The organism is Janthinobacterium sp. SUN100 (assembly GCF_030397705.1).
GTDB classification, from domain to species: domain Bacteria; phylum Pseudomonadota; class Gammaproteobacteria; order Burkholderiales; family Burkholderiaceae_D; genus Janthinobacterium; species Janthinobacterium kumbetense.
In genome coordinates this window covers 113,399-226,172 of the sequence record NZ_JAPUBU010000006.1, presented here as the reverse complement: position 1 = coordinate 226,172, position 112,774 = coordinate 113,399, and the positions used below count along the sequence as shown (strand labels likewise).

Genomic DNA, 112,774 nt, shown 5'->3' with positions numbered 1-112,774 from the left:
GCACACTTGCTGCGCCAGCGGCACCAGGGTCTTGTTCGACAACAGCAGCGCCGCGTCGGCATTGACCAGCACCAGCGGCACGCCTTTCAGGCGCGCCATCAGGCCGCCAGGCACAGTGACGTAGCCGCCCATGCCCATCACCACGTCCGGCTTGCGGCTGGCGATGAAACGGCGGATGGCAAAAAAGCTGGCCAACATCTTGAAGCCGCCTTGAATGGTATGCGCCAAGCCCTTGCCGCGCATGCCGGAAAATGCGATGGCATCCATGGGAATGCCGCTCTTCGGCACCAGCTCCTGCTCCATGCCGTGAGTGGTGCCCAGCCAGCTCACTTCCCAGCCGCGCGCGCGCATCGTCTGCGCAATCGCCAGGCCCGGGAAAATATGACCGCCAGTGCCGGCCGCCATGATCATCAGTCTTTTCGTCGTTTTCAAGTTCGTCGCGTTGTTCATAGCCGGCCTCCCCGCATGAGGATCCGGTTTTCGTAATCGATGCGCAGCAAAATCGCCAGGCCGATACAGTTAATCAGTACGCCCGTGCCGCCATAACTCATCAAGGGCAAGGTCAGGCCCTTGGTCGGCAGCAGGCCCAGGTTCACGCCCATGTTGATGAAGGTCTGCACGCCGATCCAGATGGCGATGCCTTTCGCCGTCAGTCCCGCGAAGGTTTGGTCGATGGCGATCGCCTGGCGGCCGATGTCGAACGCCCGCTTGATAATCCAGTAAAACATGCCGATCACGACCAGCACGCCCACCAGGCCCAGCTCCTCGCCGATCACGGCCAGCAGGAAGTCCGTGTGCGCTTCGGGCAGGTAATGCAGTTTTTCCACGCTGCCGCCCAATCCCACGCCAAACAGTTCGCCGCGCCCGAAGGCGATCAGCGAGTGTGTCAACTGGTAAGCCTTGTTCAGGGCATTGTCTTCCTGCCACGGGTCAAGATACGCAAAAAACCGCTCGCGGCGGAATTTCGACAGGGCGATGATGGTAACGAAAATCGCCGTCAGCATGGCGCCGATACCGCCGAACCAAATGGCGTTGACACCACCCAGGAACAGGATACCCATGGCGATGCAGACGATCACGCCGAAGGCGCCCAGATCGGGCTCCATCAGCAGCAGCAGGCCGACGAAGCTGACGGCCAGCGCCATCGGCATGAAGCCCTTGGTCAGCTTGTGCATGTATTCCTGCTTGCGCACCGTGTAATCGGCCGCATACAGCACCATCACCACCTTCATCAGCTCGGACGGCTGCGGCCGCAGGCCCGGCAGGTTCAGCCAGCGGCGGCCGCCGTTGACCGACACGCCCAGGCCAGGTATCAGCACCATCACCAGCAGCACCAGGGTGCCGATGAACAGCCACGGCGCCATCTTTTGCCAGGTGGCGACGGGGATGCGGAACACCATCGCGCCGACGATGATCGACACGCCGATGAACAGCGCCTGGCGCACGACAAAATAATTGTTCGTGTAGGCGGCAAACTTGCGTGCATCCGACAGCGAGATCGACGCCGAATACACCATCACCATGCCCAGCAACATGAGCAGCAGGACGACCCATACCAGCGGCTTGTCATAGTCCATCATCTTCGATTGCCGCGCGCGGCTATCCAGCGGCTTGGCAGCCGAGCCGGAACCAAAGCTGAAGGGCAGTTGGAAAGCCATCAGATATCCTGTCCGTTTTCCAGGGCGATGTCGCGCACGGCGTCGACAAACACCTGCGCGCGATGCGCATAGTTCTTGAACATGTCCAGGCTGGCGCACGCGGGCGACAGCAGCACGGCATCGCCAGCCAGCGCCAGGCTGCTGGCGCGCTTGACGGCTTCCGGCAAGGTGGCGCAGTCGACGATGTCCACGCCGGCCGGTTCGAGGGCCGCGCGCAAGGCCGGGGCATCGCGTCCGATCAGCACCACGGCGCGCACGTAGCGCGATACGGGTTCGGCCAGCGGCGAGAAATCCTGCCCCTTGCCATCGCCGCCGGCGATCAGCACCAGGCGCTGTTCCGCGCCGCCAAACGCCTTGCCCAGACCGAACAGGGCCGCCACGGTCGCGCCCACATTCGTGCCCTTGCTGTCGTCGTAGTATTCAACCTCGCCCACTGCCGTGATCAGCTCCACGCGATGCGGCTCGCCCTGGTATTCGCGCAAACCATGCAGCAGCGGCGCGAATGGCAGGCCGATGGCGCGACACAGGGCCAGCGCCGCCAGCGCATTCGAGGCATTGTGCTGGCCGCGGATTTTCAGCGCGTCGGCCGGCATCAGCTTTTTCGCCATCGTCGGCACCGGTTCCGGCGCCGGATCGTTCTTCCTGCGTTTTTTCTCAATCACTTCTTCGCTGGGCACAGCTTGCGCCAGCCAGAAGATGCCACGTTCATTGACCAGGCCAAAGCTGTCGACTTCCGCCGGTTCGCCCGTGCCGAAGGTGATGGTTTCGACCAACGGGTCGGCCATGTGCATCACGGCCGCATCGTCGCGGTTCAATATGCGCACGGTCTGGTCGCCGAAGATGCGCGCCTTGTCGGCGGCGTAGGCGGCCATGTCGCCATGCCAGTCCAGATGGTCCTGCGACAGATTCAAGACCGTAGCCGCATCGGCCTGCAGGCTGAATGTCGTGTGCAGCTGGAAGCTGGATAATTCCAGGATCCACGCTTGCGGCAAGGTGCTGGCGGCGGGTTCCGCCGCTTCAGCCTCCGCATCCACCGGCTGCGGCGCAGGCTCGGCATCGAGCACTTCGCGCAGCACGTCCAGCGCGGCCGGGCTGATATTGCCGGCCACGCGCGTGGCAAGGCCGGCGCGTTCGCACAACAAGCCTACGAGGCTGGTGACGGTCGTCTTGCCATTCGTTCCCGTAATGGCGATGACTTTCGGAGCATAGCCGCGTTCCGCCTTCAAGGCGGCCAGCGCCTGCGCGAACAGTTCGATTTCGCCCCACACGGGGATGTTTTTCTCAGTAGCGGCCGGCGCAATCTGCGCCAGTTCGCGGCCCGGCGCGAGGCCTGGGCTGACGGTGACAAAGTCCACGCCGTCAAGCAAGTCGGCCGTGAAGGCGCCGGCGATGAACTGCGCCTGCGGTACGGCGGCCTGCAACGCGGCGAGGCGCTCCGGGGCCTCCCTTGTGTCGGCCACGCGCACGGTCGCACCACTGCGGGCCAGCCACAGGGCCATGGCCAGGCCTGACTCCCCGAGGCCCAGTACCAGTGCGGTTTTAGCGTCGTACATCATCAGCGCAGCTTCAAGGTGGTCAGGCCGAGCAGCACCAGCATCATGGTGATGATCCAGAAACGCACGACAACCTGCGTCTCCTTCCAGCCTTTTTGTTCAAAATGGTGATGCAATGGCGCCATCAGGAAGACGCGACGGCCAACGCCAAAGCGCTTCTTGGTGTACTTGAACCAGACGACCTGGATGATCACGGACAGCGTTTCAACCACGAAGATGCCGCCCATGATGAACAGGACGATTTCCTGGCGCACGATGACGGCGATGGTACCCAGTGCGCCGCCCAGCGCCAGCGCGCCCACGTCGCCCATGAATACTTTCGCGGGGTGGGTGTTATACCAAAGGAAGGCCAGGCCGGAACCGGCCAGCGCGCCGCAGAAGATCACCAGTTCGCCGGCGCCCGGGATATGCGGGATGAACAGGTAGCGCGCATACGTGGCATTACCAGTCAGGTAGGCGAACAGACCCAGGGCCGTGCCCACCATCACGGTCGGCATGATGGCCAGGCCGTCAAGGCCATCGGTGAAATTGACGGCGTTGCTGGTGCCGACGATGACGCAATACGTCAGCGCGATGAAGCCCCACACGCCCAGCGGATAGCTGATGGTCTTGAAGAAGGGGACGATCAGATCGGCCTTCGGCGGCAAGTCCATGGCGAAGCCCGACTGCACCCAGGCGTAGATCAGATTCCACACCTGGCCGGCATTGGGCTCGGAGATAGAGACGGAAAACGCCAGGTAAAACGCGGCGGCGATGCCGATCAGCGACTGCCAGAAGTATTTTTCGCGCGAGCGCATGCCTTCCGGATCCTGGTGCACCACCTTGCGGTAGTCGTCGGCCCAGCCGACGGCGCCAAAGCCCAAGGTGACGATCAGCACGGGCCAGATGAAACGGTTCGACAGGTCGGCCCACAGCAAGGTGGAAATGCCGATGGCGATAAGGATCAGCACACCGCCCATGGTGGGGGTGCCGTGTTTTTTCAGATGCGTTTGCGGGCCATCCGTACGCACGGCCTGGCCAACCTTCATGCGCGTGAGCATGCGGATCACGGCAGGACCGGCGCACAGGCCGATCAAGATCGCCGTCAGGGTGGCGAAGACGGCGCGGAACGTGATGAAGTTAAAGACCCGCAATGGGCCAATGTCGTCCTGGAAATAATGAGCGAGCCAGAGCAGCATGATTAGTGAGCTTCCTTGTTATTGTTGTTTGAACCAATCAAATGCTGCACGGCCCGTTCCATCTTCATGAAACGGGAGCCCTTGATTAATACTGTTGCATCCGAACGGCCGGACAAATGCGCATCGAGCGCCGCCAGCAAACCGTCGAACTGTTCGAAATACTCCACGACCGTGCCTGATTCCTGGCTCGCGGCTGCCTGTGCCGGATTGACCAGATGGCGCGCCAGACCGCCCGTCGCCAGCACGTGTTCGATGCCTTTGGCGGCGGCGTAGGCGCCGATCTCTTCGTGGAACTGCTGCCCCTGCGTGCCGACTTCACCCATCTCGCCCAGCACCAGGATGCGCGGTGCCGCGGCCTGCGCCAGCACATCGATGGCTGCGCGCGCCGAATCCGGATTGGCGTTATACGTGTCGTCGATGATGGTGGCGCCATTGGCGGCGCGTTTTTTCTGCAGCCGGCCGTTCACGGGAGAAAACGCCTCCAGGCCCTGCTTGATATGTTCTGGCGCGATGCCGACGCCGATAGCGCATGCCACTGCCGCCAGCGCATTGCGCACATTGTGTTCGCCTGCCGCCTGCAAGCCCACGAAGAACTGGCGCAAGCCGCCGTCCTGTGCGCGCACGCTGACGAACAGGTCGCTGCCAAAATCCTCGGCCGCGCGGTGCGTGCAGCTGACATCCGCCTCTTTCGACAGGCCGAAGGTGATGACGGCGCACGCGCCGGCCAGTTCGCGCCACACGGGCGTAAACTCATCGCCATGCGGGAAGACGGCCACGCCGTCATGCGCCAGGGCCGCCAGCGCGGCGCCGTTCTCGCGTGCCACCGCTTCCACCGTGTGCATGAATTCCTGATGCTCGCGCTGCGCATTGTTGACCATCGCCAGGGTTGGCGTGGCAATCGCCGCCAGGCGCGCAATCTCGCCAGGGTGGTTCATGCCCATCTCGATGACGGCTGCCTTATGCTGTTCGCTCAGGCGGAACAGGGTCAGGGGCACGCCGATCTCGTTATTCAGGTTGCCGCGCGTGGCCAGCCGGCCCTCTTCGCCAAAGGCTGCCGCCAGAATGGATGAAATCATCTCCTTGACTGTGGTCTTGCCATTGCTGCCGGTGACGCCGATGACGGGCAAATTGAAACGGCAGCGCCAGTGGTTGGCGATGCGGCCCAGCGCGGCCAGGGTATCGGCGACCACGATGGCCGGCACCTTGTTGCTGTCCCAGCCCGCCGGCAGGTGCTCGACCACCACGGCGGCGACGCCGCGCGCGGCCACCTGGTCGAGGAAATCGTGGGCGTCGAAACTCTCGCCGCGCAGGGCCACGAACAGCGAACCGGCTTGGGCGCTGCGGCTGTCGGTGGACACGCCGTCAAAAGCGGCGTCGCCCGTCAGCTGTGCGCCGTCCAGCGACGGCATCAATTCAGCCAGGCTCGCGTGCATCAGGCTATCCATCAATTCGTCCTCATCATCGTCAGGCGCGCGGACAGGGCCAGCTGCGCATGGTCGGCATCGGAGAACGGCAGTTTCTTGCCCTTGATTTCCTGGTACGGCTCATGGCCCTTGCCCGCCAACAGGATCACGTCCGGCTTGGCTGCGTGCTTGATGGCCGACAAAATGGCCCCGGCGCGGTCTTCGATGGCTTGCGGCTGCGGACCGTCGGCACGCATGCCAGCGACGATCTGCGCGATGATGGCGTGCGGGTCTTCGCTGCGCGGATTGTCGCTGGTGACCAGCACGTGGTCCGCCAGTTGCGCGATGGCGCCCATCTGCGGACGCTTGCCCGGATCGCGGTCGCCGCCGCAGCCAAATACGCACCACAGCTGGCCGCCCCGCTCCTGCGCCACCTGGCGCAAGGCGGACAGAGTTTTTTCCAGCGCGTCCGGTGTATGCGCGTAATCGATGACGACCATCGGCGCTTCCTGGCCGCCCACCTGCTGCATGCGGCCCGGGGCCGGCTGCAGGGATTCGATGCCGTCGATGGCGGCGCGCAGACCGGTACCATGCGCCAGCAAGGCGCCCAGCACGGCCAGCGCATTGCTGATATTGAAGTGGCCCACCAGCTGCGTCTTGATCAGCGCCACGCCCAGCGCGCATTCCAGATGGAAGTCGGTGCCGGCATTACGGCTGCGGAACTGGCTGGCGCGCAGCATCAGCACACCCTGCAAATCGGGCAAGGCGGCCGCATCCTGCAGGGTATAGCCGATGACCGGATACTCGCCTGCCAGCTTGCCGTCCACATGGCGGACCAGGCGCAAGCCCATGGGGTCGTCCAGGTTGATAACGGCCGTTTTCAGGCCGGGCCAATCGAACAGCTTGACCTTGGCTGCCTCGTAGGCTGCCATGTCGCCATGGTAGTCGAGGTGGTCGCGCGTCAAATTGGTAAACATGGCGACATCGAAATGCATGCCGGCCGCGCGTTCCTGGTCCAGGCCGATCGACGACACTTCGATGGCGACGGCCTTGGCGCCGGCGTCGCGCATGGCGGCGAGTTTGCGCGCCAGCAGCACGGCGTCCGGCGTGGTGTAGCCGGTCACGTCGAATTCGATGGCGCCGCGCGGCTTGCACAGGCCTACGCCCAGGGTGCCGATGACAGAAGAGGTTTCACCTAGGCGCGCCAGGGCTTGCGCCAGCCACAGCGCGCACGAGGTCTTGCCATTCGTGCCCGTCACGCCGGCGCTGAACATGGCGCTGTCGGGCATGTCGTAAACAGCATGCGCCACGGGGCCGGCCACGCGTTTCAGGTCGCTGACCAGCAGGTGCGGCACGCTCCATGCGGCGTTCCATTCAACGGCGTCGTGCACGATGGCGGCGGCGCCCTGCTCGATGGCCGCTTCGATGAAATGCGTCGCGCCCGCGTAGGCGAAAAACACGTCGCCGCGCTGCACGCGGCGCGAATCGGACGTCAGCTGCCCGGACGGGGCAGCCGTTTTGATCCACAAACTGATGTCTTGTATGGTCATGAGTGACTTCACATGGCCTCCGGGCCGGCATTGGCCGGGACCACGATTTCGGTAACGGAGGAATCGGGCGGTACGTTCATCGCGCGCAGCGCGTTGGTCGCAATCGCCGCGAAAGCGGGAGCGGCAACCTGGCCACCATAGTGGGCAGGGCCAGTCGGTTCATCGATCATCACGGCAATGATGAAGCGCGGTGCCGACATCGGCACCATGCCCACGAACGAGCCGATATATTTGCGCGGCATCGCATAGCGGCCGTTTTCCACTTTATAGGCGGTACCCGTCTTGCCGCCCACGCGGTAGCCGGCGACCTGGGCGCGCTTGGCCGAGCCGTGCGCGCCGGAGACCACAAGTTCGAGCATGGCGCGCATTTCGGCGGCCGTCTTCGGCTTGATCACTTGCTGGCCCACGGGCAGTTCATTGACCTTCTGGAACGACAGGGGAATCGTGTCGCCGTCGCGCGCGAACATCATGTACGAGCGCGCCAGTTGGATCAGCGAGACGGAAATGCCGTTACCGTAGCTCATGGTCGCCTGTTCCACCGGGCGCCACGATTTATACGGACGCACGCGGCCGGCCACGGCGCCGGGGAAACCCCATTTCGGCTGCTGGCCGAAGCCCACCTTGGTAAACATTTCCCACATTTCCTGCGACGGCATGCCCAGCGCGATCTTCGAGGTGCCGATGTTCGACGACATTTCGATGATTTCGGAGACATTGATCACGCCGTGCGGCTTGGTGTCGGTGATCGTGCGGTCGGCGATGGTGTAGCGGCCCGGGCCAGTGTCGATCAGGGTGCCCGGCTTGACCCGGCCCGTGTCGAGCGCCAGCGAGACCGTAATCGGTTTCAGGGTCGAACCAGGTTCAAAAGTATCGGTCATGACGCGGTTGCGCAGCTGTTGGCCCGTGAGTTTGCGGCGGTCGTTCGGGTCGTAGCTGGGGTAGTTGGCCAGGGCCAGCACTTCGCCCGTGTGCACGTCGAGCACCACGGCGCCGCCGGCCTTCGCATTGAATTTTTCCACCGCTTCCTTCAATTGCGTGAAGGCGATGTACTGGATCTTGCTGTCGACGGACAGGGTCAGGTCCTTGCCGTCGTGCGGTTCGTGGATGAAGCCGATGTCTTCGACGATGTGACCCAGGCGGTCCTTGATCACACGGCGGCTGCCGGTGGTGCCGACGAGGGTTTTCTGCTGCGCCAGCTCCATGCTTTCCTGGCCCACGTCTTCCACGTTGGTAAAGCCCACCACGTGGGTCATCACTTCGCCCTGTGGATAAAAGCGCTTGTATTCCTTGCGCTCATCGATGCCGTCGATGCCCAGCTTGGAAATCTTGTCGGCCACGTCCATCTCGACCTGGCGTTTCAGGTAAACGAAGCTGCGGTCCGAGTCGAGCTTCTTGCGCAATTCGTTGACGTTCATTTCCAGCAGGCCGGCCAGCGCATTGATTTTCTCGGGCGACGCCTGCAGCACGTCGTCGGGAATCGCCCAGATGGCTTTCACGGGCACGGACGAAGCGAGCACCTGGCCATTGCGGTCGGTGATCTTGCCGCGCGTGGCCGGCAATTCCAGCGTGCGCTCATAGCGCGCCTTGCCCTGCTTTTGCAGGAACTGGGTCGAGACGCCCTGCAGCCACAGGGCGCGCGCGCCCAGGCCGGCGAAAGCGAAGAACAGCAGGAACAGCACGACGCGCGAACGCCAGACGGGCAGGCGCACCGCCAGTACGGGGTTCTTCGAGAATGGCACGCCTTTCGATGCCGCCACCCGGCCGTTGCTGTTACCGCCCAACTTCATTATTCGCCCTCCGTCAGGTATTGCGTACGCGCCGCCGTCAGCGGCGTCATGCTCAGGTCGCGCCGCGCGATCGATTCGATGCGTTCATGTTTGCCCAAAGTGGACTGGTCCAGCTGCAGTTGTGCCCAGTCGATGTCGAGCTGGCGCGACAGTGCTTGCGCGCGCTCCAGGTCGATCAGCAGGTGGCGCGACTGGTATTGCGCGTTCACCAGCGACAGGCCGCAGCACACCAGCAGGGCCGACAGCACGACACACAGCTTGCCAGTCATCGGGCGCCGCCGTTTGCAGGGGCGGCCAGCGGCAGGCGCTGCGCCACGCGCATCACGGCCGAACGCGAACGGGGGTTGCCCTCGATCTCGGCGTCGGACGGCTTCATCTTCGAAATCAGCTTCATTTCCGGCTGCGGCAAGTCCACCGCGCGGATCGGCAGGCGGCGGTCAGGCTGCTCCACGTTCGCCTTCGAGGCGAAGAAGCGCTTGACCATGCGGTCTTCCAGCGAATGGAAACTGATCACGGCCATGCGCGCGCCGGGCGCCAGGCAGGCGTACGCCTGGTTCAGACCGATCTCGAGATCCTCGAGCTCTTTGTTAATGAAAATGCGTATGGCCTGAAAGGTGCGGGTAGCGGGGTCCTTACCCTTCTCGCGGGTCTTGACGGCGCCTGCCACGATGCCGGCAAGCTGTCGTGTGCTTGAAATTGGCTGGACTGCCCGGCCAGCAACAATCGCCTTTGCAATCTGAAAAGCAAACCGTTCTTCCCCATAATCGCGTATCACTTTCTCTAAATTCTGCTCGGTTTCCACCGCCAGCCATTCGGCCGCGGAGATGCCGCGCGTGGTATCCATGCGCATATCCAGCGGTCCGTCGTTGCGGAAGCTGAAACCGCGCGCCGCGTCGTCGACCTGCGGCGACGAGATGCCCAGGTCGAGCAGGATGCCGTCCACCTGCTGCACGCCGCGTTCGGCCAGGCTGGCCGTCATGGTGGCAAAGCTGTCGTGGACGATTTCAAAGCGGGGGTCGCCGATCTGTTCGGCCGTGGCGATCGCCTGCAAGTCCTTGTCGAAGCCGATCAGGCGCGCGTCGGAGGCCAGGCGCGACAAAATCAGGCGGCTATGGCCGCCGCGGCCAAACGTGCCATCGACGTAAATGCCGTGCGCGCGGTCGCCCGACAGGTCGAGCGCATCGACCGCTTCATCGAGCAGCACCGTGCGATGCTGAAATTCCGGCACCGTGAGTTGTGTCATTACGGAGCCTTAGAAAGAAAAATTGGAAAGTACATCGGGGGTGCCGGCATCGATCGCCTGCTGTTCTTTGTCGGCCAACTTGGCGGCATCCCATATTTCAAAGTGGCTGCCCATGCCGATCATCATGACTTCGCGCGCCAGCCCGACGGCGTTGCGCAATTCAGGCGAGATCAGCACGCGGCCGGCCGAGTCCAGCTCGACGTCGACGGCGTTGCCGAGGAAGATGCGCTGCCAGGCGCGCGCCGACATGGGCCAGGCGGCGATTTGCTGGCGGTGGCTTTCCCACACGGGACGGGGGAAAAACAGCAGGCAGCCATCGGGGTGTTTGGTCAGGGTCAAGCGGCCTTCGCATTGAATCGCCAGCGCGTCACGGTGCTTGGCAGGGATAGACATCCTGCCTTTGGCATCGAGATTGATTGCGGACGCGCCTTGAAACACGGAAGACCTTTTTTGAGCTTGGGTTGCGACGCTTGCGCATCATGATGAAAAGGGAAAATTTCCCACAAAAACACACTTTTTCACACAGTTGCCCACTTTAGAGGAAGCAAAGATAGTGGTCAAGCGGTTTCCGATTGGCAAAACAGGAATTTTATTAATGAAATTAAGGACTTAGCGCATATCGTTGAAGGAGTCTCAAATAAAAATATATCGATAAATTAGATACTTATGAAAGATAGTGAATGTGCTACCTCATCTGCACACATGTGTTTTCCTACCGTAAACATCGAAAAAAACGAAATCGAAAAATTGAATTTTTTACAGTTAGTTGACACATGACAATAATTTCGTCATCCAGACACAACAGCAATCAGCCGCAACGTAAGACTTGGTTTAAAGCAAAAAATAATCGTCCACGGCGCGTATCGGCCCTGTTTTCAGGGGTTGGCCTGACGCAGGAAAACTATTTTTGCAATGCAGCAATTAATTGTAGATAAGAAACTTTAACCAATTATTCACTTTTAGTTGTATATACAACTTTATCTTAAGTGCTATACTTTTAGAAACAAAAAAAGCCCCGTTGCGGGGGCTTTTGCGTGGCGCGCAGCAGGCAAAACGCCGCGGCCGAGGTGCCCCCTGGCAGACCAGGGAACGGAATTCAAGTGAAGCAGGCCGGTAGGCCGGATTTTGTTACGGCGCCTTCCCTTGCAGGTCAACGCTATGACAGTCATTCCTCTAGGCGCCAGATTACTCGGGCGCTCAAGCTTTCTACCCGCACGCTCCGCGAGCAGCATCATCGCGTGCCTATTTGAAATTGCACCAGGTGGAGGTTACCGCGTTTCACCGTAACTTAATACGCTCGTCTCTGTGGCCCTATTCCTCGCCTTATACCTTGCGGCTTTCGACGGACGGCCGTTAACCGTCACCCCGCTCTATGGAGTCCGGACCTTCCTCCCGCCAGCGCATTGCTGCGCCGGCCAGCGACTGTCTGGCCTGCTTCACCCGCCATTGTACCGCGCCGCAGCATGTTTCTGCAAAAAGGCCGGTACAGGCGCGGCGCCGCCCGCCGGGCGCCCTCGTCGTCACCCCGGGGGATTGTGTAATTCGGTGTCGCCATTTCAAAAGCCGGGCCAAATCGGCTCACATAGAATGAGGCAAGCTGCTTGCATGCAAGCGCATGCGCACCGCTTGCCCCATTTCTTTGCCACCCACTAGAATATAAAGAGCCGAACATGACGCAACAATCCCGTACCGGCGGCCAGATCCTGGTCGATGCCCTGCAGATCCACGGTGTCGACACCGCCTTTGGCGTGCCTGGCGAAAGCTACCTCGACGTGCTCGACGCCCTGCACGACTCGGGCATCCGCTTCATCATCAACCGCCAGGAAGGCGGCGCCGCCTTCATGGCCGAAGCCTACGGCAAACTGACGGGCAAGCCGGGCATCTGCTTCGTCACGCGCGGACCTGGCGCCACCAACGCGTCGATTGGCGTGCACACGGCCTACCAGGATTCCACGCCAATGATCCTGTTCATCGGCCAGGTGGGCAATGATTTCGTCGACCGCGAAGCGTTCCAGGAAATCGACTACCGCCGCATGTACGGCCAGATGGCCAAGTGGGTGGCGCAGATCGACCGCGCCGAGCGCATCCCCGAATACCTGGCGCGCGCCTTCCAGGTGGCCACCAGCGGGCGTCCTGGCCCCGTCGTCCTGGCCTTGCCGGAAGACATGCTCATTTCGCTGGCCACGGTGGCCGACACGCGCGCCTACCAGCCGGTGCAGGCAGCGCCATCGGACGCCCAGCTGCAGCAGCTGCGCAGCATGCTGGCCACCGCGAAACAGCCGCTGGTCTTGCTGGGCGGCACCACCTGGACGCAGCAAGCGTGCGCCGACCTGCAACAGTTCGCGGAAAGCAATCACCTGCCTGTCGCCTGCGCCTTCCGTTTCCAGGACTTGCTCGACAATGCCCACCCGAACTACATCGGCGACGTCGGCATCGGCATCAACCCGAAACTGGCCGCGCGCGTGAAAAATGCCGACCTGGTCATCGCCATCGGCCCGCGCCTGGGCGAAATGACGACGGGCGGCTATACCCTGTTCGACTCGCCCGTGCCGCGCCAGCGCCTGGTGCACATCCATACGGATGCCGAGGAACTGGGCAGCGTTTACCAGGCCGAACTGATGATCAACAGCGGCATGCCGCAAGTGTGCGCCATGCTGGCCGCCATAGCCCCTGTCGATGCTGCCGCATGGAAACATACGCCAGCCGAAGCGAAAGCCGAGCTGGCAGCCTACCAGGAGCGCCCGCCCATCTTCCAGGATGGCCAGGCACCGCTGGACCTGTGGCAAGTGACGCAAGAGATCATGGCGCAAGCGCCAGCGGACACCATTCTGACGAACGGCGCCGGCAATTACGCCTCGTGGGCGCACCGCTTCTACCGCTACGGCGGCATGCGCACGCAGCTGGCGCCGACCAACGGCGCCATGGGCTACGGCGTGCCGTCGGGCGTAGCGGCGAAGATCGTGCACCCCGAGCGCACCGTGATCACCTTCGCCGGCGACGGCGAATACATGATGAATGGCCAGGAATTGGCCACCGCCGTGCAATACCAGGCGGGCGTGGTCATCATCGTCTTCAATAACCAGATGTTCGGCACCATCCGCATGCACCAGGAACGCGATTACCCGGGCCGCGTGTCGGGCACGACCCTGCACAACCCGGATTTTGCGGCGCTGGCGCAAGCGTATGGCGCGCATGGCGAAGTGGTGGCTACGACAGAAGAGTTCGCCCCTGCCCTGCAGCGGGCGCTGGCACACGCCAAGGCCAACAACTTGCCGGCCTTGATTGAGCTGCGCTACGACGGCAACCTGATCACGCCGAACGCGACGCTCGCCACCATCCGCGCCACGGCGGAAAAGGCGCAAGCGGCCAAATAAGCCCCTTGCAGCGCTGAAAATAACAAAGGCCCGGTCGATACCGGGCCTTTTTCTTTTTGACAGCGGCAATCGCTCAGGCAGCGGGCGCTGGCGCGCTTTCCTCGGCAGGCACTGCCTCGGCGGGCGCCTGCGGCATCGGCGGACATGGCGTGCAGTTTTTCAAAGGGCGGCCGAAATCGCGCACGCGGCTCAGCTTCATGGGCATGCGCACGTTACCGCCGCAATAATCGCCTTCCAGGGTCAGGGTCTGGCCGTCTTTGGAAAACTTGCCGACGATGGTGCGCTCTTCGCTGTCGGCGCCGGCGATGGTGAAGTCGAAGGCGCCCGTGGCGGCGTCCAGGTTGACGTCGTTGGCCACGATGGGCCAGCTCAGGGCGCCTGCCGTGAATTCATAGATGACGGAATCGGCCTCGGCGAAGCGGTGCAGGGTCACGCGCTGGCCGCCGATTTCGCCGCTATCCTTTTGCAGGCACAGGTCGGAATAGACGGCCACGCCATAGCGCTCCAGTCCGGCCGGCTTCTTGCCCTTGACGGCAGCGACAGCGGCGCCCGTGGCGCCAGCGAGCAGCAGCGCGGCCAGCAAGGCGGCCAGGCGCGGCGATGTGTGTGAATACATGGCATTCCTTTACTTGAGTAACGGCACCATTATAACTGGCGCCGCACATGCAAAAACGCGCCGCCAGGACTAGCCTGGAGGCGCGTTTCCTTGCTTTTCAGCATCCCCGAAGGGATGCTGGCAGCGGTACTAAGCTTCGCTTGCGCGAATATTAGAACGAGTGACGAACACCAACGTTGAAGGCTTTGTCGCCCGTACCAACATTGCTGTTGTTACCAACGGTGTAGCCTGCGCCGTTTTTGTTCTTGATCTTGGCGTACGAAGCGTAGGTGCTCGTGCGCTTCGACAGAGCGTAGGAGTAACCCACTGCCCATTGATCAGCATCAGCGTTCGTAGCAGCTTTGTCGTTCGTGCGGATGAACGAAGCCATTACGGTGCCAGCTGGGCCAACAGGTACGGTTGCGCCAACCAGGATGTTGTTGCTGTCGTTGCTGTAAGCAGCGGTGTTGTAGTTGAACGAGTTGGCGGTCGAGAACGTGCCGTCTGCGTTTTCCTTGGCGTTGTTCGCTACAGCGCTGTTGTCGCCTTTGTTCACGCCATATGCGACGTAAGCTTTAGCAACTGCGAAGTCGTAGTTAGCTGCAGCCAACCAGTTACGTGCGCTACCTTTGTTGCTGGTAGCGGATTCGTTGCTGGTGGTGTTGTAGGCCAGACGCGCGTTCAGAGGACCGTTCGAGTAGCCAGCCGACGCACCGATTTGACGGCCGTATTTGTTCGACTCAGCTTTTTCGCCGAAGGTGTAAGCCACGTCAGCGTCAAAGCCGTTGAAGTTTGGCGAGGTGTACAGCACGGTGTTGCTGGTGCGGGTCAGTGCTTTCGATGGGAACAGGTTCTTGGCGGAACCAGCGTAGCCCACTGCGAATGGATCAGCAACTTTGGACAGGGTGTTGTACCAAGGCGTGTATTGACGACCCAGGGTCAGGGTACCGGTCGTTTTGCTGCTCAGACCAACGTACGATTGACGGCCGAACAGGGCTTCGTTTTTACCTTGCGCGCCGGTGTCAACGCCGAAACCAGCTTCCAGAACGAACAGAGCCGACAGGCCGCTGCCCAGATCTTCGGTGCCTTTGAAGCCCAGACGGGAAGCCGAAGCAACGCCGCTGTCCAGTTTGTTAACGTTGCCGTTAACACCGCCGCGCTCGCTGACGAAACCAGCGTCAACGGTACCGTAGATAACAACGCTCGATTGAGCTTGGGCTACGCCAGTGGCTGCTGCCAGAACTGCCAGGGTGATCAGAGTTTTTTTCATTGCGATTTCCTTTAATTTTGAAGCAAAAAGTAATACAGCCTATGCATCTCGAGCTGCGCTCTAGCAGAGCGCTTTTTATGAGTGAGGGCAAGGTCTCCACCTGCCACATTGCTGTTCCGGTCAGGGGAACAATTCACATCGGTATCGGCACGCTATTGCACCGATAAGCTTGAAGGCTGCAGAGCGACCGTATTTTCATGCGCCGGTTCGGTGCTCAAAGGGCACCGGAAGCGGCACTATAACGACCGTTTCACATTCCATCAAGTTCCAACATGTTACTTCCGGTACCAGGCCGAGGGCTTTTTCAGGCATCCCGACCATCGCCAACCGTACTACGCGACAGAGCCAGTGCCCCTTGCCAACCAATGCATTGGCCTGATTGACCATTCCATCATAGCGCATGCCTTGTCGACACCCGTTGTATTAGTGCAACAGTATCAGGCGCGTGATTAAAACGTCAACATGCTTTACCCATCATTTGCCCTGCATGATTTACGCGACAAAGCGCACAATTTGTCAGGTGATAATGGATAAACGGGACGAAGCATACACGGCATCGCCAATGTTTGCTGCCGGATGCCCGAAAACGGGAAATAAGACGCCCTGTTTTGGTGCGTTGCCGCATTATTCAGGGGCGTAGACGCGATTTTCGACGTCGGCGCGCGCGTCAGGAAAATAGGCAGAGTATCAACACAATTACTGACTTTCCGGTAATTTAAATTGCTCACATAGAAATGTTTTCCATGTTTTTCGGCACGTGCGCCGGGTGCCCGCTTGGAACGGATGAGGACGACTCTTGCTTGCAAATTCCGCATCAGTTGAAACAATTTCTTACAATGTTGCCTTCTCAATATTTTTACATATTTGTGTCTAAAAAACGACACATTGACCGAAATCAAGTTTTTACCAGCCCAATTCCACACAATTTACTTTTTCTTTTTCGCATTTTTTGCTTAAAAGCATCAGAAAATACGCTCAGTGTCGGCTTGCGCGCCGGAGCATGCGCATGAAAGGGCCCAGCACAGGCAGCTTTTCATACAATTCTTCCGCCGCATCCCAATAATCGCGGTGTAACACCACCCGCCCCAGCCCGTCGAAACGCACATGTGTCGCTCCACGGATACATTGTTCGCCGGATATCAGGCGTTTCATGCGAAAGCGAAACTCCCACGTCAGGAACGCCTGTTCCCCCTGTCCCAGGCTTTCCAGCACGACAAACCGGGGCGCATCGACTTGCACGAACATGTGCTCGAAGATGGCCAGGATGGCGGCATGGCCCTCCACCTCGTTGAACGGGTCCTTGAAACGGGCGTCTGGCGCGTACACGGCACCCAGCTGGGCCAGGCTCTCCAGGCTCAGGTGCTCGTAAAACGCCACCAGGCGCGCCAGCGCGTCTTCCATGGTTGCGCTCATAGGCCCGTCACCTTGCGGATCAGCCAAAAATAGGCGCGGTACGGCAACAGCCGCGCCAGGCGCATGGCATTGGTAAAGCGTTTCGGAAAGTGGATGTGGAATTGCCCCCGCTCGATGCCGTCGAGCATGGCGGCGGCCGCGTCCTGCGCCGTCATCAGGGCCGGCATGGTGAAATCATTGTTCGCCGTCAAAGGCGTAGCGACAAAACCAGGGTTGATTTGATATACATCAATCCCACGCGGATGCAAGTCCAGGTACAGCGATTCCGTCAGGTTGATCAGCGCCGCCTTGCTGGCGCCATACGCGAGCGCCTTGGGCAAGCCGCCATAGCCGGCCACCGAGCCGACGATGCCGATGCCGCCGCTGCCCTGGCGCAACAGCCACGGCAAGGCTGGCTCCAGGCAATTGAAGACGCCGCCCACGTTCAGGGCCAGCAAGCCCTGCGCCGCCTCGAGGTCGAAGCTATCGGCGCGCATGGCCTGATAGCCGCCAGCGACCACCAATATCAGGTCGATATGCGCCCACTGCTGCTGCAATTGCACGCAGACGGCCCGCACTTGCGCGTGCTGCGTGATATCGAGCGGCAAGGCCTGCGCCAGCGGCTGTCCCTCGCACAACTGTTCCAGGCTGGCGCGGTGGCGGGCCGACAGGGCCACGCACGCGCCCTGCTCCAGCAGCAAGGTGGCGCACGCGGCGCCGATGCCGCTGGACGCGCCGATGATCCACACGCGCTTGCCGGCCCAATTGCTGATCTTGCGATTCATGGGGCCGCCTCTGGACGCTTGCTGAACGATAAGGTGACGGCACCCAGGCTGAAGCCGAACTTGCTCATGGCGGCACGGTTGAGCATGACCTTGTCATCCATCAAGAACATCCAGTCCTCGAAGTCGACGTGGTAGACCGTGCCATCGACGGGCAGCGCCAGCACGTATTGCCAGCGCAGCGCATTGCCCGCCACTTCGCCGATGGCTTCCCCGATCACGTCGGGTGCCGTGCCGATGAAGCGCCCGGGCGCCGTCTTGCGCAAGGTCCACACGCGCCGTTGCCGGCTGCCATCCGCATACGTGAAATCCTCGTCCAGGGTCCCCGTCTCGCCCACCCAGCTGGCCCGCATCAGCACGGTGAAACGTTTCACCACCTTGCCGGAGCGGTCCTGGAAGATGCCGTGGGCATCGAGCGTGCCGTTGAAATACTGTTGCAGATCCAGTGTGGGCAATTCCTGCGCGTACGTGGCCGGCGTGGGCGGCGTGGAACAGGCGGCCAGCGCCAGCAGCAAGGCGGCCAGCGGCAGGCAACGTTTGCAATAAGTCATGAAGCGCATGCGCGATTCTCCCGATGGTCACTATATATATGTTGTAGCGGCGCGCGCCACAGCAATAACGCCGCCAGCAGTTTCAAAACACAGGGCAGCACGGCGTAGGCGGCAGACAGGGCCGGCAAGCCGCCGCTGCCGCTGCCCGGCACATAGCCGAGCCAGGCCAGCAGGGGCAAGGCGATGCCGGCCGCCAGCGCCAGGCTCATCTGCACACCCCAGTTCCACCAGCCGAAATACGCCGCTTCGTGCCGCCCGGCATGGCCGGCCACGCCGATCAACCCTGCCAGCAGGGCCGGCGGCAAGGCCAGGTCGGCGCCCAGCGCCAGGCCCGACAGCAGGCAGATGGCGGCAAAACCCCAGGCGGCGCCCTCGCCCAGGCCATACGCCCAGACAAACACGCTGGCGGCCAGCAGCATGGCGCCGCCCCAGGCGCGCGCCTCGCCAAAGCGGCGCGCCAGGGCCACCCACACGGGCATGGAAGCGGCCGCCGCGCAAAAGTAGACGATCAGAAACGGTCCCGCGTATTGGCCCAGGCGCAAGTAGTCGGTGGCAAAGAACAGGAACAGGGTGGCGGGAATGGCGGCAGCCACGCCATTGACGAGCAGGACGGCAAACAGCCAGCGAAACGCGCGCTGGCGAAATGGCAGGCGCCAGGCGCCAGCGGGCAGCGCCGCCGTGCCTTGGCGCAAAACCGGACGCGGCGCGCGTGCCAGCAGCAACGCACCCGCCGCCAGCAGGCAGCCGGCAAAGGCCAGCGACAGGCCGTCATAGCCGAGCATGGACGCCAGCCCCGCCGCCAGGATCACGCCGAGCAAGCCGCAACCCTCGCGCACGGCCGTCACCCGCGCCCGCTGCGCGCGCGCCTGGCTCAAGGCCGCGCCCCAGCTCTGATGCGCGATGCCGGCCAGGCCATAGGCGGCGTACACGAGCAGCAAGGCAGCCAGGAACCAGGCCAGGGTGGCCGCTTGCGGCATGGCCGGCGGATGGAACAGGGCACCAAAGCCCAGCAACAGCAAGGGCAGAGATGCACCGACCAGCACGGCATAGCTGCGCCCGCCCCGCGCCATCCAGGCGCCGAGGGCCGGGTCGATGAAAGCGGCGGCAATGCGCGCCGCCAGCAGCACTGCGCCGATTTGCGCCAGGTCAAGGCTGCTGCGCTGCGCATAAAACGGCGCCACATATATATAGATGGGCAGCGCCAGCATGGCCAGCGGCAAGCCGAACAGGCCATAACTGAACAAGGCCGGCAAGCTCAAGGCGCTGGCCCCGGCATTCATGGCAGCGGCGCCGCACTCTGCAGCAAGGCGGCGCGCAGCTTCGGCGCCGTGCTCGACGGCGACAGCCAGATGGCGAAGAAGGCGCGCGCGAAGTCGCCATCGTTCACGTCGGCCAGCACCTTGCCATCGAGATAAAAGCGCACGCCGGGCGCGATGCCGGCCCGGTAGGCGCCCGCGATGCGCTGGTCTTCCTTGACGTCAGGAAAGATGCGCTGCATGGTGGCCAGCCACGCCAGGCGCTGCTCCGGCGTGCCGGCGCCGATTTTCTGCATCTGTTCATAACTGGCTTCGGCGATCTTCTTGCTGTCGAGCGAGCGCGCGTAGCGCAATTCCAGCACGAAGGGCGCCGTTGCCGATGCCGCGCCCTGGTAACCGTTCGCGCCCACCCAAAGTTGCGCCCGATAAATACGCATGCCGAACCATGTGTATTCGCCCTCCCCCGCCAGACGGGCTTCGGGCACATCGGCCGCGATAAAGGCCGGCGGCGCGGCCGCGGCGCCTAACATGGTCAACGACAGCAAAGCGGCGACGAGCAGCTGGCGCATCATCACTCCTTGATCAGGGTAAATTGCATCACATCCGTGTTGTGCGCCTGGAAGGCAGCCTCGCAATACGCGAGGTAAAACTCCCAGGTGAGCAGGAAACGGCCGTCGAAACCCTGCTTTTCCAGCGCCGTGCGCTGGGCCAGGAAGCTGGCGCACCACTGGCGCAAGGTTTCCGCGTAATCGAGGCCAAAGCTGATGGCGTCTTCCACGCGCAAGCCCTGCGCCTCGGCGGCGCGGCGGAATTCGGCCGGCGAGGGCAGCATGCCGCCCGGGAAAATGTACTGTTGAATAAAATCCGTGCTCTTGCTGTAGCGCTCGAACAAGTCGTCGGCGATGACGATGGTCTGGATGCAGGCGCGTCCGCCCGGCTTCAGGTTGCGCGCCACGCATGCGAAATAGCCGGGCCAGTAGCTTTGTCCCACGGCTTCGAACATCTCTATCGAGGCGATGGCGTCGTACTGGCCTGCGCTGTCGCGGTAATCGCACAGCTGCAAGTCGGCCTGCCCTGCCAGACCTGCGTCCTGCAGGCGCTGGCGCGCATAGGCGAGCTGTTCGGTCGACAAGGTCAGACCCGTCACGTGGGCGCCATAGCTGCGCGCCGCCGTTTCCGCAAAGCCGCCCCAGCCGCAACCGATTTCCAGCACGCGTGCGCCCGGCTGCAGTTGCAACTGGTTCGCGATGCGCGCGTATTTCGCCCCTTGCGCCTGCTCCAGGCTGGCGCCTTCGGTGAACAGCGCGCTCGAGTACGTCATCGACGGATCCAGCCACAACTGATAAAAGGCGTTGCCGATGTCGTAATGGGCATGGATATTCTTCTTGCTGCCCGCGCGCGAATTGCGGTTGAGCAAGTGCCGGACCTTGTAGACCAGGTTGCCCCACCAGTTGCCATAGATCAATGACTCGATGTGCGCGCGGTTGCGTATCATCAACTCGATCAAGCCCGGCAAATTGTCCGTGCGCCAGTCGCCGGCGATAAACGTTTCCGCAAAGCCGATGTCGCCCGAGCGCAGGACGGCCGCGCACAGGCGCCAGTTGTGCAAGTCCAGGGTGACGGGATGGCTGCCATCGCCGTACAGCAAGATGCTGCCGTCCGGCGTGCGCAGGCGCAGCGCGCCGTATTGCAATTTTTCCAGCAGGCGCACGATCATGCGCCCGGCAGCGGGCATGTCCACGTGCGCATGCCCATGCAAGGGAGTGGAACTGCTGCGCGCATGCAGGCCGGTCGGCAGGGAATCGGAGCTCATCGGGACACCTTTTCTTGTGGAGGGTGGGGTTTGCTGAAAAACGGCACGCGGCGCAGCCACAGGCGCAAGGCTTGCCAATGAATGCGCGCCATCACGCCGAACGTCATCAGGGGATAGCGCAGCAAGGCCCAGGCGATGGCGCCATCGCGCAACGGCTGCGCCGTGCCGGACAAGCTCGTCTGCAGCAGCGGGCCGTCGAGGTCGTCGTAATCGACCCGGGCCAGGTGGCGCTCGCCATCCTGGTCGTTGTTGCGCAGGAAACGGAAGCGGTACTGGCCTTCCACCTTGCAAAACGGCGACACGTGAAAGATTTTCTTGGCGACCAGTTCGCTGCCATACGCGATGGCGCCGCCCTGCTCGAGCAAGTACAGATGGCGCTCGCCAAAGGTATTGCGCACATCGCAGAGCACGGCCCGCAGCGCACCGTCAAGCCCGTGACAAAACCAGAAACTGACGGGATTGAAGACATAGCCGAACATGCGCGGCATGGTTTGCAGCCAGATTTCGCCGCCCGCGTCGGCCACGCCATGCTGGCGCAGCAAGCCGTCGATCCAGTCCAGCAGCGGAGTCGTGCCATCGCCATGGTCGCTGTCGCGGAAGGACAGCACATTGGCGCCGTTGCGCGAAATCAAACGGGCAGGAAAATCGTGCGCGCCCAGGCTGCGCAAGGGCAGGCGCAGGTAAAACATGCCGTAAGCAAAAGCATGCGCGCGCGGACGCAGCCGCGCATGGCGCACCCGTCCCAGGCACAGCTGCGGCTGCGGCCGGAGCGGCTGCGCGGGATCACGCGGCATGGCCGAGCTCCGCCGACGCCAGGCCATTCAGGGCTTGCGCCACGCCCAGGCCCGACTTCAAGCCGTCTTCATGGAAGCCATAGCCCGTCCAGGCGCCCGCGAACCACGTGTGCTGCGCGCCCTGGAAGCCGGCCAGGCGCGTCTGGGCGGCAATGGCCGCGCCATCGAACACGGGGTGGGCATACGAAAACTCGTCGATGATGCTTGCCGGATCGGGCTCGTCGAGCGGATTGAGCGAGACGATGACGGGCGTGGTGAACGGCAGCGGCTGCAGCTGGTTCAGCAAATAGTGCACGCACACTTGCGGCGCTTCGCCCTCCCCCGCTGCCGGCCGCCCCTGGTAATTCCAGGCGGACCAGGCACGGCGGCGCTGCGGCAGGCAGGAAGCATCCGTGTGCAGCACAGCCCGGTTCGGCTGGTAGCGCACGGCTTCGAGCACGGAGCGCTCGTCGTCGCGGATATCTCCCAGCAGGGCCAGCGACTGGTCGCTGTGGCAAGCGAGCACGACGTGATCGACATGCTCGACGCCGGCGGCCGTATGCAGCTCGACCATGCGCGCGCCGCCGTGCCCCTGGCGGCGCACGGCCAGCACGGGGCACGCCAGGCGCTGCTGCGGTATGCCCGCCAGCAATTTTTCCACGTACACGCGCGAGCCGCCCCGCACCGTGCGCCATTGCGGCCGGTCGCTCACTTGCAGCAAGCCATGGTTGTGGCAGAAACGGATGAACGTGGCCAAGGGAAAGGCCAGCATCTGGCGCGCCGGACACGACCAGATGCAGGCGGCCATCGGCAACAGATACCAGTGACGGAATTCGTCGCCATAGCCGTGCAGGTCGAGGAATTCTCCCAGCGACAGGGCCGGCGCCGGCAAGGCGGCCGTGGCCAGGGCGCTGGCCTGGCGGTTGAAGCGCAGAATGTCGCGCAACATGCGCAGGAAGGCGGGGCGCAGCAGATTGCTGCGCTGGGCAAACACGGTGTCCAGATTGGCGCCCGCCCATTCCAGCACGCGGGCATCGGGCGCAGCGCCCAGCGGCATCTTCACGGAAAACGACATGTCGCTGTCGGCCGCCTCGACGCCCAGTTCGTCAAACAGTTGCACCAGATGCGGGTAGGTGGCGTGGTTAAACACGAGAAAACCCGTGTCGACGCCATGCGTGACGCCATCGAGCGTGACATCCACCGTATGGCTGTGGCCGCCAAAGTAATCGCCCGCCTCGTACAAAGTGACGTCCTGGCCCGATTGCGCCAGGCGATAGGCACACGACAATCCTGCGATTCCTGCTCCGACGATGGCAATTTTCATGAGTGCACCCGTGTTATGTTTGTCCTGGACAAAACAAGCTGCATCGATAGTCAGTCAAATATTGATCTATGTCAATGAGCACCTGTTGTCGTTCACAAACTTATACGCGAGCAATATCCAATCGGATTCAGCTATTTGGTACGGGGCGGCGGAAGGCGTAGAATGCCAGTAACGTTCTTTTCGGCATGCGAGCAACCCCACTGGTATGGATACTGACCTGCAACTATCTCCTGCCTTCAGCATCGGCGATGTCGAACGCGACACTGGGCTGGCCAAGGAAACCTTGCGCGTGTGGGAGCGCCGCTACGACTTCCCCCAGCCGCGGCGCGACGCCTTTGGCGAGCGCAGCTACCCGGCCGAACAAGTGCAAAAGTTGCGCATGGTCAAACGCCTGCTGGACCTCGGATTTCGTCCGGGAAAAATCATGCAGCACAGCACCGCGCAACTGCAGCAGCTGGCCAGCGCCGGCAGCACGCCGCCGCCCGCGCCGGCGCCCCAGCTCGAACACTACCTGGCCCTGTGCCGCAGCCACCAGATGGCGGAACTGGGCGACGCCCTGCGCCAGGCGCTGGCCGTGCTGGGCTTGAAAGCGTTCACCATCGACGTCATCGCCCCCCTCACCGGCATGGTGGGCGAAGCGTGGGCTTGCGGCGAACTGGCCGTATACGAAGAGCATCTGTATAGCGAAACCTTGCAGACGGTGATGCGGCACGCCATCTTTTCCCTGCCGCAAGCAAGCAGCCCGTCCATGCGCTCGCCGCGCATCGTCCTCAGCACCTTGCCGCAGGAGCGTCACGGCCTGGGGCTGCTGATGGCCGAAGCGCTGTGTGCGGCGGCCGGCGCCCATTGCATGTCGCTGGGCGTGGAAACGCCGCTGACGGACATCGTCGCGGCCGCCCGCGCGCAGCGGGCCGACATCGTCGCGCTATCGTTTTCCAGCGCCAGCAAGCAACGGCAGACGCGCGACAGCCTGCAGCAACTGCATGCAAGCTTGCCGCCAAGCATGGAATTGTGGGCAGGGGGACGCAGTCCCGTGCTGACCAGGCAGCCGCCACCCTTCTTGCATGTGCTGGACTTGCGGCAAGTCGACGAAAGCATCGCCGACTGGCGCCGCCGCCACCAGGCGCTCGCCCTGCAAACCCACTGAACCGGCGGAAAAGCGCGGCAACTGCGGCGATCTCCGTGGATAGCGGCGCAATGTTGCCAATCGAACAGTAAAGCATGAAGGGCCGGGCGCGCTCTGGTAGAATAGCCCGTAACACAGTGTCCGGCGCCGCCGGGCCTTAGGTCAGCACCCGCCACCACACATCCATGTTTAGTTTCTTCAAGAAAAAACCCATCGCTCCCGAGGCTGCACCAGCCGAGCCCCTCGTCCTTCCCGCCGCCACGCCGCCTGCACCGCAGCCTGCCGCCACGCCCCTGAGCGGCGCGCCGGCCGAGCTCGTGCCTGTGATCGTCGCAGCCGAACCCGAGAAAAAATCGTGGATGACGCGCCTGAAGGCCGGCCTGTCGAAAACCTCGAACACCCTGTCCGTGCTGTTCGTCGGCGCGAAGATCGATGACGCCCTGTACGAAGAGCTGGAAGCGGCGCTGCTGATGTCGGACGCCGGCATCGACGCCACGGAATTCCTGCTGACGGAATTGAAGAAAAAGGTCAAGGAAGACAAGCTGCTCGACGCGGCCGCCGTCAAGGCCGCCCTGAAAGTGCTGCTGATCGACCTGCTCTCGCCGCTGGAAAAGCGCTTCGAGCTGGGTCGCCACAAGCCGCTGGTGATGATGATTTCCGGCGTGAATGGCGCCGGCAAGACGACCACCATCGGCAAGCTGGCCAAGCACATGCAGTCGAATAACCAGTCCGTGCTGCTGGCCGCGGGCGACACCTTCCGCGCCGCCGCGCGCGAACAGTTGATGGTCTGGGGCGAACGCAACAACGTCACCGTGATTTCACAGGAATCGGGCGATCCGGCCGCCGTGGCCTACGACTCCGTGCAATCGGCGAAGGCGCGCGGCATCGACGTGGTCATGGTCGACACGGCGGGCCGCTTGCCGACGCAGTTGCACCTGATGGAAGAATTGAAGAAAATCAAGCGCGTGATCGGCAAGGGCATGGATGGCGCGCCGCATGAAACCCTGCTTGTGATCGACGGCAACACGGGCCAGAATGCCCTCACGCAAGTGAAGGCCTTCGACGATGCCCTGCAGCTGAGCGGCCTGGTGATCACCAAGCTGGACGGTACCGCCAAGGGCGGCGTGCTGGCGGCGATCGCCCGCGTGCGTCCCGTGCCCGTGTATTTCATCGGCATCGGTGAGAAAATTGAAGACTTGCAGCCTTTCGTGGCTGCCGAATTTGTCGAAGCGCTGCTAGGATAAGCCTATACATGATTGAATTTCAGCACGTCTCCAAGCAATACTCCGCCGACGCCGTGGCGCTCAGCGATATTTCCCTCAATATTGCCAAAGGCGAGCTGGTGTTTTTAGCGGGCCCGTCCGGCGCCGGCAAATCCACCTTGCTGAAAATGATCGCCGCCATGGAACGCCCCACGTCGGGCAAGCTGATCGTCAATGGCCAGGACATGGCGAAGATCAAGCCGGCCGGCGTGCCCTTCCTGCGCCGCAACATGGGCCTGATCTTCCAGCAACAAAAATTGCTCAACGACCGCTCCATCCTGGCCAACGTCATGCTGCCGCTGCTCGTCGTCGGCGCCCACAAGACGGCGGCCGAACAGCGCGCGCGCGCCGCGCTCGATAAAGTCGGCTTGCTCGACCGCGCCATGGCGCGTCCCCTGTCGCTGTCGGGCGGCGAGCAGCAGCGCGTATCGATCGCGCGCGCCATCGTCAACCGGCCGCAGATCATCCTGGCCGACGAACCGACGGCCAACCTGGACCGCGCCAGCGCCAACAAGGTGCTCGACGCCCTGAAAGCGTTTCACTCCGTGGGCGTGACTTGCCTCATTTCCAGCCATGACGAACAGATGCTCGACGCCGCCGCCCGCGTGATCCACCTGAAAAACGGCCAGCTGGTGGCCATCGACAAGGCCACGCAAGCGCCCGTGTTCGCGCCGCCCGACCCCGATTTCGCCCCCGGCGCCGGGGATGACGCGGGAGAACAGGCATGAGAGGCTGGTTCCGTCAACATCGCTTCGCCCTCGGTTCGGCGCTGATCCACTTGCGCAAGTCGCCGGGCGGCTTCCTATTGAACGTGCTCGTCGTCGCCATCGCCCTGTCGCTGCCGTTCGCCGGCTTGACCATGCTCGACAATGTCCGCCCCATGTCGGAACAGATGTCGGTCGACCCGGAAATCAGCGTCTTCCTGAAGATCGATACGCCGCGCGAGCAAGCCGTGGGCCTGGCGGGCGCCATGCGCAAGATTGTCGGCGAGCAAAAGGCGAAGATCGTCTTCATCCCGCGCGAACAGGCGCTGGACTCGCTGAAAAACAAAAACGGCCTGGCCGACGTGCTGAGCACCCTGGGCGACAATCCCTTGCCCGACAGCTATGTGCTGAAACTCGATGCCTTCAGCAGCGCCAGCGAAGCGCAGGATGTCGATGCCGTGGCGGAACAGCTGCGCCACTTGCCCGGCGTGGAATCGGCGCAAGTCGATTCGGCCTGGGTCAAGCGCCTGGCGGCCCTGCTGGGCGTGCTGCGCCTGGTGCTGCTGCTGCTGGCCATTACCCTGGGCGTGGCCGTGATCGCCGTCGTCTTCAACACCATCCGCCTGCAAGTGATGCAGCAGCGCGATGAAATCAGCATCTCGAAATTGATCGGCGCGACGGACACCTTCATCCACCGCCCCTTCTATTACACGGGCGCACTGCTGGGCTTGTGCGCCGGCGCGCTGGCGCTGGGCGCCGTGGCGCTGGCCTTGCAGCCGCTGAACACAGCGATTGCCGAGTTTGCCCGCCTGTATGCGTCCGAATTCCAGCTGGTGCCGCTGGCGCCGCTGCCGATGGCCGGCTTGCTGGCCGTCAGCGCCGGCCTGGGCCTGATCGGCGCCTTCCTGTGCGTGCAGCGCCATCTGGCGCGCCTGAACTGACCTTCTTTCCCATGGCGGCGCCTCCGGTGCCGCCATGCACCCTCCCCATACTGCTGTTATCTTGATATTAAGCAAGTATTCTTAAGGTTCGCTTCAGCCAGAGGCCGTAGACTGGCTACGTTGTCGTGAAGCGGCCTGCAGCAGTGTTCAGATCGCTATTCAGACATATTTATCAGGCATTCATTCGCCATAGCATTTAGGCTATCAGATCGATTAAATGTGCTGATTGGCACTCTCAAGCAGAGAGTGCTAATATAGGGACATACCAACAGCAGAACCGCCATGGACGCCAGATCAAGATGGTGCCGCGATCTGCAAAGTGCAAGACCGAATACGCAAAAACGACGATACAAGCTGCCACGTCGCGTGACGTGGCCAACTGGAACAAAGCAAGACTACGAGGGAGAAAACATGACTATGATGTCCGCAACGTCCGCATTGGTTCCGACCAAAAGTAATGCGCTGGGCCTCGGGTTCACTGGCAATCTGGGCAATATCGACGCCTATATTTCGGCCGTGAACCGCCTGCCCATGTTGACCCACGACGAAGAAATTTCGCTGGCGACACGCCTGCGCGAAAAAAATGACCTGGCCGCCGCGCAAGAACTGGTGCTGTCGCACCTGCGCCTGGTGGTCTCGATTGCCCGCGGCTACCTGGGCTATGGCTTGCCGCACGCCGACCTGATTCAGGAAGGCAATATCGGCTTGATGAAAGCCGTGAAACGTTTCGATCCGGACCAGGGCGTGCGTCTGGTGTCGTACGCCATGCACTGGGTGAAAGCCGAGATGCATGAGTACATCCTGAAAAACTGGCGCCTGGTCAAGGTCGCGACGACGAAGGCGCAGCGCAAGCTGTTCTTCAACCTGCGCAGCCACAAGACGGGCCTGGATGCGATGACGCCGAAGCAGATCGATGCGCTGGCCAAGCTGCTGGACGTGAAGCGCGAAGAAGTGATCGAGATGGAAACGCGCTTGAGCGGCCGCGACATCGCGCTGGAATCGCCGACCGACGATGAAGACGACAAGTTTTCACCGATCGCCTACCTGTCGTCTGAGCAAAGCGAGCCGACCAAGGTGCTGGAAGCGGAACAAGTGACGCGCCTGCAATCGGAAGGCCTGGAAACGGCCCTGGGCAAGCTTGACGCCCGTTCGCGCCGCATCATTGAAGCGCGCTGGCTGGCCAACGACGACGGTTCCGGCGCCACCCTGCACGCGCTGGCGGAAGAGTTCGGCGTATCGGCCGAGCGCATCCGCCAGATCGAAGTGGCGGCCCTGAAAAAAATGAAGGGCGCGCTGGCGGCCTACGTGTAATCGCAAGCAATGCCGCAATGTAAAAGGCGCCGCAAGGCGCCTTTTAGTTTTACTACTTGATGTTTATCAACAGATAAACATGGCAGCCAGTTAAGCTGCAGCCAGGCCCTTGCTGATCAATTCAGCAACGACTTCATTCAGATCCGCGCCGCGCTCCTTGGCCAGGGTCTGCAATTGCAAGACCAGATCGCTGTTCAGCTTGACGGCGAATGGCACCAGGCCCAGGGCCTGGTCGCGCTTGCGCTGTTCGCGGCGGTCGACGACCACCGCTTCCTTACCGAATGCACCGGCGCCGGGAACATTCATCTTTCCCATCAGTTTCTTGGCATCGCTTTTGGCCAGGTCGGTTTTTTTCATGGTTGTTTCCTGATTTTCAAAACAGCCATTCTACGCAGTAATCGGCGCGCCGCGTGGCTCGCGCCTCAATTCATCGGCAGCACGCCAATAGTGCGCCGGAAAAATATCATTTTGTTACTATCATTTTATCCCACGCGTGAACAAGCACGCCGGGGACGCACCACCTGAAAGGAAAAACATGTCTACTCTGAACCGCTCTTACCGCACCGTGCTGCTTCCCCTGTTCTTCGCCTGCCTGGCCATGCTGGCCGGCTGCGGCGCGGCCGGCAGCGCCGGCGACGCGGAAAACACGCCGCGCAGCGTCACCCATGTACTTTCGCCGGGCGAACAAGTGGCCATCACGGCCACCGATACCCTGAAACTCGAACGCGTCAACGACAGCCGCTGCCGCAAGGGCGCCGTGTGCGTGTGGAAAGGCTACGTCAGCTACAGTTTCAGTTTGCTCAACAGCGCGGGCACGACCGACATCGTCCTGTCCGATTCCATGCCCGGCGCCGCCAGTTCCGTCACCGTCAACCACCTGACGTTCACCTTGCTCGACGTCGACCCGGCCACGCCGCCGGCCCTGAATGCGGCCGAACCCACCTACCGGGTCAAGGTGAAAATCACCCAGGGCGCGCTGCCCCGCTGATGGCTAGGCATCGTGGCGCCGCTGGCTGTCTTCGGGCGCCTGCTGCCGCTCCAGCATGCCGTAATCGCGCACGACGGCGGCGATGCGCAGCCGGTAATCGTCGAACACGCCGTGCCGGCCGGCCGATTGCGCCGCGCGGTGCGCTTCCAGCTGCCGCCACTGCGCCAGCGCCGCCTCGTCGCGAAAGAACGACAGCGACAGCAGTTTGCCTGGCTCGCTCAGGCTGCTGAAGCGCTCGATGGAAATGAAACCGTCCACCTCATCGAGCAGGGGCCGCAGGGACGCCGCCAGGTCCAGGTACTGCTGGCGTCCTGCGGCACTGGGCCAGACCTCGAAAATCACGGCGATCATGCTGTTTCTCCGGCGCTAAAGACAGGGATGCGGGCGTTCAGCGACGGCAGATAACGCCACGCCAGCGGCAAGCTGTCCAATGCCCCGGCCCACGCCTGCAGGCAGGCCGTGGCGATGGCGAGCGCGATGGCCTGGCCCGGGCAGGCGTGGCGGCCATGGCCGAAGCCCGACTCCGCCTGGCCGGCGCTGGCCAGCACGACGAGGATCATCTGCCCGGCCGGCACGCGCACGCCATTGCACTCCGCGTCTTCCGCCGTGTAGCGGCGCGTGTTGTGGATGGCGGGATCGCGCAGGCTGACTTCGCGCAGCATGGCCGGCCACAGCTCGGGCGCGGCACTCAATTGCGTGGGCAACTCCGGCTGCGCGCGCAAGGCCACGATGGCATTGCCCAGCAAACCGGCCGTGGCGTCGCACGTCTGCGACAGCAAGCCCACGAGGTTGGCCAGCACGCCGCCCGACGCTTGCCAACCCAAGGCATCCGCCTCGGCCACGATGGCGGCCAGCATGCTGCCGGGCCTCACGTCGCCCGCGCGCAGCAGACGGCCAAAACTTTGCAGCAAGGCCTCGGCCGCCACTTGCGCGCCGGCCAGTTGCTCGGCATTGCTCAGCGGCGACAGGCAGGCGACAAACGAACGCGTCCAGGCGGCCAGCGCCGGCCATTGCGCTGGCGCAAAGCCCAGCAAGTCCGCCATGGCGAACAGGGGCAGCTCAAAAATCGCATCGTTCAGCTGGTCCGCACTGCCGGGCACCCGGTCACCGGCAAGATGCAGCGCCCGCCGCTGCAGGCTCTCCATATCCACCTGGCCCAGCGCGCGCGCCAGCACCTGTTTTGGCAAGGCATGCCGTTCGCCATCGTTCATACGCACCAGTTCGGCAAAGATCGCGCCGCACGGCGTGCCCGCCAGAGTATCCGGCACCGGCTGGCCGGTCGGGCGCACGCGGCAAGCGGGATGTTCCAGCACGGCCCGCACGCCGGCCGCGCCCGTCGCCAGCCAGCAGTCGAGCTGCGCATCGAATCGCAGCGGCGGGCCGTCCGCCAGGCGGCGATAGTAATCGTACGGCGCCGCGTGGGTGACGGCAGATAAAGGGTCGGCGGGGTCGGTAACAGAATCGGTGAGCGGCATGCGGCTTCCATTGCAGTGAGGTAGGGAGCAGAGTATGCTGGCCCTTCCACCACAACACTTCGCTAACGGACGAATCATGGATGACAAGCATCAAGCCCGCACGGCCGACATGGGACTGGCGCAACTGGCCGGCGCCATCGCCGAACCGGCCCGCGCGCGCATGCTGTGCAGCCTGCTCGACGGCCATGCGCGCACGGCCACGGAATTGGCGGCGCTGGCCGAGGTGGGCGCTTCGACAGCCAGCGCGCATCTGAGCCGGCTGCGCGACGATGGCTTGCTGTCGATGCTGGCGCAGGGCAAGCACCGCTACTACCGCCTGGCCAGCATGGAGGTGGGCCAGGCCCTCGAAGCGCTGCTGGTGGTGGCCGGCGTGGCGGCGACGCCGTTTACGCCCACCACGCCGGACCGCCTGCGCCATGCACGCACCTGCTACGACCACATGGCCGGTACGGTGGCCGTCGCCCTGCATGACCAGTTGCACACGCAAGGCTGGCTGCTGGACGATGGCGGAGAATATCGTTTGTCGGAAGCGGGCGCGGCTGGCATGGCGGCCCTGGGCATCGACGTGCCGCAATTGCAGCGCCAGCGCCGCCGCTTCGCCTGTGCCTGCCTGGACTGGAGCGAACGGCGCGCCCACCTGGGCGGCGCGCTGGGGGCGGCCCTGCTGCAGCTGGCCCTGCGCCAGCGCTGGGCCGAGCGCGAACTCGACAGCCGCGCCCTGCGCCTCACGCCGGCCGGTGAACAACGCCTGCTGGCTGCCTTCCGTGGCGCCTGACCGGCGCAGGATTTTGTATCTCGGAAGCAACTAGAACGCGAAAAAATGCGCTTTTATCATTGTTTTCATTCATCATATGCTGCGCCCTTGAGCGATCATCTTTACCTTTCGGCCATGGAAAGAGTCCATCTTGAAAACAGTGTCATCCAGCACGCATCCCGCCAGCACCTGCCATAACTGCCATACCGATGCGCCAGGCAACTTCTGCAGCGCCTGTGGCCAGACAACGGCCGTGCACATGCCCAGCGCGCGCGAATTCCTGCATGAATTTGTCGCCCATTATGTGGCGCTCGAAGGCAAGCTCTGGCGTACCTTGGCCCTGCTGCTGTTCCGCCCTGGCGCACTCAGCAATGAATACCTCGCGGGACGCCGCGTGCGCTACGTCGAACCGCTGCGCGTCTACCTGACCTTCAGCATCCTGTTCTTTGCCATCCTCAAGTTCAGCAGTCCCGACGTGTTCCTCACCGTCCACGACCAGCAAGCCCAGGTAGGCGCCCATGGCCCCCGCCAAACTCCGGAAAACCAGACGTCGACCATGCAGGTCAGCATTTTGGGCCAGACGCCCACCCTGCCGCGCCAATGGCAAGACTTTGAGCAACTGCCCACGGCCGAGAAACAAAAACTCGTGGTGGAAAGCTTTTTCCATTACGCGCCGTACGCCATGTTTTGCCTGATGCCGCTGTTCGCCCTGTTCCTGAAAATCCTCTACCTGGGCAGCGGACGGCGCTATGGCGAGCATTTCCTGTTCGCCCTGCATACGAATGCCTTCGCCTTCATCACGATGGCGCTGATGCTCCTCATCCCCGTCGACTTGGTCCGCCTCGTGCTCGGCGCCTGGCTGCTGGCCTACCTGCCCTGGGCCATGTGGCGCGTGTATCCAAGCGGCAAACTCGCCACCGTCTGCCGCTGGCTGCTGCTGATGGTCGCCTACAGCCTCGCCATGAGCCTGGCGATCGTGGCCTGCATCGCCATCGGCGTGATGCTGCGGCATTAAGTTACGCCACCAAGAGGCGCTCTGGCGATCCTGCTGCCAGCGGACGCTCCACCATTGATGCAGATCAATGACGATGGCTTGTGGCCGCTGGCACTGGGCGTGCTGGCGCACGGGCCATGCCTGCGCGCGCTGCAACGCTGTCCTGCCCGCTTATCAGCTGAATAGCTGAATAGCTGATTATTGCCGGGTTTGCTAGAATCGCACACGTTTCCGTCCGTATCCCAACCCCTGACTACGCACAGATCACGCATGCATCCACGTTTGTTCGCTCCATTTATCCTCGTTGCGCTGCTGAGCGGCTGCACGGTACTCGCCCTGCGCCCCAACAGCGGCGTCGAAAACCGCACGTTTGCCGTGCAGGAAACCCCGCGCCTGCGCATCGACGCGCCCAAGGCGCGCATCCAGAATCCCATGCCCAACGACCACTTCATCGGCATCGCCCTGTCCGGCGGAGGCAGCCGCGCAGCCAATTTCTCGGCCGCCTCGCTGGAACAGCTGGAACAGTTCGGCCTCGTCAGCGGCGCCTCGGCCATTTCCGGCGTCTCGGGCGGCGCCATCGCGGGCGGCTACTATGCGCTGCATGGCAAGCAGACGGACTGGCCCTTGCTGCGCAGCAAGCTGAAAACGGATTTCTTTGGCCAGACCATCTTGAAACCCGCCAACCTGACGACGATGTTGTTGACGAACAAGACGCGCACCTCGTTCCTGTCCGACGTGCTGGATGATGTGCTGTACGACAAGAAAACCTACCAGGACTTGCCGCACGGCGGCCCCATCTTCCTGGCCAACGCGACGGACGCCACGGATGGCGGCAAGCGCGTGGTGTTTTCCTACGAGTATTTCTACAGCACCCTGCATTCGCCGATCCAGGATATCCGCCTGGCCACGGCCGTGGCCACCTCGGCCGCCTTTCCCGGCGTGTTCGATTCCGTCACCTTCGAGCGTTTCCGTCCGAAAAACAGTTTCGTGCCGGAACTCGGTTCCGAGTCGCGCGAATCGCCGTCCTACGTGCACCTGTTCGATGGCGGCGCGGCCGACAACCTGGGCGTGGAAACCCTGTGGGACGTGGCCCTGACGCAGCTGTACGGCAACGACATGGCCGTCGTGCCGCCGCGCCTGAACAGCAAGCCCTTCATCCTCATTTCCATCGATGCCAACGCGCCCAATTCCAGCGCCGTCTTTGAAAAGATGTCGGACGAGCGCCAGCCGCTGGACCGGATTTTCAACAAGAATATCTACGACGCCGTCGACGCCCTGTTTTCGCGCCAGCGCAAGGAAAACCTCGTCAAGATGGGCTTTGGCCAAGCCCGCTTCGATACCATCACGCATGAAAACTTTGGCGACCTGAGCCAGAAATTCGTCAAGAGCAAGCGCACCTCGGCCTTTGCCATCCCCGTGCTGTGCCGCCCCCACCTGGGCCAGTACCGCTGCGAAGTCGATGCGGCCGATCCCTTGCCGGGCCAGATCCGCACGCGGCTGGAAGGCTTTGCCTGGCACATTTCCATCGATCAGATCGCCTCGCTGGCGCTGCGCCTGGCCAGCGAAGACGTGCACGTCGACAGTGCCCGCAAGGAAGAACGCGCCGCCCTCGTCAAGCTGCAACGGCTGGCCACGCAGACGAAAACCCATCTGAAGCTGACGGGCCCGGAAAATTGCAGCCCGGAAGTGTTGCAATCGGCCCTGTACAGCGCCGCGCGCGTGCTGATTCTCGACGACGAGGAATCGCGCTTCGCCCTGTGCGACTACATGCTGGCGGGCCAGCTGATCAATGACGACACCGTCTGCAAGCAGCGCTATGTCCACGCAGTGCCCCGCTTCGCCATCGAAAGCGAAGACTTGCAGTACCGCAATCTGAGTTCGGACGGCAATTCCGTGAACGTGCCGATCCGCTGCAAGAAGTGAGCGCGCACAAAAAAGCCCACACGATCGCTCGTGCGGGCCTTAGCGCAAGGATACCTGGCGCCCGGTTGATTTAGATCAACCGACTACGCCTGCGCATGTAGCTGCGGCTTAACGCGCCTTCCAGTTCCTGCTCCGTCTTATGCTGGTTCACCGTGTACAGGGCCCACAGGGCCGCCGGCGCCCAGCCGATCACAGTGCACTGCAAGATCAAGGCGGCGGCACCGGCCAGCGGGCGCCCCAGCATGAAAAACGTGAGACACGGAAGTAGCAAGGCTATCAGCAATCGCATCACGACATACTCTCCTTCAATATAGAGCAGCGGACAAGGGCCGGTATCCGGTCCGTCCCCCGCCCGCTGCGTACTGCTCCTTAATAAAGTCTGGCAAAATCGTCGCGAGCGAATGCGAGTTGCGGCCGAGAAGCGCAGCTGTGCGAATGCACAGTGAGCATCACAGGCCGCAAATCGCGGCGCGCAGCAGATTTGGCCAGACCTTTATAGATGCACGGATATCTGGGGCATCAAGTCGTCAAAGGTGCGACCGTTGCCGTTTTCTCCGATGGCGTGCATCTTCCATTCGCCGTTATGGCGGTACAGCTTGGCCATGATCTGTGCCGTGTGGGAACCTTGCACAGACAGGTTGAAACGCGCGACTTCCTGGTTATTGCTGGCATTCAAGATGCGGCAATAGGCGTTTTCCACCTGCGAGAAGTTCTGGCCAGTAAAGCTGTTGACGGTGAAGACGAGACTCTTCACGTGCGCCGGCACTTTCGACAGATCGACATTGATCTGTTCGTCGTCGCCATCGCCCGCGCCCGTGCGGTTGTCGCCCGTGTGGACGATGCTGCCGTCCTTGCTTTTCAGCTGGCGGAACCAGACGATGTCGGACGTGCTCTTGTTGTCGTCGAACATGACGCACGAGGCGTCCAGGTCGACGGCTTCCGTCTTCGAACCGAAACCGAGGAAACCCTTGGTCTTGGCCGCATCCCAGCCCAGGCCCATGGTGATACGGGTCAGGGTGGTACCAGCTTCTTTGTCCAGAGAAATCTTCTGGCCCTTGCTCAAATTGACAGACATACGCATAGCTCCTGTTTGGTTGGTTACTGCTTGATTACGCCGGCTTGCTTTGGGTCCAGGCGAGGAAGGCTGCGCGGTTGCGCGAACACACGAGGATTTTTCCCGTGCCTGAAAACTTCAGCACCATGCCCTCGCCGCTGGTCTGGCTGTTGATCAGGTTACCCAGAAAGCCGCCGCTGCTGCCGGTCGTCATGGAAATTTCGTATTGCAGGCGGTTGTCCCAGCACACGACGTGCGAGTTATCGATCACCACCTCCTTGCCAGGCGTCACTTCGAGTATCGACATCGCGCCAAAACCGGACACCGCCAACTGGCCGCTGCCTGCCGTCTCGGTGATGAAAAAACCACCGCTCTGGGCAAACAGCGCATTGCCAAGGCTTTGCGTGCGCACCTTCAATTCCACGCCAGACGTGGCCGCCACGAAGGCGCCGTCGCTGATCATGTATTGCTGGGCGCCAACCTCGAGCACCCGCATCGCGCCGGGCAAGGTGGGCGACAGCAGACAATCGCCGTCGCCCCGCATGGCCTCGATATGCTGCTGAAAGAACGATTCCCCGTTGGCAAAGGTGCGCATCAGCGCGGCGCCTATGCCACCCGTCATCTTGCCTTTCAGCTCAAGATTGGTTTCCATCATCACCATCGCATTGGATTCGCAATAAATCTTCTCGCCCTTGGCAAGCGACACATGCAGGAACGGGTCGACGTCCCCGGTAATAGTAAAAACTGGCATCTGACTGTTCCTTCCTCAACTAGGTAATGATGGGGGCGGCCCGCAGCGCGGACCGCCTTTGCTATTGACGACTTAGACGCCGACGCCGAACGAGGCAGCTAATGGGCCCAAACCGCCCTTGTAACCCTGTCCGATGGCCTTGAATTTCCAATCGCCGCCATTGCGGTAGATTTCGCCGAAGACCATGGCCGTTTCCGCCGAACCGTCTTCCGACAGGTCGAAGCGGGCGATTTCCGTGTTGCCGTTGGCATTCACGCAACGCACGTACGCCTTCGACACCATACCAAAGTTTTGCTTGCGCGCTTCGGCATCGTGAATCGTGACGCAGACGGCGATCTTGTCGATCTCGGCCGGCACCGTGGCCAGGTCGACGACGACGGTTTCATCGTCGCCATCGCCGGCGCCCGTGGTGTTGTCGCCCGAGTGGGTGACGGAGCCGTCGCTCGATTTCAGGTTGTTGTAGAAAATCATGTCGACGTCGGCGCGAACCTTGCCGTCGGCCTTCAGCAGGAACACGGAACCGTCGATGTCGAACGCGGCGCCGTCGGTGGCGCGGGCATCCCAGCCCAGGCCGATGATCATCTTCGAAATGCCAGGGGCTTCCTTGCTCAGGTTGACGTTGCCGCCTTTTTGCAGACTGATTGCCATGATGTATTACTCCTATGTGGGTTGTGTAAGACCAAACACCTGGCGTCCTCCACCGGCCTGACTCCCCAGGCCGGCGGCGACGCTTGCTACAACTTGCCGACAAACGGGTGTAGTCGTTTGTCGCGCATTCTTTACACTGCCTTGACCGCTTCCAGCGCTTCCGTCCGGCCTTCTTCGAGGGCCATCCTGCGCTTGTAGCGGATCGACGACCACAGTGAGGCGAGGATGAAGGCCACGCCGATCAGACCCGTGAAGATCTCGGGAATGTGGAACTTCATGCTGACCAACATGATCACGGCCAGGATACCGATCGCATAGTGCGCGCCGTGCTCCAGATAAACGAACTCGTCGAGCGTGCCCTTGCGCACCAGGAACACCGTCATCGAACGCACGAACATCGCGCCGATCGCCAGGCCCAGCATGATGATCACGACATCCTTGGTGATGGCAAACGCGCCGATCACGCCGTCAAAGCTGAACGAGGCGTCGAGCACTTCCAGGTACAGGAAGCCGCCAATACCGCCGCGCTTGACGATGTCGCCCACGTTGCCGTCGCCGTTATCGCCTTCCAGCAAGCCGCTGACCACATCGACGCCCACGTAGGTCAAAATACCCCACAGGCCGGCCGTCAGCACCACCAGTTTCTGGCCTTCTTCGATCATCGACAGGCTGGCCATCAGGGTGCCCAGCGCGATCATCACGGAAATCGACGAGATCTTGCCCAGCGCGCCCAGTTTTTCTTCAATACGGCCCAGCCAGTGCGTTTCCTTCTCCGAGTCCAGCAGGAAGTTCAGGAATACCAGCAGCAGGAAGATGCCGCCAAAGGCCGCCACTTCCGCATGGTGATTCGTCAGGTGCATCGAGTACTGTTCAGGATTGCTCAGTGCCAGATTCCATACTTCCATCAAGCCCAGGTCGGCCGCTTGCGCCACGATGACCAGCGGAAACACCAGACGCATGCCAAAGACGGCGATGATGATGCCGACGCCCAGGAACAAGCCCTGCCAGAACTTGTCCCAGTTCTTCAGCACCGAGGCGTTGACTACCGCGTTGTCGAACGACAGCGAGACTTCCATCACGCCCAGGATCACCGCGATACCGAGCGCCGCCAGCATCGTCTGCACGCCGCCGTGCGTGTAACCCCACCAGGCGGAAATGCCCAGGCAGATAAATGTCACTAGAAATGACACTCTGAAATGTTTCATCGATAGTTCCCCTTTATCCAAATTCAATGGAACGTAGTATAGGGACGTGTGACACATTTAAAAATAGAAGATAATGGAAGCATTACTTCGTAAAAACAGAAGATAGAGGATGCAGCGATGAAAACCACCGGTTTCAATTACCGCCATTTGTACTTCTTTTGGGTGGTCGCCAAGGAAGGCGGCGTGACGCGCGCGGCTGAACGGCTGGGACTGGCCGTGCAAACCATCAGCACCCAGCTGGCCCTGCTGGAAAAGGAACTGGGCAAGTCGCTGCTGCAACCGCAGGGGCGGCGCCTGGTGCCGACGGAAGCGGGCCGGCTGGCGCTCGGCTACGCGGACCAGATTTTCCTGCTGGGCGAGCAGATGCAGGAAGCGCTGGCCGACACCGACGCGGAAAAGATGCGCCTGACGGTGGGCATTTCCGATTCCTTGCCGAAACTAATGGCGTACCGCATGCTCGACGCCACGCGCAGCCTGGACAAGCCCGTCAAGCTGGTGTGCCTGGAAGATGAATTCGAATCCCTGCTGGCCGACCTGGCCCTGCACAAGCTGGACCTGGTGTTGACGGACCGCGCGGTGCCGGCCGGCGCCAGCCTGCGCGTGTCCAGCCACCTGTGGGGCGAGAGCGCCATGAAGCTGTTCGGCATCCCCGCGCTGGCCGCCCAGTATCGCGACAATTTCCCGCACAGCCTGCACGGCGCCCCCTTTTTACTGCCCGCGCGCAACAACGCCTTGCGCGGGCGCATCGAAGAATGGATGGTGCAGCAAGGCGTGCGTCCCGACGTGGTGGGCGAATTCGAGGACAACGCCATGCTCAACGCGTTCGGCCGCAAGGGCCTGGGCCTGTTCTTCGCCTCCGCCAGCCTGGCGGCCGATATCGAAGAACAATTCGGCGCCGTGCTGGTGGGCGACGCCTCGTCCCTGCGCGAGCAGTTTTACGTCATTTCCAACGAGCGCAAGATCATGCATCCGGCCCTCGACGTCATCCTGGCGGCCATCCAGGGCCAGCCGAAGATTCACAAGGAAACCTGATAAATCCATTCGAAAATAACGTTTGAATAATTAATCAAAAGCGATTGTAATGAAGCCTGAGACAAACACGCGCCCCTCCCTCGCCGGCAGGGCGCGACCACCATAAAAAAACAGGAGCGGCACCATGTCCACGGCAGGCAAGACGATCGATATTCCCGATCTCATCAATAACAACAAGATCGGTTCCTTCCAGATCGGCATGCTGATCCTGTGCGGGCTGTGCGTCATCATGGATGGCTTCGACGTGCAGGCGATGGGCTATGTGGCGCCCGCCATCATTGCAGACTGGCATGTGAGCAAGGCCAACCTGGGGCCCGTGTTCGGCGCGGGCTTGCTGGGCATGCTGGTCGGCTCGCTCGTCTTCAGCATCACGGCCGACAAGTTCGGCCGCCGTCCCGTGCTGATCGGCTCGACCATCTTCTTTTCGCTGTGCATGCTCGTCACGCCGCTGGCCACCACCATCGAACAATTGCAGCTGATCCGTTTCATCACGGGCCTGGGCCTGGGCGCCGTGATGCCGAACGCCATGGCGCTGGCCGGCGAATACAGCCCCCTGCGCAAGAAAGTCACCCTGATGATGCTCGTCTCGTGCGGCTTTACCCTGGGCGCCGTGCTGGGCGGTTTATTGTCCGCCGCGCTAATTCCCGCATTCGGCTGGCAATCCGTGTTTTACGTGGGCGGCGTCGTGCCGCTGGTGATCGGCGTGCTGATGTTCTTCCTGCTGCCGGAATCGATGCAATTCCTGGTATTGAAGAAACGCAAGCTGGATAAAGTCGCCCAATGGCTCAAGCGCATCGATCCGACGGTGACCATCACGGCCGCAACCCAGTATGTCGTGCATGAAAAGGAACACAAGGGCGCGCCCGTGCTGCAATTGTTTACGGGCGGCCGCGCGAAGATGACGATTTTGTTGTGGGTCATCAACTTCATGAACTTGCTGAACTTGTATTTCCTGTCGAACTGGCTGCCGACGATTGCCAAGGAAGCGGGCCTGTCGACGGCCAACGCCGTGCTGGCCGGCACGGCCCTGCAAGTGGGCGGCACCATCGGCACCCTCGTCATGGGCCAGCTGATCGACCGCTCCAGCTTCCGCCGCATCCTGCTGCCCTGCTTCCTCGTCGCCGCAGTCGCCATTGCCCTGATCGGCCGCCCGGACGTGTCGCTGGCCTTCCTGTTCATCACGATCTTCATCGCCGGCTTTTGCGTGGTGGGCGGCCAGCCTGCCGTCAACGCCCTGGCGGCCAGCTACTATCCAACCACCCTGCGCTCGACGGGCATCGGCTGGAGCCTGGGCGTGGGCCGCATCGGCTCCATCATCGGCCCCGTGCTCGGTGGCGAGCTGATCCGCCTGAACTGGCCCAACAGCACGATTTTCCTCGTCGTCGCCATCCCGGCGGTGGTCTCGGCCGTCATGGTGTTTGCCATGCGCGGCGGGCCGCAAACGGCGGCCAAAGACTGAACAAGCGTGAAAAACCTGCCGCGCCCGCCTGCCTGCACGGGCGGCGAGCGCGGCTAAATTAGGCTATGGCGCCCTTCGTCGTTTAAGATGTCGTTTTTACAGCCCATCTTCAGCGCCCCCATGCACAATGTCTTGCTAGTCCTGCTCGCCCTCTTCCTGGTCGCGCTGAACGGTTTTTTTGTTGCCGCCGAGTTTGGCATCGTCACCTTGCGGCGCACGCGCATCCGCGCCATCGCCAAGACGCAGGGGCTGCGGGGCCGCATCCTGGCCAAGGTGCATGGCCAGCTGGACGCCTACCTGTCCGCCTGCCAGCTGGGCATCACCCTCGCGTCGCTGGGCCTGGGCTGGGTCGGCGAACCGGCCTTCGCCGGCTTGCTCGAGCCCCTGTTCGGCGCCATCGGCGTCACCTCGCAAGAGCTGATCCACGGCGTGTCCTTCGTCGTCGCCTTCAGCGTGATTTCCTTCCTGCACATCGTCGTGGGCGAACTGGCGCCCAAATCGATGGCCATCCGCAACCCGGAAGCCGTCGGCCTGTGGAGCGCGATTCCCCTGTACGGTTTTTACTGGACCATGTACCCGGCCATCTACCTGCTCAACGCCAGCGCCAACTGGGTGCTGCGCCTGGCGGGCCTGTCCGGCAAGGGCGGCCACGACGCCCATTATTCGTCCGAAGAGTTGAAACTGATCCTGCGCACCAGCCAGCCGGGCGAGAAATTTACGCGCGACGAGCGCAACATCCTGGCGCAATCGCTTGATTTCGAACAAATGACGGTATCGGACCTGATGCGCCCGATCAATGAAGTGATCGCCCTGCACGCTTCCAACACCCTGGAAGAAAACCTCGACACGGTGCTGCGCAACCGCTTCAGCCGCTACCCTTATTTCGACACGAATGAAGACGACGTGCTGGGCGTGGTCCACTTGAAAGACCTGTTCTTTGCCCAGCAGGCGGGCAAGCCGATCACCTCGCTCACGCCGTTCCTGCGTCCCGTCGACGTCATTTCCGCGCGCACGCCGGCGCTGGAACTGTTCCGCCGCTTTCGCGACGGCGCGCCCCACTTCGCCCTGATCGGCGAAAAGGGCAAGCGCCCGCTGGGGTTCATCACCCTGGATAACTTGCTCGGCGCCATGGTCGGCGAAATCCGCGATGAATTCCGCCGCAATGAAAACGACTGGCTCAAGCAAAGCGACGGCACCCTGATCGGCAAGGCCAGCCTGCCCATCTTTTCGCTCGAACGCATCCTCGGCATCGATATCGAAAACGAGGAACTGGGCCTGGACGACGTGGAATCGGTGGGCGGCTTGATCATGGTCAAGCTGGGAGATATTCCAAAGCAGGGCCAGCGCATCACCTTTGTCGACTTCGACATCGTCGTCAAGAAGATGAACGGACCCCGCATCGTGCTGATCAAGGTGATCCCGAAACAGGAACGCGACCTCGATGCGGACTTGCGCGATTAATCTTTTTTCAAGGTAAGCGTATCCTTACCCTGCGGCACGGTGGTTTCGCCCACCGTCCACGTTTGCAGCAAGCTGTACAGTACCGCCAGCAGGGTCGGGCCGATAAAGATGCCGACGAAGCCGAAGGCCAGCACGCCGCCCAGCACGCCCAGCAGCACCAGCAGGAAGGGCAAGCTGCTGCCGCGGCTGATCAGCATGGGTTTGACCACGTTGTCCACGCCGCTGATCAGCAGCGCGCCCCACACCAGCATGAAGATGCCCCAGCCCGTCTGCCCGTCGGTAAACAGCCAGATGGCGGCGCCGCCCCAGATCAGGGGCGGGCCCACGGGAATCAGCGAAAAGATGAAGGTGGCCACGCCCAGCAGCGCCACGGCCGGCACGCCGGCGATCAGGAAACCCACCACCGCCACCAGCGCTTGCGCCAGCGCCGTGCCCAGCAAGCCGTACATGACGCCGCGCACGGTGCGGCTGATGGTCAGGCCCACGCCGGGCGCGCTGTCGCCGATGATGCGGCCTGCGCCCGCCATCAGGGCGCGGCTCAGCTGCTGGCCGTCGCGGTAGAGGAAGAAGCTGACGAACACGGCCAGGCTGGTCTGCGCCAGGCCCGTGCCCAGCAGGATGCCGCCGGAAGCGAGGAAGTGGCGCGCCGGTTCCAGCATGGTCTTACCCAAATTCAATAATTCCTCGCGGTCAGCCAGCAGGCGCTGCACATAGCCGTCGATGGTTTCGCCCACCACGGGTATGCTGGCCAGCCAGGCCGGCGGATGCAGTCCGCCCGATTCCAGCGCCGCGCGCAGCTGTTCATAGATGCGCGACACATTGTCGGCCAGATTGTAGGTGACGAGGGCCAGCGGCAGCACGATGACCAGGATCAGGGACAGGGTCATGATGGCGGCGGCCCAGTTGCGCCGGCCTTTCAGGCGTTCGAGCAGGAGCAGATACAGGGGCCAGCTGGAAATGCCCACGCAGGCGGCAAACAGCATGGCGGCGAGGAAGGGCCGCAAGACGAAAAAGCAGCCGATCAACAAAAAGATGATGGCTGCCAGACGGGCGTGGGGCTCGAAACGTTTATCCATGTACTGCGTATCCTGAAGATGGCGCCCGGGGGCGCGACCAGGTCAGGATAGCAGAAGTTTAAGATCGTGCGCGATGGCGGCCGGCTTTTCGCCGTGGCGCACGAACAGGCGGATCTTGCCTTCGCGGTCGAAGACATAGGTGCCGGCCGTGTGGTCGACCGTGTAGCTTTCGTCCGTCTCGCCCTCGACCTTGGCGTAATACACCTTGAATTCCTTGGCCACCTTGGCCGTCGCGGCCGCATCGCCATACAGGCCGACGAAACGCTTGTCGAAGGCGGGCACGTACTGCGCCAGCAATTCCTGCGTGTCGCGCTCGGGGTCGACGGTGACGAACAGCACTTGCACCTGCTCCGCCTGCGGACCCATTTCCTGCATCACCTGGGCCATGTCGGCCATGGTGGTGGGGCACACGTCGGGACACTGCGTGTAGCCGAAGAACATCAGCACCAGCTTGCCCTTGTAGTCGGCCAGGGTGCGCGGGTGGCCCGTGTGGTCCGTCAGCGCGAACTCGCGCGCATAGCCGAGGCCCGTCACGTCCGTGTTCTTGAAGGCCAGCTTGGGCGCGGCCGGCTTGCCGCAGCCGGCCAGGACGGCGACCAGTGCGGCCGCCAGCAACAGTGTCAGGGTTTTTTTCATGTTCCGAGGGGAATGTAGTGGTCGACCAGCAAAGCCGCGAACAGCAAGGCCAGGTAGATGATGGAAAACGTAAAGGCCTTGCGTGCGATCAAGTCCGTGTAGTGGCGGTACATCTTCCACGCGTAATACAGGAAGCCGGCGTTGAGCACCACGGCAGAAGCCAGGTAGATCAGCCCGCTCATGCGCACGGCATACGGCAGCAAGGTGGTGGCGGCCAGCGCGATCGAGTACAGCCAGACGTGGAATTGCGTAAACTTCAAGCCGTGCGTGACGGGCAGCATGGGCAAGCCCGAGCGCGCGTAATCGTCGCGGCGGTACATGGCCAGCGCCCAGAAGTGCGGCGGCGTCCAGACGAAAATGATCAGGACCAGCAGCCAGGCCTGCATCGGCACGTCGTTGGCGACGGCCGCCCAGCCCAGCGCAGGCGGCATGGCGCCGGACAGGCCGCCGATGACGATATTTTGCGGCGTGGCCGGTTTGAGCACCATGGTATAGATCAAGGCATAGCCGACAAAGGTGACAAAGGTCAGCCACATGGTCAGCGGATTGACCAGGTGGTACAGGATCGCCATGCCCAGGCCGCCGATCACCAGCGCGAACACCACCGTCTGTTTCACCGTGATGTCGCCCATGGCCATAGGGCGGCGCGCCGTGCGGGCCATGCGCGCATCGATTTCGCGCTCGGCCAGGCAATTGACGGCAAACGCGGCGCCGGCCAGCAGCCAGATGCCGATGGTGCCGAACACCACCGCATGCCAGTCGGGCAACTCTTCGCTGGCCAGGAACATGCCGATGACGGCGCAAAACACGGCCAGTTGCGTCACGCGGGGCTTGGTCAGCGCCCAATACTGGGCGATGCGGGGGGAAGGTTTACGGCTGATGGTCTGAGTAGTCATTTATGCGGTACGGGAAGGACTGGCTGGTGCCGAGGGCACTGGCGCGGCGGCGGAAGCAGGTGTCCGCGCTACATCGAGTTGGAATTTAGCCTTGTAGTTTAACATGGTCAGCAATAACACGAGCAGCGCCGCCCCGCCGTTATGCATGACGGCAATCGACAGCGGCCAGCTCAGGTAGATGGTCGCCAGGCCCGTGGCCGCCTGCAGGGCCAGCACCAGCGCCACCCAGCGGGCCGTGCCGCGCAAGGACGGCAGTTTCCACGCGCGAAACACGGTATAGCCGATGCCGGCCAGCACGATGAAGGCGAAATTGCGGTGCACCCAGTGGATGGCCGTCAGCGCGGAAAACGGCAAGTAATGGCCGGCGGCCGTCTTGCCCAGCTCGCGCCACAAATGGAAACCATGCTCGAAATCCATTTCCGGAATCACCTTGCCGCCGCACAGGGGGAAATCCGTGCAAGCCAGGGTAGCGTAATTGGTGCTCACCCAGCCGCCCAGCGCGATCTGTACCGTCAACAGCACGAGCGACATGACGGCCAGCGCGCGCACGGGGCGCAGCACTGCAGCATCCGCATCGGCCCGCTTGATAGGCGCCACGGCATGGTCCTGGCGTCCGCCCAGCCACGTCAGCATGGCCAGCAAACCCATGCCCAGCAGCAAGTGGATGGTGACGATCACCGGCTGCAGCTTCAGGGTGACGGTCCACGCGCCGAACGCGCCCTGCAGGCAGACGAACAGGAACAGGGCCGTCGGCAGCGCGGGAGCGAATTCCTGCCGCTTGCTTTTCTGCCACTGGCGCCACGCCTGCACCATCATCGCCACGATCAAGACGCCAATGGCCATGGCCAGGTAGCGGTGCGTCATTTCGATCCACGCTTTCACGACCGTCACGGGGCCCGTCGGCATCAGGGTTTCCGCCGCCACGATGTGCTCGTGCGCAAGGAAAGGATTGGCAGAACCATAACAGCCAGGCCAGTCAGGGCAACCCAGGCCGGAATCGGACAGGCGCGTAAAACCGCCAAACATGATCAGGTCGACCGTCAAAAAGACGGCGATCCACACGAGCTTGCGGTACTTGTTGGCGTCCGCGGACACCCAGACCATGGTCAGCGGCAGCAGCGCCACCAGCAGACCAGTCAAGCCCAGCTGGGCCAGCGCGGAGAGATGCATCGTCGGCATGCGGTCCCCTCAACCGATCGCCGAAGCTTTAAGCAGCTTGGCGATGTCTTTCTTGATCTTGTTCGGGTCCGCGTCTTTCGGGAAGCGCATCATCAGATTGCCCAGCGGATCGATCAAATACAGATGGTCGCTCGTCTTGCCGCCCGCCTCCACGGGCAACCACGCTTTCAGGGCGTCGCTATTGACGCGCAGCATGCTGGTGCCGTCGAATTCGCGCATCACGAGGGTGTCGAGCGGCTGCGCATCCGTCACCAGCCAGACCCGTTCCAGGCGTTCGCGTTCCTTGCCCTGCATGAGGCGCAGTTGTTGCATGTCAAACAATTGCTTCTTGCATGTTTCCTGGCAATCGGACGGTCCCGTTTGCAGCAGTACCCACTTGCCCTTGAACTGGGCCAGCGGCGCGGCCTTGCCGTCCAGTTCCGCCACCTGCAGCTGGGCTTCCGGTATCGGGTACAGACGGGGGTCGATCAGGGCGCCGTAATTGTTGCGGCCCGTGGGCTTGATGATGTAATACGTGAAATACGAAGCGATGATGGGAAAGGCGCATACGGCCACCACAGCCAGCAGTTTCCACCGTCCTTGTACCTGTTTATTGCTGCTGTCTTGCGTTGCGTCAGGGCTGTTTGTTTGCACGTCGAAATCCTGTAAAGACAAAAAATAGAAAAGCCATCAGTGCCAGTGCATACCACTGGAATGCATAGCCGCGGTGCTTGTCGGCGCCCAGGTCCGGCGCCGGCCAGTCGCGCACGGGAAGCTGGCTGGACGCTGGCGTCGTGGCTGCCGAATCGACTGGATCAGCTGTTTGTTCAAGGATAAAAGGTTGCAAGGCCAGGCCGCTGGCTTGCGCCAGCTGGGCGATATCGGCATTTTGCACGATGGCGTGCGGCGCCAGGGCCGGCGCCGTGCCCAGCTCCATCACATGGCCCGCATTCAGGCGCGCGATGCCGGAAATGGTGACGGTGCCCGTGGGCGTGGCGTAGTCGGGGATGCGCGTGCGCTCGGCATTGTTGCGCGGCAACCAGCCCTGCGCCACCAGCACGTGCATGGGGGAACCGTCGATCTGGAACGGCGTGAGCACGTGAAAGCCCGCTTGCCCCTTGTAGGGGCGGTTGTCCAGGTACACCGTCCAGGCGGGAAGAAAATGGCCCGTGACGGTAACCCTGCGGTATTCGATCGCTTGCGCGTCGGCCGGCAACAGGGGCGCGGCCGTCAAGGACAGCGGCGCGGCCACATTGCCCGCTTCCAGGCGGGCGGCGCGGGCGACTTTCTCATCGCCACGGCGCTGCTGCCATTGCGCCAGGGATACGCCCAGCGCCACCAGTAGCAGCATTACAACAAATGGAATCCATCTAAAATGGAAGCGGATACGCATTACAATGAAACCTCCTCAAGCCAGGCGCTACCATCCATGAAAATCCTCGTTGCCATTGCCTTCATCCTGATCCTGGGCAGCCTGGGCTCGGCCCTGTTCTTCCTCATGCGCGACAAGGGCAAGAGCAACCGCACCGTGCAGGCGCTGGCCCTGCGCGTGGGCTTGTCGATCACCCTGTTTTTGCTGATCCTGCTGGCGCACAAGCTGGGCTACATCCAGCCCACTGGAATTCATTAACACCCGACATTGCCTGATTGGCAAATTCTTCATACTAAGAAAAAAGCCGTACCCGGGATGTCCCGATACGGCTTTTTTTATGGTGCCGGCGCGCCTAACAACCACGCGCGCCCTGCCCCGCCATTATAACCAATACACGACCACGTACAGGCCCAGCCAGACGACGTCGACAAAGTGCCAGTACCAGGCGGCGCCTTCGAAGCCGAAGTGGTGCTCGGGCGTGAAGTGGCCTTTCAGCACGCGGTACAGGATGACGGACAGCATGATGGCGCCCAGGGTCACGTGGAAGCCGTGGAAGCCCGTCAGCATGAAGAAGGTGGCGCCGTAGATGCCCGACGTCAATTTCAAGTTCAGTTCGCTGTAAGCGTGGATGTATTCATACACCTGGAAGCCCATGAAGATGGCGCCCAGCACGATGGTGGCAAACAGGAACAGTGCCGTCATGGCGCGGTGGCCGGCGCGCAAGGCGTGGTGCGAGATGGTCAGCGTGACGCCCGACGTCAGCAGCAAGGCCGTGTTGATGGTCGGAATCCAGAACGGCGTCATGGTGGTGAATTCCTGCACCGTGCCGGCCGGGCCCGTATTGCCCCAGTGGGCAGCGAAGTCGGGCCAGATCACCTTGTGGTCGAGGTCGGCCAGCCACGGCATGGAAATGCTGCGCGCATAGAACAGGGCGCCGAAGAAGGCGGCGAAGAACATGACTTCCGAAAAGATGAACCAGCTCATGCTCCAGCGGAAGGAGTGATCGATGCGCTCGCTGTACAGGCCCTGCTCCGATTCGCTGATGGCGTCGCCGAACCAGAAATACAGCACCAGCAGGATGCCGGCGATGCCCAGGTAATTCACGTACGGCCCCCAGGAGACGTCGTTGACCCAGGCCGAGGCGCCGATCATGGTCAGCAGCAGGCTGGCGCCGCCCAGCATGGGCCAGCGCGACGGGCCGGGCACGAAATAATAGGGTACGGCGGCGTGGTTGGAACTCATCATCATCTCCTCAAAAACTTATAGGGTGGTTTTTTATAATTTATAAAACGACGAATTTAACAATTGAAATCAAGATGCCGATCAGGCAAGCCACCACCAGGAAACCGGCGATGACGATGTGCACGGGATTGAGCTTGGCCGAATCCGTGTCGAAATCGCTCTTGCGGCGCAGACCCGTGAATGACCACACGACGGCCCGCAGCGAATACAGGAACGACGCTTTTTCCGGTTTGGCGGATTCGCCCATGACACTCTCCTATTGGACGGCCGGCGTCTGAGCCTGGCTCAGACCGGCAATCTCGAAAAACGTGTACGACAGGGTGATGGTCTTGACCTCTTTCGGCAGGGCCGGATCGAGGAAGAACACCACCGGCATCTGCCGCGCTTCCTTCGGTTTCAAGGTCTGCTGCTTGAAGCAGAAGCACTCGACCTTCTTGAAATGCGGCGTGGCGCTCTGCGGCGCGTAACTGGGGATGGCTTGCGCATTGACGACGCGGTTTTGCGTGTTGACCACTTCATACATGACGGTCACCAGTTCGCCCGGATGCACTTGCATGCTCGACACGGTCGGGCGGAAGCGCCATGGCCCCTGCGCATTGCCATCGAACTCGACGGTGATGCTGCGCGTCGTGTCGACTTGCGTATTGTTGTCGTACGCCACCGTGCCATCTTTTTGCGTCAGCACGTTGATGCCCATCACTTCGCAAATCTGCTTGTAGACGGGAATCAGGGCATAGCCGAAGCCAAACATCAGCACGGCAATGACGAGCAGCTTGCCCAGCATCTTGCGGTTCAGGCCGCGTGTTTCCTGTTGGTGGGGCGTCGTCACGACAGCCACAGCCGCTTGGCGAAGACGGACAGGAAGAAGAAGGCCGCCAGGGCCCCCAGTATCAGTCCCGTACGCAGGTTGTTCGGTTTCTTGCGCTCAGTTTTCACTTCGGTCATGGCAGGCACTCTATTCAAAGGGGCCGGCAGCGGCGCCGGCCCGTGACACTGGCATTACTTGCGGATGACTACTTGACGGTAGGCGGCGTTTCAAACGTGTGGAAAGGCGCCGGGCTCGGCACGGTCCATTCCAGGCCTTCCGCGCCTTCCCATGGTTTCGCCGGTGCAGCCTTGCCGCCGCGGATGGTCGGCAAGACAACGAAGAACAGGAAGTACACCTGCATCAGGCCGAAACCGAAGCCGCCGATCGAGGCGATCATATTAAAATCGGTGAACTGCGCCGGATAGTCGGCGTAGCGGCGCGGCATGCCGGCCAGGCCCAGGAAGTGCATCGGGAAGAAGGTCACGTTGAACGTGATCAGCGACAGCCAGAAGTGGATCTTGCCACGCGTCTCGTTGTACATGTGGCCCGTCCATTTCGGCGACCAGTAGTAGAAGCCGGCGAACAGGGCAAACAGCGAACCGGCCACCAGCACGTAGTGGAAATGCGCCACCACATAATAGGTATCCTGCAGCTGGATGTCGATCGGCGTCACGGCCAGGATCAGGCCCGTGAAGCCGCCCATGGTAAACACGAAGATGAAGCCCACCGAGAACAGCATCGGCGTCTCGAACGTCATCGAACCCTTCCACATCGTGGCGATCCAGTTGAACACTTTCACGCCCGTCGGCACGGCGATCAGCATGGTCGCGTACATGAAGAACAGCTGGCTCGTCACCGGCATGCCGGTAGTAAACATGTGGTGCGCCCAGACGATGAAGGACAGGATGGCGATGGAAGCCGTGGCGTACACCATCGAGGCATAGCCGAACAGGGGTTTGCGGGCAAACGCGGGCAGGATCTGCGAGACGATGCCGAAAGCCGGCAGAATCATGATGTAGACCTCAGGGTGGCCGAAGAACCAGAAGATGTGCTGGTACATGACGGGATCGCCGCCGCCTGCCGCGTTAAAGAAGGACGTGCCGAAATGGCGGTCCGTCAGGGTCATGGTAATGGCGCCAGCCAGCACCGGCATGACGGCGATCAACAGATACGCGGTAATCAGCCAGGTCCAGCAGAACATCGGCATTTTCATCAGGGTCATGCCAGGGGCGCGCATGTTCAGGATGGTGACGATGATGTTGATCGAACCCATGATGGACGAGGCGCCCATCAGATGCATGGCAAAAATGGCCATGTCCATGCCAGGGCCCATCTGCGTCGACAGCGGCGCATACAGGGTCCAGCCGGCGGCGGTGGCGCCGCCCGGCACGAGGAAGGACGTGGCCAGCAGCAGCGCGGCCGGCGGCAGCAGCCAGAACGAGAAGTTGTTCATGCGGGCAAACGCCATGTCGGATGCGCCCACTTGCAGCGGGATCATCCAGTTGGCGTAGCCGACGAAGGCCGGCATGATGGCGCCAAACACCATCACCAGGCCGTGCATGGTGGTCAGTTGATTAAAAAATTCTGGGTGGAAAAATTGCAAGCCTGGGTGAAACAGTTCCGTACGGATCATCAGGGCCAGTACGCCGCCCGACAGCAGCATGATGAACGAAAACCACAGGTACAAAGTACCGATATCCTTGTGGTTGGTGGCAAACAGCCAGCGGCGGTAGCCGGTCGGGTGATCGTGGGCATGGTCGTGATCGGCGTGGTCCAAGGTACTCGTGCTCGTGCTAGTACTCATCTGCGGCTCCTAATTACTTGCGTGCAGCCACGACTTCGGCTGGTTGAACGATGTTCTCTGCGGCCTTGTTCGACCAGCTATTGCGCGTGTAAGTGATCACTGCGGCAATTTCCGTGTCGGACAGCTGTTTCCATGCTGGCATTTCAGCGGGATACTTGCCGCTCTTTTGCCCGTTCAGCAAGACGTGGATCTGATCCGCTTTCGGACCGTTCACCACGGCCGAGCCATCCAGCGGCGCAAACGCACCGGGCACGCCCTTGCCTGTCGCCTGGTGGCAGACCACGCAGTTGGCCGCATACACTTTCTCGCCCTTGACCTTCAATTCGTCGATGGTCCACACCTTGCTTGGATCATCAGCCAATGCGGCCATTTCCTTTTGTTTTACATCAACCCAGGCCTTGTAATCATCTGCCGAGACGACCTTGACGACGATGGGCATGAACGCGTGTTCCTTGCCGCACAGTTCGGCGCAATTGCCGCGGAAGGTGCCGATATGGTCGGCCTTGAACCAGGTGTCGCGCACGAAACCGGGAATCGCATCTTGCTTGACGCCAAAGGCGGGCACGGACCAGGCGTGGATGACGTCGTTGGCCGTCAGCACCACGCGGATCTTCTTGTTGACCGGCACGACGACTTCATTGTCGACTTCGATCAGGTAGTTTTCGCCCCGTTTTTCCGTCGGCGGCGCGCCCGGCGCACCCACTTGCGAACGCGGCGTAGCCAGGTTGGAGAGGAAGGAAATGCCTTCGCCCTCGCCTTTCAGGTAGTCATAGCCCCATTTCCACTGCATGCCGGTGGCCTTGATGGTGATGTCGGCGTTCGACGTGTCCTTCATGCCGACGACGGTGCGCGTGGCAGGCAGGGCCATGCCGATGACGATCAGGAAAGGCACGACGGTCCAGGCGATCTCGACGGTGGTGCTTTCGTGGAAAGTGGCCGGTTTGTGGCCCAGGGACTTGCGGTGCTTGAAGATGGAATAAAACATGACGCCGAACACGGCCACGAAGATCACCAGGCAGATGATCATCATCAGGGTGTGCAAATCGTAGATTTCATGGGCGATCTGTGTCGCCGGCGGTTGCAGATTCATTTCGAACGGCACGGGACCGCCGGTGCCGGGATAGGTGCTGGCAGCCGGTGCCGCCGTGGCCCATCGCCCGATGCCAAACGCTGTCAAAGACAGCCCGAGCAGCAACGATTGAAGTCGCTTTGCATGTGTCATGTTTTCCCCAACCACCCAAAAATAATGATATTTTAAACGGCTGCGGACTTCTCCGTACTGGACCGCTGCCGCTCCTCCATGAAAGCAACACGGCCGGAATGCGGCCATGTGCGTCAAGCACCAGCGAATTCCATGCTGGCTGCGGCAGCAAAAACGGCGGCGCGCAACCATGCTGGAACCCTGTTTTTCTTCCCCACACTGAAATGGCCTCGTGTGGAAGATGGTTACTATACTAATGCAGTAACTTCGAATTAGTCTTGCTTTGTTTTTTTTATTTTGTATGCAGCCCTTGTTTTTTCTACTTAACAAGCTGACAAACAATCAACGATTATAATCAAGTAAACTTGAATCCATCAAGCAATAATCGGCTTTGTGCGCGCCCTTCTCCCGGCCGCCGCGCGCTTTGCAACGGTTGCTGCAACATCCATGCGCGGATGGCGACCAAGTGTCGGTTTCTTTATGCTTTTATTTAGGCTTGCGCGGTAAATCAAAGCGGATGATGGCTTCGCCATTGCGCGTCACGCGCGGTGCGGGACGGAAGGCGTGGCCATAGATCACCTCGAAACTCAGGCCCAGCTTGCCATCGGGACGGCGCCTCTTTTCCAGCGCGTCCAGCATGCGCTGCCAGGCCGCCTTGCCCATCAGGCCGCGCCGGCGCGTGGTCAGCGGGTTGCCGCCGAAGGCGCGCACGTCCGCCAGCATTTTTTCCGCCGTGTCGTAGGTGACGGTGATGATTTCCATGTCCAGCACGGGCGTGGAAAAGCCCGTCTCGACGAGCATGTCGCCAAAGTCGTGCATGTCGACGAAGGTCAAGGCGTGCGGGTACAAGTCCGCTTCGGCGAAGGCGTCGCGCACTTCGCGGAAGGTGTCGGGGCCGAAACAGGAAAACATCAGCAAGCCGTCGAGGCGCAGCGCGCGCCGCCATTCGGCAAACACGCGGTCGGGCTGGGCATGCCAGTGCAGCGCCAGATTGGACCACACGAGGTCGATGCTGCCCTGCGCCAGCGGCAGATCGCCCAGGTCGCCGCACAATAAATCCACGCCCGCCTTGGCCGGCAAGAGTTTGCTGAGGAACTGGTTCAGGCTGGCCAGTTTCGACGCGGGCGCGCGCGCCGCCTGCATCATCGCTTGCGCTGCATCGAGACCGATAATCTGCGCTGCGGGATAATCCTTTTGCAACTGCGCCAAATCCGCGCCGGGACCGCAGCCCGCGTCGAGCACACGGTGCGGCGTGATTTTCACCAGCTCTAGGCGCTCGTGCATGCGTGCCGACACTTCGCGGCGCAGGAAGTCCGACGGCGCGACGCGCGCCGGACGGGAAAAGAAATCGCGTACTTGCACCGCATCGATGGGCGCACTCATTTTGGGCGGACTGGTGGGAACTGGCATGTTGAATCGGGTGAGGTGAGATAATGTCGGCAGTGTACATGGAACGACGCCATCGCGATGCGGACCGCCACCCGGCACCGCCTTGACGCCGCCTGGCAGGCGCTGCGACTGTGGCTGGGCGCCACGGTGCTGCCGGCGCAATGCGCGCTGTGCGGCATGGGCTGCCCGGAAGTGCTGTGTTCGCCCTGCCGCGCCCAATATCTGACGCAAGGACGCCCCCGCTGCCGTCAGTGCGCCAATCCGCTCGACGATGCGGCGCTGCTGTGCGGACGCTGCGTGCGCCAGCGGCCCGCGTATGACGCCACCGTCACGGCGTTTGATTATGCGGCGCCCGTCGACCAGTTGCTGCTGCAGCTGAAATTCGGCGCGCGCCTGGCGCTGGCGCCCCTGTTGGCAGAACTGCTGTATGTTGCCATTCAGCAACAACAAGCGTGGGAAGCACCACAGCTGGTGTGTCCCGTGCCGCTGGGCCCGGCCCGGCTGGCCGAACGGGGTTTTAACCAGGCGCTGGAAGTTGCCCGTCCGCTGGCGCGCCTGCTGGACGTGCCTTTACAGCCGCGCCTGGCGCTGCGCGTGCGCGAAACCCAGGCGCAAAGCGGCGTGGCGCCGCAGGAACGGCAAGCCAACCTGGCGCACGCGTTTGCCATCGCGCCCGAACATGGGGCCTTGTTACAAGGATGCCATGTGGGCATCGTCGACGACGTGATGAGCAGCGGCCATACCGTCCACGCGCTGGCCACCGCCTGCAAAAGCGCAGGGGCGGCCAGGGTCAGCATCCTGGTCGTGGCGCGAACGCCGCCGCACTAGAACCGCATCAGATTCGCTATATATATGAGGAGAGCATTTTGTTTCACGTTGTTTTGGTAGAACCTGAAATCCCGCCCAATACGGGCAACGTCATCCGCCTGTGCGCGAACACGGGCGCGCAGCTGCACCTGGTCGAACCGCTGGGCTTTCCGCTCGACGATTCCAAGATGAAGCGCGCCGGCCTCGATTACCACGATTACGCCAACATGAAGGTGCACAAGAACTGGGCAGCGTTCCTGGCCGACACCCAGCCCGACCCGGCCCGCATGTTCGCCATGACGACGCGCGGCTCGCGTCCGTTCGGCGACGTGGCCTTCCTGCCCGGCGACGTGTTTGTGTTCGGCTCGGAAACAAAAGGCCTGGACCCGGCCTTGCGCGACGGCTTTCCTGCCGAACAGCGTATCCGCCTGCCGATGCGCCCCGATAACCGCAGCTTGAATCTGTCAAACACGGTGGCAGTCGTCGTGTATGAAGCGTGGCGCCAGCACGGATACCAGGGGGGCGCGTAGCTGACACCTCACCCAGTCTACTGCGCGGCGCGCTTTGCGGCCGGCGATGCTCGCGCTACTAAAGTAGCGCTGCGCTTCTCGGCCACAAATCATCGCCGCTCGCTACGACTGGATGAGATGTTGAGACTCCTGCAATCTTCCTTTACCGCTGCGCCAATTGCTGCGCTACGTCGCTATTGTCGTCCAGCATCACCAGCTGCGTGCGCAAGTCGCGCGTGGCGGCCAGCTTGCCGTTCACGTACAAATTCGTCTTGACGCCGTACACGCCTTGCGACACGCCGGCCGGCAAGGTCAGCTCGAACGAGTTTTCAAAGCGCCCGCCCGACTTGTTGCTGCTGGCCAAGGCTTTCGAACCGGACTTGAAAGGCTGGCCTTGCGGATCGAGCACCACCAGTTCTTCGCGCACGTCGTTGACGCTTTGCGCGCTGCCGTTGACCAGTTCCACCACGGAATTGACCTTGAACGGCTGGCCGCGCTTGACGGTCGACGCGCTCAGCTGCGGCGTGTACGACACCACTTGCGGCTCGCGCGGCAGCGCGCCGCGCGTGCGGATGTAGTCGCGGTCCGCTTGCGCCGCCGTCTTGGTCTGGCGCGAATTGACATTGATGGCCAGGCAACCGGCCGCCGCCAGGCCGCCGCCGATGGCGGCCCCCTTCAGCGCGCCATTCTTGCCGCCCGCCAGCGCACCCAGCAATGCACCCACGGCCGCGCCCGCAGCGGCCGTCGCGCCCACGCTGCACGGGTCCTCATCCGTGGCCGCCTGGGCGCCACCTTGCGGATAGGAACTGTCCTGCCGCACGCCGTTCGGGCTCATCGGCGCCGTGGCGCAGCCGGCCAGCATGGCCGCGATGGTCAGCGCAGCGGCCGTCCGCAAGGTGGTGTGATTCAGCATGGTGACTCTCCAGATGACTAATTGATCGTTGTTTCCGTCTGCAACACTTGCCGTTCGCGCTCGCGGATGCGGCGCGACAGATTGTCGATGCGCGCATTGCCCGGATCGACGCGGCGCGCGCTTTCCAGATACGTCTTGGCCGCATCGAACTTACCTTCCAGCAAAGAACGCTCGGCATCGCGCAAGAACGCTTGCGCCATCTCGCTGCGCATGGCCGCGCCGCTGTCGACGGGCGCCGTTTCCTGCGGGCGGCGTTCGGCCACCGCTGATCGTTCGACCGCGCGCGCGGGCGCCGGTTCCGTGGGCACGACGCGGGCCGGTGCCGTTTCCACCGGCGCCGGGACCGGTGCAGCGACGGACGCGGGCGCCGATAGCGCCTGCACCTCGGCCCTCAACTGCGGCAATTCCGCCGCTTCGCGGTCGATGGCTTCCAGCCTGGCGATGCCATTGCCGGCCGCCGTCGCATCCTTGCCGTCCAGCGCCTGGCGCACGCCCACCAGCACGGACGCGGCAGCCGCTTGCTGGCGCGCCAGCTGCTTGCGCAGGGAATCCACGCTGGCAGCGCCCGCGCAATCGGCGTCGAGCGCGGCGATGCCCCTGGCCGCGCTTTGCAATTGATGGCCATCAATATGGCGTTCGATGGCGCGCACGCCCCGCTGGCAACTGCCCGATGCGGCGCCGGCCTTGCCGATCGCCGCCTGCAAATCGTCCGCCTTGGCGCTGGACTTGCCCGTGCACACATTCTTCGCCGTCGCCAGCTTTTGCCGGGCGCCGTCCAGGCTGCCATTTGCCACCAGCTTCAAGCCGCTGTCGATGGCGTCGTTGCAAGCCGATTCATTCTTGCCGCCCGGCTTGCCATTCATGTAGACGATGACGGCCGCCAACACAGCGGCGGCGCCCAGCCAGCGCAGCCACTTGCGCGGCGGTGGCGGCGGCACCGGTGTTGCCGGGGCAGGCGCCGGTGGAAGCACAGGCGCGGGCACGGGCTTCGGCGCCGCTTGCGGCGGCACCGGTTTCGGTGGCGGTACTGGCGCCGGCTTCGGCGGCGCTTTCGGCGCAGGCGCAGGCGTCACCGGCACGGGCGGCGGCTTGGGCGCAGGTGGCGGCGCTACCGGCGCAGGCGCAGGGACGGGCAGCGGCGGCGGCACGGCCGCGGCTGGCTTGGCAGCGCCCGCCATGGCGTGACCGCAGTACGGGCAATGGCTGACAACGGTCCACAGGCCCGTCTTGCATTTGTTGCAGATATCCAAAACTAATCCTTCATTCCAACGTCATTCCAGCGTTCACAAGGGCGGCGGCATCAACGGTGGCGGCGCGCCGAGGAACAAGGGCGCCAGTTCGGGGAACTGGGCCAGGTCGGCCCAGGCCGGCAAACCGGCGCGCCACACCTTGGTCGTGGCTGGCACGACCTGTCCCGCCTGCACGTACTGCACGATCTGCTGGGCCGTGAATGGTCCCTGCTGCTGGCCGTTGATGCCCAGGAAGTACTGGTATTCCACCAGCGGCGGCGGCATGCCGCCCAGTGGTGGCGGCGCCATGCCGAACGCGGCCGCGGCCGCCGCCGGCGCAGCCGCCGCGCCGGCCGGACGCAGCAATTGCTCCAGGCGCCCCGCTTCCAGCATTTCAGGCTTGATCGCATACTTCAGGCGTGGCTGGCCGTCCGCTTCCGGTTCGCGCACTTCCCAGTCGTAGGCGTCGCTATCGGAATCGCCGATGACGTTCGCCCACTCCTTCAGGCGGCCCAGCAAGGCTTGCACCGTGCGGTCGAGCTCGTCGCTGGCCATGCCCTTGCGGCGCGCCGACTCGCGCAGGCGCGTGCCCACTTCGGCGGAAATGGCGCTGCCAAAGCCGATGTAGGGCAGCTGCGAGCCATCGGCCTGCGCCACCAGCTTGGGCGCATACACGCCCCGCTCGTAGTATTTTGCCAGCGCCGCCATGGCCGCCGTCTGCACGGCGTCAAGCGCCGTCAATTTTTCTTCGATGCGCAGGGCGATATTTTTCTCGTACGAAGCGGGCATGCCGTTCTGGCGGATGGCCCGTTCGTTGCCGATGCGGCGCAAGTCGCCCGGCTCGACGGCAAACTGGTACTGGCCCGGCGGCACGACGCGGCCCGTGTGGCGCGTCAGCACGCCCAGCATGATCGCTTGCAGGAATTCGCCGAAGTCTTCCGCCAGGCGCTTCATCTCGTCCGTGTTCGGCGCGATCGGGTGCGTGAATTGCGTTGGATCAATATGCGTGTGGGTCGGCGCCTTGTCGTTGTCGCCTTCCTTGCGGTAGCTGGTGCGCCAGCCTTCCAGGCCGCGCAGCACCGTCATCGGCACGCCTGCCAGTTCGCAATAGCAGACGGCGCGCCCGCGGATGCCCGTTTCGACGATTTCCAGCTGGCTCACCGTGATGCCCACCTGGGTCGGCACGCACGATTCGAGCTCGGCGCCGAACTTCGCCTTGAAGGCGGCCGCATTGGCCACGCCGATCACGCACTTGAACTGGTCCGACACGACCGTGAAGTCGCCCGCCATGTTGGCGTCGATCCACGGCATGGAGCAGGCCAGCAGCTTGCGGAAGCGGTCCAGGCGTTCGGACACATCCATCTGTTCCAGCGCTTCGAACAACGGGTCGGGCGTGCTCGTCGCGCCTTCCGCCAGGCCGGCAGTAGCGATCATGTTTTCCGCCATGCGCGTGACCTTGGCCAGGATCAAGGCCCGTTGCGCCGGTTCGCCCAACATGGGGAACAGCGCTTTCGAGCCGCCCATGTCCTTGAACGCTTCATCGGCCCACTGGCGCAAGGTGGCCGCCGACGGCAGCGCGATGTCTTTTTCCGTGACGGGAATGACGATCAGGGTCGCGTGTTCCTTGTCCAGGTCCTTTTGCAGGATGGTATTGGCCGTTTTCAACTCCGTCAGCATGGCCAGCACGCCTTCGCGGCCCGATTGCAGCTCGCCCACCAGGCCATTCCACTGGGCGCGGCCTTGCGCATCGACGCCGACCCGGTTGCCCAGCCAGCGCGACAGCTCGCCCAGCAGGAGGACAGACTCGTCCGCCGCCTTGGCGCGCAGATGGAATTTCAGCGCATTCGCCATTTCCGTGCGCAAATGGTCCATCACCACGCCCGCCTGCTTTTCGCCATTGCTGAGGAAACCGAAGGTGCTGCGCGTCTGTTCCAGGTTGTTCAACAGGCGCTCGTATTCGCGCGAGCGCACGGCTTCCTTGATTTCACGGTAGCGCTCGGCATTGTTGCCGATTTGCGCCGTCAAGCCGCTGCCCGGCGCCTCGATGCGGTCCTTGATCTGTTCCACCAGCGACAGCACGTATTCCAGGCCGCCGAATTCTTTATTATCAAGATAGCCATACAGCTGGTCGCGCACGACTTTCTTGACGTCTTCCAGCACTTCGCGGCGCCGCTTGCTGATGCGGTCTTCCGTCGTGTCGGCCGTGGAATCCTGGTCGCGCACGGCGTCGCGTTCCAAATGCTTCATGGCGTCGCGCACCTGCGCCGGCCATTCGCTGCGGTCGAAACCCGTGCGGATATCGTTGATGCGCGTGTTGACGCGGTTTTCCACGCCGGCCAGCAAGTGGCCGTGGCGGTCTTCCAGCAATTCGTCGACGACACGGAAATCGATGAAGTCGCCGCTGGAGCGCTTCAGTTCGATGCTCTTGTCGGAAAACTCGGGGAAATCGCTGAACGGCGTGCCCTTCAGGAACATATTGGCGGCGAGGAAATTGTCGCGTTGCGTATCCGTGGCCCGGTTGGCGCCCGCATCCGTGCCGCCCACGCCAAAGAACGCTTGCAGCATGGCGCCGGCCCAGCGGTGGGCCCGCTCGTCGCGCGCCGCTTCCTGGCGCGTATCGAGCACGGCCATGCCGAACGAGGAAAAGCGTTTCGAGAAATACAGGCGCATGTCGCCGAAACGGTCTTGCGGCACGGGCGCGTTGTACAGCGAATTCTTGTGCTGCGCCTGGTTGACGGCGATCGAACGCTTGGCGCGCGCGAAGTCGGCCGAGGCGAAATCCTCGAACAGCGAATCGGCCACCATGTGGTAGACGTCGCTGACATCCTTGGTGTGCTGCTGGGCAAGATTGCCCGAATCGATCAGGTAAACCTCGCTGTACGGTTCGCGCGTCAGTTCCGGGCGGTCATACGCATCCCAGCGGCCCACATAGCCCTTGTTGCCCATCATCGCCGATTCCAGCTCCATCAGCGCCGCGTAGCCGTTGGCTTCGACCCGGTCCTTGTTGGCCTTGGTGTAGCCGGTCGGCAAGAACAGCATCAGCTCGACGTCGGCCGCGCCCACTTCGCTGCGCGCCAGCCAGCGCGCCAGCAAGCCCATGTCCAGGAAGGAGCCGGAACCCGTGCCGCCCGCAACGGAGCCGACGATGACGATGCGGAAACGGTTCGTTTCCATGCGCAAACCCAGTTCGGCCAGCTGACGCTCGTGCGACAGGCCCGCCTTCAGGGCTTTCAGTTTCAAACGGATCTTGTCGCGGATCTTCGCGTACTTGTCGAAGAAATACAGGCGCGACACGGCGCGGATCTGGCCGGCGCCGCTGCTCATGTCGAAGCGCAATTCGCGGATGCGCTGCGGCGTCAAAGGCAGCCATTCCTTGATGTGCGGATATTTCTCCAGAGAATCTTCATCACGGCTGTACTTGTCCATGTCGAACGATTCGACCACCTTGTCGTCATCCGTGAACTTCACCTGGTCGAACTGCAAGTCCTTCGCCTGCGACTCGCCGCTTTCGATCACGGCGCCATTGTCGAGGTCGAAATGGATGAATTGCGCGATGGGAAAGTCGGCCAAGCCCTCGATGCGCGTGCGGTTGCCCGCGCCGCCCCACAGGGTGTTGAGGATGCGCCGGCGCACGCGCATCAGCACTTGCATGCCCGTGCCGCCGATGCCGATGAACAGGGTCGGGCGCAGTTCGATGATCTTATCCTGCTTGCGCTCGCTGGCGCCGCCGGTGATGGTTTGGTTCAGGTTCTCTGCCATGGTGATTCCTTCGATGATGCGTGCAACGGCGTGTTCTTAGCGGCGGCTGGAAGTAAAGGTCAACAACAGTGCAACGAGGCCCACCAGCACCAGCGGTCCCATGAACAGTGGCGCAAGGAATTTATGCGCATTCACGGCAGCCAGCACGACGCCCGTCGCCAGGCTGGCCAGGAAGATGAACAGCCACCAGCCCGAGGCATTGGCCTTGTTCGGCGGCACGCGCTTGGCCACCAGGCCATTCGCATAGGCATTCTTGGCAAAGAAAAAGGCGATGAACAGCAGCAACAGCACCACGCCGCCGACCAGGGTGTCGCGCGACGAGGTATCGGTCGTGCCGGCAGCATCAAACGCGGGCGCAGCTTCGGTCGTTGCGGTGGCGGCGCTGGCCGCGGTGGCAGCGTCCGCGGCGGGCGGCGCCGACGCCGGGGCCGTTACCGGGGCCGGCAAGGTGAAACCTGCATTGTCTTTCGGAGTGTCTTGCGCCATGGTATGCCTCTATTGAATGGAAGGAATTTTTAAGGAATCTGTGTTCAGGCCAGGGTCAAGATATGGCCTTCGGCCACGCGCACGACGGACGGCTTGCCCAAGCCACGCTTGAGTTCGCCAATGTCGCGGCCGTCATCGTCGCGGATCTGCACGCTTTTAAATGGTTTTAATAACACTTGCCGCTGCACGCCGTCGGCCATCACCTTGTAGCGCGTGGCGCGCGTGCTGACCAGGCCCAGCGCCAGCAAGCCCAGCACGAGCGCCAGCACGCCGCCCAGTATCACCAGCACGGGCAGCAGCGGATACTGGATGCGCACCAGCAGCGGTATCGTCGCCTGCGACGCGCGCACGCTGTCGGGCGGCGTAAACATGCCGGAAATCGGGTCGCCAGGGAACAATTCCTGCAAATCCTTGCCGAAGCTGGACGCCAGCGCCAGCCGCTGTTCCGACAGGCCCACCTGCGCCTGCATCGGCAGCAGCACCTGCTTGCCCATGGCGGTGATCGCCTGCGCCGACCACGGCGACGGAATTTGCGCCATCGGCAGCGCGAACTGCACTTGCACGGACTGGCTGGCGCCCGGCTGCAACTGGCGGATTTGATCTGGCGCAACGTGCAAGGGCGCGTTCTGCCCGGCCAGGCTGGCATGCACCCTGGCGCTGTCGATCACGTATGGGAAAAACATGTTTTGCAAGGAGGCCTGCAGCACCACTTGCGGCACCAGGTTCGCCGCATCGACGTCGAGCACGATGGTGCGCCCATCGCGGCCCAGGCTGGCGTGCACGTTGGCGCTGTTCTTGACGGATTGCGGCACGATGCGCACGGCATCCTGGTCCACCGGTTTCAGGCGCGCGGGCGGGCGTGTCAGCACTTGCGACAGCCGCCCTTCGGCCAGGATGCGGTTCAAGGCCTCGGATGCCGGCTGGCCATACGCGAGCGCATACACCATCAAACCCTTGGCGCTGTACAGCTTGCCCTGCACGGGCATGCGCAGCGGAAACACCACCGTCTTGGTGATCGACGGTTCCAAGTGCAGCAGGCGGTAAAAATCGCGGTTGCGCTCGGCCGTCTGGCTGTCGTTGTTCGGGCTGTTCTTGTTATTGGTAAAGATCCACACGATGCCGGACGCGGACTGAAACGGGCCCGTGATGGTTTTTGTCACGGCTTCCTGGAAATCCGTGTCGGCCAGCGCGCCGCCGGCGCCCTTGCGCGCCAGGCCCAGGCTGGCCAGCTGGCCCGCCACGCCGGCGCCGCCCTGCCCTTGCCCCAGCAGCGACGGCGACACGTGCGCGCCGCTGCTCTGGCTGAAGGCCAGGGTATACACTTTATCGGACGGGTTTGTAGCGGCCTGCGCCACGGCGCCCACCAGGGCTTTCAGCTGCGAGTGTTCATCCGTGTAAAACGGCTCCATCCAGCCCGAATTCTGCACGAGGAACGCTTGCTGGATGCCGGCGGCCTGCGCGCTGGCGCTGGCGAAGGCGAGGAAGACGGCGCCAGCCGCGATCAGGACGCGCGCTTTCATGCCTGCAAGGCCCAGCCATCGATACGCGACAGCAGCGGGTGGTAAGCCCACAGCGTACCTTCATGCACAAACAGGCGCACGCGCCACGGTTCGCTGACGGCAAAGGTATGGAACACGTTTTCGCGCAATTCGTCGTCCTGCACCAGCTGAGCCGCCAGGCGATCGTTCGAACGCAGCACGCTCGACAGGCCGGCGCTGGTGGCAAACTTCACGCCGAAGACGCTGTTGCCAACACTCGATTCCAGCAGCGGCATGACGGCCTGGTTCTTGCCGCCGTCGTCGCCGTGTTCCGGCTCTTCCCACGGCGCCGTTTTCAGCTTGGTGGCGAAGCGGTAATTGAAGCTGCCCGAGCACAGGCGCGGCGCCAGCGCGTCGGCCCGTTCGGACTGCGCGCCCAGTTTCACGTAGACATAGGTGCCGCGGCTGCGCTCGAAGCACAGCTGCCACAGGCCGCCGTCGCGCGACACGTACGGGCTGCCGAATTCGAAATGCGGCACCAGCCCTTCGGGCCAGGGGGTGAACGAGGCGGCCACGTTGCCGTCCGGCTGCAATTGCAGGCGCAGCTGGCCGTTGGCGCAGGGCCACACGGCCATGCGGTTGTAGGCGACGGGCGCGCTGACGGCGCCCAGGTCAAACAGGCCGTCGAGCAGCACGTCGCTGCCCGGCTTTTGTTGCGCATCAAGGTTGACGAAGCGGAGGCGGCCATCGTCGTCGCGCAGCGGCGCCCACAGACGGTTCTGGAACCAGACGGGCGCGGCCGCGCATGGCGCGCCGCCCACGTGCTCGACCACGTAGGTCAGCGACGGCACGTCGGGACGGATGCAGGCCAGGCCATGGCTGGTCGGCAAGACCAGCACGCTATTGAACTCCGGCACCAGCTCGGCGCGCCAGGCGCCGTGGGCCAGGTCCGATTCGGCCAGCAAGCTGCCATAGTCGGGGTCCAGCGCCAGCCAGCGTTTCGAGGCGGGCAGCCAGGCGTGCAAGACGGCCTTGCGCGGGTCGAGCGCCAGCAGCGCGGGCGCGCTGGTGCCGAACTGGGCGGAAAAGAATTCGTATTCGCCGGGCGGCGGCATGGGCAGCGAGACATCGGCCTGCGCATGCTCTTCGCGCGCGCGCTGGTCCGCCAGTTTCAGGGGCGCGCTGGCCTGGCGCAAGCCGGACGGGCCCGTTGGCGGCACGTCGCTGACGGGAGATGCGCCGTAGGGCGGCACCCAGGGCGGCGTGGCGGCCGTGTCGGGCGGCACTTGCAAGGCCGCGCCCGAGGCGGGGTCGAATGCAAATTCGGGCGGAAACTGGCGCACGGGCGCACCGGCGGCTGCGGGCAGGCGCCGCGCATGCATCAGCTTGCCGATATCGGCATGGCTCACCAAGGGCGAGACGTTCTGACCATCCGCGCTGCGCTGCATGGTCCACGCGCCCTCGTCATCCACGTGCCAGGCGCCGGAAGGCAGTGGCCAATCCCCAGAAGTTTTATGATCCATTTATTTTCTATGACTAGCAATGCATTCAGACGGTGTAACGTGCTGGGGCTGTCGAAACGAAGTCGCAGCCCTGGCAGTTCTCATAGTAACGTCTTTTTATCTGTATGGAAACATTGACGAGCTTCCTCAGCCTTGCTGCGTCCGCACTTTCGTCAACAGCTTGGTGGTCGAGCGGTCATGCTCGAAATCGATGGCCACGGCCTGGCCGCCATACGCCAGCACGGCCTTGCCTTCGGGAATGGCCGCCATGTCATAGTCGCCGCCCTTGGCATAGATTTCCGGTTCGATATCCTGCACCACTTCCAGGGCGCTGTCTTCCGAGAACGGCACGACCAGGCTCACCGCTTCCAGCGCGGCCAGCACGGCCATGCGGTCTTCGCAGCTGTTCAGGGGACGGTCATCGCCCTTGCCCAGGCGTTTCACCGAGGCATCGGTATTCACGGCAACGATCAGCGAGGCGCCCAGCGCGCGCGCCTGCGCCAGGTAGGTCACGTGGCCGCGGTGCAAAATGTCGAACACGCCGTTCGTCACTACCACCGGTTTCGGCAGGGCCGCGGCGCGGGCGCGCAATTCGTCGCGGCCGCACAGTTTGTTTTCAAAATCAGGCATGGATATCTCTGGTTGGGTTAAATGGGGTCACGCCATGGTCGCACTCAGGCGTGGCTATCGCCTTGGATGCCGCCGGCATCCCGGCGCCAGGCATCGATCAGGGCCACGACGGCCGGTTCCAGGGTCTCTTCGGCGATGCGATCTTGCCGGTAATAAATCATCAGCGCATACACGCCGGCCAGGCGGCTGACGGGCGGCGACAGTGCATATTCGTTGCCGCGCGCCGGTTGCCTGGCACGCCAGTAATTGATCGCCGCTTCCAGCGCCTGCATCCGCAGTTCCATCGCCATCTCCCTTCGACGCCCGGTCCCGCATTATAGGGGGCGATCCGCTACAATACGCCATCGGCGCCACAGTTTCACGTTTGCGCCACCTTTCATTCATTGCAAGTAAGTACTTCCTGTGTTTCAATCAACCTATGACACTGACTGAACTGAAATATATCGTTGCAGTCGCGCGAGCGAAGCACTTCGGCCACGCCGCCGAAGCCTGCTTCGTTGCCCAACCCACCCTGTCAGTGGCCATCAAGAAACTCGAAGACGAATTGGGCGTGGTCCTGTTCGAACGGGGCGGCGCGGAAATCTCCGTCACGCCCCTGGGCGCGCAGATCATTGCGCAAGCCGAGCGCGTGCTGGAACAGACGGCCGCCATCAAGGAACTCGCCAAGCAAAACAAGGACCCGCTGGCCGGCCCCCTGCGCCTGGGCGTGATCTACACGATCGGCCCCTACCTGCTGCCGCCCCTGGTCAAGGCCATGATAGACCAGGTACCGCAGATGCCCTTGATCTTGCAGGAAAACTTCACGGTTCGCCTGCTCGAACTGCTGCGCCAGGGCGAACTGGACGTGGCCATCATGGCCCTGCCCCTGCCCGAACACGGCATGGCCATGCAGGAACTGTATGACGAACCGTTCGTCGTCGCCATGCCGCGCCAGCATCCATGGACGGCGCGCGAGAAAATCGCCGCGCAAGACTTGAAATCGGAAACCATGCTGCTGCTGGGCAATGGCCACTGTTTCCGCGACCAGGTGCTGGAAGTGTGCCCCGAAATGGCGCGTTTTTCCTCGCCCGGCAATGGCATGCAGCGCACGTTTGAGGGTTCCTCGCTGGAAACCATCCGCCACATGGTGGCCAGCGGCATCGGCCTGACGGTCTTGCCGCGCGCCTCCGTCGCCAATATGCACGCCACCGACGGCATGCTCGAATACCGGCCCTTCGCCGCCCCCGTGCCCTCGCGCCGCGTGGTCATGCTGTGGCGCAAGAGTTTCACGCGCAAGGCCGCCATCGACGCCCTGTGCGCGGCCATCGCCAGCTGCAACTTGCCCGGCATTACGCCGCTGTGCGAGGACGAAGACTAGCGCCCCAGGCGCAAAATAGTACATTTACATACTATTTGCGATAATCGACCTTTCTCTTCAACAAGATCGAGTCTTCCATGAACAAGCTGGCGCTGTATTTCCGCCTGATACGGCTGGACAAGCCTATCGGTACCGTATTGCTGCTGTGGCCTACCCTGTGCGCGCTGTGGCTGGCGCAGCAGGGCGTGCCGGACTGGCGGCTGCTGCTCATCTTTACCCTCGGCACTTTCCTGATGCGCTCGGCAGGCTGCGCCATCAACGACTACGCCGACCAGGATATCGACAAATTCGTCAAGCGCACGGCCGAGCGTCCCATCACCAGCGGACGCATCAGCGGCAAGGAAGCGCTGGCCGTGGCCGGCGTGCTGACCGTGCTGGCCTTTTGCCTGATCCTGCCCTTGAATGCGCTGACCAAGCAGCTGTCCGTGGCCGCCGTCATCATCGCCGGCACCTATCCCTATTTCAAGCGTTTCTTTGCGATTCCGCAAGCGTATCTCGGCATCGCCTTCGGCTTCGGCATTCCCATGGGTTTTGCCGCCATCACGGATGCCGTGCCCGCCGTCGCCTGGCTGCTGCTGCTGGGCAATGTCTTCTGGGCCGTGGCCTACGATACGGAATACGCGATGGTCGACCGCGACGATGACTTGAAGATCGGCATCAAGACCTCGGCCATCACCTTTGGCCGCTACGACGTGGCCATCGTCATGGCCTGCTATGCCGTTTTCCTGCTGCTGTGGCTGGCATGCGGCTGGTATCTGGGCTTGCGTTACTGGTTCGTCGCGGGCTTGCTGGTGGCGGCCGGCTGCGCCGTTTATCACTACACCTTGATCCGCGCACGCGAGCGTATGCCGTGTTTTGCGGCATTCCGGCATAATAACTGGCTAGGAGCGGCGGTATTTGCGGGCGTGGTACTGGACTTTGCTTTCCGTTAAGCAATGACCCTTGCGCCGCGGCAGCCCTTGAGGCGGCGCAAGACAAGCCTGGCCGCAGCTGCCTACACTGGTATTTCACTGTGCAGTTTCACTTCCATGAGGTAATACATGAGCTCGATACATACCGGAAAATCCAGCAGCGACAGCATCCTCGCCGACGCCGACAAGGCCCGCGACAAACTGGTCGGCGACTTGAAGACCGTCATCGATGAAGCGGAAGGCTGGCTCGATGGCGCCAAGGATCAGACGGGCGAGAATGTCAAAGCCGTCAAGGACAAGTTCATCGCCACCCTGGAAACGGCCAAGAAAGACTTGATCAAGCTGGAAGAAGACTTGCTCGAACGTACCAAGAAGGCGGCCAAGGCCACCGACGAATACGTACAGGACAATCCCTGGAAAGCCGTGGGCGCGGGCGCCGTCGTCGGCGTGCTGTTCGGTCTGCTGCTTTCCTCGTCGCGCCGCTAGATTGTAACGACGCGGTACCGACGGCGCAGGCCGTCACCTGACGCGAAAGGCAGCATATGGCTATCGTGCACCATGTCGCCCAAGTCGCAGCGACCCTCGCCGCCATCGTCCAGACCCGTCTGGCCCTGGCGGCCGTGGAAATGGAAGAAGAGTCGCTGCGCTTCCTGTCCTATCTGGCGCTGGCCATGCTGGCACTGCTGTGCCTGTTTGTCGGCCTCGTCTTGATCGTGTTCCTCGTCATCGTGCTGTTCTGGGATACGCACCGCATCGCCGCCATCGCCGTCACGGCCGCCGTCTTCATCGTCGCCGCCATCGCCACCCTGCTGGGCGTGCGCGCCAGTTTCCGCAGCAAGCCGAAACTGCTTTCTTTTACACTTTCCGAACTGAACAAAGACCTGGACGAGCTGCAATTGCTGGCGCGCCGGGGATCGGAGCGGCCATGACCACGCACCCCACCAAATTGTCCAGTGTCCACACGGCCGCCAGCCTGGCGCAGCGGCGCGACGCGCTGCTGGCCGAATGCGCGCTGCAGCGCCTGGCCCTGGGCGTGCAGACGCGCCAGTTGCTGGAACCGCTGACGGGCGGCAATCTGCGCCACACCCTGGCCACGCGTTTCAAAATTCCCCTGATGGTGGGCGGCGCCGTGCTGGGCCTGGCATTGGTGCGTCCGCGCCGCATCCTGCCGCTGCTGCGGGCCAGCGGCGCGCTGCTCAAGCACGCCACCACCGCCATGCCCGTCCTGCTGGCGCTGGCGCAGCGTTTCAGCAAGAAAGAAACGCCGTCATAAAATATTTTTGACCCGGCTGCATCCAAATGGCAGACCCATGCGTAGTAATGGTATCAACCAGCCGGTTGAGCCAACTACCAGGAGTTTGCCATGCTTGCCTTCACCGCCCCACGCCACGCCGTTCCCGCCCTCGCTGTGCTGGGCGCCGCCCTGCTGCTGAGCGCTTGCGCCCCCATGAGCGCGCGCTATTCGCAAGAACAATTACCGAACGCCGTCAAGGTGCCCGATGGCCACCAGGTGGCCATGCAGACCGTGGGCGTAGGCAAGATCGCCTACGAATGCAAGGCCAAGAAAGACATGACGGGCCATGAATGGGTTTTCGTGGGACCGGACGCGGCCTTGAACGACCGCAGCGGCATGCAGGTGGGCACGTATGTCGGTCCACCGGCCACCTGGGCCAACCTGGACGGTTCGAAAGTGACGGCGACGCAAGTGGCCGTGGCGCCGGCCGGCGCGGGCAATATCCCGTACCAGCTGGTGAAGGCCAATCCGGCCACGGGCAGCGGCGCCATGCAGGGCGTCAGCTACATCCAGCGCGTGGCCACCAGCGGCGGCGTGGCGCCAAGCAGCCCCTGCGGCATGGAATCCATCGGCGCCAAGCAATGGGTGCCCTATCAAGCCGACTACATCTTCTGGAAAGCCGCATGAGCACACCTATCAAAACCTGCTGCGCGTCGTGATAGGCGGCCTGCGATGCTCACCGTACTAAAGTACGGTTGCGCTTCTTAGCCACCTCTCCCTTCCGCTCGCTACGGTTTTGTTAGGCGTTGTAAAACAGGAAAACAACGGTTGGCAAGCGGGTTTCTGGCCTATACTCGGCCTTGAAAACTTGCTAACCGTTCACTCTTGACGATTGCGCCAACCTTGCCAGCCCAAGCCGCCACCTACGATTACGATGCCGCCCTGCGCGCCTGCGCCAGGGGCGAGCAGCAGGCATTGCACGGCCTGTACCAGCAGGAAAGCCGCTACCTGCTGGGCGTGGCCCTGCGCATCGTGCGCCAGCGGGCCCTGGCCGAAGACGTGCTGCACGACGCCTTCCTGAATATCTGGCGCCGCGCCGGCAGTTTCGACGCCACGCGCGGCAGCGGCAAGGGCTGGATCTATGTGGTGGTGCGGCACCAGGCGCTGGACGTGGCGCGCGCCCGCGCCCATGAAGTACCGGCCGACGAGGATACCGTGGAAACCCTGCTGCACGAACGCCACAGCCACGATGCGGGCGAAGCCTATGCCGACCAGGCGAACCTGGGCAAGCTGCACGATTGCCTGGGCCACCTGGACGAATCGAAGCGCAACAGCATCCTGTACGCCTACGTCGATGGCTGTTCCCACAGCGAAATCGCGCAGCGCCTGCAAGCGCCGCTGGGAACCGTCAAGGCCTGGGTCAAGCGGGGCCTGGCCGCCTTGCGGGAGTGCATGGGATGAACAACAGCGACGAGGAATTGCACAGGCTGGCCAGCGAATACGTGCTGGGCACATTGGAACTGGCCGAACGGGCGGAAGTGGAACAGCGCTTGCCGCGCGACGCAGCCTTGCGCGACGCCGTCGAAGCCTGGGAACGGCGTCTGCTGCCCTTGACGACCCTGGCGCCGCCCGAAACGCCCTCGGCGCAACTGTGGCCGCGCATCAGCGCCAGCCTGTTGACGCCTTCGGCCGTGCGGCAGGCGGGCGGCTGGCAAGCGTGGTGGAACAGCCTGGCCTTCTGGAGAGTGCTGGCGGGCGGCGGCTTGGCGGCCACGGCCGCGCTGGCCGTGCTGGTCAGCGTGCAACTGCAAACACCCAGCGGACCCGGCTACCTGGTGGTGCTGGTGGCGCCGCAGGACAAATCGCCGGGCTGGATCGTGCAGGCGGGCGGACGTGGCGGCAAGAACCGCGACCTGAGCCTGATCCCGCTGGGACCGACCAGCGTGCCGCAGCAAAAGGCCCTGCAATTCTGGACCAAGGGCAAGGACTGGGGCGCGCCCGTCTCGCTGGGCCTGGTCAAGCCGGGGCAAAGCCTCAAGTTGACATTGGACAAGCTGCCGCCGTTGCAGCCGGAGCAACTGTTTGAAATCACCCTGGAACCGGCAACGGGCTCGCCCACGGGCCGGCCGACGGGACCGGTTTTATACATCGGCCGCGCCGTCAAGGTCATGTAATTACTTGACCACTTACTTTCCCAGTTCGTCTCCCATCTCGCGCCCCCGCTGTGCGGCCGCCTTGATGCCCTTGACGATGGCCGCCTTCACGCCGCTCTCTTCCATGCTGGTGAGCGCCGCATACGTCGTGCCACCCTTCGACGTGACCCGCTCGCGCAGCAAGGACACGGGTTCGCTGGAATTGGCCGCCAGCTGCGCCGCGCCCGTAAACGTGGCAATCGCCAGCTGCGTGCCCTGCTCCGGCGTCAGGCCCAGCTCGGCGGCCGCCTGCTGCATCGCTTCGATAAAGTAAAACACATAGGCGGGACCGCTGCCGGACACGGCCGTCACAGGGTCGATCTTCGCTTCGTCATCGAGCCAGACGGTCTGGCCGACGGCGCGCAGAATGGCGTCCGCCGTCTTCTTTTGCTCATCGCTCACGCCGCTGCTGGCCACCATGCCCGTGATGCCCATGCCGATCAGGGCTGGCGTGTTCGGCATGCAGCGCACGATGGCGCGATAATCGCCCAGCCAGCGCGACAGGTCGGCCGCGCGGATGCCGGCCGCGATCGACAGGATCAATGGCGCCTTATTTCCGTCGAGGAAGGGCAGCAACTGCGCCGCCACGTCGCGCATGCTTTGCGGTTTCACGGCCAGCACGATCACGTCCACGGCGCGCAGCGCGTCGCCGGCGGCGGAAGCCGTCGTCACGCCGAACTGCGCCTGCAGTTTTTCCAGCGCGGGCGCATGCGGGTCGATCACGTGGATGTTGCCGCCCAGGGTCAATTTACCCGCCAGGCCGGCGATCAGGGCCGCCGCCATGTTGCCGCCGCCCACAAAGGCGATATTCAATTCTGTCGTCATGGCTATGCTTTCTATCAATCAGTTAAGAGTAAGTGCGGGAACCAAAGATGGCGCTGCCCACGCGCACGATGGTGGCGCCTTCCAGCACGGCGGCGCGCAAGTCGGCCGACATGCCCATCGACAAGGTATCGAGCGCCAGGCCGTCCGCTTTCAATTGGTCGTACAGCACGCGCAATTGCGCAAAGGCGGCGCGCTGCAGGTTGACATCCGTTTCCGGCTCGGGAATGGCCATCAGGCCGCGCAAGCGCAAACGGGGCAGTTGCGCCACGGCATGCGCCAGCGCCGGCAAGTCGGCCGGCGTCACGCCGCTCTTGCTGGCCTCGCCGCTGATATTGACTTGCAGGCAGATATTCAAGTCCGGCAAGCCGGCCGGGCGCTGCTCGGACAGGCGGGCGGCGATCTTTTCCCGTTCCACCGTATGTACCCAGTCAAAATGTTCGGCGATGGGGCGCGTCTTGTTGCTCTGGATGGGGCCGATGAAATGCCAGACGGGTGCGCCTTGCGGCAGCGCAAGCTTTACGGCACTAATCTTGTCGAGCGCTTCCTGGAGGTAATTTTCGCCAAACGCCGCCTGGCCCGCGCGCATGGCAGCCAGCACGACGTCCGCGCCGAAGGTTTTCGACACGGCCAGCAGGGTCACGTCACCAGGGGCGCGCTGCGCCTCCAAGGCGGCCTGCGCAATACTGTCGCGCACGGCTTGCAAGTTCTGTTCGATTGTGGACATAATCATTTTCTAGTGTATAGGGGCGGCGGCACAGTGCGCCAGCCCATCAATGCAGGCACAGGGATTATAAATGGACATCTCCGAACTACTCGCTTTCTCCGTCAGCAACAAGGCTTCCGACCTGCACCTGTCTTCCGGCCTGCCGCCGATGATACGGGTCAATGGCGACGTGCGCCGTCTGAACGTGGCGCCGCTCGAGCACAAGGAAGTGCACAGCATGATCTACGACATCATGAACGACAGCCAGCGCAAGGCGTATGAAGAAGCGCTGGAATGCGATTTTTCGTTCGAGATTCCCGGCCTGGCGCGCTTCCGCGTCAACGCCTACAACCAGGAACGGGGCGCCTCGGCCGTGCTGCGCACGATTCCGTCGAAGGTGCTGACCCTGGAAGACCTCAACGCCCCCCGCATCTTCGGCGAGCTGGCCATGCGTCCGCGGGGACTCGTGCTGGTGACGGGCCCGACGGGTTCCGGCAAGTCGACCACCCTGGCGGCCATGGTGAACCACGTCAATGAGCGCCTGAACCACCATATATTGACCATCGAAGACCCGATCGAATTCGTGCATGAACCGAAGAAATGCCTGATCAACCAGCGCGAAGTCGGTTCGCACACGCATTCGTTCAGCAATGCGCTGCGCTCGGCCCTGCGCGAAGACCCGGACGTGATTTTGGTGGGCGAATTGCGCGACCTGGAAACCATCCGCCTGGCGCTGACGGCGGCCGAGACGGGCCACCTGGTATTCGGCACCCTGCACACCTCGTCGGCGGCGAAGTCGATCGACCGCATCATCGACGTCTTCCCCGCCGAAGAAAAGGAAATGGTGCGCGCCATGCTGTCCGAATCCTTGCAAGCCGTCATTTCGCAAAACTTGCTGAAAACCAAAGACGGCGCGGGCCGCGTGGCCGCGCATGAAATCATGCTGGCCACGCCGGCCGTGCGCAACCTGATCCGCGAAGCGAAGGTGGCGCAAATGTATTCGGCCATCCAGACGGGCAGCAACGTGGGCATGCAAACCCTGGACCAGTGCCTCACCGACCTGGTGCGGCGCGGCACGATCTCGGCGGAAACGGCCCGCTCGGCCGCCAAGTCCCCTGAAAACTTCCCCGGATAAGCCATGCAGACGACGCACGAACACTATGGCGCCATGCATGCGCTACTGGCGCAGATGCGCGCACGGGGCGGCTCCGACCTGTTCATCACGGCCGGCTTTCCCGCCGCCATCAAGCTCGACGGCAAGCTGACGCCGCTGGCTGGCGGCGCGCTTGACGCGGCCCAGGCGGCCGGCTACGTGCGCGCCGTCATGAACGAGCGCCAGGCGGCCGAGTTCGAGTCCAGCCGCGAAGCCAATTTCGCCATCAGCCCGGAAGGACTGGGGCGTTTCCGCGTATCCGCCTTCGTGCAGATGGGCCAGGCAGGCATGGTCTTGCGGTTGATCAATACCGCCATCCCCACCCTCGATGGGCTGGGTTTGCCCGCGATCCTGCAAGACATCGTGATGAGCAAGCGGGGCCTCGTCATCATGGTGGGCGCCACGGGCTGCGGCAAATCGACCACCCTGGCGGCCATGGTGGGCCACCGCAACGCCCACAGCCACGGCCACATCATCACCATCGAAGACCCCGTGGAATTCATCCATCCGCATGGCAACTGTATCGTCACCCAGCGCGAAGTGGGCGTCGATACGGACGACTGGGCCACGGCCCTGAAAAACACCCTGCGCCAGGCGCCCGACGTGATACAGATCGGCGAAATCCGCGACCGCGACACCATGGACCACGCCATCGCGTTTGCCGAGACGGGCCATCTGTGCCTGGCGACCTTGCACGCGAACAACGCCAACCAGGCGCTGGACCGCATCATCAATTTCTTCCCCGAAGAACGGCGCCAGCAGTTGCTGATGGACCTGTCGCTGAATTTGAAGGGCATGATTTCGCAGCGGCTGATCCCCAACAAGGATGGCGGCGGGCGCCAGGCGGCGCTGGAAATCCTGCTCAATTCGCCGCTGATGAGCGACCTGATCTTCAAGGGCCAGGTGCACGAGATCAAGGAATTGATGAAAAAATCGCGCGAGCATGGCATGCAGACTTTCGACCAGGCCCTGTTCGACCTGCACGAGGCGGGCGCCATCAGCTATGAAGACGCGCTGCGCAATGCGGACTCCGTCAACGACCTGCGCCTGACGATCAAGCTCAAGGGCGCAACGGCGCCGGAACCGGCCCCGCAGGCGGGCGCCACCAAACTGGGACTACTCTGACATGACCAACATCCACGATTTCCAGGCCGAGGCGCTGGACGGCACGCCGATCGACCTGGCGCGCTACAAGGGCAAAGTACTGCTGATCGTCAATACGGCCAGCGCCTGCGGCTTCACGCCGCAATACCAGGGGCTCGAAGCGCTGTACCGCGAATTCCACGACCAGGGACTGGTCGTGCTGGGTTTTCCCTGCAATCAATTCCGGCAACAGGAACCGGGCTCGAACGAGGAAATTGGCGCCTTTTGCGAAAAAAACTTCGGCGTCACCTTTCCCCTGTTTGCCAAGGTCGACGTGAATGGCCCGCATACCCATCCTGTCTTTGCCCAATTAAAACAGGCGGCGCCCGGCATATTGGGCACGCAATCGATCAAATGGAATTTCACCAAGTTTCTGGTGCGCAAGGATGGCAGCGTATTTCGCCGCTATGCGACGGCCAGCAAGCCGGCCAGCCTGGCGGACGACATACGGCAATTGCTACAAGAGTAGAAGCGCAATACTTTGACTTAAGACAACAATCATGTGAAATCAATAAAACTGTATTTATTTCATGCTTGATATCAATATTGTGTTTCAAATAGCAAATATCGGTGATAATGTTTACATAATTATTCGCAGATATCGATCATAAAACGATGCCAGTCTTTGGGAAAATATTATCTTCATGGATGCGGATGGGCAGTTATTCCCGCCTCTTCATCCCTATTACCTTCCTGATACTCGCCGTTTCCGCCTTTCGCTATCACGCCCTGCTCGGGACGGAAACGGCGCTGGCCAATGCCCGCTACCAGAGCGAAGCCCGGCAACTCGACCTGTTCCTGGCCAATAGCGTGCTGCCGCTGGCCGTGCATACGGACCGGCATGCGATGCACGACAGCGTGCGGCAAGTGCTGCGCAGCGCCCTGCCGCTGAACCGCAGCCTCGCCGCCATGCGCTGGGATACGGCTGGCGCGCATGTCGAAGTGCTGGCCGACAACAAGCTGACCGACACGCTGGCCGACGGCGTGCCGGCGTGGTTTGCACGCCTGGCGGGCATGGCGGCCATCCGCAGCCGCCTGACGGTGGCGCTGCCGGATGGCGGCGACGGCATCCTCGACGTGCATTACACGCCCGGCCTGCCCCTGGCGCAGGTGTGGCAACGGGTGCGCGGGCAGGCCGTCCTCAGCACCATCAACATCGTCCTCGTCTTCCTCCTGCTGGGCTTGATCCTGGCGTCGCACCGCAAGCTGCTGGCGCGGCTCGTGCAGGCGACCGACCGCTTCCGCGATGGCAACTTCGCCGTGCGCCTGGCGGCCGGCGCCACGCCCGAAGCGCAAGCCGTGTCGCAGTCGTTCAACGGCATGGCCGGCGATATCGAAGAACTGCTGACCTCGCTCAAGACCAGCCAGCGCCAGCTGGGCGAACAGTTGAACGAAACCGTGCACATGCAGCAGGCGCTGCAAAAGCTGTCGTGGCAAAACTACAATGACGTGCTGACGGGCCTGCCCAACCGCGCCGCGCTGGCCGCCCGCTTCGAACAGGAGCTGTTCCTGGCGCGCGAACGCCAGCGCCTGCTGGCCGTCTGCCTGTTCGACCTCGACCACTTCCAGGCCATCAACGACCGCTACGGCGCCGAAGCGGGCGATGAAATCCTCAAGCAGGTGGCCGGCCGCCTGCACGGCTTTACGGGCCAGATCCACTACGCGGCGCGCCTGGGCGGCGATGAATTCGTCCTGCTGCTGTGCGGCCAGGCCAGCATCGCCAGCATCGAACAGAACATCACGCAATTGCTGCAGGAACTGAGCCGCCCCTACCAGGGCGACCAGCAGGCGCTGCACGTGACGGCCAGCGTCGGCATCGCCGTCTACGCGGGCAAGGACTTGAATACGGAAAGCCTGCTGCGCCACGCCGACCACGCCGTCTACCAGGCGAAACTGACGGGGCGCAACCAGTACCACTTCTTCGACACCAACCTCGATGAAGAAGTGCGCACCCACCACAACCAGCGCACGGAAGTGCGCCAGGCCCTGATCAATGGCGAACTGCGGCTGTACTACCAGCCCAAGGTGAACATGCGCGCCGGCACGGTAGTGGGCATGGAAGCGCTGCTGCGCTGGCAGCACCCGCGCCGCGGCGTGCTGGCGCCCGCGCAATTCCTGCCGCTGGTGGAACAGACGGATTTGATCATCGACATCGGCGAATGGGTGCTGCGCCAGGCCCTGTGGCAAATGCAGCGCTGGGTCGCTTGCGGCAAGCACTGGGTCGTCAGCGTGAATATCGCGGCGCGCCACTTCCAGCAACCGGACTTCGTCTCGCGCCTGGAAACCATCCTCGGCGAATTTCCCGGCGTGCGCGCCAGCATGCTGGAACTGGAAATCCTCGAATCGTCGGCCCTGCACGACATCGAAGACGTGCGCCGCATCATCCGCGCCTGCCAGGCGCTGGGCATCACGTTTGCGCTCGACGATTTCGGCACCGGCTACTCCTCGATGTCATATTTAAAACGCCTGCCGGCGAATATCGTCAAGATCGACCAGAGTTTCGTGCGCAACATGCTCAACGACCGCGACGACCTGCACCTGGTGCGCGCCGTCATCGGCCTGGCCCGCTCCTTCAGCTTGACGGTGATCGCCGAGGGCGTGGAAAGCGTCGAGCATGGCGCCCGATTGATCCAGCTGGGCTGCGACCTGGCGCAAGGCTACGGCATCGCCCGGCCCATGCCGGCCGACGCCGTGCTGGAGTGGGCGAACAATTTCATCCCGGCGCCGCAATGGCGCATCGCCCAATACAGCGAAGTGCCTATTTGACCGGGGTCAAGGCAGAGTCGATCAGTTCGATCCAGTGCCGCACGGGCGTCTCCGTGCCCGACTGCAGGTGGCTCAGGCAGCCGATATTCGCCGACACGATCATCTCCGGCTCGCACGCTTCCAGGTTCGCCACCTTGTTGTCGCGCAACTGTTGCGACAATGCCGGCTGCAGGATCGAATACGTGCCCGCCGAACCGCAGCACAGATGGCTGTCGGCGCACAGGCGCACGTCGACGCCGACGGCGCGCAGCACCTGCTCCACCTTGCCGCGCACCTGCTGGCCGTGCTGCAGCGTGCACGGCGGGTGGTACGCCACCCGCTTGCCGATGCGCCCTTGCAGCAGCGCCACCAGTTCCGCTTCGAACGCGGGCATGATCTCGGACAAGTCGCGCGTCAATGCCGCGATGCGCCGAGCCTTGTCCGCATAGCGGGCGTCGTGCGCCAGCAGATGGCCATATTCCTTCACCGTGGCGCCGCAGCCGGAGGCCGTCATGACGATGGCTTCCGCGCTGTCCACGCAATCTACGTAGGGCCACCAGGCGTCGATATTGCGGCGCATGTCGTCCAGCGCCGCTTCCTGGTCGTTCAAGTGATGGCGCAGCGCGCCGCAGCAGCCCGCCTTCGGCGCGACGATCAATTGCACGCCCAGCGCGTCGAGCACGCGCGCCGTGGCCGCGTTGATGTTCGGCGACATGGCCGGCTGCACGCAGCCGTCGAGCAGCAGCATGGTGCGCGCATGCCGGCGCGCGGGCCATGCCCCGGCCTTTTCTCCGGGGCGCAGCTTGTCCTGCAAGCCTTTCGACAGCAACGGCCGCAGCGCCTGCCCCGCCTTGTACACGGGCGTAAACAGCCAGCGGCGCGGCAAGGCTTCCTTCAGGGCGAAGCGCAGCGCCCGCTCGCGCAAGGGGCGCTGCACGCGCTGTTCGACGACGTTGCGGCCGATGTCGACCAGGCGCCCGTACTGCACCCCCGAGGGACAGGTCGATTCGCAGTTGCGGCAGGTCAGACAGCGGTCCAGGTGCGTCTGCGTCTTGGCCGTGACGGGCGCGCCTTCGAGCACTTGCTTGATCAGGTAGATGCGTCCGCGCGGGCCATCGAGTTCATCGCCCAGCAACTGGTAGGTGGGACAGGTGGCCGTGCAAAAGCCGCAATGCACGCAGGCGCGCAGGATGGCTTCGGCTTCGTCGCCTGCCGGCGTATTCTTGATGAAATCGGCGAGATTGGTTTGCATGCGCTCAAGTCATTCTGTGCGGGTTGAAGATGCCGGCCGGGTCGAAAGCGTGCCGCAGGCGCTGGTGGATTTTTTCAATGGCCGGCGCCAGCGGGTGGAACACGCCCACGGCCTTGTCGCCGCCGCGGAACAGGGTGGCGTGGCCCCCAAGCGCGGCCACGGCCTGGCGGATGTGCTGGCTGCCTGCCGCATCGGCATCGCCGTCGAGCTTGAGCCAGCGCTGCGCCCCGCCCCATTCGATCAGCTGGCGCCCCTTTACAATCACGGCGCTGGCGTGCGGCGGCAGCGACAGGCGCCACAGGCTGCCCGCGCCCGCGAAGAAAGCGTGCGTCTGTTCGCGCACGGACAGCCAGAAGGCGGCCGCGTCTTCCTGCGCCAGCAACTCGCCATTCAAGGATTGCAGGGCCGCCGACACGGCCGCCTCGGCGCCGGACAGCCGCACGCTCAAGACGCCGTCATGCCAGCAACTGGCGGAAATGGGCAGCGGCTTGCCCGCCCATTCATTGAGCAAGCGCAAGGCGGCGATTTCCGCGCATTCCAGGCGCAAGGTCGCTTCGCGCAGCGGCAAGGGCAGCACCTTCAGCGACACTTCCAGGATCAGGCCCAGGGTGCCCAGGGACCCCGCCAGCAGGCGCGAGACATCGTAGCCGGCCACGTTCTTCATCACCTGCCCGCCGAAGGCCAGGCGCTGGCCATGGCCATCCATCAGCACGGCGCCCAGCACAAAGTCGCGCAAGGCTCCCGCGCTGGCGCGGCGCGGGCCGGACAGGGCGCTGGCGACGACGCCGCCCACCGTGGCGCCCGGCCCGAAATGGGGCGGCTCGAAGGCCAGCATCTGGTTGCGCGCGGCCAGCGCCGCCTCGATCTCGGCCAGCGGCGTGCCGCAGCGGGCCGTGATCACCAGTTCCGTCGGTTCATAGTCGATGATGCCCGCATACGCGCGCGTATCGAGCACCTCGCCTGCCAGTTGCTGGCCATACCAGTCCTTCGTGCCGCCGCCGCGCAGGCGCAAGGGGCGGCCCGCCGCGCTGGCCGCCAGGATCTGCTGCCTGAATTGTTCCGCTATCGCTTGCAAGGGGGTCTCCGGAAAATTAAAAACGGGGCAGGTTGGCGAACGGCAGGCGTCCCGCCGTCACATGCATCTTGCCGAATTCGGCGCAGCGGTTCAAGGTGGGAATCGCCTTGTCCGGGTTCAGCAAGGCATGGGGATCGAAGGCGCGCTTGACGGCAAAGAAGGCATCGAGTTCGGCGCGCGTAAATTGCACGCACATGGAATTGATCTTTTCCATGCCCACGCCATGTTCGCCCGTGATGGTGCCGCCCACGGCCACGCACAGGGCCAGGATGTCCGCGCCAAACGCTTCGGCGCGCTCGAATTCGCCGGGCATGTTGGCGTCGAACAGGATCAAGGGGTGCAAATTGCCGTCGCCCGCGTGGAACACGTTGGCGCAGCGCAAGCCATGCGTCGTTTCCATGCCGGCGATGCCCGTCAGGACTTCGGCCAGGCGCTTGCGCGGGATGGTGCCGTCCATGCAGTAGTAGTCGGGCGAGATGCGCCCCGCCGCGGGAAAGGCGTTCTTGCGGCCGGACCAGAATTTCATGCGCTCCGCTTCCGACTGCGACACGGCGATGGCGCTGGCGCCCGCCCCTTCCAGCACGGCCGTCATGCGGGCGATTTCCTCTTCCACTTCCTCGTGCGTGCCATCCGCTTCGCACAGCAAGATAGCGGCCGCGTCGATGTCGTAGCCGGCCTTGACGAACGGTTCGACCATGCGCGACGACGTCCGGTCCATCATTTCCAGGCCGGCCGGGATGATGCCGGCCGCGATCACGTTGGCCACGGCATTGCCGCCCGTGACGACGTCGTCAAAGGACGCCATGATGACCCTCGCCGTGGCCGGCTTCGGGATCAGCTTGACCGTCACTTCCGTGACGATGCCCAGCATGCCTTCGGAGCCGATGAAGACGGCCAACAAGTCGAGGCCGGGCGAGTCCAGGCATTCGCCGCCCAGTTCCAGCACGTCACCGTCAATGGTAACAACCCGCACGCGCAGCACATTGTGCACGGTCAAGCCGTATTTCAGACAATGCACGCCGCCCGAGTTTTCCGCCACGTTGCCGCCGATGCTGCAGGCGATTTGCGAGGACGGGTCGGGCGCGTAGTACAAGGCATGTTGCGCCGCCGCTTCGGAAATGGCCAGGTTGCGCACACCCGGCTGCACCACGGCCGTGCGCGCATACGCGTCAAGGCGCACGATGCGGTTCAGACGCGCCGTCGACAGCACCACGCCGTCGGCGATGGGCAAGGCGCCGCCCGACAGGCCCGTGCCCGCGCCGCGCGGCACGATCGGCACCTTCAACGCGCGGCAGACGCCGAGGATGGCGATGACCTGTTCTTCCGTATCGGGCAACGTCACCACCATCGGCAGCTGGCGGTAGGCGGCCAGGCCATCGCATTCGTACGGGCGCGTATCTTCGGCGTCGGACAGCACGCAACGGGCCGGCAGCACGGCCAGCAGGGCCGCGACGACGGCTTGCTGGCGCGCGGCGGTCAATCCGGATTCAGGGGCGGCATTGAGCATAGGATGTGAGCAAAAGTGCATGGGCGTGCAACGATTGTAAGCACAAAAGCGGCGCGCAGCGCATTTTTTGTCCTATTTGCGGGCAAATCCGGGGCCAGGCGGCGCGCGGTGTCGTATGCTGCCCCCATTCTTCTTTACAGGATCGACATCATGGGCAACCGACTTTCGAAAATCGCCACGCGCACGGGCGACAATGGCAGCACCGGCCTGGGCGACGGCAGCCGCACCAGCAAGGACAGCGCACGCATCCATGCCATGGGCGACGTGGACGAACTCAATTCGAATCTGGGATTGCTGCTGTGCGAAGCCATGCCCGACGCCTTGCGCGACGAACTGGTGGCCATCCAGCACGATCTGTTCGACCTGGGCGGCGAAATCTGCATCCCCGGCTACCAGTTGATCAAGGAAGAGCACGTGCTGCGCCTCGACGACCTGCTGGCGAAATACAATGCGGACTTGCCGGCCTTGAGCGAATTCATCCTGCCGGCCGGTTCGCGTGCCGCCTCGCTGGCGCATGTGTGCCGCACCGTGTGCCGCCGCGCCGAGCGCAGCATCGTCGCGCTGGCCAATGCGGAACCGCTGCACGAACATCCGCGCCAGTACGTGAACCGCCTGTCGGACCTGCTGTTCGTGCTGTCGCGCGTGCTGAACCGCTTTGCCGGCGGCAGCGACGTGCTGTGGCGGCATGACCGCACGCGGGGATAATGCATCCAAAGCCGGCTTGGCCAGCGTACTGGCTGGCCGGTAAAATTATTTATTTATGGCAAGTACGGATCACAGCGGTCGTTGCATAGCATGTGTGCCTTGGTACAGGCACCTGGCGACATCGGATTTTTAATCATGCACTGTTCCAGGTTGTCATCGCAAGTCAGATAGCATTCCAGGTCGCCGTCGCCGGCGATCGCATACGAAGCGCTAACGCCCATGGCAAACAAAAAGAAACCCAGCTTTTTGAACATAAGCACTCCTTTTCGGGAATGAGGGACTGCAGGACGGTTGAGGTGATGCAGCCGGCCCAGCCAGGATGCTGGCGACCGGCCATCCTCATTTATGGCAAGATCGGATCGCAGCTGGCGTAGCAAATCTGTTGCATCCTTCTGCACGCGCCTGGCGACCCCGGCTGGCTGGTCATGCACTGTTCCAGCTCGGCGTTACACTGCGAGTAGCATTCCGGATCGCCGCCACCGGCGATCGCATACGAGGCGCTGAGGCCCATGGCAAACAAAAAGAAACCCAGTTTTTTAAACATCGGTACTCCTTTGCAGAAATGTCAGACGAGGGGCAACATCCATGGCGCGCCGTCTTTTACGCGCCATCCATAAACGGGTATGGCCTCCGCGCGTCAATTACGTGGCGGGCGCAGGCATTCCTTCTGGCAAGCCTGATAATTCTCCATGCAGGCCGGCTGGCCGAATTCCACGCAATCGAGCAGGTTGCGTTCGCAGACAAAAGTGCAGTCAGGGCCAAATGCCTGGGCGCTGAAGGACAGGGCGGCGCCGACGGCAAACAGAAAAGCGGCAATCTTTTTGGACATGGTCAGCCTTTCAGGTGAATACGTTGAAACGTCAGATTTTCTTCAGCGCCGCTTCCAGCGCGCCCGTATTGAAACCCTGGATCTTGCGGTTGCCGATCAACACCACGGGCACGCCGCCGCCGCCGAGTTCTTCATGGGCTTTTCTCGCTTCCGGCGATTTTTCGATATCGAGATCGACAAAGTCGATCTTGTTTTCCTTGAAGTACGCGCGCGTCTTGGCGCAATAGCCGCACCAGTCCGTGCCGTACAACACCACCTTCGCCTGGGCATTCGGGAAATACGCGGCGTAATTGCCTTCCGTGTAAGTCGATTTGAATAAACCAGGCAATAAAGACAGGCCATAACCGCTGCCCAGGCCGGCGGCCAATATCACGCCATACATGGCGATGGTTTTAATTTTTTTCTGCATCATAAGTATTGTCAGAGGCGAAAATGATCGATGGCGGACGACGCAGCATGCGCTTGCCGCCCGCCTTGCAACGCACGGGTATCAGGCACCGATTTCGCACACTTTCAGGCAGGCTTTGTAACTGCCGATGCAAAATGGGGACCTCTCGCCATTTTGCATCGTGCATTCCCGCCATTCTTCCTCGCAGGCAGAGCAGCCGATATCCGAAGCGTAGGCATAGGAAGCACTCAATCCCAGGGTAAAAATAAATGCTGCAATCTTTTTCATTTACTACTCTCCATGTTGGCGATTGCCTCAGGCAATCGCGTCAGACCAGTCGTAAGAAATTTCATCTTTGCTTGCTACAAAATCGAATATAGACCGCACTTATTTTAGAGTCAACGTTTCCTTTCGATAAATTTCCACTTTGGAAAATATATCGGGAAAGCCCATCGAATGTGGAATTTGGAGAGATTGGGAGGCGCCAAACGTCTATACAATATCGGCGCCGCAAGCAGGTAAAGGCCGGCTGCGGGCGCAGCCGGCCGAGCGGCTACAGCACTTCCAGAAAACTCTTCAACGCAATGATTTCATCGGACGTCAGCTGCAAGCGCTGCAGCAGGGGCGACGTGACGGGAAACTTCGGATCGGCCGCCTGCTGCGCATTCTGCGGCACGGGGCGCGACATGCCCGCGTTGTACATGTTCAGCAAACCCACCATCTGCGGGAACAGGCCGTTGTGCATCCACGGCCCCGATTGCGCCACGCCGCGCAAACCGGGCGTGCGGAACTTGCCCACGTCCTCATCCTTGCCCGTCACCAGGTAGCGTCCCAGGTCTTCGTATTTCTTGCGCCCGTAATACGTCAATCCCAGGTTGTGGAATTGCTGGTCCGTCAGCAAGGCGCCGCTGTGGCAAGTCATGCAGCGCGCCTTGGTGCGGAACAGGTGCAGGCCCAGCAGCTCGCGGTCGTTCAAGTCCGCGCGCCGGCCTTCCAGGAAGGTATCGAAACGGGTGATAGGCGGCAACAAAGTGCGCTGATAATCGGCCAGCGCCGTCAAGATGCGCGGCAAGGTCACGCCGGCGCCCCGGCCAAAAGCCGCGTCGAACTGCGCCGGATAGTCATCGAGCGCGGACAGCTTGGCCGCCAGGGCCGGCACGTCCATGGCCATCTCGTCCGGATGCTGCAAGGGGCCCAGCGCCTGCTCTTCCAGGGTGGCGGCGCGGCCATCCCAGAACAGCGACTTGATCTGGCCCACGCCCAGCAGGCCCGGCGCATTGCGCTGGCCCAGGCGGCCTTCGTGGCCGACGGAGGTGCGCTTGCTGTCGGCAAAGCTGTGGGCGGGACTGTGGCAGCTGATGCAGGCGACCGCGTTCGCGCGCGACAAGCGCGGGTCGTTGAACAAGCGCTGTCCCAGCGCCGCGACGGCCGGTGCCACAGGCGGCACAGGTATGGCCGATACAGGCGCCATTTCCGCGGCGGCCACGCCGACGGGCAGGTGCGGACGGGGCCAGTCGGCAATGGGACGGGCATACGCCTGGCGCAGACAGGCTGAATTCCAGCCCGCCGGCGTGGCGCAAACGGTGGTAGTGGCTTCGCGCGCCGCCGCATCCCCTCCTCCAGGCAATCCCACTGTCATGGCCAGCAGCGCTGCGGCCACCCATCCGGTCTTTCCTGCTGTAAATCTATACACGTCGCTCATTCCTCTCTTGTACGCTGGCTTCGACCAATGATAACCAGCAACATGGCAGCAGCACAGCGAAAGGGGACAGGGCTTGTCTATTCGGCGATCTGCGTCAATTTTCCCGGCGTTTGCTCCGCCTGCGCCTGCACATGTTCGCGCAGCAAGCCGCGCAGCAACTGCACCTGCGCCACGGCATCGGCCTGCAGCGGCGTCAGGCTGTCGGCAATGCAGGGACCAGGCCCGCTGGCGTCGGCGGCGCCGCGCAGCAAGGCATCGATTTCCCCGCTGACGCCGGCGATCCACTGCTGCAGTGCGGGCGGCGCCGGCTCGGCCTGGGGACTCAGGCTGATGCGCGCCGTGCTGCCCGCGACGCGGCGCAGCAGCGGCAAGGTACGCAGCGCCGCCAGGCCCACGCCGCTGCTGCGGTCCAGGCGGCGCTCGATGCGCAAGCGCTGCAAGACCTGCTCCGCGTTATTGCTGGCCAGCCCCGCCTCGCGGCGCAGGCGCGCGATGGCGCTGTCCCATTTGCCGCCCGCCGCCAGCACGGCCAGCAGGTATTTCAGGTTGGCCGACACGGCCTTGGCCAGGCGCTGGTCCAGGTCGTCCGCTTCGCGGTCGGGCCACAGGAAAAACGTGGCCAGCAAGGCCAGCACGCAGCCCAGCACATTGTTGCCCAGGCGACTCATCGCATACACCATCTCGCTGGCCGGCGCCGCATAGTCGGCCACCAGCACGAAGGCGGGCGTCATGAACAGCACGTGCAAGCTGTAGCTGACACGGCGCAAGGCCATGGTGGCGACGATCAGGGGAAACACCACGAGCGAGATGCCCAGCGGCGTGTAAATGACCAGGCCGATCAGCACGGCCAGCACGGCGCCCAGCACGCTGCCCGCCACCCGCTCGATGCCGCGCGGCCAGGTGGTCGACACGGACGGCTGCAGTATCAATAAGGTCGCCATGGTGGCCCAGTAGCCGAACGGAATGTGCAGCGCCTCGACCAGCAGGAAGCCGGCCGTCGTCGCCAGCGACACGCGCGCCGCATGGCGCCAGCTCAGCGACTGCGGCGTGGCATTGACTTTCGCCGTCTGCCACGCCTGCCCCAGCGCCAGGAAAGCCGCTTCGCGCCACGGCAGCTGCGCCGCGCGCGGCAAGCCCAGCTCCATGAAGTCCACGTTCAGGCGCAGCGGCAGCAAGGCGCCCAGCGCCGCTTCCAGGCGCCGTCCGCAGCCAGCCAGGCGGCGCTGCAATTCCAGGGGCGGCGTTTCCGGCTGGCGCTGCACGGCTTGCCCCAGGCGGCGCAGCAGCACCGCCATCACTTCCAGGCTGCGCCGCGCGCGCGGGTCCTGGCGCAGACGCTGCTGCTCGCGCTCGCACGTATGCGTGACGGCGATCAGATAGGCGAAGATGCGCTCGGCGTCGCTGAGCGCCAGCAGCAGGTTGTCGTACAGGGCGCTGCGGCCCGCGCGCGCGGGCGGCACGGCGGCCAGCGCCACGCGCGCCGCTTCCAGCGCGGCGCGCGCCTGCGAACGGTAGCTGGCGCCATGCGCGGCAACGTCCGCCTGCGCCGCATCATGTGCGAGGAAGCGCGCATTGTCGCGCGCGATGCCGGCCAGGCGCGAATACGCGGCGCGGATGGCGCGCCGGCTCGGGCCGAACGGGTGGATGCGCCAGACGGTAAAACTGAGCACGGTGGCGAACAGGCAGCCGAACATGTACAGGCCCAGGAAAGGCGCCGTCTGCGTCATCGATGCCAGCGGATGCGTAACCATCACCACGCAGGCCGTGGCGGCCAGGATGGCCACTTGCGCCGTGGCCGCGCCCCAGATGCGCGCCAGCGCGCCGGCCCAGGAAAACAGCAGCACGGCGATGGCGGCCGTCGCCACGCCATGGCCGGCCACGGTCGACAGCAAGCCGAAGCCCACCATCGAGACGAAGCGCATGCGCCGCGTGCCGGCCGCGTCGGCCAGGCACGTCCAGAAGGCGCCGATGGCGGCCCAGGAAAAATCAGGATGGTCGAACAGCAGGCCCAGCAGCAGCATGGCGCTCGAGGCGCATGCGGCCCGCAAGCCTTCGGACAGGTTCGTTTCATCGATGGCCAGGCTGACCATCCACAGGGGACGGCGCTGCGCCAGGGTGTCGGTATAGGCGTGCACGCCCGTCAGCCAGCGGCCGGCCAGTGCGCGCGAACGGCGGTGAAGTTTCCTGAGATACAAGTTGGACTTTGAAAGGGTATCAAAGCGTCATCGTAGCATTCCCGAGCGAAAAATGTTGCAGTGCAGCGTAAAATCCCCGAGGGCGAAAAAAAAGCGACACCGCGGTGTCGCTTTTCCGTATGCACGCCAGCTTAGCTGACGGCTGCCAGGCGCGGCGGCTGCGTGCCGCCAAAGCGCTGTTCGATCGAGGCGGCGATGCCGCTGGCGTCCAGGCCGACGCTTTTCAGCAGCTGCACGGGGTCGCCATGGTCGATGAAGGTGTCGGGCAAGCCCAGCATCAGGATAGGCTTGACGATGCCCTCCGCCGCCAGCGCTTCGGCCACGGCCGAGCCGGCGCCGCCCATGATGCAGCCCTCTTCCACCGTCACCAGGTAATCGTGCTCGGCAGCCAACTGTTTCACCAGTGCCACGTCGAGCGGCTTGACGAAGCGCATATTGGCCACCGTCGCGTCGAGCTTCTCGCCCGCCGCCACGCTAGTCGCCACCATCGAGCCGAAGGCCAGGATGGCGATGCGCTGGCCCTGGCGCTTGATCTCGCCCTTGCCGATTTCGATGCTGGTCAGTTCCGGCACGATGGCCACGCCCGCGCCGGCGCCGCGCGGATAGCGGATGGCGGCCGGACCTGGGTAGTGGTAGCCCGTGGTCAGCATTTGGCGGCATTCGTTTTCATCCGACGCGGCCATGATGACCATGTTCGGGATGCAGCGCAGGAACGCCATGTCATAGTTGCCCGCGTGCGTGGCGCCGTCGGCGCCCACCAGGCCGGCGCGGTCCAGCGCGAACGTCACGTCCAGGTTTTGCAGGGCCACGTCGTGGATCAGCTGGTCGTAGGCGCGCTGCAGGAAGGTCGAATAGATGGCCACGACGGGTTTCAAGCCTTCGCAAGCCAGGCCCGCGCCGAACGTCACGGAATGCTGCTCGGCAATGCCGACGTCGAAGTAGCGGGTCGGAAACTTCTGTTCGAACTTGACCATGCCCGAGCCTTCGCGCATGGCCGGCGTGATGCCCACCAGGCGCTTGTCGTGCGCGGCCATGTCGCACAGCCAGTTGCCGAACACTTCCGTGTACGTCATCTTGGCGGGCGCCGTTGCCGGCTTGATGCCTTCGGCCGGGTTGAACTTGCCCGTGCCGTGGTACAGAATCGGTTCCGCTTCGGCCAGCTTGTAGCCCTGCCCCTTCTTGGTCACCACGTGCAGGAATTGCGGACCCTTCAATTGCTTGATATTTTGCAAGGTCGGGATCAGCGAATCGAGGTCGTGGCCGTCGATGGGGCCGATGTAATTGAAACCGAATTCCTCGAACATGGTGGCGGGCACGACCATGCCCTTGGCATGCTCTTCAAAGCGCTTCGCCAGTTCCAGCACGGGGCCGGGCAAGACGGACTTGCCGACGTTTTTCGCGGCCGCATAGAACTGGCCCGACATCAATCGCGCCAGGTGGCGGTTCAGCGCACCCACAGGCGGCGAGATCGACATGTCGTTGTCGTTCAAAATCACCAGCAGGTTGACGTCTTCCTGCACGCCCGCATTGTTCATCGCCTCGAAGGCCATGCCGGCCGTCATCGAACCGTCGCCGATCACGGCGATCGCGTGCAGCGGGTCGCCCTTGATCTTGGCAGCCTGCGCCATGCCCAGCGCGGCGGAAATGGACGTCGACGAGTGCGCCGTGCCGAAGGTGTCGTATTCGCTTTCGTCGCGCTTCGGGAAGCCGGAAATGCCATCTTTCTGGCGCAGGGTGTGCATGCGCTCGCGGCGGCCCGTGAGGATCTTGTGCGAATAGGTCTGGTGGCCCACGTCCCAGACGATGCGGTCGTGCGGCGTGTTGAAGACGTAATGCAGCGCGACGGTCAGCTCGACCGTGCCCAGGTTGGACGACAGGTGGCCGCCCGTCTTGGAAACGGAATCGAGCAGGAAGCTGCGCAATTCCTGGGCCAGCGGCACCAGTTGCGAGCGGGCCAGCTTGCGCACTTGCGCTGGTTCATTGATGGTTTCTAACAGTTTCATTTATGCCTTCCGCTGCACGACCAGGTCCGCCAGCTCGCGCAAACGGCGTGCCTTGTCCCCGAATGGCGCCAGCGCCGCATGGGCGTCGCACCGCAATTGTTCTGCCAGGGCTTTCGATGGTTCCAGCCCCAGTATCGATACGTAGGTGGGCTTGTTGGCGGCCGCATCCTTGCCTGCCGTCTTGCCCAGGGTGGCCGAATCGGCCGTTGCGTCGAGCACGTCGTCGACCACCTGGAACGCCAGGCCCACGGCGCGCGCATACGCGTTCAGCGCCGTCATGTCGTCCGCCGTCAAGTCCTTGCCGGCCAGCGCGCCGAGAATCACGGCCGCGCGCAGCAAGGCGCCCGTCTTGAGTTGATGCATCTGTTCCAGCTGCGGCAGGGTCAAGGCCAGGCCGACACTGTCGAGGTCGATCGCCTGGCCGCCGCACATGCCGGCAGAACCGGAGGCGTGCGCCAGCAGCTTGATCATGGCCATTTGCCGCGCGGGAGGAATCGCCGCGCCGTCAGCCAGCAGCATGAACGCCTGCGATTGCAGCGCGTCACCGACCAGCAGGGCCGTCGCCTCGTCGTAGGCGATGTGCACGGTGGGTTTGCCACGGCGCAAGGCATCGTCATCCATGCAGGGCATGTCGTCATGCACGAGCGAATACACGTGAATCATTTCCAGCGCGCAAGCAGCGCGCGCGAGGGTATCTTGATCGGCATCAAACAGTTCGCCAGCCGCCATCACCAGCAGCGGGCGCACGCGCTTGCCGCCGCCCAGCAGCGCATAGCGCATGGCAGCGTGCAGCTTGTGCGGCACGGCGTCCGCCGCCGGCAGGAACTGGTCGAGCCGGCCTTCCACGCCGGACTGGGTGCTTTGCATCCAATCGCCGAAGGTGACGCTGTCTTGTTGCATGCTGGCCATCATTGGGCGGCCTCGCCGGCATCCGTGAACGGTTTCAACATGTCGCCTTCGAGTACTTTCACCTGCGCTTCGACACTGTCGAGCTGGGTCGCGCAATACTTGACCAGTTCCGAGCCGCGCTGATACGCCGCGACCGATGCTTCCAGCGGCAACTGGCCCGCTTCCATTTGCGTTACCAGCTGCGCCAGTTCCGCCATTGCCTCTTCAAACGAGGCCGGCACTGCGGCAGCGGCAGTTAATTTCTTCGACATAGACTCAGATCTCTTCGTGGCACGAGGGGCTTGTAGGGAGACGCCGGGGATTCCCGGCCAGCATAGAAGCGTTATTTTAGAACAAACCACACTATTAAGTGAAAACTAAAGCGCAATCGACGCGCTCAAAGTCAATAGCGTTGCCAGCTTGTCAGTAGATTTTAGCCGAATCGCCCCTCTGCGCCGGAAATTGCGCGCCAAATGACAATGTTTCTCATTAAAAGCCTATTTGCCGGGGGGTTTTGATAATGCCGAGGCCGATCCGCGCTATAATCGCCGGTTCTGTCCGAAATACCGTTTCAACAAATTTGAATTCAGGTCTTTGCGGATTCTTTCTCTCTGTAGCGGTTGCCCAGGGAATGGCCTGGGGCACTGCTGACCGTTGTACATTTATGGGGGGTTGGGATGTCCGATCTGGCTACTCACGCCAAGCTGGCGCGCTCAAACGCGCAACTTCCGGTCCACGTCTATTTTGACGAAACGCTGTTGCAGCGTGAAATGCAGCAATTGTTCCAAGCCGGCCCGCGCTATGTCGGGCACGAGCTGATGGTGCCGGAAACCGGCGATTTTGCGACCCTGGCGTCTGAGAACGAAGGGCGCATGCTCGTGCGCAACGCCAATGGCATCGAAGTGCTGTCCAACGTGTGCCGCCACCGGCAGGCGCTGATGTTCAATGGCCGCGGCAATGCGAACCATATCGTCTGCCCGCTGCACCGCTGGACCTACGACCTCAAGGGTGAACTGATCGGCGCGCCGCATTTCCCCGAGACGCCGTGCCTGAACCTGTCGAAAACGCCGCTGCAAAGCTGGAATGGCTTGCTGTTCGAGCAAAATGGCTACAACGTGATGGAAAAATTGAAAGATTTGTCCGTCTCGAAAGACCTCGACTTTTCCGGCTACATGTTCGACCACGTGGAAATCCACGAGTGCGACTACAACTGGAAGACTTTCATCGAAGTCTATCTGGAAGACTATCACGTGGAACCGTTCCACCCGGGCCTGGGCAGCTTCGTCAGCTGCGACGACCTGCGCTGGGAATTCGGCAAGGATTACAGCGTGCAGACGGTGGGCGTGCACCGCGGCCTGCAGCAAGCCGGCTCGCCTGCCTACAAGAAATGGCAAGAGCAGGTGCTGCAATTCCGCGGCGGCGAAGTGCCGCCGTATGGCGCCATCTGGCTGACCCTGTATCCGAACATCATGGTCGAATGGTATCCGCACGTGCTGATCGTCTCGACCCTGTGGCCCGACGGCCCGCAAAAGACGCGCAACGTGGTGGAGTTCTATTACCCGGAAGAAATTGTGTTGTTCGAGCGCGACTTCGTCGAAGCGGAACGGGCTGCCTACATGGAAACCTGCGTCGAGGACGATGAAATCGCCCAGCGCATGGATGCGGGCCGCAAGGCCCTGATGGCGCGCGGCGTGAGCGAAGTGGGTCCTTACCAGTCGCCGATGGAAGATGGCATGCAGCATTTCCACGAGTGGTACCGCAACAATATCGAACTGTAATCCCTCAAGGGCCGCCTCGTGCGGCCTTTTTTTATCCCCGCGTTTTTCAGGAATCAGATGCAATCTCTTTGGATGCTGTTTGCAAGTTTCATGTTTGCCATCATGGGCGTGTGCGTCAAATTGGCGTCGGACATGTATTCGACGTCTGAAATCGTCATGTATCGCGGCATCATCGGCATGACCGTCATGAGCTGCACGATTTTGTACCAGGGCGGCAGTTTTAAAACCACGATGCCGGGCCAGCATCTGTGGCGCGGCGTGGTGGGCGTGATCGCCCTGTGGCTGTGGTTTTACGCCATCGCCATCCTGCCGCTGGCCACGGCCATGACGCTCAATTACATGGCGCCCATCTGGATCGCCGTGATCCTGCTGGCCGGCGGCTGGTGGAAGGCAACGCAGCAAGTCGAGTGGCCGCTGGTGGCGGCCATTGCGATGAGCTTTGTCGGCGTGACCCTGCTGCTGCAACCCGTATTCGAGACGGACCAGGCGGCCGGCGCCATCACGGCCTTGATTTCCGGCATGCTATCGGCCCTCGCCTACCTGCAGGTGCGCAAGTTGGGCTTGCTGGGCGAACCCGAATACCGGGTCGTGTTCTATTTCTCGGTCGTCAATTTCCTCGCCGGCGTGATCGGCCACGTGGCCAGCGCCGGCGGCGGCCCCGTCGTCTGGCATGCGCACACGAGCGGCTACGGCATCGGCTTGCTGGCCGCCATCGGCCTGTGCGCCACCATGGCGCAGATGGCCATGACGCGCGCCTATCGCCTGGGCAAGACCCTCGTGGTTGCGAATCTGCAATATACAGGCATCGTCTTTTCCAGCTTCTGGGGCGTGGTGATCTTTGGCGACCTGTTCGACTGGCATGGCTGGGCCGGCATCGGCATCATTCTCGCTTCCGGCATCGCGGCGACCTATTACAATACCCGCAACACGGCCCGTGGCGCGGCGATCGCGCGCACGGATCCCATCGCCAGCGAAGTGTAAGGAGTCATGACCTTGTATACGACCTTGATCAACAGCAATGATTTGTCCAGCCACGTGAATGACAGCAACTGGGTCATCCTCGATTGCCGCCACGACTTGCTCAACCCGACGGCCGGCAGCGACGCGTTTGCCGCCGGCCACATCCAGAACGCCCAGTTCGCCGATATCGACACGGCCCTGTCCGGCCCCAAGACGGCGCGCGGCGCGGCCTTCACGGGCCGCCATCCCTTGCCCGACCGCAATACGCTGCTGGCCACCCTGCGCGGCTGGGGCATCGATGACGACACGCAAGTGGTCGCCTATGACGGGCAAGGCGGCATGTTCGCCGCCCGTTTGTGGTGGCTGCTGCGCTGGGTCGGCCACCCGGCCGTGGCCGTACTCGACGGCGGCCTGGCCGCCTGGCAAGCACAGGGCTTGCCGCTGGTCACGCCCGTGGCGCCCCGCCCTGCCGGCAAGCTCACGGAAAAAGCCAGCCTGACGCGCACGGTCACCGTGCAAGACGTCATCGCCAACCTGGAAACCCGGGCCTTGACGGTCATCGACGCGCGCGCCCCTGACCGCTACCGGGGCGAAAATGAAACCATCGACCCCGTGGGCGGCCACATCCCCGGCGCGAAAAACCGTTTCTTCAAGGATAATTTACAAGCAGATGGCCGTTTCAAAGGCGCCGAGGAACTGCGGCGCGATTTCAGCGCATTGTTTGATGCACCGCAAGCGGCCATCCTGCAATGCGGCTCCGGCGTGACGGCTTGCCACAACTTGCTGGCCCTGGAAGTGGCCGGCTTGCCTGGCGCGGCCCTGTATCCGGGCTCGTGGAGCGAATGGTGCGCCGATCCGGCGCGGCCCGTGGCGACGGGTAACTAAAAAAAAGCGGACCTCGGTCCGCTTTTTTATGCGCTGTGGGTAACTACGACGTTATCCCCAGCGCTTGATTCAACTGCTCCAGTTCCGCCTGCCACGCCTGCTGGCTGGCCGGCTTCTGGTGGCGCGGTTTTCTCGCCAGGTCTTCCGCCAGCAATTGTTCCAGTTCGCACAAGCGTTCCAATTGCACGTCGACGTCGGTTTGCGCGGACGCCGGCGCTTGCCCATCCTCAAGACTCAGCCGTGCATACGCGCTGGCCGCGTCGGGCCACTCTTCCAGTCCGCCGTCGGCCACCACCCAGTAGCGGTTGCAGGCCGTCTCGATCAGGTCGCGGTCGTGCGACACCAGCAGGCAGCCCCCTTCGAAGCCCTGCAGCGCCAGCCCCAGCTCCGCCTTGCCCTGCATGTCCAGGTGGTTGCTGGGCTCGTCGAGCAGCAGCAAGTGATAACTGGCCAGCGACAGTCCCAGGAACAGCAGCCGCGCCCGCTCGCCGCCGCTCAGGGTGGCCACCGTCTGGCCATGGCGCGCATACGGAAAACCGGCCGTTATCAACGCCTGCTTGCGCGCCACCTGGCTGCGCGCAGCCTCGTTTTGCACGGCGAACGGGTACAGGGCGTCGGACAGGTCGGCCGTATCGGCCAGTTGCTTGAGCGACTGGTCGTAATAGCCGATGTTTGCCGCCTTGTGGTAGCGCAAGTCCGCACGTTCTTCCTGCGCCTGGATCGCTTGCCAGCACAGGCGCAGCAGCGACGACTTGCCGCTGCCGTTGGCGCCCAGCAAGGCGATACGGTCGCCCGGTTTCAGCCACAGCTGGCCGACGTGGAACAGCACGGGAGACGCGGGCACGGCGCGCACGTCCAGGCCATCGAGCGCCAGCAGCTGGTCGGCCGCCAGCGCCTTGCCGCGCAGACTCAAGCGCCACGGCGCGCCATCGCTGACGAACGATTGCTCATCCTTCAACTTGTCGATGCGCCGCTGCATGGTCTTGGCCTTGCGCGCCAGGTCTTCATTGTCATAGGTGCGGCCCCACAGGGCCAGGCGGGCGCTGCTGGCAGACAGGCGGTCGATTTCCTTCTGTTCGGCCGCATGCCGGGCGGCGGCGGCCACGTCCGCCTCGGCCAGCGCCGCCAGCGCGGGGCCGCACGGCAAGTCGAAATCGTAGAGCCGGCTGTCGCGCAAGATCCAGCTGCGCGTGGCCACGTTGTCGAGCAAGCGCTGGTCGTGCGAGACGAGGATGAAGGCGCCGCGCCAGGCCAGCAGGAATTGCTCCAGCCACAGCAGCGACGGCAAGTCCAGGTGATTGCTCGGCTCATCGAGCAGCAGCACGTTCGGTTCCTGCAGCAGGGCACGCCCCAGCAGCAGTCGCGTGTGCTGGCCGCCGGACAGGGAATGCACGGGCACTTGCGCCGTATCAACATCAAAGCCCAGTTCGGCCAGCAGGCTGTCGACCCGCCAATGCAGTTCCGGCTGCTCCAGCACGGGCGCCAGCAAGGCGTCGTACAGGCTCAGGCTGGCAAGTTCCGGCGGCAAGTGCTGCTCCACGTGCTGCAAGCGGCAGGCACGAGAATAGTGGATGGTGCCGGCAGTGGCTGCACGCGTGCCGCTGAGCAAGCCCAGCAAGGTGGATTTGCCGCAGCCATTGTGGCCGATCAGGCCGATGCGGTCGCCCTGGCGCAAGGTAAAGGAGAGTTCATTGAAGAGGAAACCGTCGTGGGTATCCAGTTGTAAAGCTTGTGTCGAGATCAGGGTAGTCATGGCTCTTGTCTTTGTTCGGGATGCAAGCATCCGCGTTAACAGGAGCGCTAACGACAACGGAGTACCAGGAAAGGACTCGTCTGGGAGGGTGACTTTGCTCTGGCCAGGTTATCGCAGCGCGATAGAACGTGGGCAAGAGCTGGCAAATGCGCTTAAAGAGCGTGCGCGCCATACGGCGAGCAACAAGTTTTCTTCCATGATATTTTCCTCCTTTCTGTGCAAGTTAGTCAGAAAGGCAATATAGCATAGGTAGCACTGCGCCGGCAGTGCCGGACATCAACCGCCGTGGCGCTTATGCGTCAAAAACAGCACGATGCACACGCCCAGCGCGATCAGCAGCACTTGCGGGATGGTTTCGCGCAAGGTGGCGCGGCGCTGCATCTGCGGCATCAGGTCGCTCAAGGCGATGTAGATGAAGCCGGACGAGGCAAACACGAGCACGTAAGGAATCAGGTTGCTGGCGCGGTCCAGGGTGAAATAGCCGAGCAAGCCGCCCGCCACCGCCATCAGGCTGCACAGCAGATTGAAGATGTAGGCGCGCAGGCGCGAGAAACCCGCGTTGAGCAGCACGATGAAGTCGCCGATTTCCTGCGGGATTTCATGCGCGATGATGGCCAGGCCCGTCACCAGACCCAGCTTCGGGTCGGCCAGGAAGGCGGCGGCGATCAAGATGCCGTCCGTAAAGTTGTGCATGCCGTCGCCCACCAAAATCATCCAGCCGGACTTGCCCGCTTCGTGCTTGTCGTGGCCGTGCGCGTGGTGGTGGCCGTCGCCTTCGTGGTGGTGCGAATGGCGCAAAATCGCGAATTTTTCCAGCATGAAAAAGGCCAGCAAGCCCGCCAGCAGGGTGGCGAACAGGCTGCGCGGGTCTGCCTGCGATTCGAACGCTTCGGGCAAGGCGTGCAGCAGGGACGTCGACAACATGATGCCGACGGACAAGCTGACCATGCGCTCGACCACTTTGGAGAGGAATGCAAACGAAAAGATCGCCGCCGCGGTAATGCTGAACACGCCCGCGATCGTGGTCGCGAGCAAAATGGATATAAGGACGGGATCGATGATTTTCTTACCTCAAAATGGCGCCGGGTCACTGGCGCCCGCGATGCTGGCGTCTGGCCTGATGAATGCGTTGTTATCTATTGTTTAATTTTTTGCGCGCCTGGCGGCAGCGTCGCGCGATGAAGATGCAATTGTACTGCATTGGCGCGCACCGGGCATTTTACAGCCCGGTGCGGCTTTCGCGTCAATTTCTGGGAAATGCGGTATTTTTCTGTTGCGGCATCACGCCACGCCGTGCTTTTTGAACCAGGCCAGGCAACGCGCATAACCGTCTTTTGCATCGGCCGCCACATAGCTGGGGCGGTAATCGGCGTTGAAGGCGTGGCCCGCATCGGGATACACGACAAACTCGGATTGGTTGCCGCCCTTGGCCAGCGCATCCTTCATCTTGCCGATCGATTCCTGACTGATGCCCGTATCCTTGCCGCCATACAAGCCCAGCACGGGGACTTTCAGGCTGGCGGCGATATCGATGGGGTTGCTCGGCTGCAAGGCAGTCGGTTCGCCGACGAGGCGGCCATACCAGGCCACGCCCGCCTTGACGGCCGGATTGTGCGCCGCGTACAGCCACGTGATGCGCCCGCCCCAGCAAAAGCCCGTGATGCCCAAACGGCTCGTGTCGCCGCCATTCTGTTTCGCCCATGCAACAACAGCATCGAGGTCCGCCATCACCTGCGCGTCCGGCGTCTTGGCGATGATGCCCTTCATTAAATCGGCAATGCTGGCCACCTTGGTGGCATCGCCCTGGCGCACGAACAGGTCGGGCGCCAGCGCCAGATAGCCCTGCTTGGCGAAGCGGCGCGCCATGTCGGCGATATGTTCATGCACGCCAAAGATTTCCGAAATGACCAATACCACGGGCAAACCCGTCTTGCCTTCCGGCTGGGCCGCATACACGGGCACGGCCTGGCCATCGACCATCACCGACATGCTTCCCGTGACGAGTCCGGCGGAATCCGTCTTGACGACGTTTTGCGCCGCCACGGGCAGCACGGCCACGGCAAAACCCGTGCCCAGCGCCACCTTCAGGAAACCACGCCGGCCGTCAGGCCCGGACAAGCTGCTCTGGCCCAGCAAACTTTCACAATCGGTGATCATGTCGCTCATGCGTTTCTCCTGAAAATGTTGCGTTTAATTAATGCGCTTCGTCCCAGTTTTTACCAATTCCCACCTCGGCCGTCAGCGGCACTTTCAGCGCGGCCACGCCCGCCATCAGTTCCGGCAGCTTGCGCTTGACCAGTTCCAGCTCGGCGTCCGGCACTTCCAGCACCAGTTCATCGTGCACCTGCATGATCATCTTCGTCTGCAAGTTGTCCGTTTCCAGCCAGCCTTGCACGGCGATCATGGCCAGCTTGATCAAGTCGGCGGCCGTGCCCTGCATGGGCGCGTTGATCGCCGCCCGTTCCGCGCCCTGGCGGCGGGGGCCGTTCGGCGAATTGATTTCCGGCAACCACAAACGGCGGCCGAACACGGTTTCCACGTAGCCGCGCGCCTTCGCTTGCTGGCGCGTGTCTTCCATGTACTGTTTCACGCCGGAAAAACGGGCGAAATAGCGGTCGATATAGCTTTGCGCGGCCGTGCGGTCCACGCCCAGGTTACCGGCCAGGCCGAATGCGCTCATGCCGTAGATCAAACCAAAGTTGATGACCTTGGCGTAGCGGCGCTGTTCGCTCTGCACTTCCGCGGCCGGCACGCCAAAGATTTCGGCGGCCGTGGCGCGGTGAATGTCAATGCCGTCGGCAAACGCGCGCAGCATGGCTTCATCGCCCGAGATGTGCGCCATGATGCGCAATTCGATCTGCGAATAGTCGGCCGAGACGATATGGCTGCCCGGCGGCGCAATAAACGCTTCGCGGATGCGCCGGCCTTCCGCGCTGCGGATGGGAATATTCTGCAAGTTAGGATCGTTCGACGCCAACCGTCCCGTCACGGCCACGGCTTGCGCATAGTTCGTGTGCACGCGCCCCGTCGTGACGTTGATCATCTTCGGCAATTTATCGGTATACGTCGACTTCAGCTTGGCCATGCCGCGGTATTCGAGCAGCACTTTGGGCAGCGGATAATCCTCGGCCAGCTTTTGCAGCACTTCCTCATCCGTCGACGGCGCGCCTGTCGGGGTTTTCTTGACCACCGGCAGTTTCAATTTTTCAAAGAAAATTTCGCCGATCTGCTTGGGCGAGCCCAGATTAAACGGCTGCTCGGCCAGTTCATACGCCTTCTTTTCCAGTTCGAGAATCTTGACGGCCAGCTCGGCCGACTGGATGTTGAGCAATTCATCGTCGATCAGCACGCCGTTGCGCTCGATCTTTTGCAAGACCACGGCCGTCGGCATCTCGATCTTTTCATAGATGAAGGTCAGCTTCTCATCATTCGCCACATTGCCCCACATGGCATTGTGCAAACGCAAGGTGACGTCCGCATCCTCGGCCGCGTATTTCGCCGCCTGCTCCACTTCCACCTGGTTGAACGTGATCTGCTTGGCGCCCTTGCCGCACACGTCCTCGAACGGGATGGTCGTGTAATTCAGATGGCGCAGGGCCAGGCTGTCCATGTCGTGCTTCTTGTGCGATTCGAACACATACGATTCGAGCAAGGTATCGTGGGCGATGCCGCGCAACGTCACGCCGTGGTTGGCGAAGATGTGGCTGTCATACTTGAGGTTCTGGCCCAGCTTGGGCTTGTTCGCATCTTCCAACCATGGACGCAGTTTCGCCAGCACGTGTTCGCGCGTCAACTGTTCCGGCGCGCCCGCGTAATCGTGGGCCAGCGGGATATAGCAGGCGGCGTGCTCTGCCACGGAGAGGGAAATGCCGACCATTTGCGCCGTCATCGGTTCCAGCGACGTGGTTTCCGTATCGACGGCCGTCAAAGCCGCCGCATCGATCAGGGCGATCCATTTGTCCAGCTGCTCGTCCGTCAGCACGGTTTCATACACGGCGTCCACGGCCGGAGCGGCATCGGCAAACATGTCGCCCGTCGTGTTGGCGGCAGCGCCGCCAGTTGCCGGTGCGCCAACGGGCGACATCGGCGGCGGCGTGGCGCCCAGTTCGCGCAGCAGGGCCTTGAAGCCGTAGCGCTGGAAGAAGGCCAGCAGCGCTTCCTTGTCTTCGTGTTTCGCCACCAGCGAGTCGGCGATGGTCGTCATGTGTTCGGACAAGTCGCAATCGGTCTTGACGGTGATCAAGGCGCGCGCCTGCGGCAGCCATGGCAGGGCCGTGCGCAGGTTTTCACCCACGGCGCCGCCCACCTTGGCCGCGTTTTCCATCACGCCTTCCAGGCTGTCGTACAAGGTCAGCCATTTGACGGCCGTCTTCGGGCCGCATTTCGATACGCCCGGCACGTTGTCGACCGTATCGCCGATCAGCGACAGATAATCGATGATGCGGTTGGGCGGCACGCCGAACTTGACCAGCACGGCCGCTTCATCGAGCTTTTCATTGCTCATGGTATTGATCAGGGTCACCTGGCTGTTGACCAGCTGCGCCAGGTCCTTGTCGCCCGTCGACACCACCACATCCATGCCGGCGGCGGCCGCCTGCACGGCCAGGGTGCCGATCACGTCGTCCGCTTCCACGCCGTCGACCATCAGGATAGGCCAACCCATGGCGCGCACGGCTTCGTGGATCGGTTCGATCTGCAGGCGCAGGTCGTCCGGCATCGAGGCGCGCGTGGCCTTGTATTCCGGATACATGTCATCGCGGAAAGTTTTGCCTTTGGCATCGAAAACGCAGGCGATATAGGCGGCCGGGTAGTCGGCGCGCAGGCGGCGCAGCATGTTGACCATGCCGTGCATGGCGCCCGTGGGATAGCCGTCCGGGCTGCGCAGGTCGGGCAGCGCATGGAAGGCACGATAGAGGTAACTGGAACCGTCGACTAACAGCAGGGTGTTTTGCATAATGCCAATAAAATAAGGTGAGCCGCGCCAGCCGGGAAGAAACATCGGCAGGCGGGCGGAATATCGCCCAATTATCGCAGAGTTTAGGGCCGCGCCACCGGCCGCAACACCTGCCGTTTCCGGCGTTTTTGCCACCCTGGCGGCCCCGTGCGGGCGCGCGGGCCGCCACTGCTGGCCATTTCGGCACATTAATCAGCCGTATTAAACAGCATTGCCTACCAGTTTGTTACAATGCCTTATAGATAAATTGACGGCATTACACTACTGCACGCGCTGCAGTCCCTCACATGGAAGCGAACCCATCATGATGCGTACATCGACACTCTGGACATTCCTCGCCCTGCCCCTGCTGGCATGTTCGGCCATCGCCAGCGCCCAGACGCCGGCCAAACCGAGCGACGCGCCGCCACAACTGGAACGCATCGAGGAAATGGGCGAAGCGCCCATCACCGTGGCGCCGGCCGCGGCCAAGCAGCAGATTACCGAAAAACGCGAAGCGGGCGTGACGTCCGAAGTGAAAGTGACGAGCGGCGGCAGCACCTATTACATGAAGCCGGCCGCCGGCGGCGACCAGGCCCACAGCGGCGCCCTGCGCGGCCCGCAATGGAAAGTACTGGAATTTGATCTGGGCAAGAAGAAACAGAAACAACGCGACGAAGAGGCCGCGGACGCGCCAGCGCCGCCCGCACCAGCGAAGTAAGCAGCCACTCTCTTCTGCCCTGCCCCGGCCACCTGCGGGGCAGCCGGCTTTTTTTGACCTTTTAGACCATTCCTCTCTTTCCCATGGCAGTTTTTACCGCGCTACACCTGGACGATATCGGCCAGTGGATCACGCAATTTCCACTCGGCAAACCTCTGGCGCTCAAGGGCATCGCGTCCGGCATCGAGAACAGCAATTTCTTCCTGAGCACGGAGCGCGGCGAGTATGTGCTGACGATCTTTGAAAACCTCAGCTTCGAGCAATTGCCGTTTTATCTGCAACTGATGCGCCATTTGGCGGACCGGGGCGTACTGGTGCCGGCGCCGATCGCCAATGCGGACGGCGAACTGGTGACGGCCTTGCAAGGCAAGCCGGCCGCCATCGTCAGCAAACTCGACGGCAGCTCGCAGATGGCGCCGCAAGCCGTGCATTGCGCGGCCGTGGGCGCCATGCTGGCGAAGATGCACCTGGCGGCGCAGGACTTCCCCCTGCAACAGCCGAATCTGCGTGGCCTGGACTGGTGGAACACCACCACGCCGCTCGTCCTGCACCACCTCGACGATGCCAGGGCGCATCTGCTGCGCGCGGAAATCCACTTCCAGGACGCCTTTGCTGCCTGCGATACCTATAAAGCCATCCCGCGCGGTCCCGTGCATGCCGACTTGTTCCGCAACAACGTCATGTTTGACGGCGAACAACTGACGGGCTTTTTCGACTTTTACTTTGCCGGCTGCGACACCTGGCTGTTCGACGTGGCCGTCACCGTCAACGACTGGTGCGTGGACCTGGCCACGGGCGTGCTCGACACGGCAAGAGTGCGCGCCCTGCTCGACGCCTACCGGGCCGTGCGTCCGTTTACGCATGAAGAACAGACGGCATGGCAACCGATGCTGCGCGCCGCCGCGCTGCGCTTCTGGCTGTCGCGCCTGTACGATTATTACCAGCCGCGCGAAGCGGAAATGCTGACCCCGCACGATCCCACGCATTTCGAACGCATTCTGCGCGAACGTATCGCCACACCTGCTCCGGAACTGTTTTAAACATGGAAAAATTACCTGCAAGTACAGGTTGGCAATGGGTGAAACAAGGCTTCGCCCTGTTTCGCAAGCAACCTGGCGGCATGTCGATGCTGTTTCTCGGCTATATGTTCTGCATGCTGGCCGTCAGCATCGTGCCCGTGCTCGGCCAGATGCTGCCCGTCATCCTCGTCCCCGTGTTTTCCGTCGCCTTCGTGCAAGGCTGCCTGAACATCGACCAGGGCAAGCGCGTCTTGCCCAGCCTGTTGATCTCGGGCTTCCGCAAACCGGCCTTTCCTTCCCTGTTCGGCCTGGGCGTGCTGTACATCCTGATGGCCATCGTGGCCATCGGCGCCTCGACTTTGGTGGACGACGGCTTGCTGTGGCAACTGGTCACGGGGCAATTGACGGAAGAAGCGGCGCGCACCGCCATCCCCGAATCGCGCCTGGGCCTCGGCATCCTGCTGGCCATCGTGCTGTACGTGCCGGCCGCCATGGCCTTCTGCTTTGCCGCACCGCTGATCTACTGGAAACAAACCGGGCTGGGCAAGGCGCTGTTCTTCAGCTTTTTCGCCGTCTGGCGCTCGCTGTCGGCCTTCATCGTCTTCGCCGCCACCTGGTTCGCCATCAGCGTCGTCACCAGCCAGTTGCTGGCCGTCATCTTTGGCCGCACGCCGCTGATGATGCAACTGATGATGCCGCTGTCGATGATCTTGACCATCATCATGCATTGCTCGTTCTACGCCGCCTACCGCCAGATCTTCGGCTTGCCCGTCGATGAAAGCAAGACGGTGTCGCTGGACAAGCCCAACGACTGATTTTCACGCCGCATGAAAAAAGGGCAGCCTGCGCAGGCTGCCCTTTTTTATTGCTACTCAGAAAACTAGCGGCCCAGGCGTTCCAATTTGGCGATGCCCAGGTCGAGCACCTTCATGCCGTGCTGGCCGAAGTTGATTTGCGCGCGCGCATTGCCGCCGCCGCCTTCGATATTGACGATCACGCCCTCGCCGAACTTGGCGTGCGCCACCGATTCGCCGATGCGCCAGCCGCCGCCCGTGGCTTTTTGCGCGATCTTTTGCGCAATCGCATTGTCCGAACCCAGGCTAGCCAGCTTCGGCGCCTCGTCCCAGGCCGACTTGCGGTTGCCGAACCAGTTCGCCTGCACCTTCGGCGACAGCCATTTCAGCGATTCTTCCGGCAATTCGTCGAAGAAGCGCGACTTCATGTTGTAGCGCGTCTGGCCATGCAGCATGCGCGTCTGCGAAAAGCTCATATATAAGCGCTTGCGCGCGCGCGTGATGGCCACGTACATGAGCCGGCGTTCCTCTTCCACGCCGTTGTCTTCCTTCGAGCTGCTTTCGTGCGGGAACAGGCCCTCTTCCAGGCCGGTAATGAACACGTTGTCGAATTCCAGGCCCTTGGCCGAGTGCACCGTCATCATCTGCAGCGCATCCTGGCCCGCCTGCGCCTGGTTATCGCCCGCTTCCAGCGACGCATGCGACAGGAAGGCGGAGAGCGGCGACATCACGGCCGGCAACGGCGCGTCGGCGTCCAGGATTTCGATGCCATCCTGGTTCACGACGGGCGCGCCCGACTGCGCCTGGGCCGCTGGCCCCAAATGCGCGGGCGCGCCCTGGCCAAAACCTTCTTCGGAAATGAACTGGCTGGCCGCGCTGACCATCTGCTCCAGGTTCTCGATGCGGTCGGCGCCTTCCTTTTCATTCTGATAATGTTGCAGCAAGGTACTCGCTTCCAGCACCACTCTGACCATTTCCGGCAAGGACAATTGCTGCGTTTCGAAACGCACGCCTTCGATCAGCTTGACGAAGCCGGCCAGCACGCTGCCCGCCTTGCCCGCCACGTAGGGCACGGCCGCATACAGCGAAATGCCGTACTGTTCCGACGCGGCCTGCAATTGCTCGATCGAGCGCATGCCGATGCCCCGCGTGGGGAAATTGACCACGCGCAAGAAGGCCGAATCGTTGTGCGGATTGTCCATCAATTGCAGATAGGCAATTGCGTGCTTGACCTCGGCGCGCTGGAAGTAGCGCTGGCCGCCATACACGTGATACGGAATCGCGGCCGAGAACAGCGCGTGTTCGATCACGCGCGACTGCGCATTCGAGCGGTACAAGATGGCGATTTCACTGCGCGACGCGCCATCGGCGATCAGGCTTTTCGCCTCTTCGATGATCCATTGCGCTTCCTGCAAGTCGGAACTGGCTTCATACACGCGCACCTGCTCGCCATGGCCCGCGTCCGTGCGCAGATTCTTGCCCAGGCGCTTGCTATTGTTCGCGATCAATACGTTGGCGCTGTCGAGGATGTGACCGTGCGAGCGGTAGTTCTGCTCCAGCTTGATCAAGTTCTTCACCTGGAACTCGTGCTCGAAGGCACTCATGTTGCCCACGTTGGCGCCGCGGAACGCATAGATGCTCTGGTCATCGTCGCCGACGGCAAACAGGGCGCCGCCATCGCGGCTGCCGTGGCCGGCCAGCAATTTGAGCCAGTTGTATTGCAGGTTGTTCGTATCCTGGAACTCGTCCACCAAAATATGGCGGAAGCGCGCCTGGTAGTGTTCGCGCAAGGGCTGGTTGCGGCTCAGCAATTCATACGTGCGCAACAGCAATTCGGCAAAATCGACGACGCCTTCGCGCTGGCACTGGTCGTCGTACAGCTGGTACAGCTCGACCATCTTGCGCTCGTGCGCGTCGTACGCTTCCACGTCCGTGGCGCGCAAGCCCTGGTCCTTGGCGTTGTTGATGAAATACATCACCGTCTTCGGCGGGAATTTTTCATCATCGATATTGTTTGCCTTCAACAAGCGCTTGATCACGGACAATTGATCCTGGGAATCGAGGATCTGGAAGGTCTGCGGCAAGGCCGCGTCGCGGTAGTGCGTGCGCAGCAAGCGGTTGCACAAGCCGTGGAAGGTGCCGATCCACATGCCGCGCGTGTTAATCGGCAGCATGGCCGACAGGCGCGTGAGCATTTCCTTGGCGGCTTTGTTGGTAAACGTCACGGCCAGGATGCCGGGCGGCGATACCTGCTGGGTCTGGATCAGCCACGCGATGCGGGTGGTCAGCACGCGGGTCTTGCCCGAACCGGCGCCCGCCAGGATCAGCGCATGCTGCGCCGGCAAGGTGACGGCAGCCAATTGTTCGGGATTGAGGTTGTGAAGAAGATTTTGCATGCCGTGATTATACCGGCATGGCTAAAAATACTGTGCATTTGTCCAGCGGTCGCGCCGGATTCGCCGCGTGCGCGCTACAATCGGCATCACTGCACAGCTGACGGAAACAACGCCCATGACACCTCCCAGCCACCTCGACGGCGCCCGCGTACTGGCCTGGGCCTGGTCCGACTTGCCTTTCGGCCATGTCGCCGCTGAAGATGGCGCCGCCCCCATCGCCATCCACGGCCTGGCCGTGTGCCGCTACGGGGACGAGGTGCAAGTCTACCGTTTCAGCTGCGACGCGCGCTGGGACACGGTGCAGGATGACGCATATGCCAGCGAGGACAACGCCAGGCAGTTGCCGGCGCAATACCGCGCCGTGGCCGCCTTGTGGCATACGCAGTGAAGTACGCCATCCGCGCAGCCAGCAGCGCCGACCTGCCCCTGCTGGCCCAAGTCGAGCGCAGCGCCGCGGCCCTGTTTGCGCAGGCCGGCCCCGGACTGGCGTGGCTGGCGCAGGGAGAACCCTTGCCATTGAGCGCCTTACAGGCGCTGCAGCGCGAGGGCGGCGTATGGGTGGCCGCCGATGGGCACGCTGCGCCAACAGGCTTCCTGGCCGCCGAACCGCTCGACGGGCAACTGTTCATCGTGGAGTTGTCCGTTGCCCTGCCGCATCAACGGCAGGGCGTGGGCGCGCGCTTGCTCGATGCGGCAGCGGCCCATGCCCAGGCGCAGGGCTGCGCCTGCCTGACGCTCAGCACGTATCGCCACCTGCCATGGAACGCACCCTACTATGCGCGCCATGGTTTCAGCGAAATCGGGGCTGCGGCGCTGGGCGCAGGCCACGCGCTCAAGCTGGCGCGCGAAGCGCAGGACGGACACGATCCGGCGCTTCGCTGCCTGATGCGCAAGCCAATGGCCTGCTAATTGAGCACATCCTTCAGCGCACCAGCTTGGCCTTGCCCTCGCTGAGCGCCTGGGCGATCACCTGGCGCGTGGTCTTGTCCGCGATCTTGACGACTTTTTCCTGCTGGCGGCCCAGGTCGCCCATTTGCTTGCCCAGCGCTTCCATCGGCTTGCCGCGCTGCTCCATCTGGCGCGACATCTGCTCCATTTTCTCGGCCTCGCGCTCGTGTACGTCGGCGATGCGGTCGTTGATCTCTTCCATTTTGTCCTGCGCGTCTTCCATCTGCTGTTGCAGGCCTTCCACGTCGCGCTCGGCCGCGCGCCGCGCCGTGTCGCTCGTCGCCAGCGCCTGGCGGCGCGAGGCGTCGCCGAGCTTGCGGCCCAGCTCCTGCTGCTGGCGGCCCAGCAAGCGCAGCTGTTCCGACTCGCGCGCGCTGCCTTTTTCCAGGCTGCGGGCTCCCATCTTGCGGCCCATTTCACCCATGGCCTTGCCGTGCGCGCCCATTTGATCGCCAAGCGCGCTCATCTCCTTGCCCAGCTGTTTCGAGGGTTCCCATGCCGTGCGCACCTTGCCCAGCAAGGCCGCATCCTGCAGCACATAGGCCTGCCCCTGGTCGCGGAACCACAGGAACGGCCCCTTGATCGAGCGCTTGAGTTTTTCCACCTGCTCCGAGTGAATATCGCTGTCGACGACGATGACGCCCTCGCTATCCCTGGTGCCATCGACCAGCGCATAGCTTTCGCCCTTGTCGAGCGAGCGGCTGACCTGCACGCTGGGCGCGGCCGGCGGGGCCGGTGGCGCGGGCGGTTGCGGCGGCTGCACGGCCAGCGCGCTGCCGCCAAGCAGGATACCGGCCAGGCTGAGGATCAAACGATGGGAAGTGGTCATGGCTGCCTCGTCGCAAAAGTAGTGGAGCGTTGACTGTAGCGGCAAGCGGACCTGGCCTCCAGCGCCGTGCGACAGGCTGCAAAAAGGCCTGCCTGGATGGCAAGCACGGACGATGGATGGCATGCCGGGCAAAAAAAAGGCTCTGTCATCGGCAAGTAGGGGAAATGCCGGAATCTTCCGTTGGCTGCGCTGTCTGACTCTGCATATTCACCACGCAGGGAGTAGATCATGCAGCCAGCCGACTGGATCAGCTTTATCGCACAGTTTGCTTACCTGAACCGGCGCCAGCGGCAGGCAGGCATAACCTTGCTGCGTGGCAACGCGCCACATGACGCGACCGTCGCGCTGCTGGAAAGCGTGGCGCAGCCGCGCCTGGCCTGTCCCGCCTGCCACTCGCATCAGCTGCACCGGCATGGCCATGCGCATGGTTTGCAGCGCTACCGTTGTGTACCGTGCGGGCGCACCTTCAATGCCTTGACGGGCACGCCGCTGTCCCGCTTGCGTCACAAGGCCCTATGGATCGCCTATGCCGATTGCCTGCTCGATTCGAGGTCGGTACGCCAGGCCGCTCAGCAGCTGGGATTGCACCGCAACACCACGTTTCGCTGGCGCCACCGTTTTCTCCGCGTCGCCAGGACGGATCGGCCGCATGGCCTGCATGGCATTGCCGAGGCGGACGAGTTATATGTGCTGGAATCGGAAAAGGGATCGAGGCAGATGACGCGTCCGGCCCGCCGCCGGGGCGGCCATGCCCGCCAGCGCGGCATTTCCGATGAGCAGGTCTGTATCCTGGTGGCGCGCGACCGCACAGGCCAGACCCTCGATTTCGTCACGGGCAAAGGGGCGTTGACGAAGGCACAGCTGCACCGCTGTCTGTTACCTGTCATCGATAAGGATGTCCTGCTGGTAACGGATGGCCATGCCGCCTACCGGGCGTTTGCCAGGGAAGCGGGCATCAGCCACCAGGCCGTCAACTTGCGCGCCGGCATCCGTGTGCAAGGCGCCGCGCATGTGCAGAACGTCAATGCGTATCACAGCCGTCTGCGGGACTGGCTGCGGCCCTTTCGCGGCGTGGCGACGCGCTACCTGCCGAATTACCTGGGCTGGCGCTGGATACTCGACGCCAGGCGCATCCGCTCACCAGAAACGTTATTGAAAGCAACACTGGGAGCATTCCCACATTTGACGGTGACATAGCCAAAAAAACGGAGGCCGCAGCCTCCGCAAAAACGCCGTGGTACGGCGTATTTCAATTAAATTTCAATTAATTAATACAGCACGACGGAACGGATCGATTCACCGCTCTTCATCAAGTCGAAACCTTGATTGATATCATCGAGCTTCAGTCTGTGTGTGATCAAATCATCGATATTGAGCTTGCCTTCCATGTACCAGTCGACGATCTTCGGCACGTCCGTGCGGCCGCGCGCGCCGCCGAAAGCGGAACCTTTCCACACGCGCCCCGTCACCAGCTGGAACGGACGCGTGGAAATTTCCTGGCCCGCCGCCGCCACGCCGATGATGATGGACTGGCCCCAGCCCTTGTGGCAGCACTCGAGCGACTGGCGCATCGTGGTGGTGTTGCCGATGCATTCGAACGAATAGTCGGCGCCGCCGTCCGTCAGCTGCACGATGGTATCGACAACGTTTTCCACCTCGTTGGCGTTGACGAAATGCGTCATGCCGAACTTGCGCGCGATGGCCTGGCGCGCCGGATTGATGTCCACGCCGATGATTTTGTCGGCGCCGACCATCTTGGCCGCCTGGATCACGTTCAGGCCGATGCCGCCCAGGCCGAACACGACCACGTTGGCGCCCGCCTCGACCTTGGCCGTAAACAACACGGCGCCCACGCCCGTCGTCACGCCGCAGCCGATGTAGCAGACTTTGTCGAAGGGCGCGTCTTCGCGGATCTTCGCCAGGGCGATTTCCGGCACGACGATGTAGTTCGAGAAGGTGGACGTGCCCATGTAGTGGAAGATGGGCTTGCCGTCGATGGAAAAGCGCGACGTCGCGTCCGGCATCAGGCCGCGGCCCTGGGTCGAGCGGATCGACTGGCACAGGTTGGTCTTTTGCGACAGGCAGAATTTGCACTGGCGGCATTCCGGCGTGTACAGGGGGATGACGTGGTCATCCTTCTTCAGGCTTTTCACGCCAGGCCCCACGTCGACGACGATGCCCGCGCCTTCATGGCCGAGGATGGATGGGAAGATGCCTTCCGGATCGGCGCCCGACAGGGTGTAGTAATCGGTGTGGCAAATGCCCGTGGCCTTGATCTCGACCAGTACTTCTCCCTCGCGCGGGCCGGCCAGGTCGACTTCCTCGATGGTCAAAGGCGCGCCCGCCTTCCATGCAATCGCTGCTTTGGTTTTCATGTGTGTCCTGTGTATGGTTGAACCAGGCGCGCCAGCGCGCCGTATCGTCACATCATAACAAGGCAGGCGCCGACATGCCACGCCGGCGCCGGTGCAACGCTTACTTGAAACACTTACTTGAAACTCTTACTTGGTTTTCGCCCGATTCAAAAACGCGCCGTGCAAGCCGTTCAGGGTTTCCTCGGCCAGCAACAGCTGGCTGGCGATTTCATTGATCTTGCGGCGGCTGGAGCGGGCGTGGTCGCGCAGCACTTCGAACGCCGTGTTGCGGTCCGTCTGGAACTTGCCCATCAGCAAACCGACGGCCAGGCTCGTTTCCCGGCCGGCGGCCAGGGCCGCGTTCAGGTTCAGCTCGGTGCGGCGCAGCTGGCGGATTTCATCGGCGCGCGCCAGGCCCGCTTCGAACGCCGGCATCAAGCGGCCTTCGTCGACGGGTTTGACGACATAGCCGACGGCGCCGTAGGCGGCCGCCTGCTTGCCCGATTCGCTGTCGCCGCTGCCGGACAGGAACATGAATGGCACGGCCGTTTCGCCGTGCAGGCGCTTGGCCAGTTCCAGGCCGGACATGCCCGGCATGTGGATGTCGAGCAAGGCCAGGTCAGGCTCGCGCTGGGCGATCAGCTGCAGCGCCACTTCGGCCGAATGGGCCAGGGCCGTCTCGTAGCCGGCATGGCGCAGGACTTCGCCAAGGAATTCCAACAGGAGCTGGTCATCGTCAACGATCAGGATAAGGCGTTTCGCGGCGGCTGGCTGACTCATGGGTAAAGGGACCTCGGTAATGAATGATGCCCTTATTATATGCCGATTATTCGCCAAATCCGCCCCCTCACGCCTCCCCGGCCTGCGCAAACAGCAGATTGAATTGCTGCACTGCAATATCCACATCGTCCGCCTGATATCCCTTGCCAAATACGCTGCTGATCGCCGCCACCATGTCGGCCCCGCGCGCCACCAGCGGCACCGCGTTTTCCGGCGTCATGCCGCCGATCACCACGCAGGGCAAGGCGATCTCGCGTTTCGCCTGCAGCACGATATCGGGCGGCGTCGTCACCGGATACTTTTTCACCAGCGACGGATAAAAGCCGCCGAAGGCCACGTAGCTGGCGCCGCCCTCTGCTGCCGTGCGCGCCAGGGCCATGTCGCCATAGCAGGAGGCGCCGACGAGCTTGTCCTTGCCCAGGCGCGCGCGCACCTGCGCGACGGACGCGTCCGTGCCGCCCACGTGCACGCCGTCCGCGTCCAGCTCTTCGCACAGCTCGAGAAAATCGTTGACGATGAAAGGCACGCCATACTTGCGGGCCAGGGCCAGCAAGGCGCCCGCCTGTTCGCGCCGCTGCTCCGCGTCGGCACTCTTGTGGCGGTATTGCAGCAGGGCCACGCCGCCATGCAAAGCCTGCTCCGTGATATCGAGCAGGCGGTCGGTGTCATCCCAGTTCGGGGTGACCAGATACAGTCCACGCATGATGTTTTCCTTATTCAATGAATCGTTGCGGCATGAGTTGACCTGGCGCAATCGCATACGCGCCGGCCAGGGCCGCATGGCAATAGGCTTGCGCCCGGTCAAGCGCTTGCGCCAGCGGCTGGCCCAATGCCAGGCGGGCCGCGATGGCCGACGCCAACGTGCAGCCGCTGCCATGAAACTCTCCGGGCAGGCGCGGCCAGCGCCACTCGCGCGCGCGCCCATCACCGTCCAGCCAGCGGTTGACGATCTCCTCGCCGTCGCCGTGGCCGCCCGTCACCAGCACGTGTCCACAGCCTTGCGCGCGCAAGTTATCTGCGCCACCAAGGGCCAGCGCTTCCGGCCCGTTCGGTACGATGACGGTAGTCACCGGCAGCAAGGGCGCCAGCGCCAGCACGGCGTCGTCCCGGCTGAGCATGTCGCCATGGCCGCTGGCCAGCACGGGATCGAGCACGACGGGCAAGTTCGGCCGGGACAGCCGCAATTGGGCGATCAGTTGCGCGATGACGGCCGCATTCGCCGCGCTGCCGGGAATGCCGATTTTCACGGCATCGATGGCGACCTTGTCGATCAGTGCCTGCGCCTGGCGGCGCAGCAATTCCGGCGCCACGGGCTCGACAGCAAACACGCGGTCGTTGTCCTGCACCGTCAGCGCCGTGATGACGGGCAAGGCATGCGCGCCCTGCGCCGCAATCGCTAGAATATCGGCGGCGATGCCGGCGCCGCCCGATGGGTCGGCGCCGGCAAACACGAGCACGGTGGGACGCCGTCGCTCCATCACGCCAGCCGGCCCGCCATCGGCGACGAAGGCGAGGCGGCGAACTTGCGCGGCATGCGGCCCGCCAAAAACGCTTCGCGCCCGGCCCGCACGGCCAGCTTCATCGCATGCGCCATGCGCACGGGGTCGCGCGCGCCGGCAATGGCCGTATTCATCAGCACGCCATCGCAACCGAGTTCCATGGCAATGGCCGCATCCGACGCCGTGCCCACGCCCGCATCGACGAGTACGGGCACTTTCGCCTGGTCGATGATCAAGGACAAATTCCACGGATTCAGGATGCCCATGCCCGAGCCGATCAGTGACGCCAGCGGCATGACGGCCACGCAGCCGATGTCTTCCAGAATCTTCGCCTGGATCGGATCGTCGCTGCAGTAGACCATCACGTCGAAGCCATCCTTGACCAGCGCTTCGGCCGCGACCAGGGTTTCCGGCATGTGCGGAAACAGCGTCTTTTCATCGCCCAGCACTTCCAGTTTCACCAGATTGCGCCCGCCCAGGAGTTCCCGCGCCAGTTGCAGGGTGTACACGGCATCCTTGGCGTTGTAACAGCCGGCCGTGTTCGGCAAAATCGTGTACTGGTCGGGCGGCACGAAGTCCAGCAGGCTGGGCGCATTCGGATCTTGCCCGATATTCACCCTGCGGATCGCCACCGTGATGATCTGCGCTTCCGCCGCGTCCGTCGCTTCGCGCGTCTGCGGCAAATCCTTATACTTGCCGCTGCCCACCAGCAGGCGCGATTGGTACTGTTTGCCTGCGATGGTCAGCAGGTCGTTGTTTGTTGCGGTATTCATGTGCGTTTCCTTGTCTATTCTCAACTTAACCGCCGCCAATCGCGCGTACGATTTCCACCT

114 protein-coding genes and 1 other RNA gene (2 of these 115 cut by a window edge) are annotated in these 112,774 nt (G+C 62.9%); 38 read left to right on the top strand and 77 right to left on the bottom strand.

Annotation, left to right across the window (positions count from 1 at the left end; all coding sequences use genetic code 11):
- From murG to rnpB, 11 genes are all read right to left on the bottom strand, one after another.
- Positions 1-450: the 5' portion of an undecaprenyldiphospho-muramoylpentapeptide beta-N-acetylglucosaminyltransferase gene (gene murG, locus O0881_RS26690; RefSeq protein WP_289913659.1), read on the bottom strand. It extends 645 nt beyond the left edge of the window; 450 of the gene's 1,095 nt are visible here — the first part of the coding sequence; it begins with the start codon at positions 448-450; its stop codon lies beyond the left edge, outside the window.
- On the bottom strand, positions 447-1,658 hold the full coding sequence (gene ftsW / locus O0881_RS26685) for a putative lipid II flippase FtsW (protein WP_289900367.1): 1,212 nt from the start codon (positions 1,656-1,658) through the stop codon (positions 447-449). The genes murG and ftsW overlap by 4 nt, the downstream gene beginning before the upstream one ends.
- Positions 1,658-3,214 (bottom strand): UDP-N-acetylmuramoyl-L-alanine--D-glutamate ligase, encoded by a 1,557-nt coding sequence (gene murD / locus O0881_RS26680; protein ID WP_289913658.1) that lies wholly within the window; start codon positions 3,212-3,214, stop codon positions 1,658-1,660. Before murD ends, ftsW begins: the two co-directional genes overlap by 1 nt.
- Complete coding sequence (gene mraY, locus O0881_RS26675) at positions 3,214-4,389, bottom strand: phospho-N-acetylmuramoyl-pentapeptide-transferase (RefSeq protein WP_077399841.1); 1,176 nt, start codon at positions 4,387-4,389, stop codon at positions 3,214-3,216. Before mraY ends, murD begins: the two co-directional genes overlap by 1 nt.
- Positions 4,390-4,391: 2 nt before the next feature.
- Positions 4,392-5,822: a UDP-N-acetylmuramoyl-tripeptide--D-alanyl-D-alanine ligase gene (gene murF, locus O0881_RS26670; protein ID WP_289913691.1), complete on the bottom strand. Its 1,431-nt coding sequence runs from the start codon at positions 5,820-5,822 to the stop codon at positions 4,392-4,394.
- A gap of 11 nt (positions 5,823-5,833) precedes the next feature.
- A complete protein-coding gene (locus tag O0881_RS26665; RefSeq protein ID WP_289913657.1) occupies positions 5,834-7,342 on the bottom strand; it encodes a UDP-N-acetylmuramoyl-L-alanyl-D-glutamate--2,6-diaminopimelate ligase in 1,509 nt (502 codons plus the stop codon).
- An 8-nt stretch (positions 7,343-7,350) separates the two neighbouring features.
- The gene (locus O0881_RS26660) at positions 7,351-9,129 is read right to left on the bottom strand and encodes a penicillin-binding protein 2 (RefSeq protein WP_034748891.1); all 1,779 of its coding nucleotides are present in this window, start codon (positions 9,127-9,129) and stop codon (positions 7,351-7,353) included.
- Complete coding sequence (ftsL, locus tag O0881_RS26655; protein WP_034748894.1) at positions 9,129-9,398, bottom strand: cell division protein FtsL; 270 nt, start codon at positions 9,396-9,398, stop codon at positions 9,129-9,131. Before ftsL ends, O0881_RS26660 begins: the two co-directional genes overlap by 1 nt.
- Positions 9,395-10,372: a 16S rRNA (cytosine(1402)-N(4))-methyltransferase RsmH gene (rsmH, locus tag O0881_RS26650; RefSeq protein WP_077399835.1), complete on the bottom strand. Its 978-nt coding sequence runs from the start codon at positions 10,370-10,372 to the stop codon at positions 9,395-9,397. The genes ftsL and rsmH overlap by 4 nt, the downstream gene beginning before the upstream one ends.
- 9 nt (positions 10,373-10,381) lie before the next feature.
- Positions 10,382-10,810, bottom strand: coding sequence for a division/cell wall cluster transcriptional repressor MraZ (gene mraZ, locus O0881_RS26645; protein ID WP_034748899.1), 429 nt, complete (start codon positions 10,808-10,810; stop codon positions 10,382-10,384).
- A 660-nt stretch (positions 10,811-11,470) separates the two neighbouring features.
- An RNA gene (rnpB, locus tag O0881_RS26640) (RNase P RNA component class A) lies at positions 11,471-11,810 on the bottom strand.
- 232 nt (positions 11,811-12,042) lie between these two features.
- Between rnpB and O0881_RS26635 the strand changes: the two genes are divergently transcribed.
- Complete coding sequence (locus O0881_RS26635; protein ID WP_289913656.1) at positions 12,043-13,746, top strand: thiamine pyrophosphate-binding protein; 1,704 nt, start codon at positions 12,043-12,045, stop codon at positions 13,744-13,746.
- A 73-nt stretch (positions 13,747-13,819) separates the two neighbouring features.
- Here O0881_RS26635 and O0881_RS26630 read toward each other — a convergent pair whose 3' ends face one another.
- The 10 genes from O0881_RS26630 to O0881_RS26585 form a co-directional block, all read right to left on the bottom strand.
- Complete coding sequence (locus O0881_RS26630) at positions 13,820-14,362, bottom strand: hypothetical protein (RefSeq protein WP_289913655.1); 543 nt, start codon at positions 14,360-14,362, stop codon at positions 13,820-13,822.
- Between the two features lie 151 nt (positions 14,363-14,513).
- Positions 14,514-15,611, bottom strand: coding sequence for a porin (locus O0881_RS26625; protein ID WP_289913654.1), 1,098 nt, complete (start codon positions 15,609-15,611; stop codon positions 14,514-14,516).
- Between the two features lie 975 nt (positions 15,612-16,586).
- Complete coding sequence (locus O0881_RS26620) at positions 16,587-17,024, bottom strand: nuclear transport factor 2 family protein (protein ID WP_289913653.1); 438 nt, start codon at positions 17,022-17,024, stop codon at positions 16,587-16,589.
- Positions 17,021-17,788 carry an SDR family NAD(P)-dependent oxidoreductase gene (locus O0881_RS26615; protein ID WP_289913652.1) on the bottom strand — a complete coding sequence of 256 codons (768 nt, stop codon included), beginning with the start codon at positions 17,786-17,788 and terminating at the stop codon, positions 17,021-17,023. The genes O0881_RS26620 and O0881_RS26615 overlap by 4 nt, the downstream gene beginning before the upstream one ends.
- Complete coding sequence (locus tag O0881_RS26610) at positions 17,785-18,336, bottom strand: DUF3833 domain-containing protein (RefSeq protein ID WP_354670228.1); 552 nt, start codon at positions 18,334-18,336, stop codon at positions 17,785-17,787. The genes O0881_RS26615 and O0881_RS26610 overlap by 4 nt, the downstream gene beginning before the upstream one ends.
- Complete coding sequence (locus O0881_RS26605; protein WP_289913650.1) at positions 18,333-19,616, bottom strand: MFS transporter; 1,284 nt, start codon at positions 19,614-19,616, stop codon at positions 18,333-18,335. Before O0881_RS26605 ends, O0881_RS26610 begins: the two co-directional genes overlap by 4 nt.
- Positions 19,613-20,164 (bottom strand): chalcone isomerase family protein, encoded by a 552-nt coding sequence (locus O0881_RS26600; RefSeq protein WP_289913649.1) that lies wholly within the window; start codon positions 20,162-20,164, stop codon positions 19,613-19,615. The genes O0881_RS26605 and O0881_RS26600 overlap by 4 nt, the downstream gene beginning before the upstream one ends.
- The gene (locus O0881_RS26595) at positions 20,164-21,327 is read right to left on the bottom strand and encodes a cyclopropane-fatty-acyl-phospholipid synthase family protein (protein ID WP_289913690.1); all 1,164 of its coding nucleotides are present in this window, start codon (positions 21,325-21,327) and stop codon (positions 20,164-20,166) included. Before O0881_RS26595 ends, O0881_RS26600 begins: the two co-directional genes overlap by 1 nt.
- Positions 21,328-21,401: 74 nt before the next feature.
- Positions 21,402-22,199 carry a DUF1365 domain-containing protein gene (locus O0881_RS26590; RefSeq protein ID WP_289913648.1) on the bottom strand — a complete coding sequence of 266 codons (798 nt, stop codon included), beginning with the start codon at positions 22,197-22,199 and terminating at the stop codon, positions 21,402-21,404.
- On the bottom strand, positions 22,189-23,502 hold the full coding sequence (locus O0881_RS26585) for an FAD-dependent oxidoreductase (RefSeq protein ID WP_289913647.1): 1,314 nt from the start codon (positions 23,500-23,502) through the stop codon (positions 22,189-22,191). The genes O0881_RS26590 and O0881_RS26585 overlap by 11 nt, the downstream gene beginning before the upstream one ends.
- Before the next feature lie 205 nt (positions 23,503-23,707).
- Here O0881_RS26585 and O0881_RS26580 point away from each other — a divergent pair, with 205 nt between their 5' ends.
- From O0881_RS26580 to rpoH, 5 genes are all read left to right on the top strand, one after another.
- Positions 23,708-24,649 carry a MerR family transcriptional regulator gene (locus O0881_RS26580; RefSeq protein WP_289913646.1) on the top strand — a complete coding sequence of 314 codons (942 nt, stop codon included), beginning with the start codon at positions 23,708-23,710 and terminating at the stop codon, positions 24,647-24,649.
- Positions 24,650-24,813: 164 nt separating this feature from the next.
- Positions 24,814-25,872, top strand: a complete 1,059-nt coding sequence (gene ftsY, locus O0881_RS26575; protein ID WP_251351064.1) for a signal recognition particle-docking protein FtsY — start codon at positions 24,814-24,816, stop codon at positions 25,870-25,872.
- 8 nt (positions 25,873-25,880) lie between these two features.
- Entirely contained in the window at positions 25,881-26,618 is a 738-nt protein-coding gene (locus O0881_RS26570; protein WP_077399798.1) for an ATP-binding cassette domain-containing protein, read from the top strand.
- The gene (ftsX, locus tag O0881_RS26565) at positions 26,615-27,535 is read left to right on the top strand and encodes a permease-like cell division protein FtsX (RefSeq protein WP_099665445.1); all 921 of its coding nucleotides are present in this window, start codon (positions 26,615-26,617) and stop codon (positions 27,533-27,535) included. Before O0881_RS26570 ends, ftsX begins: the two co-directional genes overlap by 4 nt.
- Before the next feature lie 411 nt (positions 27,536-27,946).
- On the top strand, positions 27,947-28,846 hold the full coding sequence (rpoH, locus tag O0881_RS26560) for an RNA polymerase sigma factor RpoH (protein WP_289913645.1): 900 nt from the start codon (positions 27,947-27,949) through the stop codon (positions 28,844-28,846).
- A 90-nt stretch (positions 28,847-28,936) separates the two neighbouring features.
- On the opposite strand, the gene O0881_RS26555 is transcribed toward rpoH, so the two are convergent.
- The gene (locus tag O0881_RS26555) at positions 28,937-29,203 is read right to left on the bottom strand and encodes a hypothetical protein (protein WP_077399791.1); all 267 of its coding nucleotides are present in this window, start codon (positions 29,201-29,203) and stop codon (positions 28,937-28,939) included.
- Positions 29,204-29,381: 178 nt separating this feature from the next.
- Here O0881_RS26555 and O0881_RS26550 point away from each other — a divergent pair, with 178 nt between their 5' ends.
- A complete protein-coding gene (locus tag O0881_RS26550; RefSeq protein ID WP_289913644.1) occupies positions 29,382-29,834 on the top strand; it encodes a hypothetical protein in 453 nt (150 codons plus the stop codon).
- Between the two features lie 3 nt (positions 29,835-29,837).
- Here O0881_RS26550 and O0881_RS26545 read toward each other — a convergent pair whose 3' ends face one another.
- Positions 29,838-30,185, bottom strand: coding sequence for an antibiotic biosynthesis monooxygenase (locus O0881_RS26545; protein WP_289900380.1), 348 nt, complete (start codon positions 30,183-30,185; stop codon positions 29,838-29,840).
- Positions 30,182-31,309, bottom strand: a complete 1,128-nt coding sequence (locus tag O0881_RS26540) for a cytochrome P450 (protein WP_289913643.1) — start codon at positions 31,307-31,309, stop codon at positions 30,182-30,184. Before O0881_RS26540 ends, O0881_RS26545 begins: the two co-directional genes overlap by 4 nt.
- A gap of 76 nt (positions 31,310-31,385) precedes the next feature.
- Between O0881_RS26540 and O0881_RS26535 the strand changes: the two genes are divergently transcribed.
- From O0881_RS26535 to O0881_RS26525, 3 genes are all read left to right on the top strand, one after another.
- Positions 31,386-32,084, top strand: a complete 699-nt coding sequence (locus tag O0881_RS26535; RefSeq protein ID WP_251351060.1) for a helix-turn-helix transcriptional regulator — start codon at positions 31,386-31,388, stop codon at positions 32,082-32,084.
- Between the two features lie 139 nt (positions 32,085-32,223).
- A complete protein-coding gene (locus O0881_RS26530; RefSeq protein WP_289913687.1) occupies positions 32,224-33,078 on the top strand; it encodes a DUF3667 domain-containing protein in 855 nt (284 codons plus the stop codon).
- A gap of 249 nt (positions 33,079-33,327) precedes the next feature.
- Entirely contained in the window at positions 33,328-34,980 is a 1,653-nt protein-coding gene (locus O0881_RS26525; RefSeq protein ID WP_289913642.1) for a patatin-like phospholipase family protein, read from the top strand.
- 70 nt (positions 34,981-35,050) lie between these two features.
- Here the strand turns inward: O0881_RS26525 and O0881_RS26520 are convergent, their stop codons facing one another.
- The 5 genes from O0881_RS26520 to O0881_RS26500 form a co-directional block, all read right to left on the bottom strand.
- On the bottom strand, positions 35,051-35,269 hold the full coding sequence (locus O0881_RS26520) for a hypothetical protein (protein ID WP_034784905.1): 219 nt from the start codon (positions 35,267-35,269) through the stop codon (positions 35,051-35,053).
- A 204-nt stretch (positions 35,270-35,473) separates the two neighbouring features.
- On the bottom strand, positions 35,474-36,055 hold the full coding sequence (locus O0881_RS26515; protein ID WP_099665451.1) for a TerD family protein: 582 nt from the start codon (positions 36,053-36,055) through the stop codon (positions 35,474-35,476).
- Positions 36,056-36,089: 34 nt separating this feature from the next.
- A complete protein-coding gene (locus O0881_RS26510; protein ID WP_289913641.1) occupies positions 36,090-36,785 on the bottom strand; it encodes a TIGR00266 family protein in 696 nt (231 codons plus the stop codon).
- Between the two features lie 72 nt (positions 36,786-36,857).
- Positions 36,858-37,433 carry a TerD family protein gene (locus tag O0881_RS26505; protein WP_070222543.1) on the bottom strand — a complete coding sequence of 192 codons (576 nt, stop codon included), beginning with the start codon at positions 37,431-37,433 and terminating at the stop codon, positions 36,858-36,860.
- Positions 37,434-37,564: 131 nt separating this feature from the next.
- Complete coding sequence (locus tag O0881_RS26500; protein ID WP_076568380.1) at positions 37,565-38,638, bottom strand: DUF475 domain-containing protein; 1,074 nt, start codon at positions 38,636-38,638, stop codon at positions 37,565-37,567.
- Positions 38,639-38,755: 117 nt separating this feature from the next.
- On the opposite strand from O0881_RS26500, the gene nhaR reads away from it, so the two are divergent.
- The 3 genes from nhaR (at position 38,756) to O0881_RS26485 (ending at position 42,590) form a co-directional block, all read left to right on the top strand.
- Complete coding sequence (gene nhaR, locus O0881_RS26495) at positions 38,756-39,670, top strand: transcriptional activator NhaR (RefSeq protein WP_289913640.1); 915 nt, start codon at positions 38,756-38,758, stop codon at positions 39,668-39,670.
- Between the two features lie 124 nt (positions 39,671-39,794).
- Entirely contained in the window at positions 39,795-41,129 is a 1,335-nt protein-coding gene (locus O0881_RS26490) for an MFS transporter (RefSeq protein ID WP_289913639.1), read from the top strand.
- A gap of 120 nt (positions 41,130-41,249) precedes the next feature.
- Entirely contained in the window at positions 41,250-42,590 is a 1,341-nt protein-coding gene (locus O0881_RS26485) for a hemolysin family protein (RefSeq protein WP_099668233.1), read from the top strand.
- Here O0881_RS26485 and O0881_RS26480 read toward each other — a convergent pair.
- From O0881_RS26480 to O0881_RS26455, 6 genes are read right to left on the bottom strand one after another with little or no spacing between them, the layout of a single operon-like run.
- On the bottom strand, positions 42,587-43,666 hold the full coding sequence (locus O0881_RS26480) for an AI-2E family transporter (protein ID WP_289913638.1): 1,080 nt from the start codon (positions 43,664-43,666) through the stop codon (positions 42,587-42,589). The genes O0881_RS26485 and O0881_RS26480 overlap by 4 nt on opposite strands.
- Positions 43,667-43,708: 42 nt before the next feature.
- The gene (locus O0881_RS26475) at positions 43,709-44,302 is read right to left on the bottom strand and encodes an SCO family protein (RefSeq protein ID WP_289913637.1); all 594 of its coding nucleotides are present in this window, start codon (positions 44,300-44,302) and stop codon (positions 43,709-43,711) included.
- Positions 44,299-45,198 (bottom strand): heme o synthase, encoded by a 900-nt coding sequence (gene cyoE, locus O0881_RS26470; RefSeq protein WP_070258805.1) that lies wholly within the window; start codon positions 45,196-45,198, stop codon positions 44,299-44,301. The genes O0881_RS26475 and cyoE overlap by 4 nt, the downstream gene beginning before the upstream one ends.
- Entirely contained in the window at positions 45,199-46,368 is a 1,170-nt protein-coding gene (locus tag O0881_RS26465) for a COX15/CtaA family protein (protein ID WP_289913686.1), read from the bottom strand.
- A gap of 18 nt (positions 46,369-46,386) precedes the next feature.
- Positions 46,387-47,010: a cytochrome C oxidase subunit I gene (locus tag O0881_RS26460; RefSeq protein ID WP_289913636.1), complete on the bottom strand. Its 624-nt coding sequence runs from the start codon at positions 47,008-47,010 to the stop codon at positions 46,387-46,389.
- On the bottom strand, positions 46,991-47,749 hold the full coding sequence (locus tag O0881_RS26455) for an SURF1 family protein (protein WP_289913635.1): 759 nt from the start codon (positions 47,747-47,749) through the stop codon (positions 46,991-46,993). The genes O0881_RS26460 and O0881_RS26455 overlap by 20 nt, the downstream gene beginning before the upstream one ends.
- Before the next feature lie 36 nt (positions 47,750-47,785).
- On the opposite strand from O0881_RS26455, the gene O0881_RS26450 reads away from it, so the two are divergent.
- Positions 47,786-47,986: a twin transmembrane helix small protein gene (locus O0881_RS26450; protein ID WP_034748996.1), complete on the top strand. Its 201-nt coding sequence runs from the start codon at positions 47,786-47,788 to the stop codon at positions 47,984-47,986.
- A 123-nt stretch (positions 47,987-48,109) separates the two neighbouring features.
- On the opposite strand, the gene O0881_RS26445 is transcribed toward O0881_RS26450, so the two are convergent.
- The 7 genes from O0881_RS26445 to O0881_RS26415 form a co-directional block, all read right to left on the bottom strand.
- Entirely contained in the window at positions 48,110-48,970 is an 861-nt protein-coding gene (locus O0881_RS26445) for a cytochrome c oxidase subunit 3 (RefSeq protein WP_099665459.1), read from the bottom strand.
- A gap of 40 nt (positions 48,971-49,010) precedes the next feature.
- A complete protein-coding gene (locus O0881_RS26440) occupies positions 49,011-49,217 on the bottom strand; it encodes a DUF2970 domain-containing protein (protein WP_077399736.1) in 207 nt (68 codons plus the stop codon).
- A 9-nt stretch (positions 49,218-49,226) separates the two neighbouring features.
- Positions 49,227-49,799 carry a cytochrome c oxidase assembly protein gene (locus O0881_RS26435; RefSeq protein ID WP_099409817.1) on the bottom strand — a complete coding sequence of 191 codons (573 nt, stop codon included), beginning with the start codon at positions 49,797-49,799 and terminating at the stop codon, positions 49,227-49,229.
- A complete protein-coding gene (locus O0881_RS26430) occupies positions 49,796-49,915 on the bottom strand; it encodes a cytochrome oxidase small assembly protein (protein WP_218965284.1) in 120 nt (39 codons plus the stop codon). The genes O0881_RS26435 and O0881_RS26430 overlap by 4 nt, the downstream gene beginning before the upstream one ends.
- A 68-nt stretch (positions 49,916-49,983) precedes the next feature.
- Positions 49,984-51,582, bottom strand: coding sequence for a cytochrome c oxidase subunit I (ctaD, locus tag O0881_RS26425; protein ID WP_099665460.1), 1,599 nt, complete (start codon positions 51,580-51,582; stop codon positions 49,984-49,986).
- 13 nt (positions 51,583-51,595) lie between these two features.
- Positions 51,596-52,804 carry a cytochrome c oxidase subunit II gene (gene coxB, locus O0881_RS26420; protein WP_230541519.1) on the bottom strand — a complete coding sequence of 403 codons (1,209 nt, stop codon included), beginning with the start codon at positions 52,802-52,804 and terminating at the stop codon, positions 51,596-51,598.
- Positions 52,805-53,269: 465 nt separating this feature from the next.
- Positions 53,270-54,193: a methyltransferase domain-containing protein gene (locus tag O0881_RS26415; RefSeq protein WP_289913634.1), complete on the bottom strand. Its 924-nt coding sequence runs from the start codon at positions 54,191-54,193 to the stop codon at positions 53,270-53,272.
- Positions 54,194-54,250: 57 nt separating this feature from the next.
- On the opposite strand from O0881_RS26415, the gene O0881_RS26410 reads away from it, so the two are divergent.
- Both O0881_RS26410 and trmL read left to right on the top strand, forming a co-directional pair.
- Positions 54,251-55,000, top strand: coding sequence for a ComF family protein (locus tag O0881_RS26410; RefSeq protein WP_289913633.1), 750 nt, complete (start codon positions 54,251-54,253; stop codon positions 54,998-55,000).
- Between the two features lie 38 nt (positions 55,001-55,038).
- A complete protein-coding gene (gene trmL / locus O0881_RS26405) occupies positions 55,039-55,509 on the top strand; it encodes a tRNA (uridine(34)/cytosine(34)/5-carboxymethylaminomethyluridine(34)-2'-O)-methyltransferase TrmL (RefSeq protein ID WP_289913632.1) in 471 nt (156 codons plus the stop codon).
- Positions 55,510-55,651: 142 nt separating this feature from the next.
- Here trmL and O0881_RS26400 read toward each other — a convergent pair whose 3' ends face one another.
- The 8 genes from O0881_RS26400 to O0881_RS26365 all read right to left on the bottom strand — a co-directional run bounded on the left by O0881_RS26400 (position 55,652) and on the right by O0881_RS26365 (position 65,769).
- Positions 55,652-56,401, bottom strand: a complete 750-nt coding sequence (locus tag O0881_RS26400) for a hypothetical protein (protein WP_289913631.1) — start codon at positions 56,399-56,401, stop codon at positions 55,652-55,654.
- Between the two features lie 17 nt (positions 56,402-56,418).
- Complete coding sequence (locus tag O0881_RS26395) at positions 56,419-57,651, bottom strand: hypothetical protein (RefSeq protein WP_289913630.1); 1,233 nt, start codon at positions 57,649-57,651, stop codon at positions 56,419-56,421.
- A gap of 33 nt (positions 57,652-57,684) precedes the next feature.
- A complete protein-coding gene (locus O0881_RS26390) occupies positions 57,685-61,389 on the bottom strand; it encodes a tubulin-like doman-containing protein (protein ID WP_289913629.1) in 3,705 nt (1,234 codons plus the stop codon).
- A 36-nt stretch (positions 61,390-61,425) separates the two neighbouring features.
- Positions 61,426-61,875, bottom strand: a complete 450-nt coding sequence (locus O0881_RS26385; protein ID WP_289913628.1) for a hypothetical protein — start codon at positions 61,873-61,875, stop codon at positions 61,426-61,428.
- Between the two features lie 44 nt (positions 61,876-61,919).
- Entirely contained in the window at positions 61,920-63,395 is a 1,476-nt protein-coding gene (locus O0881_RS26380; protein ID WP_289913627.1) for a hypothetical protein, read from the bottom strand.
- Complete coding sequence (locus O0881_RS26375) at positions 63,392-64,876, bottom strand: hypothetical protein (RefSeq protein ID WP_289913626.1); 1,485 nt, start codon at positions 64,874-64,876, stop codon at positions 63,392-63,394. Before O0881_RS26375 ends, O0881_RS26380 begins: the two co-directional genes overlap by 4 nt.
- A gap of 126 nt (positions 64,877-65,002) precedes the next feature.
- Positions 65,003-65,485, bottom strand: coding sequence for a D-glycero-beta-D-manno-heptose 1-phosphate adenylyltransferase (gene rfaE2 / locus O0881_RS26370; protein ID WP_251351044.1), 483 nt, complete (start codon positions 65,483-65,485; stop codon positions 65,003-65,005).
- 44 nt (positions 65,486-65,529) lie between these two features.
- Positions 65,530-65,769 carry a DUF3717 domain-containing protein gene (locus O0881_RS26365; RefSeq protein WP_077399697.1) on the bottom strand — a complete coding sequence of 80 codons (240 nt, stop codon included), beginning with the start codon at positions 65,767-65,769 and terminating at the stop codon, positions 65,530-65,532.
- 134 nt (positions 65,770-65,903) lie between these two features.
- Between O0881_RS26365 and O0881_RS26360 the strand changes: the two genes are divergently transcribed.
- The 8 genes from O0881_RS26360 to O0881_RS26325 all read left to right on the top strand — a co-directional run bounded on the left by O0881_RS26360 (position 65,904) and on the right by O0881_RS26325 (position 71,161).
- Positions 65,904-66,842 carry a hydrogen peroxide-inducible genes activator gene (locus tag O0881_RS26360; RefSeq protein ID WP_099665470.1) on the top strand — a complete coding sequence of 313 codons (939 nt, stop codon included), beginning with the start codon at positions 65,904-65,906 and terminating at the stop codon, positions 66,840-66,842.
- A 77-nt stretch (positions 66,843-66,919) separates the two neighbouring features.
- A complete protein-coding gene (ubiA, locus tag O0881_RS26355) occupies positions 66,920-67,774 on the top strand; it encodes a 4-hydroxybenzoate octaprenyltransferase (RefSeq protein ID WP_034784859.1) in 855 nt (284 codons plus the stop codon).
- 108 nt (positions 67,775-67,882) lie between these two features.
- Positions 67,883-68,239, top strand: coding sequence for a DUF883 family protein (locus tag O0881_RS26350; RefSeq protein ID WP_099665471.1), 357 nt, complete (start codon positions 67,883-67,885; stop codon positions 68,237-68,239).
- 56 nt (positions 68,240-68,295) lie between these two features.
- Positions 68,296-68,682, top strand: coding sequence for a phage holin family protein (locus tag O0881_RS26345; RefSeq protein ID WP_289913625.1), 387 nt, complete (start codon positions 68,296-68,298; stop codon positions 68,680-68,682).
- A complete protein-coding gene (locus tag O0881_RS26340) occupies positions 68,679-69,026 on the top strand; it encodes a hypothetical protein (protein WP_077399688.1) in 348 nt (115 codons plus the stop codon). The genes O0881_RS26345 and O0881_RS26340 overlap by 4 nt, the downstream gene beginning before the upstream one ends.
- Before the next feature lie 90 nt (positions 69,027-69,116).
- Complete coding sequence (locus tag O0881_RS26335) at positions 69,117-69,674, top strand: DUF3455 domain-containing protein (RefSeq protein ID WP_099665472.1); 558 nt, start codon at positions 69,117-69,119, stop codon at positions 69,672-69,674.
- Between the two features lie 216 nt (positions 69,675-69,890).
- The gene (locus O0881_RS26330; protein ID WP_289906831.1) at positions 69,891-70,448 is read left to right on the top strand and encodes a sigma-70 family RNA polymerase sigma factor; all 558 of its coding nucleotides are present in this window, start codon (positions 69,891-69,893) and stop codon (positions 70,446-70,448) included.
- Entirely contained in the window at positions 70,445-71,161 is a 717-nt protein-coding gene (locus tag O0881_RS26325; protein WP_289913624.1) for an anti-sigma factor, read from the top strand. The genes O0881_RS26330 and O0881_RS26325 overlap by 4 nt, the downstream gene beginning before the upstream one ends.
- A 12-nt stretch (positions 71,162-71,173) precedes the next feature.
- Here the strand turns inward: O0881_RS26325 and proC are convergent, their stop codons facing one another.
- Entirely contained in the window at positions 71,174-72,004 is an 831-nt protein-coding gene (gene proC / locus O0881_RS26320) for a pyrroline-5-carboxylate reductase (protein ID WP_289913623.1), read from the bottom strand.
- A 22-nt stretch (positions 72,005-72,026) separates the two neighbouring features.
- Positions 72,027-72,728, bottom strand: a complete 702-nt coding sequence (locus O0881_RS26315; RefSeq protein ID WP_289913622.1) for a YggS family pyridoxal phosphate-dependent enzyme — start codon at positions 72,726-72,728, stop codon at positions 72,027-72,029.
- Positions 72,729-72,798: 70 nt separating this feature from the next.
- Here O0881_RS26315 and O0881_RS26310 point away from each other — a divergent pair, with 70 nt between their 5' ends.
- The 4 genes from O0881_RS26310 to O0881_RS26295 all read left to right on the top strand — a co-directional run bounded on the left by O0881_RS26310 (position 72,799) and on the right by O0881_RS26295 (position 77,769).
- Positions 72,799-73,842, top strand: a complete 1,044-nt coding sequence (locus O0881_RS26310; RefSeq protein WP_289913621.1) for a type IV pilus twitching motility protein PilT — start codon at positions 72,799-72,801, stop codon at positions 73,840-73,842.
- A 3-nt stretch (positions 73,843-73,845) separates the two neighbouring features.
- The gene (locus O0881_RS26305) at positions 73,846-74,985 is read left to right on the top strand and encodes a PilT/PilU family type 4a pilus ATPase (RefSeq protein WP_289913620.1); all 1,140 of its coding nucleotides are present in this window, start codon (positions 73,846-73,848) and stop codon (positions 74,983-74,985) included.
- A 1-nt stretch (position 74,986) separates the two neighbouring features.
- Positions 74,987-75,472: a glutathione peroxidase gene (locus O0881_RS26300; RefSeq protein ID WP_289913619.1), complete on the top strand. Its 486-nt coding sequence runs from the start codon at positions 74,987-74,989 to the stop codon at positions 75,470-75,472.
- Between the two features lie 185 nt (positions 75,473-75,657).
- The gene (locus O0881_RS26295) at positions 75,658-77,769 is read left to right on the top strand and encodes an EAL domain-containing protein (RefSeq protein ID WP_099665478.1); all 2,112 of its coding nucleotides are present in this window, start codon (positions 75,658-75,660) and stop codon (positions 77,767-77,769) included.
- Here the strand turns inward: O0881_RS26295 and glcF are convergent.
- The 3 genes from glcF to O0881_RS26280 are packed head-to-tail and all read right to left on the bottom strand — an operon-like array spanning position 77,762 to position 81,582.
- The gene (gene glcF / locus O0881_RS26290; RefSeq protein WP_289913618.1) at positions 77,762-79,000 is read right to left on the bottom strand and encodes a glycolate oxidase subunit GlcF; all 1,239 of its coding nucleotides are present in this window, start codon (positions 78,998-79,000) and stop codon (positions 77,762-77,764) included. The genes O0881_RS26295 and glcF overlap by 8 nt on opposite strands.
- A gap of 4 nt (positions 79,001-79,004) precedes the next feature.
- Positions 79,005-80,075 carry a glycolate oxidase subunit GlcE gene (gene glcE, locus O0881_RS26285; protein ID WP_289913617.1) on the bottom strand — a complete coding sequence of 357 codons (1,071 nt, stop codon included), beginning with the start codon at positions 80,073-80,075 and terminating at the stop codon, positions 79,005-79,007.
- A gap of 16 nt (positions 80,076-80,091) precedes the next feature.
- A complete protein-coding gene (locus tag O0881_RS26280) occupies positions 80,092-81,582 on the bottom strand; it encodes an FAD-linked oxidase C-terminal domain-containing protein (RefSeq protein ID WP_289913616.1) in 1,491 nt (496 codons plus the stop codon).
- 150 nt (positions 81,583-81,732) lie between these two features.
- Between O0881_RS26280 and O0881_RS26275 the strand changes: the two genes are divergently transcribed.
- Entirely contained in the window at positions 81,733-82,287 is a 555-nt protein-coding gene (locus tag O0881_RS26275; RefSeq protein WP_034784827.1) for a cob(I)yrinic acid a,c-diamide adenosyltransferase, read from the top strand.
- A gap of 53 nt (positions 82,288-82,340) precedes the next feature.
- Here the strand turns inward: O0881_RS26275 and O0881_RS26270 are convergent, their stop codons facing one another.
- From O0881_RS26270 to O0881_RS26225, 10 genes are all read right to left on the bottom strand, one after another.
- Entirely contained in the window at positions 82,341-82,541 is a 201-nt protein-coding gene (locus O0881_RS26270; RefSeq protein ID WP_289913615.1) for a hypothetical protein, read from the bottom strand.
- Between the two features lie 89 nt (positions 82,542-82,630).
- Complete coding sequence (locus O0881_RS26265; protein WP_289913614.1) at positions 82,631-82,831, bottom strand: hypothetical protein; 201 nt, start codon at positions 82,829-82,831, stop codon at positions 82,631-82,633.
- 93 nt (positions 82,832-82,924) lie between these two features.
- The gene (locus O0881_RS26260) at positions 82,925-83,116 is read right to left on the bottom strand and encodes a hypothetical protein (RefSeq protein WP_289913613.1); all 192 of its coding nucleotides are present in this window, start codon (positions 83,114-83,116) and stop codon (positions 82,925-82,927) included.
- A gap of 31 nt (positions 83,117-83,147) precedes the next feature.
- Entirely contained in the window at positions 83,148-83,528 is a 381-nt protein-coding gene (locus O0881_RS26255; RefSeq protein WP_289913612.1) for a glutaredoxin family protein, read from the bottom strand.
- A gap of 78 nt (positions 83,529-83,606) precedes the next feature.
- Entirely contained in the window at positions 83,607-83,792 is a 186-nt protein-coding gene (locus tag O0881_RS26250) for a hypothetical protein (protein ID WP_289906814.1), read from the bottom strand.
- A 265-nt stretch (positions 83,793-84,057) separates the two neighbouring features.
- The gene (locus O0881_RS26245; RefSeq protein ID WP_289913611.1) at positions 84,058-85,197 is read right to left on the bottom strand and encodes a cytochrome c peroxidase; all 1,140 of its coding nucleotides are present in this window, start codon (positions 85,195-85,197) and stop codon (positions 84,058-84,060) included.
- Positions 85,198-85,283: 86 nt separating this feature from the next.
- A complete protein-coding gene (locus O0881_RS26240) occupies positions 85,284-87,401 on the bottom strand; it encodes an FUSC family protein (RefSeq protein ID WP_289913610.1) in 2,118 nt (705 codons plus the stop codon).
- 131 nt (positions 87,402-87,532) lie between these two features.
- Positions 87,533-89,404 (bottom strand): 1-deoxy-D-xylulose-5-phosphate synthase, encoded by a 1,872-nt coding sequence (gene dxs, locus O0881_RS26235; protein ID WP_289900412.1) that lies wholly within the window; start codon positions 89,402-89,404, stop codon positions 87,533-87,535.
- Positions 89,405-90,304: a polyprenyl synthetase family protein gene (locus tag O0881_RS26230; protein ID WP_180278625.1), complete on the bottom strand. Its 900-nt coding sequence runs from the start codon at positions 90,302-90,304 to the stop codon at positions 89,405-89,407.
- An 8-nt stretch (positions 90,305-90,312) separates the two neighbouring features.
- A complete protein-coding gene (locus O0881_RS26225; protein ID WP_251351026.1) occupies positions 90,313-90,564 on the bottom strand; it encodes an exodeoxyribonuclease VII small subunit in 252 nt (83 codons plus the stop codon).
- Between the two features lie 405 nt (positions 90,565-90,969).
- Between O0881_RS26225 and O0881_RS26220 the strand changes: the two genes are divergently transcribed.
- From O0881_RS26220 to O0881_RS26210, 3 genes are read left to right on the top strand one after another with little or no spacing between them, the layout of a single operon-like run.
- Positions 90,970-92,070, top strand: coding sequence for an aromatic ring-hydroxylating dioxygenase subunit alpha (locus O0881_RS26220; protein WP_289913608.1), 1,101 nt, complete (start codon positions 90,970-90,972; stop codon positions 92,068-92,070).
- A gap of 57 nt (positions 92,071-92,127) precedes the next feature.
- Positions 92,128-93,051: a DMT family transporter gene (locus tag O0881_RS26215; RefSeq protein ID WP_034784818.1), complete on the top strand. Its 924-nt coding sequence runs from the start codon at positions 92,128-92,130 to the stop codon at positions 93,049-93,051.
- A 12-nt stretch (positions 93,052-93,063) separates the two neighbouring features.
- Positions 93,064-93,915: a sulfurtransferase gene (locus O0881_RS26210; protein ID WP_289913685.1), complete on the top strand. Its 852-nt coding sequence runs from the start codon at positions 93,064-93,066 to the stop codon at positions 93,913-93,915.
- Positions 93,916-93,958: 43 nt separating this feature from the next.
- On the opposite strand, the gene O0881_RS26205 is transcribed toward O0881_RS26210, so the two are convergent.
- The 4 genes from O0881_RS26205 to polA all read right to left on the bottom strand — a co-directional run bounded on the left by O0881_RS26205 (position 93,959) and on the right by polA (position 100,622).
- Positions 93,959-95,668, bottom strand: coding sequence for an ATP-binding cassette domain-containing protein (locus O0881_RS26205; RefSeq protein WP_289913607.1), 1,710 nt, complete (start codon positions 95,666-95,668; stop codon positions 93,959-93,961).
- Between the two features lie 276 nt (positions 95,669-95,944).
- The gene (locus O0881_RS26200; RefSeq protein WP_099665490.1) at positions 95,945-96,703 is read right to left on the bottom strand and encodes a ZIP family metal transporter; all 759 of its coding nucleotides are present in this window, start codon (positions 96,701-96,703) and stop codon (positions 95,945-95,947) included.
- Positions 96,704-96,949: 246 nt separating this feature from the next.
- Positions 96,950-97,834, bottom strand: coding sequence for a dienelactone hydrolase family protein (locus O0881_RS26195; RefSeq protein ID WP_099665491.1), 885 nt, complete (start codon positions 97,832-97,834; stop codon positions 96,950-96,952).
- Positions 97,835-97,862: 28 nt separating this feature from the next.
- Positions 97,863-100,622 (bottom strand): DNA polymerase I, encoded by a 2,760-nt coding sequence (gene polA, locus O0881_RS26190; RefSeq protein ID WP_251351020.1) that lies wholly within the window; start codon positions 100,620-100,622, stop codon positions 97,863-97,865.
- Positions 100,623-100,926: 304 nt separating this feature from the next.
- On the opposite strand from polA, the gene O0881_RS26185 reads away from it, so the two are divergent.
- From O0881_RS26185 to O0881_RS26175, 3 genes are all read left to right on the top strand, one after another.
- Complete coding sequence (locus tag O0881_RS26185) at positions 100,927-101,322, top strand: hypothetical protein (RefSeq protein ID WP_070278239.1); 396 nt, start codon at positions 100,927-100,929, stop codon at positions 101,320-101,322.
- An 83-nt stretch (positions 101,323-101,405) separates the two neighbouring features.
- Positions 101,406-102,362: a homoserine kinase gene (locus O0881_RS26180; RefSeq protein ID WP_289913606.1), complete on the top strand. Its 957-nt coding sequence runs from the start codon at positions 101,406-101,408 to the stop codon at positions 102,360-102,362.
- Positions 102,363-102,364: 2 nt separating this feature from the next.
- Positions 102,365-103,156 carry a BPSS1780 family membrane protein gene (locus O0881_RS26175; protein WP_034784808.1) on the top strand — a complete coding sequence of 264 codons (792 nt, stop codon included), beginning with the start codon at positions 102,365-102,367 and terminating at the stop codon, positions 103,154-103,156.
- A gap of 65 nt (positions 103,157-103,221) precedes the next feature.
- On the opposite strand, the gene O0881_RS26170 is transcribed toward O0881_RS26175, so the two are convergent.
- Positions 103,222-105,531: a UvrD-helicase domain-containing protein gene (locus O0881_RS26170; protein WP_099665494.1), complete on the bottom strand. Its 2,310-nt coding sequence runs from the start codon at positions 105,529-105,531 to the stop codon at positions 103,222-103,224.
- A gap of 115 nt (positions 105,532-105,646) precedes the next feature.
- Between O0881_RS26170 and O0881_RS26165 the strand changes: the two genes are divergently transcribed.
- Complete coding sequence (locus O0881_RS26165; protein ID WP_289913605.1) at positions 105,647-105,919, top strand: hypothetical protein; 273 nt, start codon at positions 105,647-105,649, stop codon at positions 105,917-105,919.
- On the top strand, positions 105,916-106,440 hold the full coding sequence (locus O0881_RS26160; protein ID WP_289913604.1) for a GNAT family N-acetyltransferase: 525 nt from the start codon (positions 105,916-105,918) through the stop codon (positions 106,438-106,440). Before O0881_RS26165 ends, O0881_RS26160 begins: the two co-directional genes overlap by 4 nt.
- 13 nt (positions 106,441-106,453) lie before the next feature.
- On the opposite strand, the gene O0881_RS26155 is transcribed toward O0881_RS26160, so the two are convergent.
- On the bottom strand, positions 106,454-107,308 hold the full coding sequence (locus tag O0881_RS26155) for a hypothetical protein (RefSeq protein ID WP_289900420.1): 855 nt from the start codon (positions 107,306-107,308) through the stop codon (positions 106,454-106,456).
- Positions 107,309-107,536: 228 nt separating this feature from the next.
- On the opposite strand from O0881_RS26155, the gene O0881_RS26150 reads away from it, so the two are divergent.
- Positions 107,537-108,505, top strand: coding sequence for an IS1595 family transposase (locus tag O0881_RS26150; protein WP_289913603.1), 969 nt, complete (start codon positions 107,537-107,539; stop codon positions 108,503-108,505).
- Between the two features lie 71 nt (positions 108,506-108,576).
- Here O0881_RS26150 and O0881_RS26145 read toward each other — a convergent pair whose 3' ends face one another.
- The 6 genes from O0881_RS26145 to thiS all read right to left on the bottom strand — a co-directional run.
- Positions 108,577-109,683 (bottom strand): S-(hydroxymethyl)glutathione dehydrogenase/class III alcohol dehydrogenase, encoded by a 1,107-nt coding sequence (locus tag O0881_RS26145; RefSeq protein WP_034749160.1) that lies wholly within the window; start codon positions 109,681-109,683, stop codon positions 108,577-108,579.
- A gap of 126 nt (positions 109,684-109,809) precedes the next feature.
- On the bottom strand, positions 109,810-110,442 hold the full coding sequence (locus O0881_RS26140) for a response regulator (protein WP_034749164.1): 633 nt from the start codon (positions 110,440-110,442) through the stop codon (positions 109,810-109,812).
- A gap of 67 nt (positions 110,443-110,509) precedes the next feature.
- Positions 110,510-111,145 carry a thiamine phosphate synthase gene (gene thiE, locus O0881_RS26135; protein WP_289913602.1) on the bottom strand — a complete coding sequence of 212 codons (636 nt, stop codon included), beginning with the start codon at positions 111,143-111,145 and terminating at the stop codon, positions 110,510-110,512.
- A gap of 10 nt (positions 111,146-111,155) precedes the next feature.
- Complete coding sequence (locus tag O0881_RS26130) at positions 111,156-111,920, bottom strand: hydroxymethylpyrimidine/phosphomethylpyrimidine kinase (protein ID WP_289913601.1); 765 nt, start codon at positions 111,918-111,920, stop codon at positions 111,156-111,158.
- Positions 111,920-112,714, bottom strand: a complete 795-nt coding sequence (locus O0881_RS26125) for a thiazole synthase (RefSeq protein ID WP_289906799.1) — start codon at positions 112,712-112,714, stop codon at positions 111,920-111,922. The genes O0881_RS26130 and O0881_RS26125 overlap by 1 nt, the downstream gene beginning before the upstream one ends.
- A 25-nt stretch (positions 112,715-112,739) precedes the next feature.
- Positions 112,740-112,774, bottom strand: the 3' portion of a protein-coding gene (thiS, locus tag O0881_RS26120; RefSeq protein ID WP_289900423.1) for a sulfur carrier protein ThiS. It continues 178 nt past the right edge of the window; 35 of the gene's 213 nt are visible here — the last part of the coding sequence; its start codon lies beyond the right edge, outside the window — the gene reads right to left on this strand; its stop codon occupies positions 112,740-112,742.

Bases quoted from the DNA above. Each gene is read 5' to 3' on its own strand.
- O0881_RS26600 (WP_289913649.1), bottom strand. From the start codon at position 20,164: ATGATGCGCCAGCTGCTCGTCGCCGCTTTGCTGTCGTTGACCATGTTA.
- dxs (WP_289900412.1), bottom strand. From the start codon at position 89,404: ATGAAACTGTTAGAAACCATCAATGAACCAGCGCAAGTGCGCAAGCTG.
- murF (WP_289913691.1), bottom strand. From the start codon at position 5,822: ATGCACGCGAGCCTGGCTGAATTGATGCCGTCGCTGGACGGCGCACAG.
- ftsY (WP_251351064.1), top strand. From the start codon at position 24,814: ATGTTTAGTTTCTTCAAGAAAAAACCCATCGCTCCCGAGGCTGCACCA.
- ftsW (WP_289900367.1), bottom strand. From the start codon at position 1,658: ATGGCTTTCCAACTGCCCTTCAGCTTTGGTTCCGGCTCGGCTGCCAAG.
- O0881_RS26400 (WP_289913631.1), bottom strand. From the start codon at position 56,401: ATGCTGAATCACACCACCTTGCGGACGGCCGCTGCGCTGACCATCGCG.
- O0881_RS26440 (WP_077399736.1), bottom strand. From the start codon at position 49,217: ATGGGCGAATCCGCCAAACCGGAAAAAGCGTCGTTCCTGTATTCGCTG.
- ubiA (WP_034784859.1), top strand. From the start codon at position 66,920: ATGAACAAGCTGGCGCTGTATTTCCGCCTGATACGGCTGGACAAGCCT.
- O0881_RS26630 (WP_289913655.1), bottom strand. From the start codon at position 14,362: ATGTATTCACACACATCGCCGCGCCTGGCCGCCTTGCTGGCCGCGCTG.
- ctaD (WP_099665460.1), bottom strand. From the start codon at position 51,582: ATGAGTACTAGCACGAGCACGAGTACCTTGGACCACGCCGATCACGAC.
- glcF (WP_289913618.1), bottom strand. From the start codon at position 79,000: ATGCAAACCAATCTCGCCGATTTCATCAAGAATACGCCGGCAGGCGAC.
- rsmH (WP_077399835.1), bottom strand. From the start codon at position 10,372: ATGACACAACTCACGGTGCCGGAATTTCAGCATCGCACGGTGCTGCTC.
- O0881_RS26215 (WP_034784818.1), top strand. From the start codon at position 92,128: ATGCAATCTCTTTGGATGCTGTTTGCAAGTTTCATGTTTGCCATCATG.
- O0881_RS26255 (WP_289913612.1), bottom strand. From the start codon at position 83,528: ATGATGCAGAAAAAAATTAAAACCATCGCCATGTATGGCGTGATATTG.
- proC (WP_289913623.1), bottom strand. From the start codon at position 72,004: ATGACGACAGAATTGAATATCGCCTTTGTGGGCGGCGGCAACATGGCG.
- rpoH (WP_289913645.1), top strand. From the start codon at position 27,947: ATGACTATGATGTCCGCAACGTCCGCATTGGTTCCGACCAAAAGTAAT.
- O0881_RS26275 (WP_034784827.1), top strand. From the start codon at position 81,733: ATGGGCAACCGACTTTCGAAAATCGCCACGCGCACGGGCGACAATGGC.
- rfaE2 (WP_251351044.1), bottom strand. From the start codon at position 65,485: ATGCCTGATTTTGAAAACAAACTGTGCGGCCGCGACGAATTGCGCGCC.
- O0881_RS26220 (WP_289913608.1), top strand. From the start codon at position 90,970: ATGTCCGATCTGGCTACTCACGCCAAGCTGGCGCGCTCAAACGCGCAA.
- O0881_RS26520 (WP_034784905.1), bottom strand. From the start codon at position 35,269: ATGCGATTGCTGATAGCCTTGCTACTTCCGTGTCTCACGTTTTTCATG.
- thiE (WP_289913602.1), bottom strand. From the start codon at position 111,145: ATGCGTGGACTGTATCTGGTCACCCCGAACTGGGATGACACCGACCGC.
- O0881_RS26625 (WP_289913654.1), bottom strand. From the start codon at position 15,611: ATGAAAAAAACTCTGATCACCCTGGCAGTTCTGGCAGCAGCCACTGGC.
- polA (WP_251351020.1), bottom strand. From the start codon at position 100,622: ATGCAAAACACCCTGCTGTTAGTCGACGGTTCCAGTTACCTCTATCGT.
- O0881_RS26490 (WP_289913639.1), top strand. From the start codon at position 39,795: ATGTCCACGGCAGGCAAGACGATCGATATTCCCGATCTCATCAATAAC.
- O0881_RS26515 (WP_099665451.1), bottom strand. From the start codon at position 36,055: ATGTCTGTCAATTTGAGCAAGGGCCAGAAGATTTCTCTGGACAAAGAA.
- O0881_RS26545 (WP_289900380.1), bottom strand. From the start codon at position 30,185: ATGATCGCCGTGATTTTCGAGGTCTGGCCCAGTGCCGCAGGACGCCAG.
- O0881_RS26445 (WP_099665459.1), bottom strand. From the start codon at position 48,970: ATGAGTTCCAACCACGCCGCCGTACCCTATTATTTCGTGCCCGGCCCG.
- O0881_RS26510 (WP_289913641.1), bottom strand. From the start codon at position 36,785: ATGCCAGTTTTTACTATTACCGGGGACGTCGACCCGTTCCTGCATGTG.
- O0881_RS26165 (WP_289913605.1), top strand. From the start codon at position 105,647: ATGACACCTCCCAGCCACCTCGACGGCGCCCGCGTACTGGCCTGGGCC.
- O0881_RS26265 (WP_289913614.1), bottom strand. From the start codon at position 82,831: ATGTTTAAAAAACTGGGTTTCTTTTTGTTTGCCATGGGCCTCAGCGCC.
- O0881_RS26475 (WP_289913637.1), bottom strand. From the start codon at position 44,302: ATGAAAAAAACCCTGACACTGTTGCTGGCGGCCGCACTGGTCGCCGTC.
- O0881_RS26555 (WP_077399791.1), bottom strand. From the start codon at position 29,203: ATGAAAAAAACCGACCTGGCCAAAAGCGATGCCAAGAAACTGATGGGA.
- O0881_RS26585 (WP_289913647.1), bottom strand. From the start codon at position 23,502: ATGAAAATTGCCATCGTCGGAGCAGGAATCGCAGGATTGTCGTGTGCC.
- O0881_RS26610 (WP_354670228.1), bottom strand. From the start codon at position 18,336: ATGACTTATTGCAAACGTTGCCTGCCGCTGGCCGCCTTGCTGCTGGCG.
- O0881_RS26385 (WP_289913628.1), bottom strand. From the start codon at position 61,875: ATGGCGCAAGACACTCCGAAAGACAATGCAGGTTTCACCTTGCCGGCC.
- murD (WP_289913658.1), bottom strand. From the start codon at position 3,214: ATGATGTACGACGCTAAAACCGCACTGGTACTGGGCCTCGGGGAGTCA.
- O0881_RS26340 (WP_077399688.1), top strand. From the start codon at position 68,679: ATGACCACGCACCCCACCAAATTGTCCAGTGTCCACACGGCCGCCAGC.
- O0881_RS26130 (WP_289913601.1), bottom strand. From the start codon at position 111,920: ATGGAGCGACGGCGTCCCACCGTGCTCGTGTTTGCCGGCGCCGACCCA.
- ftsX (WP_099665445.1), top strand. From the start codon at position 26,615: ATGAGAGGCTGGTTCCGTCAACATCGCTTCGCCCTCGGTTCGGCGCTG.
- O0881_RS26480 (WP_289913638.1), bottom strand. From the start codon at position 43,666: ATGGATAAACGTTTCGAGCCCCACGCCCGTCTGGCAGCCATCATCTTT.
- O0881_RS26295 (WP_099665478.1), top strand. From the start codon at position 75,658: ATGGGCAGTTATTCCCGCCTCTTCATCCCTATTACCTTCCTGATACTC.
- O0881_RS26415 (WP_289913634.1), bottom strand. From the start codon at position 54,193: ATGCCAGTTCCCACCAGTCCGCCCAAAATGAGTGCGCCCATCGATGCG.
- O0881_RS26280 (WP_289913616.1), bottom strand. From the start codon at position 81,582: ATGCTCAATGCCGCCCCTGAATCCGGATTGACCGCCGCGCGCCAGCAA.
- O0881_RS26155 (WP_289900420.1), bottom strand. From the start codon at position 107,308: ATGACCACTTCCCATCGTTTGATCCTCAGCCTGGCCGGTATCCTGCTT.
- O0881_RS26660 (WP_034748891.1), bottom strand. From the start codon at position 9,129: ATGAAGTTGGGCGGTAACAGCAACGGCCGGGTGGCGGCATCGAAAGGC.
- O0881_RS26125 (WP_289906799.1), bottom strand. From the start codon at position 112,714: ATGAATACCGCAACAAACAACGACCTGCTGACCATCGCAGGCAAACAG.
- cyoE (WP_070258805.1), bottom strand. From the start codon at position 45,198: ATGACTACTCAGACCATCAGCCGTAAACCTTCCCCCCGCATCGCCCAG.
- O0881_RS26305 (WP_289913620.1), top strand. From the start codon at position 73,846: ATGCAGACGACGCACGAACACTATGGCGCCATGCATGCGCTACTGGCG.
- coxB (WP_230541519.1), bottom strand. From the start codon at position 52,804: ATGACACATGCAAAGCGACTTCAATCGTTGCTGCTCGGGCTGTCTTTG.
- O0881_RS26465 (WP_289913686.1), bottom strand. From the start codon at position 46,368: ATGCATCTCTCCGCGCTGGCCCAGCTGGGCTTGACTGGTCTGCTGGTG.
- O0881_RS26205 (WP_289913607.1), bottom strand. From the start codon at position 95,668: ATGACTACCCTGATCTCGACACAAGCTTTACAACTGGATACCCACGAC.
- O0881_RS26270 (WP_289913615.1), bottom strand. From the start codon at position 82,541: ATGTTCAAAAAGCTGGGTTTCTTTTTGTTTGCCATGGGCGTTAGCGCT.
- O0881_RS26230 (WP_180278625.1), bottom strand. From the start codon at position 90,304: ATGCAACAAGACAGCGTCACCTTCGGCGATTGGATGCAAAGCACCCAG.
- O0881_RS26175 (WP_034784808.1), top strand. From the start codon at position 102,365: ATGGAAAAATTACCTGCAAGTACAGGTTGGCAATGGGTGAAACAAGGC.
- O0881_RS26380 (WP_289913627.1), bottom strand. From the start codon at position 63,395: ATGAAAGCGCGCGTCCTGATCGCGGCTGGCGCCGTCTTCCTCGCCTTC.
- O0881_RS26365 (WP_077399697.1), bottom strand. From the start codon at position 65,769: ATGGAACTGCGGATGCAGGCGCTGGAAGCGGCGATCAATTACTGGCGT.
- O0881_RS26310 (WP_289913621.1), top strand. From the start codon at position 72,799: ATGGACATCTCCGAACTACTCGCTTTCTCCGTCAGCAACAAGGCTTCC.
- O0881_RS26620 (WP_289913653.1), bottom strand. From the start codon at position 17,024: ATGAGCGCAACCATGGAAGACGCGCTGGCGCGCCTGGTGGCGTTTTAC.
- O0881_RS26315 (WP_289913622.1), bottom strand. From the start codon at position 72,728: ATGTCCACAATCGAACAGAACTTGCAAGCCGTGCGCGACAGTATTGCG.
- O0881_RS26300 (WP_289913619.1), top strand. From the start codon at position 74,987: ATGACCAACATCCACGATTTCCAGGCCGAGGCGCTGGACGGCACGCCG.
- O0881_RS26570 (WP_077399798.1), top strand. From the start codon at position 25,881: ATGATTGAATTTCAGCACGTCTCCAAGCAATACTCCGCCGACGCCGTG.
- O0881_RS26145 (WP_034749160.1), bottom strand. From the start codon at position 109,683: ATGAAAACCAAAGCAGCGATTGCATGGAAGGCGGGCGCGCCTTTGACC.
- O0881_RS26580 (WP_289913646.1), top strand. From the start codon at position 23,708: ATGGATACTGACCTGCAACTATCTCCTGCCTTCAGCATCGGCGATGTC.
- ftsL (WP_034748894.1), bottom strand. From the start codon at position 9,398: ATGACTGGCAAGCTGTGTGTCGTGCTGTCGGCCCTGCTGGTGTGCTGC.
- O0881_RS26595 (WP_289913690.1), bottom strand. From the start codon at position 21,327: ATGCCCGCTGCCGGGCGCATGATCGTGCGCCTGCTGGAAAAATTGCAA.
- O0881_RS26325 (WP_289913624.1), top strand. From the start codon at position 70,445: ATGAACAACAGCGACGAGGAATTGCACAGGCTGGCCAGCGAATACGTG.
- O0881_RS26140 (WP_034749164.1), bottom strand. From the start codon at position 110,442: ATGAGTCAGCCAGCCGCCGCGAAACGCCTTATCCTGATCGTTGACGAT.
- O0881_RS26410 (WP_289913633.1), top strand. From the start codon at position 54,251: ATGCGGACCGCCACCCGGCACCGCCTTGACGCCGCCTGGCAGGCGCTG.
- O0881_RS26250 (WP_289906814.1), bottom strand. From the start codon at position 83,792: ATGAAAAAGATTGCAGCATTTATTTTTACCCTGGGATTGAGTGCTTCC.
- O0881_RS26450 (WP_034748996.1), top strand. From the start codon at position 47,786: ATGAAAATCCTCGTTGCCATTGCCTTCATCCTGATCCTGGGCAGCCTG.
- O0881_RS26665 (WP_289913657.1), bottom strand. From the start codon at position 7,342: ATGACCATACAAGACATCAGTTTGTGGATCAAAACGGCTGCCCCGTCC.
- O0881_RS26350 (WP_099665471.1), top strand. From the start codon at position 67,883: ATGAGCTCGATACATACCGGAAAATCCAGCAGCGACAGCATCCTCGCC.
- O0881_RS26260 (WP_289913613.1), bottom strand. From the start codon at position 83,116: ATGTCCAAAAAGATTGCCGCTTTTCTGTTTGCCGTCGGCGCCGCCCTG.
- O0881_RS26335 (WP_099665472.1), top strand. From the start codon at position 69,117: ATGCTTGCCTTCACCGCCCCACGCCACGCCGTTCCCGCCCTCGCTGTG.
- O0881_RS26535 (WP_251351060.1), top strand. From the start codon at position 31,386: ATGGATGACAAGCATCAAGCCCGCACGGCCGACATGGGACTGGCGCAA.
- O0881_RS26590 (WP_289913648.1), bottom strand. From the start codon at position 22,199: ATGCCGCGTGATCCCGCGCAGCCGCTCCGGCCGCAGCCGCAGCTGTGC.
- O0881_RS26390 (WP_289913629.1), bottom strand. From the start codon at position 61,389: ATGGCAGAGAACCTGAACCAAACCATCACCGGCGGCGCCAGCGAGCGC.
- O0881_RS26635 (WP_289913656.1), top strand. From the start codon at position 12,043: ATGACGCAACAATCCCGTACCGGCGGCCAGATCCTGGTCGATGCCCTG.
- O0881_RS26185 (WP_070278239.1), top strand. From the start codon at position 100,927: ATGATGCGTACATCGACACTCTGGACATTCCTCGCCCTGCCCCTGCTG.
- O0881_RS26500 (WP_076568380.1), bottom strand. From the start codon at position 38,638: ATGAAACATTTCAGAGTGTCATTTCTAGTGACATTTATCTGCCTGGGC.
- O0881_RS26540 (WP_289913643.1), bottom strand. From the start codon at position 31,309: ATGCCGCTCACCGATTCTGTTACCGACCCCGCCGACCCTTTATCTGCC.
- O0881_RS26550 (WP_289913644.1), top strand. From the start codon at position 29,382: ATGTCTACTCTGAACCGCTCTTACCGCACCGTGCTGCTTCCCCTGTTC.
- O0881_RS26225 (WP_251351026.1), bottom strand. From the start codon at position 90,564: ATGTCGAAGAAATTAACTGCCGCTGCCGCAGTGCCGGCCTCGTTTGAA.
- O0881_RS26455 (WP_289913635.1), bottom strand. From the start codon at position 47,749: ATGCGTATCCGCTTCCATTTTAGATGGATTCCATTTGTTGTAATGCTG.
- O0881_RS26375 (WP_289913626.1), bottom strand. From the start codon at position 64,876: ATGGATCATAAAACTTCTGGGGATTGGCCACTGCCTTCCGGCGCCTGG.
- O0881_RS26195 (WP_099665491.1), bottom strand. From the start codon at position 97,834: ATGAGCGACATGATCACCGATTGTGAAAGTTTGCTGGGCCAGAGCAGC.
- O0881_RS26360 (WP_099665470.1), top strand. From the start codon at position 65,904: ATGACACTGACTGAACTGAAATATATCGTTGCAGTCGCGCGAGCGAAG.
- nhaR (WP_289913640.1), top strand. From the start codon at position 38,756: ATGAAAACCACCGGTTTCAATTACCGCCATTTGTACTTCTTTTGGGTG.
- O0881_RS26150 (WP_289913603.1), top strand. From the start codon at position 107,537: ATGCAGCCAGCCGACTGGATCAGCTTTATCGCACAGTTTGCTTACCTG.
- O0881_RS26345 (WP_289913625.1), top strand. From the start codon at position 68,296: ATGGCTATCGTGCACCATGTCGCCCAAGTCGCAGCGACCCTCGCCGCC.
- O0881_RS26605 (WP_289913650.1), bottom strand. From the start codon at position 19,616: ATGAATGCCGGGGCCAGCGCCTTGAGCTTGCCGGCCTTGTTCAGTTAT.
- O0881_RS26505 (WP_070222543.1), bottom strand. From the start codon at position 37,433: ATGGCAATCAGTCTGCAAAAAGGCGGCAACGTCAACCTGAGCAAGGAA.
- O0881_RS26525 (WP_289913642.1), top strand. From the start codon at position 33,328: ATGCATCCACGTTTGTTCGCTCCATTTATCCTCGTTGCGCTGCTGAGC.
- O0881_RS26170 (WP_099665494.1), bottom strand. From the start codon at position 105,531: ATGCAAAATCTTCTTCACAACCTCAATCCCGAACAATTGGCTGCCGTC.
- O0881_RS26615 (WP_289913652.1), bottom strand. From the start codon at position 17,788: ATGAATCGCAAGATCAGCAATTGGGCCGGCAAGCGCGTGTGGATCATC.
- mraY (WP_077399841.1), bottom strand. From the start codon at position 4,389: ATGCTGCTCTGGCTCGCTCATTATTTCCAGGACGACATTGGCCCATTG.
- O0881_RS26180 (WP_289913606.1), top strand. From the start codon at position 101,406: ATGGCAGTTTTTACCGCGCTACACCTGGACGATATCGGCCAGTGGATC.
- O0881_RS26485 (WP_099668233.1), top strand. From the start codon at position 41,250: ATGCACAATGTCTTGCTAGTCCTGCTCGCCCTCTTCCTGGTCGCGCTG.
- O0881_RS26430 (WP_218965284.1), bottom strand. From the start codon at position 49,915: ATGACCGAAGTGAAAACTGAGCGCAAGAAACCGAACAACCTGCGTACG.